The sequence below is a fragment of the Actinophytocola sp. genome, assembly GCF_035762905.1.
In the GTDB taxonomy this organism is placed as follows: domain Bacteria; phylum Actinomycetota; class Actinomycetes; order Mycobacteriales; family Pseudonocardiaceae; genus DASYTH01.
In genome coordinates this window covers 1-92,991 of sequence record NZ_DASUCC010000156.1, presented here as the reverse complement: position 1 = coordinate 92,991, position 92,991 = coordinate 1, and the positions used below count along the sequence as shown (strand labels likewise).

Genomic DNA, 92,991 nt, shown 5'->3' with positions numbered 1-92,991 from the left:
TCTGGCCGGCTACGAGGTGGCCGGCCAGACACCCCGGGTTCACGCGATGGTGTGATCGCATCTCGCCCCGGGAAACCCTCCCCACCTGCGATGATGCGGCGATCATGACCGTGCACGCCTTCGCCGACGAATCCCGCCGTGGCTCCACATACCTGATCGCCGTGGCCTTGACCGAACCGGGCGAGCTGCGGCAACTCCGCCGCAACCTGCGCAGCCTCCTGCTGTGCGGTCAGACCGAAGTGCACTTCCACAACGAGAAGGAGCCGCGCCGGCGCGCACTTGCCAACGCCATCGCCCGGCTTCCCGTAGCGGTGCGGATCTACACCCGATCATGCGGCCGGCAGGACGAACCGGCGCGCCAGGACTGCCTCGCGCAGGTGATCCGTGATTTGCTCGACCGGAGCGCACACCGGCTGGTCCTCGACAGCCGCTCACACCGGGACACCCACGACGAGGCCACAATCCGACGAGTCATCGCCCAACATCCGCACCCCGTGCCGCTGGTCTATGAACACGTCGGTTCGACAAGCGAAGCGATGCTCTGGATCCCAGACGCCGTGGCGTGGTGTTTCGCGCGTGGCGGCCAATGGCGCACCCGTATCGGGAACCTCATCGATGCCGTGAACGACCTCGACTACCCCTAGATAGCGCGGACCCGGCGGGTCGCCGTCCGGCGACGCACCGGGCCCACTTCTTCAGCTCTCTAAGCCTCCGCGATCGTCAGGATACACGAGACGCCGAGTTTGGGCTGGTCAGTAGCGGTAGTGGTCGGGCTTGAACGGGCCTTCGACGTCGACGTCGATGTATTCGGCTTGGTCCTTGGTGAGTTTGGTGAGTTCGCCGCCGAGGGCTTCGACGTGGATGCGGGCGACCTTTTCGTCGAGCTTCTTGGGCAGGCGGTAGACCTCGCGGTCGTACTCGTTGTGCTTGGTGTAGAGCTCGATCTGGGCGATGACCTGGTTGGAGAACGAGTTGGACATCACGAAGGACGGGTGGCCGGTGGCGTTGCCCAGGTTCAGCAGGCGGCCCTCGGACAGCACGATGATCGAGTGGCCGTCGGGGAAGACCCACTCGTCGACCTGAGGCTTGATGTTGATCCGGTGGACACCGGGGTAGCGGGCCAGGCCGGCCATGTCGATCTCGTTGTCGAAGTGACCGATGTTGCCGACGATGGCCTGGTGCTTCATCGCGGCCATGTGCTCGACCATCACCACGTCCTTGTTGCCGGTGGTGGTGATCACGATGTCGGCCTTGGGCAGCACGGTTTCCAGGCGCTGGACGTGGTAACCGTCCATTGCGGCCTGCAGCGCGCAGATCGGGTCGATCTCGGTGACCACCACGCGCGCACCCTGGCCGCGCAGCGACTCAGCGGCGCCCTTGCCGACGTCGCCGTACCCGCACACCACCGCGACCTTGCCGCCGATCAGCACATCGGTGCCGCGGTTGATGCCGTCGATCAGCGAGTGCCGGATGCCGTACCGGTTGTCGAACTTGGACTTGGTGACCGAGTCGTTGACGTTGATCGCCGGGAACAGCAGTTCGCCCGCGGCCGCGAGCTGGTAGAGCCGGAGCACGCCGGTGGTGGTCTCCTCGGTGACGCCGAGGATGGCCTCGCCGGTCTTGCTCCACTTGCCGTCGTCGGCCGACAGCGACCGGCGCAGCACGTCGAGGATGACCTTCCACTCGTCCGAGTCGTTGTCCTCGGGCTGCGGCACGACGCCGGCCTTCTCGTACTGGGTTCCCTTGTGCACCAGCAGGGTCGCGTCGCCGCCGTCGTCGAGCAGCATGTTCGGCGGAACCCCGTCCGGCCAGGTGAGCATCTTCTCGGTGCACCACCAGTACTCCTCGAGCGTCTCACCCTTCCACGCATACACCGGAACACCCTTCGGCTCCTCCGGCGTCCCATGTGGACCGACCACCACGGCGGCAGCGGCGTGGTCCTGCGTGGAGAAGATGTTGCACGACGCCCAGCGCACCTCGGCGCCGAGCGCGACCAGGGTCTCGATCAGCACCGCGGTCTGCACGGTCATGTGCAGCGACCCGGACACCCGCGCCCCACGCAGCGGGTAGACCTCCGCGTATTCCCGGCGCAGCGACATCAGGCCGGGCATCTCGTGCTCGGCGAGCCGGATCTCCTTGCGGCCGAATTCCGCAAGCGACAGGTCCGCCACAGCGAAGTCGACATCACCGATCGTCCGGGCGTACCGGGCTCCGGTTTCGTTCCGCGTTTCTGCTGCGGTCATCGAGCGCTTCCTCCAAGCTATTCGTGCCGGCCGGCACCGCGGGTAAGACCCCGTCGCGTTCAAACACTACCGTTGGCCACTCGATGTGAGGCCTGCCACTAGCGCGTAAACAGGGCCGCTCAAGTGCCATTCAAGAAGTCGCGAAGGAGGGCCGTGCTGCTACCGGGTCCGGACACACGGGTTGTCGAGCTGCGGGTTCACGGCATACTCGGCACCCGGCCCGAGGCCCTGGTCTCGGCCATCAGCGCGGTCGACGTGGCCGGCGACGGGATCGGCCGGGTGGTGCGTCCGGCCGACCGGCTGCTGCGCCCGGCGCCGGGTCCGGTGCTCACCGCGGGTGGCCGGCCCGTGCCGCGGATCGTCGAGGGCTACATCTGGAGCGGGATGACCTCGGGCGGCTGGGCGAAGGCGGCCTGGGCGCTGCTGTTCCCGTTCTCCCTTGCCAACATGGCGCACTGGATGCTGCCGCCGCTGCCCCGCGGCCACCGGCTGGCCGCCCGGCTCGGTCTGATCAGCCGGTCGCTGCTGCGCCTGGCCGCACTGCTGCTCACCATGCTGCTGGTCACCCAGGCCGCCGTGGTGAGCCTGGACCTGCTGGCCGCGCAGTGCCTGGCCCCGGGCAAGGCCTGCCTGCCGGCGGTGCCGGACTGGCTGCGCGAGACCCCGCTGGTGCGCCCGGCGATCGGCCTGCTGCCGGTGCTGGCGGCGATCCTGGTGCTGCACCGGATCTCCTGCGTGGCCTGGGAGGTCGACGACTCGCCCAACCCGCCGCCGTCCGCACCGAACGTCGCCGTGGACCTACCCGGCACCAACCTGGTCGCCGACCCGGACACCCCGATGCTGCGCGCCCTGCACCTGGTGGCAGCGCTGGCGACGGTGGCGCTGCTGCCGGTCGGCGGGCCGTTCCACCTCCCGGACCGGCCGGTCGATGCCGTGTTCTGGGCGATGGCGCTGGTGCTGCTGACCCTGGCCATCCTGGCCGTGCTGCTGCTCGACGACCCGACCGGCGCCGAGCCGCAGCGGATGGGCGCGTGGCTGCGCATCGGGCTGGGCCCGTGGACCCGGCGGATACTGCTCGGACTCGGCGTCGCGCTGGTGGTCGGGGTCGGTGCGGCACAGCATCCGATGCCCAGCTCGCTGACCGGTACCGACTCCACCGTCGAGGCACTGGCCGCGGCCCTGATCGGGCTGGTCGTGCTGCTCGGCCTGGTGCTGGTGCCGGCGGCGCTGATCGCCCGGCGGACCTGGCGCGGGCAGCCGGCCGAGCTGCGGCCGTGGGCCGGCGGCTGGATGACCGCGCCGGTGCTGGCCACCGCCGCGCTGCTCGGCGGCGGGTTGGGCGCCGGCCTGGCCATCGCGGTGCGCGGCCTGATCGGGGCCGGGGAGCTGCCGCTGCCGCCCGGCTACACCCCGGTGACCCTGCTGTGGGGCGCCAGCGCGGTACTGGCCGCGGCCGCGCTGGTGCCGGTGGTCGCGTTCGCGGCGGTGCACAACTGGCACCGGCTGCGCTCCCGGCGCCCGTTCGAGCAGGTCAACCTGCTGCACGCGACCCGGCCCGCGGACCTGCCGGCGGCGCTGCCGGCCTGGCGCCGGGCGCACTGGCAGCGCGCGCACCTGCACCACGCGGTGCTCGCGCTGACCGCGGTGCTGTGCGCCGGCACGGTGGTCGCGCTGTGGCGGCGGATCAACCGGATGGACCCGCCGAACTGGATGACCCCGTTGTCCGGGGTCGGGGTGCTGGTGCTCGGCGCGCTGGTGGCCGCGCTGCTGCGGGCGGTGTACAACGCGGCGCGGGCACCGGAAGCCGGCCGCACCCTCGGGGTGATCGCCGACCTGGCCTGCTTCTGGCCGCGCGAGGCGCACCCGATCGTGCCGCCGTGCTACGCGCTGAAGGTGATCCCGGAGCTGGCCGCGCGGACCGCCGAGCACCTGCGCGACCCGGGTACCCGGGTGGTGCTGGCCGGCAACAGCCAGGGCAGCGTGCTGGTCGCGGCGGCCGCGGCCCGGTTGCTCAACTCGCTCAACGAGCCGGAGCGCAGGCGGGTGGGTGTGGTCACGGTCGGCTCGCCGCTGCAGTGGGCCTACCCACGGGCCTTTCCTGGTGTGGTTTCGCACACGTCACTGGCCGCGCTGGCCGGGGAGCTGGGCACCCGGTGGCGGTCGCTGTGCCGGGGCACCGATCCGATCGGCGGCGCGGTGACCACCTGGCGGCGCCAGGTGGTGGACGGCCGGCTGCTCGGGGTCGGGTTCCGGCCGGACGGGACCATCGGGCCGCTGCCGGCCGCGATCCGGTCGCCGGGCGGCGCGCTGGTGCTCGGCCTTGACCACTGGCTGCCGGACCCGCCGCTTGGCCCGACCCCCGGCAGCCGCTGGACCCCCGGCGTGCAGGGGCACGGCGACTACACCGCCGATCCCGAGTGGGACCGGGTGATCGCGCTGGCCGCCGGCCTGGACCCGGCCGGCCCGGCGGCGGCCGGGCTACCCCCGATCCTGCCGGTGCCCCGCAACGGCCGCACCGAGTCGTAGCAGCAACCGGTCGGCGGCCCGCTGCTGCCCGGCTTCGGCCAGCAGCCCGGCCGGGGCCAGCACGTAGTCGCGATCCACGGTGAACCGGGCGGTCCGCAGCACCGGGCGCAGCGCCGGGTCGGTGCGCAGCGCGTGCTCGACGGCGGTCAGCCCGGCCGGCTCGGCGTGCCGGAACGCCCCGCCGGAGAGCACCAGCAGGCCGGCGCCGTGCGGTCCCAGCCGGCCGTCGATCATGCGTAGGTGCCGGCGGACGGCCAGCACCGCGGCCAGGCCGGCCAGCCGAATGTCCACTTCGGACGAGACCGTGCCGGGATCGGCGGCAAGGCCGGCGGCGATCCCGGTCAGCCCGGCCGATTCACTCTCGGACAGCAGGCGCTCGGCCACCGCGTCGGCCACCACGCCCGGCGCCGACCAGCGCAGGCCGATGTCGCCCTCGACGGTGCGCCGGTCGGCCGGCAGCCCGACCGCGTGCCGCTCGTCCTCCGGATCGTCCACTGTGGACACCGCGGAGTACACGTCGGTGGTGGCCCCGCCGACGTCGACCACCAGCACGGCACCCGGCGTGTCCCGGTGCGCGGCCAGCCGGGCGACGCCGGAGAGCACCGCGTCCGGGGTGACCGTGCGCACCAGCCGGCGAAACCGCGGCCCCCGGGACAGGCCCTTGCCGCCGATCACGTGCCGCAGGAACACCTCCCGGATCGCCGCCCGGGCCGGCCCGGGGGCCAGTTCACCCACGTCCGGCAGCACGTTGCCGGTCGGCACCACGGTGCGGCCGCGCTCCCGCAACAGCGCCACCGCCCGATCCCGGGCCGCCGCGTTGCCGGCCAGCACCACCGGCACGCCGATCCGGTTCGCCGCGAGCCGCTTCGCGTTGTGCAGCAACACATCCGCAGCACCGCCGTCGGTGCCGCCGACCAGCAGCAGCACGTCCGGCCGGGCGGACCGCAACGCACGCAGGCCGGCGCCGTCCAGCCGGCCGGCGGCCACGTGCACCACCTTGGCACCGGCCGACAGCGCGACCCGGTGTCCCGCCTCGACGCTGACCAGCCGCTCCTGGCCGACCACGGCCAGCCGCAGCCCGCCACCCGCCGACGAGCAGGCCAGCACCCGCGCGTCCGCCGCGTCCAGAGCCCGGGCCACCGCGCCGATCCCGGTCAGCACCTCGGGCGGGGTGGTGGCGTGCGCGGCGGTGCCGAGCAGCTCGCCGTCCGGCGAGACCAGCGCACCCTTGGTCCAGGTGGACCCGACATCGAGGCAGAGCAGGTTCACCGGCGGGATTCGGCCTCCTCGGCCATCCGCCGGCCGAGCACGGAACGCGAACGGCTGTAAAGGAAGTAGACGACCACGCCGACCAGCATCCAGGCCACGAACCGCAGCCAGGTCAGCACGGTGAGGTTCAGCATCAGCCACAGGCAGGCCAGGATGGCCAGGATCGGCAGCACCGGCACGCCCGGCGCCCGGAACCCGCGCGGCAGGTCCGGCCGGGTCCGGCGCAGCACGATCACCCCGGCAGAGACCAGGATGAACGCGAACAGCGTGCCGACGTTGACCATCTCCTCGAGCTTGTCCGCGGCGAAGAACGTTGCCGCGAACGCGATCAGCGCGCTGACCAGCACGGTGGCCCGGACCGGCGTGCCGTGCGTGCCGGTGCGGGACAGCGCCCGGGGCAGCAAGCCGTCCCTGGACATCGCGAACAGCACCCGGACCTGGCCGAGCATCAGCACCATCACCACGGTGGTCAGCCCGGCAAGGGCGCCGATCGAGATCAGGTTGGCCGCCCAGTCGACGCCGTTGGCGGAGAACGCGGTGGCCAGCGTCTTGCGCTCGGGCGCGCCGTCCGGACCCGTGGTGGTGGCCAGCTCACGGAAGTTGACCATGCCGGTGACCACCAGCGCGACCGCCACGTAGAGCACGGTGACGATGGCAAGCGAGCCGAGAATGCCGCGCGGCACCGCGCGCTGCGGGTTGCGGGTCTCCTCGGCGGTGGTGGCCACCACGTCGAACCCGATGAACGCGAAGAACACCAGCGACGCGGCGGCCAGCAGCCCGAACACCCCGAACGTGCTGCTGGTGCCGCCGGCCAGCAGGGAGAACAGCGACTGCTCGACGCCGGACGGTCCCGGCGTTCCCTCGTCGGCCGGCGGGATGAACGGGCTGTAGTTGGCGGACTTGATGTAGAACAACCCGAACAGGATCACGAACAGCACGATCGCGACCTTGATCGAGGTGATCACCAGGCTGACCCGGGAGGACAGCTTGGTTCCGATGATCAGCAGCAGCGCCAGCACGACGACGAGCAGCAGTGCGCCCCAGTCCACGGTCAGCCCGCCGAGCCGGAAGCTGGTCGCCACGCCGTCACCGAACAGATAGCCGAGCACGGTCTGCAGATAGACCGACCAGCCCTTGGCCACCGCGGCGGCGCCGACGGCGAACTCCAGGATCAGGTCCCAGCCGATGATCCAGGCCATGAACTCGCCGAAGGTGGCGTAGGAGAAGGTGTACGCGCTGCCGGCGACCGGCAGCGTCGAGGCGAACTCGGCGTAGCACAGCGCGGCCAGGCCGCAGGCGATCGCCGCCAGCACGAACGCCAGCGACACCGACGGGCCGGTCAGGTCACCCGCGGTGCGCGCGGTGAGCGTGAAGATGCCGGCGCCGATCACCACCGCGACGCCGAAAACGGTGAGGTCCCAGGCGGTCAGGTCCTTGCGGAGCCGGCTCCCCGGCTCATCCGTGTCCGCAATGGACTGTTCGACCGACTTGGTCCGCCAGATACCGGTCCGGGGCATGGCTCGACAGTAACGGCGCGGGCGCCGCGCCGCTTTACGTGCCGGCCGGGACGGATCGGTCCAGATCCGGCTCTAGGTAGATCAGCCGCGCGTTGGGAACCTTCTCCCGGATCCGAACCTCGGCCGCGTCGATGGCCCGGGCCACCTCCTCGATCTGGAGCCCCGGTTCGAGCGCGATCTTGGCGGCGACCAGCAGCTCCTCCGGACCTATGTACTGGGTGCGGATGTGGATCACCCGCTGCACCTGGCCGGACTCGCAGGCCGCGCAGATCGCGTCCAGCTCCTTCGGGGTGGCGCCCTCGCCGATCAGCAGGCTCTTCATCTCGATGATCAGGATGATCGCGATGATGCCGAGCAGCAGCCCGATCATGATCGTGCCGACCCCGTCCCATACCGCGTTCCCGGTCACCGCCGCCAGGCTCACGCCGAACAGCGCGAACACCAGACCGAGCAGCGCGCCCGCGTCCTCGAGCAGCACCACCGGCAACTCCGGGGTGCGGGACTGGCGGATGAAGCCCCACCAGGAGGCGTCGCCCTTGACCTTCCTGGACTCCCGGATCGCCGTGATGAAGCTGTAGGTCTCCAGGCCGATGGCCACCACCAGGATCACGATCGCCACCATCGGCGAGGTCAGGTCCTCCGGGTGCTGGATCTTGTGGATGCCCTCGTACAGCGCGAACACCGAGCCGAGCGAGAACAGCAGCAACGCCACGATGAACGAGTAGAAGTACCGGTCCCGGCCGAACCCGAACGGATGCTGCCGGGTGGCCTCGCGCCGCGAGGTCTTCTGGCCGAGCAGCAGCAGACCCTGGTTGGTCGTGTCGGCGACCGAGTGCACCGACTCGGCAAGCATCGACGACGATCCGGTGATCACGAACCCGATGAACTTCGCCGTGGCGATACCGGCGTTGGCTACGAGCGCGGCCAGAATCGCCTTGGTGCTGCCCTCGGTCGACAATGCCGCTCCTTAGCCTCGGATTCGTCCGGATTGCCGGAAGTCTAGGCCCCCACGGTCGCCAGGAACGCCCGCGACCCCGACTCGACCGCCGGTCGCAACACGATCTTCGGGTCGCTGGCCGGAATCCACAGCGACTGCCCGCGCTCGAGCATCAGCTCCGGCCCGTCGTCGGCGGCCACGTTCAGCGCACCGTCGGTGCACACCAGGATCTGCGGCAATCCGCCGGCCAGCGGCACCTCCTCGTCCTCGCCGGCCGGCCACTCGAGTCGGGACAGCTCGAACTCCGCCGCCGGGGTCGGGTACACCCACCGCCGGCCGGCCGGTTCGCCGCGCAGCACCGGCATGTTGCCGCAGCGGAAGTCCAGTACCCGCAACAACTCCGGGACGTCGACGTGCTTGGGGGTGAGCCCGCCACGCAGGGTGTTGTCCGAGTTGGCCAGAATCTCCACCCCGGCGCCGTGCAGGTAGGCGTGCAGGTTGCCGGCCGGCAGGTAGATCGCCTCGCCCGGCTCCAGCACGATTCGGTTGAGCAGCAACGCGGCCAGCACGCCCGCGTCCCCCGGATAGCTCTCGCCGAGCTGCAGGATCGTGCGGCATTCGCGCTCGAACTCGCCGTGCGCGCGGACGTGCGCCACGCACGCGTCCAGCAGCTCCGGCGTGAGCCGGTCCAGCGCCGGCTGTGGCAGCGTGATCCAGGTGGTGAACAGCGCCCGCAGCCCCTCGCTGTCCGGCTGTCCGGCGAGCAGTTCGACGTACGGGGTGAGCCCCGGCGTCTGCACCGCGCGCAGCAGCCGCACGGTCCGCGCCGGGTCGCGGAACCCGGCCAGGGCGTGGAACCGGGTCAGGGCACAGATCAGCTCGGGCTTGGCGGTCGGGTCCGGATAGTTGCGGGTGGCCGCGTCCCTGGGCAGCCCGGCCGCCTCCTCCCGGGCGAACCCGGCCGCGGCCTGCTCGGCCGACGGGTGCGCCTGCAGGCTCAGCGGCTCCTCGGCGGCGAGGATCTTGAGCAGGAACGGCAGCCGCGGTCCCCACCGCCGGGCCGTCTCGGCGCCCAGCTGGCCGGCCGGGTCGCCGGCGATCACGTCGATCAGCGACCGCGGTTCGCCGTCCGGACCGGGGATCGCCGACGAGTCGCCCGGATGCGCGCCCATCCACAGCTCGGCCTCGGGGTGCGGTGCCGGCACATCCCGGCCGAGCAGTCCGGCGATCGTGGTGCGAGATCCCCAGGCATAGGGACGGACGGCATTGCTGAGTAAGTCCACCGGATACCTCTTAGAATCGCGCCGACGCGTACCGGCCGGATCCGCCGGTCGTGCCGGCGGCCAGCCCCAGGTACAGGGCGGCGAGCTCGAACCGCAGCGCCAGCACCGCGGCGCAGGCCGGGGCGTCGGCGCTGATCTCTTCGTTCGGGGCCAACACGTCCGCGCCGGGCAGCGTGTCGGCGGCGAGCCGGCGTACCTGGTCACCCGGCGTGGATCGCACGGCGACCAGGAACACCCGCAGCGGGGAGGTCTCCCCCGGGTGCAGCTCCTCCGGGTCGGCGAAGATGTCCTGCCCGGACGAGGCGTGCACCGCGGCCCGGTGTAGGGCGGTGCCGCTCATCGCCTGCGGGTACCCGGCCACGTCGCAGACCCGGTCGGTGTGCGTGGCCAGCACCTGCGCCGCGTGCCCGGCCACCGCCGTGGCCACCTCGTCCAGGCCCCACAGCAGCGGGCTGCGGTCGGCGAGCCGCAACGCCAGCGACTTGGCCGGGTTGACGAACGACTCGTGCTGCAGGTGATCGCGCTCGGCCTCCCGGTCCAGCTCGTCGGCCAGCGCGTTGATGTCGGTGTCCAGCAGGTCGAGCGTGCGCAGCGTGAGCAGGCCGGCGGACAGCACCCGGGCGAAGGCGAACCCCGGCGGGACCGCGACCCGCGGCGGCAGCAGCACCGCCTTGCCGGCGGCCGCGGCGGCCACCGGGCCGTCCTCCGGCGCGGTGAGCACCACGCCGGCGCCGAACCGGGCCGCCCGGTCCACCGACTCGGCCAGCACGATGTCGCCGGGGTCGTCGGTGTGCCCGATCACCACGTCCAGCGGTCCGATCCAGCCGGGCAGCGCATCGGTGAGCACCACCGGCACCGGGCAGGCCGGCTGCAGCAGCGCGGCGAGCACCCGGGCGGCGGCCGGGCCGAGCCCGGGCCGGGTGATCAGCACCAGCGCCCGCGGCCGGGAGCCGGACAGCCGGGCCAGGTCGGACTCCGCCGCGGCCGCCACGGTGGCCCGCACCTGCGCGCCGGCCTGCGCGGCCGCGCGGAGCAGGCCGTCCGAGTCCACCTCGGCGAGCCGGGCGGGGTCGTCCAGCAGGCTGTCGTCGGTCGGCGAGTTCACTGGTCCACGGGTGTGTCGCCCGGGTCCGGCACGGTGGCCTCGTCCAGCAGCAACACGGGTATGCCGTCGGTCACCGGGAACTGCCGGCCGCACGAGGTGCAGGTCAGCGCGTCGGCGTCGGGGTCGTCCGGGGTGCCGGGACGCAGCGGGGCGTGGTCGTCCGACGGGCACGCCAAGATCTCCAGCAACTGCGGGTCAAGTGCGACGGCCATAGGTCTCCTCCTCGCCTCCAGTGTGCCCGGTCAGGCTCGCACGATGGCCAGCACGCGGTCGCGCAGGGCGGCGACCGCGGCGGCGTCGGCCGCCTCCACGTTGAGCCGCAGCAGCGGTTCGGTGTTGGACGGGCGCAGGTTGAACCAGCTGCCGTCGGCCAGGTGCACGGACAGCCCGTCGATCTCGTCGACCTCCACCCCGGCCTCGCCCGCGTACGCCGCCTTGACCGCGGCCATCCGCTCGGCCTGGTCGCCGACCGTGGAGTTGATCTCGCCGGAGGCCGCGTACCGGCTGTACTCGGCGGTCAGCTCGGACAGCGGCCGGTCCTGCTCGCCGAGCGCGGCCAGCACGTGCAGCGCGGCCAGCATTCCGGTGTCGGCGCGCCAGAAGTCCCGGAAGTAGTAGTGCGCGGAGTGCTCGCCGCCGAAGATCGCGCCGGTGCGCGCCATCTCGTCCTTGATGAACGAGTGGCCGACCCGGGTGCGCACCGGCTTGCCACCGCGCTCGGCGATGATCTCCGGCACGGCCTTCGAGGTGATCAGGTTGTGGATCACGATCGCGCCCGGCTCCTTGGCCAGCTCGCGCGCGGCGACCAGCGCGGTGACCGCGCTCGGCGACACCGGCTCGCCGCGCTCGTCGACCACGAAGCAGCGGTCGGCGTCGCCGTCGAAGGCCAGGCCGGCGTCCGCCCCGACCTCGCGCACCTTGGCCTGCAGGTCGACCAGGTTCTTCGGGTCCAGCGGGTTGGCCTCGTGGTTGGGGAACGTGCCGTCCAGCTCGAAGTACATCGGCACGATCTCGATCGGCAGCCCGGCGAACACCGACGGCACCGTGAAGCCGCCCATACCGTTGCCGGCGTCCACCGCGACCTTGAGCGGGCGGCTGCCGGACAGGTCGACCAGCCCGCGCAGGTAGGCGGCGTAGTCGGCGAGCAGGTCGTGGGTCCGCACCGTGCCGGGCGGACCGGCGTGCCGGATCGGCTGCTCCGCCTCGACCTCCCGGCGGATGTCGGCGAGGCCGGTGTCCTGGCCGACCGGCGCGGCACCGGCCCGGCACAGCTTGATCCCGTTGTAGGCGGCCGGGTTGTGGCTGGCGGTGAACATGGCCCCGGGCAGGTTCAGGCTGCCGGAGGCGAAGTAGAGCATGTCGGTGCTGGCCAGCCCGAGCATGATCACGTCGAGGCCCTCCTGGACGGCGCCATCGGCGAACGCGCTCGCCAGCTCCGGCGAGGAGGCCCGCATGTCGTGCCCGATCACGATCGCCGCACCACCGACCAGCCGGGCGAAGGCGGCCCCGATGTCGCGCACCACGTCGGTGTCGAGTTGTGCACCGACGATGCCGCGGATGTCGTAGGCCTTGACCACGCCCGACAGATCGCGCACCGAAGCTCCCATGAACGGCCCGAATTCAGCATTGCCAGCGAAAAGCCTACCGGCGGTGCTCGGCCGGCCGGTCAGTCCCCGACCGGATCGGGCAGCACCCGCAGGTGGCCGCGCCGGCCGCCCAACGGGTCGGCCGGGTCGGGCTGCTCGACCGGGCGGTCCACCCGGCCGGCCTCGCGCACCGCCTCGGCCAGCGCGGTCAGGTCGTCCACGGACGGTTCGGGGGCGGCGAACTCGCCGTCGTAGCGCACCACGTCCCAGCCGCGCGGCGCGGTCAGCCGCAGCGCGTGCTCCTCGCAGAGGTCGTAGCTGTGCGGCTCGGAGTAGGAGGCGAGTGGTCCGACCACCGCGGTGGAGTCGGCGTAGGCGTAGGTGAGTGTGGCGACCGCCGGGTTGGCACAACCAGCCCGGGAACACCGTCGCACGCTCCGCACGATCGGTGACGATAGCGCTTCGCCATGACCCGGCTGCGCCGCCACACCGCAGCGCCGGCCGCGTAGTCTGCTGACGTGGTGAGTGGCCGCGGTTACCAGGAGCTGGGCCGACGCAGCCGGCGGACCCGCGACCGGCACGGCCGTAGTCTGCGCGGCTCGCTGTTCCCCTCGTCACTGCCCGCCGCCAGCACCCGCGCGCAGCGCTTCGACGCCCTCGTGCTGGAGGCGCTCGAGCCGATCGAGGCCCGCTGGCGCACCGAGCTGACCAAGCTCGACGTGGCCGTGGACGACGTGCCGGAGGTCGACGGCGTCGAGCGCAGCCAGACCCCGCCCGAGGGTGTGCTCGCCGACTCCGGCGTGCCGCTGGCCCGGCTGGTCCCGGCCGGGGTGGACCGGCGCGGCATGCCGACCAGGGCGCGGATCGTCCTGTACCGCCGCCCGTTGGAGGCGCGCGCCAAGGACGCCGCCGACCTTGCCGACCTGGTGCACGAGGTGCTGGTGGAGCAGGTGGCGAGCTACCTCGGGCTGGACCCCGGCGCGATCGAGGGCGAGACCTGACCGCGCCTTCTGGTTCCGCGCGCCGTCACCGTGCGCGGGCTGCCGCCGCGGTCCGGCGCGGGCGCCCGGGGATGGCGGTGAGCAGGGTGAACAGCACGGCCGCGGCCTGGACCACGAGCAGGACGGCGCGCAGGGTGCCGGGTTGTTCCACGTGAACCTCGGCCGACCTGGTCGGCATCTGCACCGCGACCAGGTGTCCCCAGGCCCGCCCCACCGGGACCGGCCGGCCGTCCACGGTCGCCTGCCAGCCCGGCTCCTCCTCGGCGGCGACCACGAGCAGCCGGCCGTCGGGACCGTCCGAGACCCGCACCGCGACCTCCGGCGGCGCGGCGTCGACCGGGACCAGGCCGCCCACTCCGAGCGTGGTCGGCGGGGTCGCGCCGATGGTGGCCTGCCGGGCCAGCTCCGGGGAGAGCAGCACCACCTCGCCGGCGGCCAGCTGGATCCGCAGCACCGGCCGGCCGTCCGAAGTGGGCGGTGCGGCGCTGACCAGGTCGCCTGCGGCGGCCCGGACCCGGTCGCCGGTGCCGGAGTCCGGCAGCACGACGAAGACCACCCCGGCGGCGGCCGCCGCGGCGATCGCGGCCCGCACCCGCTCCGGTGCCGCCGAGCGCAGGTCGTCGGCCTGCGCGGACAGCCGGGTGGTCGCGCCGGACACCGGCGCCAGGTCGTCGTCGGCGAACCGCGGCTGCCGGCCGGCGACCTGCCGCACCGGACCGCCATCGCCGGGCACCACCAGCACCGCCCGGCCGGTGCGGATCAGCTCGTTGGCCAACGTGTCGGCCAGCCGCGGGCCGCCCCCGGAGCGCAGCGGGCCGTCCGGTCCGGCGAGCAGCACGCCCGCGGTCAGGCCCACCAGCCCGAGCACGGCCCCGGCGGCGGCGCCCCGGAGCAGTGCCGCCGGGCGCTGCGCGCCGGGTCGGCACGCGGCGAGCACCGCGAGCAGCATCCCCCAGCCGGCCATCAGCAGCCCGGCGCCGGTCCAGCCGTGCTCGGCCGGGCCGCCGGTCAACGGCACCGCCGGGAACGCCCGCAGCACCACGACGGCGAGCACCCCGAGCAGCACCAGGATCAGCGGCGGCAGCATGGCCCGGTGCGGCCGCAGCACCAGCGCGGCCAGCAGCGCGGCCAGCACGGCCAGCCCGACCAGCGGACCGGCGCCCGGCCCGCCCGGGTCGAGGGCGATCAGCTCGACCGGGGACACCGGCTGCTCGGCCACCCAGCCGCCGACCCCGTGCGCCACCACGCCCGGATGCAGGATCACCACCGCCGGCCAGGGCAGCAGCAGCACCAACGGCATCAGCACCAGCATGAACAGCGCCACCACCCGGCGTCCGCCCTGCCCGCGGCGGCCCGGCACGAGCACGAACCCGCCGAGCGCGTAGAGCATCAGCATCAGGTGCACCAGCGGTGCGAACGCGCCGATCGCGGCCAGCCCGAGCGCGGTGCCGGCCGCGGTGGACAGCCAGTTCGTGCCGCCCGCGGCGGTGCGGAACCGGACGAACAGGCTGGTGATCCCGGCCACGACGGCGGGCAGCAGGACGTGCACCACGACCACGTCCAGCCGGCCCTGGGCCACCGCCGCGGTGGCCGGCGGGAGCAGCGCGTAGCCGGCGGCGACCAGCGCCCGCACCCAGCGCCGGACCGGGAGCCGCCGGGTCGCGACGTACCCGGACAGCCCGGCGAGCGGCAGGTCGACGAGCAGCAGCAGGGCGACCGCGGCCGGCGCGCCACCGGCGAAGGCGAGCACCGTGCCAAGGCCGCCGAGCAGGGCAAGCGCGGCCGGGGCCGGGGCCGCGGTGCCGCCGGTCACCGGATGCCAGGTGGCCACGTACTCCGACCAGACCTCGGGCAGCCCGGGCACCGGGAGCAGCCGCCCGCCGGCCAGGTCCAGCCCGAGCCGGCCGGCGTTGACCAGCAGCCCGATCCCGGCCAGGCCGAGCAGAAGCAGCAGCGGCGGGGCCAGCAACACCTCGCGGACCAGCCGGCCCCGGCTGACCTGGACCAGCAGCAGGTCGGGTTGCGGCGGGCCGGAGCCGTCCCGGCGGAACGGGGACGGGCGCGGCCGGTCCGGTGCCGGCAGCGCGACCGCCACCGCGGTGGCCGGCCGGCGCAGGCCGGCCGGGCGGCGGGGGCGGCCGGTGACCCCGGCCGGCAGCGCCTGCGGCCCGACCGGACGGCGCGGCGGCTCCTGGCCCTCCGGCGCCAGCCACACCGCGTCCGGGTCCGGCTCGCCGAGTGCCGCGTCCTGCTCGACCCGGCGGCGCACGAGTTGGGCCAGCCCGGCCCGCACCCCGTTGCGCAGCCGGGTGAACCGGCTGGTGAACAGGCCGCGCACGGACCCGGACTGACCGGCCGCGCGGCGGGCGGCCCGGGCCTCCCGCAGCCCCGCGTGCCCGCCGAGCAGGTAGCCCAGCGCGCGCAGCTCCGCCCGGGCATCGCCAAGCCGGCGCAGCACGGCGAACCCGAGCGCGCGCAGCAGGCACAGCACGGTCAGCCGGGGCAGCCCGAGCAGGAACGCCGGTGTCGGACAGTTCACCAGGAACGTGCGCAACCCGTAGGCCCGGTCGAGGACCCGCGGCGCCGAGCCGAGCCCGGCCGGACCGACGTCCAGGCCACGCTCCCCGGCGGTGACCGCGCACGCGTGCCGCAGCCGGGCCGCCGGCACGCACAGCACCAGCTCGCCGGCCCGGTTGGCCCGCCAGCCGAAGTCGACGTCCTCGCGCATCGCCGGGATGGCCCGGTCGAACCCGTCGAGCCGCTGCCACAGCTCGCGGCGCACCAGCAGCCCGGCCGAGGACATCGCCAGCACCTCGGTGCTCTGCTCGAAGTGCCGGGCCAGCTCCGCCTGGCCCAGCCCGGTCTGCCGGTGACCGGCGGCATCGGTGGACAGGCCGGCCTCCAGCACCACCCGGGGATCGGTCCAGTCCAGCGCGATCGGCCCGAGCACACCCACCGACGGCGCCAGGTCGGCGGCGATCAGCAGGTTGGCCAGGCAGTCCCGGTCCGGCGCGCAGTCGTCGTGCAGCACCCAGATCCAGCCGCCCGGGTCACCCCAGCGGTCCAGCGCGGCCGCCACGGCCGCGTGCACGGCGGCGGCGAAACCGGTGTCCCGCGGCAGCGTGAGCACCCCGTCGAGCACCCGGTCGTCGCCCTCGGCGGCGTCGGCCAGCAGCCGTGGGGTCCCGTCGGTGGAACCGGTGTCGACCGCGAGCAGGTGCCGGGGGCGCGGCGCCGACCGGCGCAGCGCGGAAAGCGCCTCGGGTAACCACCGCTCCCCGTCGTGACAGACCAGTACCGCGAGCACGGGCGCCGTGCGCAGCGCCGGCATCGGGGCACGTAAACGGGGCACCCGCGCAAGACTGCCATGCGGGCAGCGAACCCGCCGGTAGCTACCCGGCGCGCTTCTTCAGCCGCCGCCGTTCCCGCTCGGACAGGCCGCCCCAGATGCCGAACCGCTCGTCATGGGCCAGGGCGTACTCCAGGCACTCCGCGCGCACCTCGCAGCCCTGGCAGATCCGCTTGGCCTCGCGGGTGGACCCGCCCTTCTCCGGGAAGAACGCCTCGGGGTCGGTCTGCGCGCACAGGGCGCGCTCCTGCCACTCCTGCTCCTCCGTCTCATCGAAGAGCTCGGCGAACACCCCCAGCTCCTCCAGAGGGTGTTCCCCCCACTCCACGACGCGACTCCCGTCGGTGGTCATACCGATGATTCCGAACACCTAGGTCCGCCTCCTCGCCTTTCGCACTCCCCGGCCGGCGGACACCACCCGCGCGCCTTCGGCGGCGAATGACATCGGTGTGATTACACTCGTGTGATCTCGGCGAGTCAAGCCCGGCACCTATGTGGGTGATGGGGTATAGCGATCATGACACCTTCGGCCGGCCCGCCGAGGTGCCGAAATGCCCGATCGGGCAACTGACAGACTGGTCTCGTGCAGCGATCTCTGGTGCGCCCGTCTCCCGTCTTCCTCGGCCTCCTCGCCATCACGATCGTCGGCGGCGTGCTGGTCGCCGTCGGCGAGGACCTGACCGGCGTCACGGTCACCGCCGGAACCGTGCTCCTCGTGCTCGGCGGCTGGTGCGTCTCCCTGTGCCTGCACGAGTTCGGGCACGCGTTCGTGGCGTTCCGCGGCGGCGACCGCGAGGTGCTGTTCAAGGGCTACCTGACCCTGGATCCGCGCAAGTACACCGATCCCGTGCTGAGCCTGGTGATCCCGTTGGTGTTCCTCGCGATCGGCGGCATCCCGCTGCCCGGCGGCGCGGTGTGGATCAACCACTACGCCTTGCGCTCCAAGGCGGTCGAGACGATGGTCTCCCTCGCCGGGCCGCTGGCCAACCTCGCCCTCGGCGGACTGCTGATCTTCTCGATCGAGGCGTTCGATCCGAGCACCGGCCTCACCTACGCGCTGTCGTTCCTGGCTTCGTTGCAGGTTCTCGCGTTCGTGCTGAACATCCTGCCGATCCCCGGCCTGGACGGCTGGGGCGCGATCGAGCCGTACCTTTCCCCGGCGGCCCAGCGGTTCGGCGCCAAGGCCCGACCGTGGGCGCCGCTGGTCCTGTTCGCCGTCCTGATCGGCATCCCGGACGTCGGCCGGGCCTTCTTCGCGGTGGCCGACCTCGTGTTCGAGGCCATCGGCGGCGACGTCGGCTGGGCCGAGAACGGGAGCGCGATCTTCTTCTTCTGGCTGCGCTAGTAGGCGGTTCGGCACCGCGTGGCAGGATCGCCGCCATGAGGGTGGTCGTCATCGTCGGCGGGGTCGGTGGGGCCCGGTTTCTGCTCGGGGTGAAGGCGGCGCTCGGGCTGCCGGCGACCGGCGCGGCGGACCACGAGATCACCGCGATCGTCAACACCGGCGACGACATCTGGCTGCACGGCCTGCGCGTCTGCCCCGACCTGGACACCTGCATGTACACCCTGGGCGGCGGCATCGACCAGGAGCGCGGCTGGGGGCGCACCGGGGAGAGCTGGGTGGTCAAGGACGAGCTGGCCGCCTACGGGGCCGACCCGGACTGGTTCGGGTTGGGCGACAAGGACCTCGCCACGCACCTGATCCGGTCCCGGATGCTGCGCGCCGGCTACCCGCTCTCCGCGGTCACCGAGGCGCTGTGCGACCGCTGGCGGCCCGGCGTGCGGCTGCTGCCGATGTCCGACGACCGGGTCGAGACGCACGTGGTGGTGGACGACCCGGACACCGGCGAGCGCACCGCCGTGCACTTCCAGGAGTGGTGGGTGCGGCACAAGGCCGCGCTGCCGGCGCACTCGATCGTGCCGGTCGGCGCGGACGAGGCGAACCCGGCGCCCGGCGTGGTCGAGGCGATCACCGCGGCGGACGTGGTGCTGCTCGCGCCGTCCAACCCGGTGGTCAGCATCGGCACCGTGCTCGCCGTCCCGGGGCTGCGCACCGCGCTGGCCAAGACCGAGGCCCCGGTGGTCGGCGTGTCGCCGATCGTGCAGGACCGCCCGGTGCGCGGCATGGCCGACGCCTGCCTGGCCGCGATCGGCGTCGAGACGACGGCGCAGGCGGTTGGCCGGCACTACGGTGCCCGGTCGGCTGCCGGGGTGCTGGACGGCTGGCTGGTGCACGCCACGGACACCGCGGACGTGCCCGGCGTCGCGGTGCGCTCGGTGCCGCTGCTGATGTCGTCGGTGGACGCCACCGCCGAGATGGTGCGGGCCGCGTTCGAGCTGGCCGGGATCACCCATGGCTGACCACGCCGCGCCGGGGAAGCTGGAGATCCTGCCGGTCGAGGGGCTGCCCGAGTTCCGGCCCGGCGACGATCTGACCGGCGCCATCGCCCGCGCCGCCCGCTGGCTGCGCTCCGGCGACATCGTGGTGGTGACCAGCAAGATCGTTTCCAAGATCGAGGGCCAGCTGATCGCCGTGCCGTCCGAGAAGGAGGCGCGCGACGACGCCCGGCGCAAGCTGGTGCTGGACGAGGCGGTGCGGGTGCTCGCCAGCCGGGGCCGGACCCTGATCACCGAGAACCGGCTCGGCATCGTGCAGGCCGCGTCCGGGGTCGACGCGTCCAATGTGGCCGGTGACGAGCTGGCGCTGTTGCCGGCCGATCCGGACGCCTCGGCGCTGGCGCTGCGCAACGGGTTGCGCGAGCGGCTCGGCGTCGAGGTGGCCGTGGTGATCACCGACACGATGGGCCGGGCCTGGCGGATCGGGCAGACCGACGTGGCGATCGGCGTCTCCGGGCTCGAGGTGCTGCACCGCTACGCCGGCCAGATCGACCCGCAGGGCAACGAGCTGGAGGTCACCGAGGTGGCCGTGGCCGACGAGGTGGCGGCCGCCGCCGACCTGGTGAAGGGCAAGCTCGGCGGCGTTCCGGTGGCCGTCGTGCGCGGCCTGCGGATCGGGGCGAACCCCGGCGTGGCAAGGGATCTGGTCCGGCCGGTGGCCGACGACCTGTTCCGGCTCGGCGCCGACGCGGCGATCGCGCAGGGCCGGCGGGAGGCCGTGCTGCTGCGCCGGTCGATCCGCGAGTTCGACGACACTCCGGTGGACGAGGGGGCGCTGCGCCGGGCCGTCGCGGCCGCGCTGTCCGCACCGGCCCCGCACCACACCCGGCCGGTCCGGTTCGTGCACCTGGCCGACCGGGCCCGGCGGGCCCGGCTGCTGGACGCCATGCGCGAGGCGTGGCGGGCCGACCTGCGCGCCGACGGGATGCCGGCCGAGGGGGTCGAGCACCGGGTGCGGCGCGGCGATCTGCTCTACGGCGCGCCGGAGATCGTGCTGCCGTTCCTGGTCATGGCCGGGGCGCACGACTATCCGGACGCCCGGCGGGCCGGAGCCGAACGGATCATGTTCACCGTGGCCGGCGGCGCCGCGGTGCAGGGTCTGCTGGTGGCGCTGGCCGCCGAGGGCCTCGGGTCGTGCTGGGTCTCCTCGACGATCTTCTGCGCGCCCGTGGTGCGCGAGGTGCTCGAGCTGCCGGCCGACTGGGAACCGCTCGGCGCGGTGGCGATCGGCCATCCCGCCGCCGGACCACTCGCGCCCCGGGTGCCGGCCGACCCGGCCGACCGGCTGGTGATCCGGTGACGCTGCACGCCGACGCGGTGGCGAAGCTGACCCGCTGGCGTCCGGCCGCACCCGACCAGGAGTCGCTGCGCCAGGCGTTTCTGGGTTTCCTGGCCGCCCGGCCGGATGCCTGCCAGCGGTCCTGCGCGCCCGGGCACATCACCGCCTCCGCCGTGGTGCTCTCCGCGACCGGCGAGCAGGTGCTGCTCACCCTGCACCCCCGGGTGGGTGCCTGGCTGCAGCTCGGCGGGCACTGCGAACCGGACGACCGGACGCTGGCCGGCGCCGCGCTGCGCGAGGCCGTCGAGGAGTCCGGCATTCCCGGCCTGCGGGTGGAGTCCGGCCCGGTGCACGTCGACGTGCACCCGATCACCTGCTCGCTCGGCGTGCCCACCCGGCACTTCGACGTCCGGTTCCGGCTGCGCGCCCCGGCCGGCGCCGAACCGGTGCGCAGCGCGGAGTCGCTGGACCTGCAGTGGTGGCCGGTGCACGCGCTGCCGCCGGACCCCACCGGAAGCTCCGGCCTGCCGGCGATGCTCGCCGCGGCGTCCTACATCGACCGGTAGTCCCGGCCCGCGTACCGGGGGCCGAACCGGGGTTTGCGGAAGCCGCTCGCCTCGATGTAGCGGACCGCCCGGTGCCGGTGCGGGGCGTACGGGGCGAGCACCTCGAGCATGCCGTCGTCGTCGAGCTTGTGGCCCACAAGGGCGTAGCCGACGATCGACGGGATGTGGAAGTCGCCGACGCTGACCGCGTCGGCGTCCCCCCAGGCGCGCTGGGCGATCTCGGCGGCGGTCCACACCCCGATTCCGGGGACCTTGCGCAGCAGCGCCCGGCCCGGCTCGCCGCGCAGCGCGACCGCGCCCTCCAGCCGGTGGGCCACCTGCGCGGCCGCGATCAGCGTGCGCCTGCGGGCCCCGTCAAGGCCGGCCCGGTGCCACTCCCAGTCGGCGATGCCGAGCACCGCGCGCGGCGTCGGCGGCGCGGCCATCCCGGCCGGCGCCGGGCCGGGAGCCGGCGTGCCGAACCGGCGGCACAGCTCCCGCCACGACCGTCTGGCCTCGTAGCCGGTCACCTTCTGCTCCAGCACGGCGGCGAACAGCACGTCCCACACCCGCCCGACCGACCCCAGCCGCAGCCCCGGAAGTCGTCTCCTCGTCTCGGCCACCAGTGGATGGTGGGCCTGGAAGTCGCTGTCGTCGTCGCCGTCGCCGAGCAGCGCCGGCAGCCCGCCGAGCAACTCGTCCGCGCCCGGCCCCCACGCGCTGGCCAGCACCGCGCCACCGGCCCGGCGCACCGCCAGCGTGCCAACGCCGGCCGTGGTGTTGCTCACCAGCCAGACGATCCCGGTGCCGTCCCGGCGAAACGCCGGATCGCCGCCACCGCGGCGCAGCGGGGCCAGCAGGGCGGGCAGATCGAGGACGAACCCGGGGGTCCAGCTGCGCTCCGCCACGGCGCAGAACGCTACCCGCAGGTTGGCTACAGTGACCCGGGTGACCTCGACGGAACTGCACGTTGTCGTACCGGCCGGCGGCAGCGGCACCCGGCTGTGGCCGGTGTCCCGCGCCGCCAACCCCAAGTTCCTGCACCCGCTCACCGGCACCGAGCGCTCGCTGCTCCAGGCCACGTTCGACCGCCTGGCCCCGCTGTGCACCGCCGAGCGGATGCTGGTGGTCACCGGGACCGCGCACGCCGCCGCGGTCGCCCGCCAGCTACCCGACCTGCCCGACCGCAACATCCTGGTCGAGCCGCTGGCCCGGGACTCGTGCGCCGCGATCGCCCTGGCCGCCGCCGTGATCGACAAGCGCAGCCCGGGCGCGGTGATGGCCTCGTTCGCCGCCGACCACCTGATCGCCGACCCGGCCGCGTTCGGCGAGGTGGTCGCGCACGCGGTCGCCGGCGCCAGGGACGGCGCGCTGATGACCATCGGGATCACCCCGACCCGGCCGGAAACCGGCTACGGCTACCTGCGCTGCACCGAGCCGCCGCGCCCGTCGGCGATCCAGAAGGTGTTGGAGTTCAAGGAGAAGCCCAGCGCCGACGTGGCCGCCGAGTACCTCAAGTCCGGCCGGTACCTGTGGAACGCCAGCATGTTCCTGTGGCGTACCGAGGTGTTCCTCGCCGAACTGGCCACCCGGCGCCCGGACGTCTACGAGCCGATCCGGCTGATCGCGCAGGCCTGGGACACCGACCGGCAGCACGACGTGCTCGCCGAGCTGTGGCCGGACGTGCCGAAGGTGGCCGTGGAGTACGCGGTGATGGAGCCGGCCGCCGGGGAGGGCCGGGTCGGCACCGTGCCCGGCGACTTCGGCTGGAGCGACATCGGCGACTTCGAGACCCTCGGTGAGCTGCTCGGCCGCGACCAGGACGGCGCACGGGTGGTGTCCCTGCCGGGTCGCGGCGGTCCGGTGCTGGCCGTGGACAGCGAGGGCGTGATCGTGGTGCCGGCCGACCGGCTGGTCGCCACCCTCGGCGTCACCGACCTGATCGTGGTCGACACGGCCGACGCGGTGCTGGTGTGCCGGCGCGACCGGGCACAGGACATCAAGCGGCTGACCGAACTGCTGCGGAAACGGGGCCACCAAGGGCTTGTGTGATCACCCGGTTTCGCGACTTGACTGACGCGCAACACCGGGAAGACTTACGCTGGCGGCGCAAGCCGGTCACGCAAGGCAGGTGAGATCGACGCATGGATCCCCGTGAGCGGGCGGATGCCGCTCTGGCGCGGGCCCGCGCGCGCGGCTCGTTCGTGGTGACGCCGGAGAGCGCGATCTCCCCGATGGACGCCGCGAGCACACTGCAGATCCCCCGGAACCTGGTGTCCGCCATCGACCGGCGGGACGACGACCCCGAGGCCACCATGTCCCTCCCGGCCGTCGAACCCGAGGACACCCGCCCGGCCATCGCGCAGGAAGCCGCCACCCAGAGCCTGGCCAGCCCCGCGCCTCCCGCGCGCCGCGCCCCCGAGCGCGCCCCCCGCGAGCCGGTGGCGATGAGCTGGGCGCCACCCGAGCCCGACCCCGAACCCCAACCCGAACACGTCGAGGGCCTCGTCCCCACGGTCAAACAACCCCCCGCCACCCGCTCCAGCCTCTCCCAACGCCTGGACGGCTGATCAACGGCGGTCTCTAACGCTGGCCGCGAGTTGAGATGCGGGGTGTTGCGTTCCCGCCGTGCGCGAGCATGCGGGGTGCCCGGCTCGGCCGGCTCGGCCGGGCGCCTGCGGCGCCCGGCGCCGCAGGCGCCGGGCGCTTTCCTCAGTGCTGGCCGCGGATTTCGAGGCGGAGCCGGACAGTGAGCCCGACGCGGAGCCCGGCCCAGCGCGGCCTACCCACCACCCGCGAGCAAGGCGGTACCCGGCTCCGCCGGGCGCGCGCTTTACTCAGCGCTGGCCGCGGGTTTCGAGGCGGAGGCGGAGGGAGAGGCCGGCGCGGAGGGCGGCGCGGACCGGGGCCCAGCGCCAGCCGGGGTGGCGGTCGGCGAGGTAGCGGTAGGCGCTGTCGTGGTGGGCGGTGAGCATGGCCGGGGCGGCCTTGGCGGTGGAGTGGCCCTGGATGTGGAGAACCTCGGCGGTGGGGACGTAGACGTTGCGGTGGCCGGCGCGGGCCAGGCGGTCGCCGAGGTCGACGTCTTCGAAGTACATGAAGTAGCGGGGATCGAAGCCGTCGATCTCGTCGAAGGCGGCGCGGCGGAGCAGCAGGCAGGAGCCGGACAGCCAACCGGCGGGGCGCTCGGTGACCTCGGTTTCCGACTGCTTGTACGCGGTGGTCCACGGGTTGCGGGGCCAGACCCGGCCGAGGATGGCGTGGCCGATTCCCTTGCCCAGGGAGGGAAGCAGCCGCGCGGACGGGTAGGTCGAGCCGTCCGGGTTGCGGATCAGCGGGCCGAACGCGGCGCCGGTCGGCCACCGCTGCGCCGCCTCGAGCAGGGTGTCGAGGGCACCGGGGGCCCATTCGACGTCGGGGTTGGCGACGACGACCCACCCGTAGGCCGGGGGCAGCTCCGCGACGCCGCGGTTGGCGGCGGCGCCGTAGCCGAGGTTTCCGCCGGTGCGGACCAGGGTCACGTTGTCCCGCTCGGCGGCGCGTTCCGGCGCCCCGTCGACGGATCCGTTGTCCGCGAGGATCACCCGGACCGCGCGCCCGGTGGCCTTGTCCAGGGTGTCCAGGAATCGGTCCAGCGTCTCGCCGGGCGAGTAGGTGACGGTGACCACCGCCAGCTCATCGCCGTACTGCCTGGGCTCGGTCACGGGTGAGCATTCTCCCTACCGGCCACGGCGGTGCAGCACGTGGGCCCGGGCGTAGGCGGCCCGGTGCGCCTCGGCGCTGGCCGCCCAGGAGAAGTCCTTGGCCCGGCGCTGCGCGGCGGCGGCCAGCGCCGCCCGCCGGGCCGAGTCGTCGAGCAGTTCGGTCAGCCCGGCGGCGATGTCTCCGGCGCCCACTCCGCAGTAGGCCACCGCGTCGCCGCCGATCTCCGGCAGCGCGAGCTGCCGGGTGGTCAGCACGCAGGCGCCGCAGGCCATCGCCTCGAGCACCGGGAAACCGAAGCCCTCGCCCAGACTCGGGTAGGCGACCAGCTCGGCGCCGCCGAGAAAGCCGGACAGACCGTCGAACGGCAGGTAACCGCACCTGATCACGCGGATCCGGTGCGGCACGTCGTCCAGCGCCTGCTCCACCTGGTGGTCCCAGCCGGGCTGCCCGGCGAGCACCAGCGCGACCGGCTCGGTGCGGTTGCGGCTGGCCGTGGCGAACCCCCGGATCAGCGCCGGCACGTTCTTGCGCGGCTCGAGGGCGCCGAGGAAGGCGATGTACGGCACATCGTCCAGCCCGACCAGCGCCCGCAGCTTGCGGACCTCGTCCGGTGACGGCGGGTGGAACTGCTCGTTGTCCACCCCGTGCAGGATGACCTCGAGACCCCGGGGATCGGCCCGGGCGACCCGGGTCAGCTCGGCCGCGGTCGCCTCGCTGGGCACCACGCATAACGAGGCTCTGGCCAGCGCCGTCCTGGTCCAGATCCGGAAGAACCGGGCCTTGATCGAATGGTGCAGCATCGGGTCGGTGAAGAACGTGGCGTCGTGCAGGGTCACCACCGAGGCGACCGGGTTGGCCAGCGCCGTGGTGTAGTGCGGGGAGTGCAGCACGTCCACGCCGAGCCGGCGGACCAGCCGCGGCAGCGTGGTCTGCTCCCAGGTCAGCCGGGCCGTCCTGGTCGCGATCGACTCGACCGTGGGCACCACCCGGGACCGGGGCGCGAGCCGGCCGTACAGCTCGGCGTCGCGCGGCTGGCAGACCACGGAGATCGGGGCGCCGTCCGCGTCGAGCGCGGCCACCAGGGCGTCGACGTACCGGCCGACCCCGCCGCGCTCCGCGGGCACGGCCGTCGCGTCGATCAGCACGTGGGGTTCGGCGGTCACACAGAGAGACTACGGCCTCGCTGGGTCACTCTATTGTCGTGATAGGGAAATTGCTCACCGGTACAACCCGGCGTGCACTTCCCACACCTCACGTGCGGCCTTTTCCCAGGTGAAATCCGCTGCTCGGCGACGTGCGCGGTGCACGAGGGCCGCGGATCGCCCGTTGACGGTGTCGCGCAGCGCGGTGGCCAGGGCTTCCGGATCACCCCGTGGTGTGACCACGGTCGCGTCACCCCCGACCTCGACCAGGGCCGGTGCGTCGGAGTGCACCACCGGCACCCCGACCGCCATCGCCTCCAGCACCGGCAGGCCGAACCCCTCGGCCAGGCTGGGCACGGCCAGCACGCTGGCCCGGCGCAGCACGACGGCCAGATCCGCGTCGGTGACCCGGCCGAGCACCCGCAGCCGCCCGGCCGACAGGCCCCGGTCCACCGCAAGCCGGGCCGGATCCACCCCGCCCCAGCCGGCCGGCCCGGCCAGCACCAGCGGCAGGTCCGGCCCGCCCGGCCGGGCCAGCGCGTCGATCAGCACGGCCAGGCCCTTGCGCGGCTCGACCGTGCCGACGGCGAGCACGTAGCCGGCCGGCAGCCCGAGCCGCCGGGCCACCGCGTCGGCCGCGGCCGGGTCGGGCTCGCGCAGCAGCGCCGCCGGCACGCCGTGCCCGACCACGTGCACCGGGGCCGGGCCGGGGGCGAACCGGCGCAGGTCCGCGGCGACCGCGGCGGTGGGCACCACGACCGCGTCGGCGTGCCGGGTGGCCCGGGCGATCGCCGCCCGGTGCCAGGCCGCGCCGCGCGGGGTGAGCGTCTCGGGATGGGTGAACGGCACGGTGTCGTGCACGGTGACCACCAGCCGGCGGCCCCGGCGCGGGCGCGGCGGAGCCAGCGGCGTCGGCGCGTGCACGCTGTCGCCGCCCGGCCAGAGCGGCACCCCGCGCTCCCAGACCGCGGTGAGACCCCGGCGGGGCAACGGAAGCCGGCGCACCGCCGGCAGCCCGGCGCTCGGACCCCGGCCGGCGTGCCAGGCCGTGACGGCGCGCACGGTCCAGCCGGGCGCCGGATCGGCGGTGAGGGCGGCCAGCAACTCGGCGGTGTAGCGCCCGGTCCCGCCCGGAACCGGCGCGTAGAGCTGCTCGGCGAGCACGACAAGCTCCGGCACCGGCCCAGGGTACGGTCGGTCCCCATGACCGCAGCGGCCCCCCGGACCACGATCGTCGTGGTGACCTGGCGCGGCCGCGCGCACATCACCCGCTGCCTGGACGCGCTCGCCGGCCAGGATCGTCCACATCGGACAGTCATTGTGGACAACGCATCCGACGACGGCACCGCCGCACTGATCGCCGCCCACCCCAGCCGGCCGGAGGTGCTCCGGCTGCCGGCCAACCGCGGCTACGCCGGCGGGCTGGCCGCCGCGCTGCCGGGGGTGCGCACCGAGCTGGTCGCCTGGCTCAACGACGACGCCGCGCCCGAGCCGGGCTGGCTCGCCGCGCTTGAGGACGCGTTGGACGCCGACCCCGGCGCCGGTGCGGCCGGCTCCGCACTGACCGCCCCGGACGGCGGACCGGCCTCGGTCGGTGTGCGGCTCACGCCACTCGGCTACGGCGCGGACACCGCCGAACCGGCCGAGGTGTTCGGCTTCTGCGGCGGTGCCGTACTGCTGCGCCGGGCCGCCCTGGCCGCTGCCGGCGGCGTTCCGGCCGGGTTCTTCTGCTACTACGAGGACACCGACACGTCCTGGCGGCTGCGACTGGCCGGCTGGACCGTGCGGCCGGTGCCCGCCGCGCGCGCCGACCACCTGCTCGGGGCGAGCACCCGGCCGGGCTCGGCCCGGTTCCACCTGTGGAACGAGCGCAACCGGCTGCTGATGCTGCTGCGGTGCGCCCCGGCCCGGGTGGCCGCCCGCGAGTTGGCCCGGTTCGCCGCGCTCACCGCGGTGCTGCCGGTGCGCCGCCTGGTGGGTCGTCCGGTGCCGGCGGCGGCGAACTTCCGGCTCGGGCTACGGCTCCGGGTGCTCGGCGCGTTGGCCGTCCGGCTGCCGGCGGCGATCCGGGATCGCGGCCGGATCGGCCGCCGTTCGGTGGCCGCCCGGAACGAGATCTGGCGCACCTTCGCCCGCTGAACGACCGGTTGCGCGCACGGGTCCGGTAGGCATGAGGCAGGCTATGTACAACCGAGAGGAAAAGGAGTGCGCGTGGCCGAGCCGGCGCTGCTGCCGACCGTCTCGGTGATCGTGGTCAACTACCGCGGCGCCGAGGACACCGCGACCTGCCTGCGCGCGCTGCGCGACGAGCTCGACTACCCGGCCGAGGCACTGCAGATCATCTGTGTCGACAACGCCTCCGGGGACGGCGGCGCCGAGCGGCTGCGGGTCATCGACGGGGTCGAGCTGATCGAGGCACCGCGCAACCTCGGCTTCGCCGGCGGCTGCAACCTGGGTGCCAGGCACGCCACCGGCAGCGTGCTCGCCTTCCTCAACAACGACGCCCGGCCGCACCCGGACTGGGTGCGCGCGGCGGTGGCGGTGCTGCGCGACGAGCCGACCGTGGCCGCGGTGGCCAGCAAGGTGCTGGACTGGTCCGGCGACACGATCGACTTCGTGGACGGCGGGTTGACCTGGTTCGGCATGGGCTACAAGCGGCACGCCGGACAACCGGCCGACACCGCCCAGGACGAGCCGCGCGACGTGCTGTTCGCCACCGGGTCGGCGATGCTGGTCCGGGCCGGGGTGTTCGCCGAGCTCGGCGGCTTCGACGAGCGGTTCTTCATGTTCTACGAGGACGTCGACCTCGGCTGGCGGCTCAACCTGCGCGGCTGGCGGGTGCGCTACGAGCCGCGCTCGCTGGCCTACCACCGGCACCACGCCTCGATGTCCACAGTGGACTCAGCGGATCAGGCGCGGGAGCTGTACCTGCTCGAGCGCAACGCGTTGGCCGCGCTGTACAAGAACTTCTCCGACCAGACGCTGGCCGCGGTGCTGCCGGCGGCGCTTGCGCTGACCGTGCGCCGGGCCACCGCGCGCGGCGGGCTGGACCCGACCCAGCTGGAGATCGTCAACCGGCCGACGCACGGCGCGGCCGAGCCGGCCACCGTCCCGGTCCCGCGCACCACGCTGGCCGGCGTGCTCGCCATCGACCAGTTCGTCGAGCTGTTGCCCGCGCTTGCCGCGGCCAGGGCGACCGAGCAGGCGGCCCGGGTCCGCTCCGACGCCGACCTGATCCCGTTGATGCGCAAGGCGATGGAGCCAGCCTACCCGCTGCCGCGCTACCTGGCCGCGCACGACGTGCTGGTCGAGGTGTTCGGCATCGACGAGGTGTTCGGCGCCCGGCGGCGGATCCTGGTGGTCACCGGCGACGCCATCGGTGAGCGGATGGCCGGCCCGGCGATCCGGGCCTGGAACATGGCCGACGTGCTCAGCGCCGAGCACGAGGTCCGGCTGGTCACGGTGAATCCGACCTGCACGCCGCCGGACTCGCCGTTCACCGTGCTCCAGGCCCGGCGCACCGACCTCGGCCGGCACGCCGACTGGGCCGAGATCGTGATCCTGCAGGGCCACGTGCTGGAGTTGTTGCCCGGCTTGAAGAAACCCGGTTCGGCCAAGATCGTGGTCTGCGACATGTACGACCCGATGCACCTGGAACTGTTGGAGCAGGGCCGTGATCTGGCCCAGAGCGCCACCGACGAGCAGCGCGAGCTGGACCTGCGCGGCGTGACCAAGGTGCTCAACGCCCAACTGCTGCGCGGCGATTTCTTCCTGTGCGCCTCCGAGCGGCAGCGGCACTTCTGGCTCGGCCACCTGGCCGCGCTCGGCCGGCTCACGCCGCAGGTGTACGACGCCGACCCGACCGTGCGCTCGCTGCTCACCGTGGCGCCGTTCGGGTTGCCCGGCAAGCCCCCGCACCGCACCACCTCGCCGATCCGCGGCGGGATCGACGGCATCGGGACCGCGGACAAGGTCGTGCTGTGGGCCGGCGGGGTGTACAGCTGGTTCGACCCGCTCACCCTGCTGCACGCCATCGACCTGCTGGCCCAGCGGCACGGCGACGTCCGGCTGATGTTCCTCGGCATGCGGCACCCCAACCCCGAGGTGCCGGACATGGACATCGGCGAGCAGACCCGGTTGCTGGCCGGGCGGCTCGGGCTGACCGGCCGGCACGTGTTCTTCAACGAGACCTGGGTGCCTTACGCGGACCGGCAGAACTGGCTGCTCGACGCGGACTGCGGGGTGACCACGCACTACGAGCACGTGGAGACCACGTTCGCGTTCCGCACCCGGGTGCTCGACTACCTGTGGACCGGGTTGCCGATCGTCACCACCGACGGCGACTCGTTCGCCGAGCTGGTCCGGGCCGAACGGCTTGGCGTCGTCGTTCCGGCGGAGGACCCGCAGGCCCTGGCCGCCGCGCTGGAAACGGTGCTCTACGACGAGGAGTTCGCCCGCGCGGCCCGGGACCGGATCGCCGTGGTGCGCGAGCGGTTCACCTGGGAGACCGTGCTCGCCCCGCTGACCGCGTTCTGTCGCAACCCCAAGCCGGCCGCGGACCGGCTGCCGGGCGCGGAGCCGCTGGTCCGCAACCGAGCGCTGCGCCCGAACGAGGTGCTGCGCCGGGATGCCGCGCTGGTCAAGGAGTATCTGGAGTCCGGCGGTCCGGCCGAGTTGGCCAAGCGCACGGTCGGGCGGATCCGCCGGATGGCCCGCGAGCGGTTGGGGCGGAGCGAACCGGATGAGTAGACCCGGCCGGTCCCACCGCCGCCCCGCACTGCGCGTGCTGCTCGACGGCACGCCACTGCTCGGCGCGCGTACCGGAGTCGGCCGGTACACCGCGGCGCTCACCGAGGAGCTGGCCTCACTGTCCGATGTGGACATGCGGGCGGTGGCGTTCACGCTGCGCGGCTGGCGCCGGCTGCGCACCGTGCTGCCGCACGGCTCGCAGGCGCGTGGCATGCCGGTGCCGGCCAGGTTGCTGCGCGCCTGCTGGCTGCGCGGCCCGTTCCCGCCGGTCGAGTTGTTCGCCGGGTTCACCGATGTGGTGCACGGCACCAACTTCGTGTTGCCCGCGGCGGCCAGGGCGGCCGGCGTGGTCACCATCCACGACCTCGCCTTCCTCGACGCGCCGGACGATCTGCCGCCGAGCGACGCGCGGCTGCCCGAACTGGTCCGGCTCTCGGTGCGTCGGGCGGCGGTGGTGTGCACTCCGACCCGGGCCGTGGCCGACACGGTGGCGGAGCGGCTGGACGTGCCGGCCGACAAGATCGTGGTGACCCCGCTCGGGGTGGACCCGGCCTGGTTCACCGCCCGGCCGCCGAGCGAGGCGCTGGCCAAACGGGTCGGACTGCCCGCGGAGTATCTGCTGTTCGTCGGCGCCGCCGGGCCGCGTAAGGCGTTGGACTGGTTGCTCAAGGCGCACGAGGCACGCCCCGACCTGCCGCCGCTGGTGCTGGTCGGCCCCGGGCACGCCGGCGGTACCCGGGACCGGGTCCGGGCCGTCGGCTATCTGTCCGATGTGGACCTGCGCAGCGTCGTGGCCGGCGCGTCCGCGCTGGTGCTGCCGTCCCGGGACGAGGGCTTCGGCCTGCCCGTGCTGGAGGCGCTGGCCTCGGACGTGCCGGTGGTGTGCACCGACCTGCCGGCGCTGCGCGAGGTGGCCGGCGGGCACGCCAGCCTGGTTCCGTTCGGCGACAGCGAGGCCATGGGCGCGGCGATCACGGCGGCGCTGGAGCAGCCGCTGACCCTGTCCGCCCTCGCCACCCGACGGGCGCATGCCGGCGGGTTCACCTGGCACCGGTGCGCGGAGCTCACCGTCGCCGCGTATCGCCGGGCGATCGACGCATCGTCCAGACGGGGTAGGACCGACAGCGGGAGGTAACTGTGGTTGCTGCGGCGGTGGTTTCCGGCGCTGACGCGGAGATCGAGATCAGGGACCTGAGCCTGCCCGGGCCGGGCGCCGGCCAGGTCCGGGTCCGGGTGGCCGCCGCCGGCATCTGCCACTCCGACCTGTCCATGGTCAACGGCACGCTGCGGCCGTCCTTCCCGCTGGTGCTCGGGCACGAGGCGTCCGGCGTGGTGGCCGAGGTGGGCCCGGACGTCACCCGGGTCGCTCCCGGCGACCGGGTCGTGATCAACTGGGCGCCGCCGTGCCGGCGCTGCTGGTTCTGCCTGGCCGGCCAGCCCTACCTGTGCAAGGCGGTCGAGGGCATCGCCAGCCTGCCCGGCGGCACCCTGTCGGACGGCACCGGCACCCACCTCGCGCTCGGCGTCGGTGCCTTCGCCGAGGAGGTCGTGCTGTCCGAGGCGGCCATGGTCCCGCTTGCCGACGGCGTTCCGCTGGACCTGGCCGCGCTGCTGGGTTGTGCGGTGCTCACCGGCGTCGGCGCGGTGCGCAACACCGCCCGGGTGCGGCCCGGCGAGTCGGTCGTCGTGATCGGCCTCGGCGGCGTCGGCCTGTCCGCGATCGCCGGCGCCCGGCTCACCGGCGCCGGACCGATCATCGCCGTCGATGTCTCGCCGGAGAAGGAGAAGATCGCGATCGCCGCAGGCGCCACGCACTTCGTGCCGGCTTCGGACACCCAGCACAAGGCGATCCGGGCACTGACCGGCGGCCGCGGCGCCGACCACGCCTTCGAGTGCGTCGGCCGCGCGGTCACGATCCGCGCCGCCTGGTCGGCGGTGCGCCGCGGCGGCAACGTCACCGTGGTCGGCGTCGGCCGCATCGACGACGCGGTCAGCATCAGCGCGCTGGAGCTGTACCACTTCGCCCGCACGATCTCGGTGTCGGTGTACGGCTCGGGGGACGCCGACCGGGACGTTCCGTGGCTGGCCGAGCAGATCGGCCTCGGCCACCTGGACCTGGAACCCCTGGTGTCACACCGAATCGGGCTGTCCGAGGTGGGCGCGGCGTTCCGCCGGATGGAGTCAGGAGTGGGTGCCCGCTCGCTGCTGGTGTTCGACTGACGGAAACGCCTCGGTCAGCGCCGACCGCCAGTCCCGCAACGGGCTCAGCCCGGCCTCGGTCCAGGAGTCGTTGGCCAGCACGGAATACGCCGGCCGCCGAGCGGGGCGCGGTGCGTCCCCGGTCTTGCACGGCCGTACCCGGTCCGGGTCGGTGCCCAACTCCTCCAACACCGCCCGGGCGAAGCCGTACCAGGTGGTCTCGCCAGCGTTCGTGCAGTGCAGCAACCGCGCCCCGGGCGCCTGCCCGGAGGTGATCCGGGCGGCCAGCTCGAACAGACCGTCGGCCAGGTCACCGGTCCAGGTCGGCGATCCGCGCTGATCGTCCACAACGGACAGTGCGTCCCGTTCGTCGGCCAGCCGGATGATGGTCCGGACGAAGTTGGGGCCGTACGCGCCGTAGAGCCAGGAGGTCCGGACCACCCAGCCGCTGGCACCGGAGCCGAGCACCGCGTCCTCGCCGGCCAACTTGGTCAGGCCGTAGATCGAGCGCGGCTCGACCGGATCGGTGACCCGGTACGGCCGGTCGGCCTCGCCCGCGAAGACGTAGTCGGTCGATAAGTGCAGCAGCGGCACCCGGTGCGAGGAGCAGGCCGCGGCGAGCACCCGGGGACCGTCGGCGTTGAGCGCGAACGCCCGGGCCTGGTCGGTCTCGGCGGCGTCCACGGCGGTGTAGGCGGCGGCGTTGATCACGATGGGGGCCAGGCCGTCCGCACCGGCCTGCTCGGCGAGCGCGGTGACCGCCTCGATCACGGCGCCGGCCTGGGTCAGGTCCAGCTCGGCGCGGCCAGGGGCGTGCATCCGGACGCCCGCAGGGGCCCGCGCGACCAACTCCCGGCCGAGCTGCCCGGTTCCGCCCGGTACCAGGACGGCGATGCCTCCGGTCGTCATGTCAGCCCTCCGGAACGGCCGCGGACTCCTTCAGCGGCTCCCACCAGTGCCGGTTGTCCTGGTACCACCGCACGGTGCCGGCCAGTCCCTCCTCGAACGACACCAGCGGCCGGTAACCTAGCTCGTCGCTGATCTTGGTGATGTCCAGCGAGTACCGCCGGTCGTGCGCCTTGCGGTCGATCACCGGCTGGATCATCGACTCGTCGGCGTCCAGCGCGGCCAACAGCCGGTCGGTCAGCTCCCGGTTGGTCAGCTCGACGCCACCGCCGATGTTGTAGATCTGCCCCGGCCGGCCCTTCTCGGCGACCAGCGCGATGCCCTGGCAGTGGTCGTCCACGTGCAGCCAGTCCCGCACGTTGAGCCCGTCGCCGTAGAGCGGGATCTTCTTGCCGTCCATGAGGTTGGTCACGAACAGCGGGATCACCTTCTCCGGGAACTGGTACGGCCCATAGTTGTTCGAGCACCGGGTGATGCACACCGGCAGCTCGTGCGTGCGGTGGAACGAGCGGGCCAACAGGTCCGAGGCCGCCTTCGACGCCGAGTACGGGGAGTTCGGCTCCAGCACGTGATCCTCCGACCACGAGCCGTGCTCGATCGAGCCGTAGACCTCATCGGTGGACACGTGCACGAACTTGCCCACCCCGGCGTCCAGCGCGGCCTGCAGCAGCGTCTGGGTGCCGACCACGTTGGTCAGCACGAAGTCCGCCGCGCCCTGGATCGACCGGTCCACATGCGATTCGGCGGCGAAGTGCACCACCAGGTCGGTTCCGCGCATCAGGTCGGCCACCAGGGTGGCGTCGCACACGTCGCCGCGGACGAACCGCAGCCGCGGGCTGTCCGCGACCGGTGCCAGATTCGCCAGGTTCCCGGCGTAGGTGAGCTTGTCCAGCACGACCAGCTCGGCATCGGCCAGCGCGGGGTAAGCCCCGGTCAGGGCCTGCCGCACGTAGTTCGATCCGATGAACCCGGCACCGCCGGTGACCAACACTCGCATGGCCGTGAGTGTTTCACGCCCGGCACCAAACCCGGACGGGCGCGGCTGCGTAGAAACGAATAGCAGCGCCTTAACACGGCGGTCAGTAGGCTGGCAACCGGGTGGACCGGGGATGGGGAGAGCGCGTGGACGAGCGTTCGGACGACACGGACGGGTCTGGCGAAACGCCGCCCGCCGAGCCCGAGGTCACGCCCGATCCGGAGCCCCCGTTAGCGTCGCCGCCGCCCCGCGGCAACCTGCTGCGTTCCGTCGGCCTCGGCACCGGCCGGGCGATGTCCGCCGTGGTGTCGGCCGCCGTGCTCGCCACGACCGGTTACGCCTGGTGGACGGTCGGTGACCTCTCGGGGACGACCGTCACCACCGACGTGATCGACCACGAGGTGGCCGACACCCGAATCCCGCTCGACGGGGCCGTCGACATGCTGCTGGTCGGCATGGACAGCCGCACCGACGCCAACGGCAACCCGTTGCCCCGCGAAGTGATGGACATGCTGCACGCCGGTGTGAACGAGGGCGAGCGCAACACCGACACGATGATCCTGGTGCACATCCCGGTGGACGGGACCCGGGCGGTGGCCATCTCGTTCCCGCGCGACTCGTGGGTCCAGCTGGCCGGCGGGTTCGGCAGGCACAAGCTGAACTCGGCGTTCGCCTACGCCTACAACGACGCCCGGCGCGACCTGGCCAGGACCATCTCGGACCGCAAAGCGCTCGAGACGCAGGCGGCCACGGTCGGCCGGCGCAACCTGATCGAGACGATCGAGACGCTGATCGGCAAGGCGGTCACCATCGACCGGTACGCCGAGGTCAACCTGGCCAGCTTCTACGAGATCACCAAGGCCATCGGCGGCGTCGAGGTGTGCCTGAACGAGGCGGTGGACGAGCGGCGGTCCGGGGCGAACTTCCCGGCCGGGCGGCAGACCGTGGAGGGGGCGGCCGCGCTCGCGTTCGTGCGCCAGCGGTACGAGCTGCCCAACGGCGACCTGGACCGGATCGTGCGCCAGCAGGTGTTCCTCGGCGCGCTGGCCGACAAGGTGCTCTCCGCCGACATGCTGACCAGCCCGGCCAAGATCCGCGAGCTGGTCGGCGCCGTGCAGCGGTCGGTGGTGCTCAGCAACGGCTGGGAGCTGTTCACCTTCGCCGCCCAGATGCAGGGTTTGACCAGCGGCAACATCGACTTCTACACGATCCCCACCCAGGGCGCCGCCAAGATCGGCGGCGCGGACGTGATCCGGGTCGATCCGGCCGAGGTGCACCAGTTCGTGGCCGGGCTGGTCGGGGCGGCCGGGGCGGGGGCCGAGCCGTCGGCGAGGCCGGACTTCACCCCACCGTCCGGATCCACCACCACCACGACGCGCCCGTCCCGCACCACCCCCACCCAGGTGCCGCCCCGGGCCGGCCCCTCCGAGTTCGACCCGCCGCCGCTCCAACAGCCGTCGTCGATCACCGTCGACGTGCGCAACGGCTCCGGGACCGCCGGCCTGGCCGCCACCGTTGCGGACCGGCTGGTGGGTCAGGGCTTCCGGCGCGGCGAGATCGCCGAGTCGCCGGCGCAGGCGGTCACCGTGATCAGGTACGCGTCCGGCGAGCAGTACAGCGCGCAGCTGGTGGCCAGTGCGCTCGGCCGGCAGTTCGGGCTGGAGATGGACCTGAGCCTGCCGGCCGGCCGGGTCCGGGTGCTGCTCGGCAGCGACTACCCGTCCGGCTCGGCCCAGGGCAAGGTGCTGCGCCAGCCGACCACACCGAGTACACCTACCACTACCGAGCCCGTCCTACCGTCCCCGATCGTGGCAGGCAGTCTCACCTGCGTGAACTAACGTCCACCCCGGCTAACCTGATGGAGGGAGCGGAGGTGGGCAAATGAGTGAGGACGGGCCGACGGACATCGTCTCGGTCGCCGGCTCGTTCGACCCCGACGAGCTGCCCCCGCCCCCGCCCCCGCCCCGGCGCCGGCGCGGCCCACGGGTGCTGCTGATCTCCGTTCGGGTACTGATCGGGTTGTTCTCCGCAGCGGTGCTCGCCGCCACCGCGCTGGTGGACGTGAAGGTCGACCAGCTGCAGGACAGCGTCAACACCACCGACGCGCTGGCCGAGGCGCAGGAGCAGGCCGATGCGCCGGCCGTGGACGACGGGGCCAACGACATCCTGATCGTCGGCAGCGACACCCGGACCGATCTGCAGGGCAACCCGCTGCCGCTGAAGCTGCTCAAGGAGCTGCGCACCGAGGCCACCGAGACGCTCAACACCGACACGCTGATCCTGGTGCGGTTCCCGCGCAACGGCGCCAAGGGGTATGCCGTCTCGATCCCGCGGGACACCTACGTGCCGGTACCGAACTGGCGCGAGGAGAAGATCAACGGCGCGTTCGGCGTGACCAAGGCCAGGGCGGCCGAGGACATGGTGCGGGCCGGCGAGAAGGACCGCAAGAAGATCGAGCGGGACTCCGACAGCGCCGGGCGCAGCGCGCTGATCGGGGCGGTGCAGGGCCTGACCGGGGTGCGCATCGACCACTACGCCGAGATCACGCTGTACGGGTTCTACCTGCTCACCAAGGCCATCGACGGCGTGGAGGTGTGCCTCAAGCAGGCCACGAGCGACACCGACTCGGGCGCCAACTTCCGCCGCGGAACGCAGACCGTGCGCGGCGCCGACGCGGTGTCGTTCGTCCGGCAGCGCAACAACCTGCCGCGCGGCGACCTGGACCGGATCGTGCGCCAGCAGGTGTTCCTGTCCTCGGCGATCAACAAGGTGCTCTCCGGCGGGATGCTCACCGACACCGGCAAGCTCAACGAACTGTCCGACGCGGTGTCCAAGACCGTGGTGATGGACCCGGGCCTGCACTTCCTGGACCTGGTCAACCAGGCCCAGGCGCTGGCATCCGGCGCGGTCGAGTTCGTCACCATCCCGGTCACCGGCGTCGGCGCCCGCAACGACCGCGGCCAGAGCATCATCACCGTGGACATTCCGGCCGTGCACAGCTACATCGCCCAACTCATCTCCGGGGCCCGGCCACCCATGCCCAGCCCGGTCGTACCCCCCACCGGTCCACCCGGTCTGCGCGGCCCGCAGCCGTTGGCGTTGAATGGCTCCGCCGTCGCGCGCGCCGCAGCGGTGCCCTGCATCGACTGAGACTCTGTGTACCGGGAGCGTCGTTGAGCATCACCGAGGCCCTGCTCCGCCCGCTGCTGAACACCGCGCCGGCCCGCCCCCTGATCACCCACTACGACGACGCCGCCGGCACCCGCGTCGAGCTTTCCGTTGCCACACTGGGAAACTGGGCGGCCAAGACGGCCAACTGGCTGGCCGACGAACACGATGTCGGGCCGGGGACCGACATCGCCGTCCTGCTCCCCGCCCACTGGCAGACCGCCGGCATCCTCCTTGGCGCCTGGTGGTGCGGCGCCAACATCACCACCGGCCCCGCCCGCCTCACCTTCCTTCCCCCTGGTGCACCGATCCCGCCCACCGAGGTCGCCGTCATCGCCTCCCTCGACCCCATGGGCCGCGACCTCGGCACCCCACCCGACGGCACCCTCGACTACATCGCCGAATGCCGCATCCACGCCGACGATTTCCTCCCCGTCGTCCCGGTCCCGGACTCGACTCCCGCCCTCGCCGGCACCCCCGTCTCCGAAACTCTGTCGCAGGCCCGATCCCGCGCCACCGCCCTCGCCCTCACCCGCGCCTCCCGGATCCTGTCCACCCGCGACTGGACCATCCCCACCGGCCTCCTGGAAGCGTTCCTGACCCCCCTCGCCGCAGGCGCCTCCCTCGTCCACATCACCAACCCGGACCCCGCCACCCTCCCCTCCCACCGCACCACCGAACGCACCACGGTCGACCTCCCCACCTGACCCCAGCGCAGCCCCGCGGGACAAACCGGGACTAAATGACGCCGTAGTGCGTCGCAAGGACGGCGAACAGCAACCCACGCCGCCTGGTCGCGCGGTCGGCAAGAATCCGCATCGTCCCCGCACCAAGAGGTTGGTACCGCACCCATTCCGGAGCTATCGCCCGCGCTTCCGCCAGGTAGGCGGGCGCTCGTCGGTCAGCACGCAAGTCAGCCGATGCGGCCGCGAGCATGAGCCGGTGGCCGGCTTCCCAGAACGCCGGCACCTCGCCCCGTGTCGTCGGAGTGCGCTCCGCGAGACGCAGTGCGGCCTCGGAGTCGCCGAGCCGCACGGCCTGCTCAACTGCCTGGAACGCGGCAACCCTCGGCCCGAAGATCGCTGCCTCTGAACTGTGGTCCCGCCCGAACCGCACCGCCGCGGACTGGGCAACGGCGAGCAGGTCCCCGGCCCGCCCGCCATTGCCGGACCGGATCGCGGCGGCCGCCGCATTGAACATCAGGTTGCCGAACACACCGACTCGATGCTGTTCGGGATCCAGCAGGCCGGGCTCGACCCGCTCCGCCGCCTTCACCGCAACCTGCTCGGCCTCCTCGGCACGGCCCTGCCGAACGAGGGTCCACACGAGATACCGCACCGAGATCGCGGTCTGGAGATCGGGTGCGTCGGAGCTACCAGCGGCCTGCACGGCACGCTCGGCGGCGGTCCACGCTAGGTCGTCGAGATCGAACCGTCCGGCGACGCCGGCGGCCAAGCGGTATGCGGCGGACTGCACCCGGTGCGCGGCGGCCCGATCGTCACCCTGATGCGAATGGGCGAACCGGAGGATGTCGATGAGCAGAGGCGGCAGCACGCACAACAGCTCGGCATGGCGGCCATCCACGTAGGCCTGCCAGGCGCGACGCGCCATGTCGGTGAGCACCTCGACGGGAATGACCTCGGCGCGCTCGGTGAACTCGACGAGGCCGGCAATGTGCTCGGTCGCGGTGACGGCTCTGCGAAGGTCGCCGACATCGACCCTGACCGTCCCGACCGGCTGCTGGATGCCGAGCAGCACGCTCGGCGTGACTCCCAGAGCTCCGGCCAACTTGTGCACAGTGGACGGCCGGGTGGTCCGCCGCTCGGCGCGCTCGATCCGGGCCACCGTGTCGACCGCGACGCCGGCCGCCGCGGCGAGCTGCTCCTGAGACAGGTCACGCGCTTTGCGGATCCGTGCGAGGTTCTCGGACAGCGACCAGGGATCGGACATCAACTGATGATCCTTCCCTGCTGGCACATCGTGGTCTCGCCATTCTCAACCGCTGTGACCGCCGCCGTGATCCGGGCGGCCAAAACCGGCTTGACCTTGTTCCGCATATCCATTGCGGTGTGGAGCGAAACGGAGACGATCTCGGCACCGAGCCGCATTCCGGCGAGATCCCGCTCTTCGACCGGGCCGCCGTCGAATACGAACGCGATGCGCTCGGGCAGGCCGTCATTCTCGGCCGGCACGTGGTCGACGACCAGCAAGCGACCGAGCGAACGCTCCAGTCCGGTCTCCTCGTACAACTCGCGCTGAGCGGTCTCCCACGGGCCTTCGCCGGGTTCGACCACGCCGCCGGGAATGTCACAGTAGGGCTTGTAAGAAGGTTCGACAAGCAGAACGCGACCCTGCTCGTCTCGGAGCAGCACACCCGCCGAGAGAACCTTTCTGGGCAGCCCGGCGACGTATTCGTCGAACGGCAACAGCTCAAGCTCGGCCAACGTTCCGCTCCCGTCCCCGGATATCGACTCGCGAGGCTACTCCGTCATGGCCACGACCGTTTCCCTGCTCGACAGGCAGGATTGGCCAGCCGCTGCCCCGCGAGCTGTGCTTCCACGGCGGTGTTCTTGCGGCCCACGAGGACCGATATTGCCTCCGTACGAGAGGTGACAGGGATGAATCGACCGCGTCATGCCGGACTTCGGCAAGCCTGGCTGAACAGCGAACCCGCTCCCGGCCCGGCGACGCTGCCATGGCTGAGCCCGTCTGGCTCACCTCCCCGTGGGATCACCTCAGCCACGCCTTCCACCCCGACATGATCGGCGAGCTGACCGCACGGGCGATGTGCGACCACAGTGCCCTGGCCGCCCGGCTGGCCGAACCCCACCCGGACGACCGGCGGTGCCTGGCGTGCCTGCTGCTGATGCGCTGACCGTCAGTTCTCCCAGGCTTCGCCGTCGGGGCTGGCGATGACGACGGTGTAGCCGTCGGGGTCCTTGATCCAGAGTTCGCGGTGGGCCGGGCCGTTGCCCTGGCCTTCGGGTGGGTTGCGGTGTGGGGCGCGCAGGATGGCGGCGTCGAGTTCCTTGGCGCGGGTGACGGCGCCGTCGAAGTCGGTGACCTCGCCGAACCACAGCAGGGCGCCGTTGCCGATCTCGCGGTCCGGGTCGGCGACCGGGCCGTGGTGGTGCTCGACGCCGAGATGGTGCAGTTGCAGCACCAGGGTTCCGTCGGCGAGCAGGCGTTCGTACGCCGGGCCGCCGTGATCACTTTGCAGGCCAAGGAGTTGCTGGTACCAGCGACTCGACGCTTCGACGTCGCGCACCGCGATCATGGTCTGCGGCGCAGCGGTGCGGACCGGCGCGACCAGCCCGATCCGGTTGCCGGCCGGGTCGTCGATCTCGGCGAGCCAGCGTTCACCGCCGTCCAGCCTCGGCCGGTCCCGCACCGCGCCGCCGGCCGCGATCGCCCGCCGCAGCGCCGGATACAGGTCGTCGACACAGATCCAGAGCACCGGTCCACCGGCGCCGGCCGGCCCCAGCTCGGTGGTCAGCTGGCCGATCATCCCGGGGGCCTCGAAACCGCCAAGGGTGTGATCGGCCACCCAACCGAACACCGACTCGTAGAACGCCGCCGAGCGCGCGATGTCCGTGGCGGGCAGTTGCAGGTAGCCGATCTGGCCGTGCGACGGGTGTTTCATGGCGTTCGCCTCCCGGGTTGGGTGTCGATCAACAGCCGGCCGACCGAGCCGGCGAACCAGCGTTGGTACCGCGGGACGGTCCATCCGCGCCGGCGGGTGAGCCGGTCGAACACCGCGGGGTCCATCAGAATCCACACGGTGTCGACGGCCTCCTCCGCGGTGCCGTCCGCGCGCAGGGATGCCTTGCGGGACAACTGGTCGACGATCCAGGCGGCGGTGGTGCCGCGTTGCGCGGCCAGTTCCGCGGCCAGCTCGGCAAGTTCGGAGTCGGCGCCCGCGGCCTCGAACGCGGCCAGCACCAGGCCGGCCGACCGCTGCTGGGCCGCGCCGACCACGTCCGCGACGACCGCAAGGAATCCGTCCGGACCTTCCGCCCGCACCGCCGCCTCGGCCCAGCTCCGGTCGAGCACCGGCACCGGCTCGTGGTCACCGGCGATGGCGACGTCGATCGCCGCCTTGAGCAATCGTCCTTTGGTGCCGAACAGCAGCTCCACGGTCGGCACCGACACCCCGGCCCGCGCGGCGATCGCCCGCATCGTCGCGCGGGCGAACCCGCGCTCGAGAAACTCCGCCGAGGCCGCCTCGAGCACCCGTCGCCGGGTCAGCCGGGCCTGTTCCTCCCGCCGGCTCGACCGGTAGCCACGCCGCTCCACATCGCCCAGAATTGACTATGGTGAGACCATAGTCAATGGGCGACCGGCGTCTTCTGCTCGGCCTCGCGGTACACCGGCGGGCGGGCGGAGCCGAGCAGGATCCGGGTCAGCCAGTCCGGCATGCGCGGCTCGATCCAGCGGACGACCGCGTACACCGCGCCGAGGGCCGCCAGCTCGGTGACCTTCTCGGCGACCGGGGTGCTGGCCAGCCAGTCCGACACCGGCTGCGGAAGGCCGAGTTTGGCCAGCCACAGCACGACCACGGCCCAGACGCCGGGGACCACGGTCCGAACGATCGAACGGGTGTAGTCGGACATCAGGGGACGCTGCCTTCCCGCTCGGGCTGTTGCGCGGCAATGCCGAACTGGCCGAGCACCCCGCTCAGCGCGTCAGCGACCTGGTCCGGGGTGATGCCCAACGCGCCGGCCGCGATGAGCCGCTCGGCGAGCGGGCCGGCCAGCACCGCGGCGAACTCGGCCGGGTCCGGCCCGGCGAGCCCGGCGAGGATGCCGCGCAGGGCGTTCGCGGCGCCGGCCCCCATCCCCGGCACCTCGCTGTGCGCGTCGATCAGCAGGTTGTGCACGGCGCGGTAGACCACGTCTTCGAGCTGCTTCTCGCTGTAGGGCATGTCGTCCTCCTCATCGCTCCCCGGCCCCGAGGTTTGCCCGTAGTCGGCTTTGAGCACGTCGTTGACGTCGCACCGGATGCCGCCACAGCTGATCTGACCGAGCCGCTGGAACAGGTGCGCGCGGCCCTCGCGCCGCCCGGCCGACCACGCCACGGTCTGCCAGCCCCAGCGGATCAGCCCAAGATCGAACAGGTGGCCCACCACCCGGAATCCGCCGTACCCGCCGACCCGGCCCACGCCCAGAACGTCGCAGGCTCCCCGGAAGTACTCGACCACCGTGCCCGGGCCGGCGTCATAGTCCACCGCGAAGTAGATGGCTCTCGGCTCGATCCCCACCGCCCGCGCCTGGCTCAACGCCCAGTTCGCGTCATGCCGTCCCGCCGCCCGGCCCTGGCTCACCCGGCTGGTCGACACGTGCTGGTACACCAGCGCGATCCCCAATCCACGGGCGCGCATGTCGGCCACCTCAGCCGCGGTCAGCGGCCGCACCCGGGACGACCCCTCCTTGCGCAGATACCGGATCACCCCGGCAAAACCCATCCGCCGCACGTTCTCCGCACCCGGATAACCCGCGGAATAGTCCAGAATCTGAGCCATTCGATCAGCCCCCCAGCCCGCCGCCCCCCGACGCCGAAGCCGTCACCCCAGTCACGGCTGGACGCAAATTCTAATACCCCGATCCGCCCGCCGGCACCGGCTTTTCGGGCAGATTTCAAGGATCCGGGACCCGACCAAGGTGCGGGATTGCTCAGCTGACGGCGGCGCCGAACCACGTGGGCAGTCGGTCGAACAGATCCTGCTGGTCGTCACCGACCCAGGCCACGTGGCCGTCGGGCCGCAGCAGTACGGCGGGCACCTGCAGCTCCTCGCTGACGTCGACGACGTGATCGACCCGATCCGCCCATCCCCCAACGGAAAGCCGGCCGGTCTGGTCGAGCAACAGGCCACGGCCGCCGTGCATCAGCTCGTAGAGGCGCCCCCGCTTCAATCCCACGTCCCGCATCCGCCGGCCGAGCAGCTCATGCCCCTCGCCGAAGTCGTAGCGAACCGCGATCGCGGTGATCTTCTCGGTCAGGTAACGGTTCACCTCCTCGAAAACCATCAGCTCGGACACCAGCCGGCGCACCGCCCGCGGGCCCGGCTCGGGTGAGATCAGCACCATCTGCGCGCGGGTGTTGTTCAGCACCTCGGCGGCCACCGGGTGCCGTTCGGTGTGGTAGCTGTCCAGCAGCCCGGCCGGCGCCCAGCCGTTGATCTCGGCGGCCAGCTTCCAGCCGAGGTTGAACGCGTCCTGGATGCCGAGGTTGAGCCCTTGCCCACCGACCGGCGGGTGGATGTGGGCCGCGTCCCCGGCCAGCAGCACCCGCCCGACCCGGTAGCGCTCAGCCAGCCGGGTGGCGTCGCCGAACCGGGACAACCAGCGCGGCGAATGCACGCCGAAGTCGGTGCCGGCGAACACCCGCAACTGCCGCTTGACCTCCGCGAGCGTGGGCGCGACCGCGCGATCCTCGGTCACCCCCTCGGCCGGCACGACGACGCGATACACCCCGTCCCCGAGCGGCCCGAGGCCGAACCGCAGCTGCGTCTTGCGGACCTCGGCCACCACCGCCGCCACCTCCTCCGGCGGCACGCCCACCTCCATCTCGCCGAGCAACGTCTCGACCCTCGAGGGCTCACCAGGAAAGCCCACGCCCAGCAACTTGCGCACCGTGCTCCGCCCCCCGTCGCAGCCGACCAGGTATCGCGCCCGCAACCGCGCGCCATCAGCCAACTCGACGCTCACCCCCTGATCGTCCTGACTCAGCCCCACCAGCTCGCACCCACGCCGGATCTCGGCCCCCACCTCGATCGCATACTCCTCCAACAGGCGATCGGTGGTGGTCTGCGGAATCCCGAGCACGTAGCCGTGCGCGGTGTCCAACCGCTCCGGCGACGACTTCGGGATGGCCGCGAAGAAACCGCCGACCGGATACTTCTGCCCGTGCGCCAGGAACCGCTCCAGCAGGCCGCGCTGATCCATCACCTCGATACTGCGCACGTGCAGCCCCAACGCGCGGACATACCTGGTCGGCTCCGCCTCCCTCTCCACCACCAGCACCCGCACCCCGTGCAACCGCAATTCCCCGGCCAGCATCAACCCGGTCGGTCCGCCCCCGGCAACGATCACGTCAAACATGAGCCCCCGATTCACCTCAGTTCGCATTCTCCGGCCAGCAACTCCACCCGATCCGGCGCCGTACCCGCCCGATTTCCGCAGCTCCTGACCCCGGCCGGCCATTCTGCGCCACCCCCCGGGCCTTGCCGCAAGCCCCCCGGTGCGCTATATGTTGAAAGTGGCAGGGAGTAGAGATTTCCCCTGCCTTTTTGTGTCCCGCGTGGACGATCAAGCTCAGCTGCCCCGACGTGACCCGCCAGGTCGGCTAGCGGCTGGCCTCGTCCATCTCACTACGCTCCGCGAGCAGCACGCTCAACTGGTTCACAGCCGCGGCATGTCCGGTGCCAGCAGCGCGGCGATACCAGGCCTCCGCCTCCTCCTTGTCGCCCCGCCGGGCCAGCAGCACGCCCAGGTTGTACATGGCGGCGGCATGACCGGCATCAGCGGCGCGGCGATACCAGGTTTTCGCGTCCTCGTCGTCGCCCCGCCGAGCCAACAGCACGCCCAGGTTGTACATGGCATCCGCATCACCCGCATCGGCCGCCCGGCGATACCAGGACTCCGCCTCCACGTCATCACCGCGCCGAGCCAACAGCACACCCAAATTGCTCATGGCGTCCGCATCACCCGCATCAGCAGCGCGGCGCCACAGCGACTCCGCCTCCACGGCGTCACCCCGCCGAGCCAACAGCACGCCCAGGTTGTACATGGCGTCCGCATCGCCAGCATCAGCCGCGCGGCGATACCAGGACTCCGCCTCCACGTCATCACCGCGCCGCGCCAACAGCACACCCAAATTGCTCATGGCGCCGGCATTGCCGATCTCGGCGGCTCGCCGCCAGGACCGCTCGGCCACCTGATGGAGACGGTAGGTGACTTCCGCCTGATAACCGACGGCGTTCAACTCGTCCGCCGTTGCGTGATCAATAACGAGTTCCCAGGTATCGAGCGGGACGGTCGGGTCGGAAACCATGAGTTGATCGAGGGCGTAGTCGTAGACGGAGTAGTTGTCGCTCTCGTCGAGTTCGAGCAGTGCGACCGTCGGGTTGATCTCGCGAGTCGCCCACCGCAGCGCATCCGCGTAGTTGTCACTGTTGCCAAGGTCGGCGCGCTGCCGCGCGGTCAGGCGCGCTCCAGCCAATGCCGGCAACAGTTCGGCCGGCACACCCCGAATGATCCCGGCTCGCCTCCAGTCGACGGCACCCAGGAGCAGCGCGTACCCCAACGGGTTGTAATGAGCACCGAGGGTTATTTGATCGGCGACATGCTGCGTGGCACCTACGTACTCACCGATCCCGATGTTGATGATGCGCTCACGAACCTGCGGATCAGGAATGGCCCGCAAGATGTCGTCGTCCGCCGGCCGGTCCCGATCTCGATCGAGAGTGACCTTGCAGAACGCGATCAGCAGATCCCATTCCGGAGGGCGAAGTTGGTCGGTAGGCCGAAACCGATCCCACTCGCGAGCGCGGATGGTGGCCACGATGCAGTTCTGTGCGGCCAGACGGGTAATCAGGCCCGGAGTCAGCGCGTTGCCGGCCAGGAAACGGTCCAGATCGTCAAGCCAGATCACGTGATCCCGGAGCACCATGTCAGCCTTGTCCAGCTCAGCAAGACTTGTCGGCGAATCGGGAATCAGGACCGGCCGCTCCGGAAACAGGTCCTTGACCACCTCGACGGCCAACCTGGTCTTACCGACCATGGAAGATCCGACAATCAGTACCGGCCGTTGCGCCCGCAGATGGTCGGCGACCTCACGTTCCTTGGATCGCCGTGGAATGTAGGGCACATCGACCACCGCGGCATGCACCCGCAACGCCTGGAGGTCGATATCGGCGACTACCGGAAGCTTGTCCCCTATACGCGCATCGGTTCCAAGAAAACTACGCCGGATGGTGCTCTTGGCGTCCAGCCGCTGATCTTGCCAGCGTATCCAGATTGATCCCGCCCCAGCGGCAAGGGCGGTGAGCGCGGTCGCGGTCGCGAGCGCCCATTCTCCCGCGTTGGGCCACTTGAGCGCGGCCGCGACGCCCACCGCGGGGATCAGCAGTACCAGGAGACCAAGCGTCGTGACCCGTTGGCCGCGAGGTCGAAGCCTCGTCTTCTTCGTCATGGCTCCCTCGCACCCGGACTGCCGCCACGGACGTACATCGTCACAGACGAGTGCGCCACAAACAACGGTCAGTATCGCCCTGCCTTCGAAAGATCACACGGACCGGACGGGGCCCGCCTAATTGGCGACCCGCCAAGGCAACGACGCACAACCATCACTTTGCCGCCATTCGCGGCGATCGGGCACACGCGGATTGGGACAGATCCTTGACACGACACACCAATTGATCACGTTCATGTGCCACGAGCCGCAGCGTTGCCCGCGTGAACATGGCGCAGATCATTGCAACCGATCAGACCCCTGCGCCGGCCAATTTGGAACGCTATCCGAAGACCATCGCTTCCCGTGCCCTAGCCCTTGAGTAGGTACCGAGCCATTACCAGCCGCTGGATCTGGTTGGTTCCCTCGTAAATTTGGGTGATCTCTCGTCGAGGTCAGCCCCACTCCAGGCCAACCCGCCGTGCGTGCCATCTGACCAGCCCGAACAGCTCTCGCCAGTTCTCCCGGATTCTCCCCACTACCCGACCTGCGACGGCCTGGAGGCGGCCTGATCTTGGTCGGGTGATCACCACATACCGCACCCTGACGCGCGGCGCCGTCCGAACGAGAACGATCGGCACGAACAACCCGGTCAGCTGGTAGCGCGGCCAGAGAGCGAGCTGGTTGGGGCTGACGGCGCGGCGCATGCTGGGCTCCCTTTAGGTCGGGTCCTGCTCGGGTGCGTCCCTTCGCACTGGCCGGCAGTTAGCGCCGGGTCGTCGGTGTCAAGGGTGGCGCAGCCATCGGCGAAGCCGACGCGACGTAGGAGCGCCCTTGATGCCGGCGGCCTGGCGTTAAACGATCAGTGCCTGCGAGGGGCCGCCCATAGATGAGGCGCGCGGACTGCTCGTTGATCCTGCCGGTCGCGCTCCTGATCCAGGTGGCCGCCGATGACGGTTCGCGGACGTGCCCTGCCGCGCTGAGCTGCGCCGCGCGGCCCGGCCGGCGTGAGCGAAGCGGCAGCCGGCCGTGTGCCGCGACGGATGCCGGCGCAGCGACCAGCGCAACGGGCACACCCGAGCGGGCCGCCACCGGCGGCCCGCCTTGATCCCATAGAGGCAAATTCAGCAGGAACCACGAGGAACCACGCGAGGAACCACAAGGAAACAAAAATGCGCCACCGACCTGCGTTACTAGCGGGGCAGCGACTTACCCGGCAAGACCTGTATTACCTACCGTAACGGCACTGACACTGAATGCGCTTGAAACGGGTGGCCACTCGCCTGCGACATGAACGTCATGACACTCCTAGACGAGATCATCGAGAGTGCTAGTGGAGACGACGTCCCGGTATCTAGCCTTCTGAGGAAGGTCAAGGTCCTGGCGTCGCGAATCGGCACAGGAGACCTCGCGAAGTGGGTAGAGCACGAACTTGTTGGTTACTCTAATTCTGACGAGCTTCCATCCTACAGGGGGCCGTTCGAAGCTGAAGTGCTTGGCCATTTTTCTGGGCCAATGGGAAGCGGGCTTAATAACGCTCCGATTCCGCCTAGTGCGTTTCCGGAAAATCTACGTGAAGGCTACCTATTCAAGGTTGCGTTTCCGCAGCCGATCGCCGAACTCCAGGAGCTAGGAAAAGCAAAGAGTGCGGACAACCTTGGTTCACCCTGGCCCGCCGATGCCATAAGTATGACCAACTACATGTTGCAACAAGGCAGAATAAAACTGTACCCATACATGGGCCTTATGCAAGCAACCCGTCGCGTTAGCCCTCAGCAGCTCAGTGCCATCATTGATACAGTGCGCTCGCGCGTACTCGACCTGGCGCTAACGTTAGAGGGGGTTTCTCCTGGCGTAGGAGAGCGTGGTACATCCAAAATCGATACGGCAACTGCTCAAACAATCATCAATAACATATACGGCGGATCAAACAATGTCGCGATCCAGAGCTCGGACTTTCACCAGGAGATCGCAGCTCCTCCTCGCGGGGACGAGGCGGCGCTAATCTCTTCACTAGCCTCGATCGGAATTAGCGAATCACAAATAGGCGAGCTACGCGATGCGCTACGTGCGGATCGCGAAGAAGCCGGCGGGCAGGCCCCCGATACGCCCGGGCCGCGAGTGAATGCCTGGTTGGGCAAGCTAACTTTAGGGGCGGCCAATGCAAGCGGAAAGATAGCCACATCGGCAATTGGCGGCGTGGTCGGCGGACTCATTAAGAGCTATTTCGGTATCGCATAGGACGATCTCGCCGCTCCTGATTCACGAAACATTCTTGCGCACGCAGGATCTCAGGTTTGGCTCTAGGCTAGGCCCACGCCGTCGTGAGCACGCGTTCGGACATCGTCGGCAAAAGCATCAAGAACCCTGACGGCATAGGCTGCGTCCATTGCTTCCTCTACCTCTGCACGGCTCATCCATCGAACCTCGGCTGATTCGCTCGTGATTACCGCATTTAGATGATCGGCACTACAACGGAAGACAAGCGCGACGATTCCGCGGTTCATGTTCTTGTAGACGCCGGTGAGGCGATCGACTGTGACGGTAACGCCGGTTTCTTCAAGGACTTCGCGACGGACACCTTCGTCGAAGGTTTCGTTGAGTTCGAGGACTCCGCCGGGTGGTTCCCATTTGTTGTTGTCGCGGCGGCGGATGACGAGCACGCGGTCTTGGGCGTCGATGATGATTCCGGCGACGCTGACTGAGTGTTTCGGGGTGTCGGTCATGCCGAACTTTCCTTATCCGACCGGGCGTGCCATACTGTCACTTGTCTAGTCGTCTACAGGAGTCCGTCATGGTTGACCTCGGTGTCATCGATAGGACTGACGACCGCCCACCCTACCGGCAGATCGCTACGCAGCTGCGTCGGCTGATCTCGACGGGCAAGCTCACGCCGGGTGCGAAGCTGCCGTCGGAGAGCGAGCTGATCGAGCACTATGGCGTGGCTCGGATGACCGTGCGGCAGGCGTTGCAGGAGTTACGTGGTGAGGGCCTGGTGGTCGCCGAGCACGGCAAGGGTGTGTTCGTGCGATCGGCTCCCCCGGTGCGGCGGTTGGCGTCCAACCGGTTCGCGCGAGCGCATCGCAAGGAGGGCAAGGCGGCGTTCCTAGTAGAGGCTGAGGCCACCGGCCGCAAGGCGACCGTGGATCAGATCTCGGTGACTACGGAGCCGGCCCCGGCCGATATCGCCGACCGGCTGCACCTGGCGGAAGGCGCGCGGGTGGTCATGCGGTCGCGGCGGTACCTGGCCGATGGGGTGCCGGTGGAGATCGCCACGTCCTACGTCCCGGAGTCGATCGCGGCGGGGACGGCGATCACCAGCACCGACACCGGGCCAGGCGGTATCTATGCGCGGATCGAGGAGCAGGGGCACGAGCTGGGGCGCTTCACCGAGGAGGTCACGGCGCGGATGCCGACTCCGGAGGAGCGCAAGGTGCTCCAGATCGGGGCGGGAGTGCCGGTGATGACCCTGGTCCGGACTGCGTTCGACGTGGATGACCTGCCGGTTGAGGTGTGCGACACAGTCAAGGTCTCACACGCTTACGTGCTGGAGTACGACGTCCCGGCTCGCTGAGCGTTCCCGAAAGCGAAGGATCATGTTTCCCGATTGAACTCCTCTAGACGACTATGTACCTTGGAACTTGTCTAGAGGACCGACCGAGGTCGGTGGCTGAGAGAGGACACAGCAGATGGCTATCCCAGGTGGTTACCGGTTCAAGATCCCGTTCGATGACGTGTTCCCGCAGGGGTGCTACGTGATGAGTGTCGAGCGGGCCAAGGACTACAACAACGGCAAGCCGAAGGACGCGGTGGATGCGGTCTCGGGGTTGCCGGTGTGGGCGGTGCAGGTGACTGATCCGTCGGCGAAGGGGAAGAACACCGGTCAGGTGGTCAAGATCGCGGCGACGTACCAGCCGGAGCCGTTGCCGGCGATTCCGGGGACGCCGTTTCGGCCGGCGGCCTTCGAGGACATGAGTGCGGTGCCGTATGTGCGGGACGGGTGGGTGTCCTACACGTTGTGGGCCAAGGCGATGCGCTCGGCGCTGCCGGTTGAGCAGGGTAAGCCGGCGGCGAAGTCGGCTGCGGCCTGAGCGGGGTGGGGTCGTGAGGTTGCGGGACTCGGGCGTGGGTCGTGGGCTGATCGACCCCACTCCGCGCCGTGGTGGTGAGCGGCGATGACCGGTAAGCAGCACCAGCCGTTGATGCCAGCGGCCTGGCAGCAGGCCAACACCAGCCGCACGTTGATCGAGGCTCATGACGCGCTGGTGCGGCTGCGGCCGGCGAGCAACGCCGAACAGTCGGTGTGCTGGCCTACTACCAGCGCAGCGCTGCGGTGTACGACCGGATCGCCGAGGTGGACCGGGGTCACCACCATGAGGCGCTCTATTGGGCCGGGCGGGAGCGCCGTAAAGCCAACGCGATCCGCAACGGGAGCCCCGATAACGTCGGGAGCGAGACCGTCTAGTCCGCATCGGACAGTCACACCAAAGTCCAGAGGAGACAGACCACGGGCTGCTTGGTCACGTGGTGAGAACACCTGTGCCTATTGGCAGGTAAGGAAAGCAAAGGCGCAGAAGCGGGGTTGGTTGGCGCCGGTCCGCTTCTGCGCTGTCCGCCCAACGGAAGGCAGACAAGTGGAAAGGCTAGACCGTGCGGAGGGAGTCCCGCTAGCCGGGGTTGCCCGTCCGCGATGTGCGAAGTGTCGTCGGTTCGCCCGACTGCTGCCCGGCGAGACCGAGTGCGCCCGGTGCTCCGGGGCGTTGGCGCTGGAGTTCACGCCCGGCGGGGGTGAGCGGCGATGAGCGGGCGGGAGTCGCGCTGGGTGGATCCGGCGCCGTTGGAGGTGTCGCGGCCGCAGTTGCCGTGGTGGACGTTGCTGCCCTTCTGGGTCAAGGTGGTCCTGGCGCCGGTTGCGGCGGTGATCCTGTTGTCCTGGCTGGCGTATCAGGCCGGCCGGGTCGTCTACCGGTATCCGCTGACGATCGGCGTGATCGTGGCGGTCGGCTGGTTGTGGTCGCTGCTGGGTGAGTGGCCGTTGACCGTGCTCGGCGGTGTGCTGATCGTGGGCCTGGCGGTGTGGTGGTGGCGCTGGCGGGCCTCGTTCGCCCGGTTCGTGCTGCCGCGTCCGCGTACGGAGTTTCGCCGGTTCGTCATCTACGCGTGCCAGTGGCGCACGGTCATGCGGCTGTCGGAGCTGGCCAAGGACAAGCGGGGCCAGGAGCACCGGCCCAGGCTGCGGCGGGTGCGCGCCGAAGGCTGGCGCGACCTGGTCCGGGTGCGCATGATCAAAGGCCAAGCACCCGAACAGTGGGAGTTGCACGCCTCCGGCCTGGCGCACTCCTTCCACGCGAACTCCTGCCGGGTTCGCGTGGTCAAGCCGGGTGTCGTGGAGTTGGACTTCATCCACTCCGACCCGCTGGCCCGACCCATCCCGGTCCCGGCCTTGGGTGAGGATCCGGCCGGCGTGGATCTGCGACGGGTGGTGATCGGCCGCACCGAGACCGGCAAACCGCTACGGCTACGTCTGCTCGGCACGCATGTCCTGACCGTGGGCGTGTCCGGGGCGGGTAAGGGGTCGTTGCTGTGGGCGGTGGCCTGGGCGCTGGCCCCGGCGATCCGGGCCGGGCTGGTCAAGCTGATCGGGATCGACCCGAAGGGCGGCATGGAGCTGGGCGCGGCACCGGAGGTGTTCGACCGGGTCGTCTTTGACAACGGCGCCAAGGCCGTGTCTCAGCTGGAGTGGTTGGCCCAGGAAGTGAAACGGCGCGCGGAGTCCTACCGGGGCCGGCGCCGGGTCTGGACACCGGAGACCGGGGATCCGTTTCTCCTGTTGGTGATCGACGAGCTGGCCGACCTGATCGCCTACCAACCGGATAAGACCCTGCGCGAGCGGGCAACCCGGGCGATCCAGACGGTCACCTCGCAGGGCCGGGCGCCCGGGGTGTGCGTGCTGGGGCTGTTGCAGGACCCGCGCAAGGAGATCATCAGCTTCCGGCACCTGTTCTCCACCCGCGTCGCGATGCGCCTGGACGAGGCGGCGCAGGTGGACATGGTGCTCGGCGACGGCGTGCGCCAACGCGGCGCCAACGCGCACGAGATCAGCGAGAACACCCCGGGTGTCGCGTGGGTCAAGGAAGACGGCCGGCGCGAACCCGTGCGAGCCCGGGCGTTCCATGTCACCGATGACGACCTGGCCCAGCTCGGCGCCTACCTGATCGGGCGGGTGACCCTACCGGCCCGGGCGGCTGAGGTTGTGGCGTTCCCAGTGGCGGGTGGGGACTCGGACGGGGGTGCGGCGGCATGAGCCGGCAGGAGGCCTTCATGCGGTTGCTGGGTGCGATCCGGGATCACCTGGCCGTGGCCGAGCCAGGCGGGGAGATCTTCTCAGTCCAGGCGGCGATCAACAGTCTGGACGGTGAGGTGGTGACCGTGCAGCTGTGGAGCCAGGAGCTGCCGGCGCTGGCTGCGGCGTTGCTGGGCTGGGCCGACACCCTCACCGCAGTCAGCGTGATCCTCTGGCGGGTGCCCGACGGTTTGGCGGTGCACCTGGATGTGGTCGGGCGGATGGTCGACGAGGCGGTGCGGGTCTTCGGCGGGGTGCCCTATGAGGCCGAGGTGTTCGGCGCCGACCTGCACCCGGGACAGCGGCGCGAGATCCCGCTCGGGGTGCTGCGGGGGTGGGCGGAATGAGCGCCATTCCGACCCTGCCGGCCGATGTGGCCGGGCAGACCCGCGCGGAACGGATGCGTCAACCCCTCGCGTTGGACGTGATCACCGCAACCGCCGAACAACACGGCGTGTGCGTGCGGCCGTTCACCATGGAGGTCGCCGACCGCGACACCGGCGAACTGAACTACGTCGGCGTCCCGTGCGGCTCCACGGTGGAATCGCAGTGCGGGCCGTGTGCGCGCAAGGCCCGGGCGCTGCGGATGGCCTAGTGCCGGGAGGGCTGGCACCTGACCGCAGAGCCGGACTTCACCCCCGAACCACCCACCGGAGATCAGACGGCGCTGCTGGAGTTCCGGGCCGATCTCGTTGCGGCCTACCGACAGGCGGTCGACGAGGAACGGGCCGGGGACGCTGACGAGCTGCGCGAGGAGATCCACTCCGCTGATGAGGAACTACGCACGCTCGGCATGCGCGGCCGGCTACCCAACCCGGACGGGCCCGGTGAGCGGGTGCCGAACCGGTCGACCCGGCGGCGACAGGACGCACCCAACCTGCCCCGCCGCAAGGTCGAGAACCGCACCCTCGGACGGGAGTTCGCCGGGCGATTCCGCCCGTCCATGTTCATCACCCTGACCTGCGACAGCTACGGCCGCGTGCGCGATGACGGCACCCCGGTCGACCCGGCCAGCTATGACTACCGCCGGGCGGCCCGGAACGCGGTGCACTTCGCGAGCCTGGTGGATCGGTGGTGGCAGAACCTACGCCGCTGCGTGGGCTGGGACGTGCAGTACTTCGCCACCGTCGAGCCACAGAAGCGGGTGGCGCCGCACCTGCACGCCGCCCTGCGCGGGTCGATCCCGCACGAGATTCTGCGGCAGGTCACCGCGGCGATCTACCTGCAGGTGTGGTGGCCCAACCACGACGAACTGGTCTACGGCAACGGCCCGATGCCGGTGTGGGACGGCGAGCAGTTCCTCGACCCCGACACCCGAGCGCCGCTCACCCAGTGGGCCGACGCGGTCGACCACGTCGAGCAGCCGGCGCACCTGGCAACCTTCGGCGCTCAAGTGCACTCCAAAGGCATCCTCGGCGGCACCGAAGCGGCCGGCCGACACATCGGCTACCTGACCAAATACCTCACCAAGACCGTCGGCGAAGTCGTCGCGGCCGACACCGACCGGCAACGGGCCCACCACGACCGGCTCCACGAAGAGCTGTCCGTCACGCCGTGCTCGACGCGGTGCGCGATATGGCTGCTCTACGGGATCCAACCGGTCGGTGCCTCCCGCAAGACCACACCCGGGCACTGCAAAAGCCGCGCCCACCGGCGCACCACCCTCGGCCTACCCGGGCGGCGAGTGCTGGTCTCGCGCAAGTGGTCCGGCAAGACCCTGGCCGACCACCGGGCGGACCGGAAGGCCTTCGTGATGCAGGCGTTGGCGGCGTTGGGGATCCAGAAGCCCGAGCCGGATCGGGCCCGGCTGGCCTGGTTCAAGGTCGAACCGGGCGACCCGAACGTGCCACCCCGGGCCTACCTGCTCATGCACGCAATCGCCGAGCGAATCCGATGGCGCGCCGAATACAACGCGGCACTGCTGGCCGCGCAACCGCCCGATGTTTCAGCAACTCCACAACACGCGGCCTGACCTGGGGGACGACATGGAGACAAACAGCTCGATTGATCGCCTGTGGACTGTCGAAGACGTGTCTGCCTACCTCGGGGTGCCGGTCAAGACCCTCTACCAGTGGAAGTGGCGGGGTGAGGGGCCGCCGGTTCGGAAAATCGGCCGGCACCTGCGGTACGACCCGGCGACCGTGCGGGCCTGGGCCACCGAAGCGGCGTAGGGGGCGACCGATGGCGCATATCCAGGATCGCTGGTACCGGCCAAAACGGGACCCGGACACCGACAGACCGATGGTCAACGCGCGTGGCAAGCCGGTGTTGGAGCGGACCGAGCTGTACGGGACGGGGCACCGGTACAAGGTCCGCTACATCGACCCGGACGGACGGGAAAAGTCCAAGACCTTCCCGGACCGGCAGAAGAAGCAGGCCGAAGACTTCCTGATCAGTGTCGAGAACGACAAGCGCGAAGGGCGCTACATCGATCCGCGTGCCGCGCGAGTGAAGTTCCGGACCCAGGCGGACAACTGGATCAAGGGACAGTCCGACGATCCGGCTAGCCGGGAGGTGCTGCGTAGCCGGCTGCGGAGCAAGATCCTTCCGCACCTTGGGGATCTGCCGATCGGGAAGATCACTCCGAGCACGATCCGGGACTGGCTGGGGGAAATCGAGGACCAGGCCGACAACTACAAGGTGGTCTTGTTCAGCGTCGTGACCGGGGTCATGGACTCGGCGATCGACGACAAGCTGATCCGGGACAACCCGTGCAAGGCGAAGACCATCCGGCGACCGACCAGCCCGGCCGTGGAAGTCAAGGACATCTGGCCGGAAGCGCGGGTCAAGGCGATCCGCGACGGCATGGCTGAACGCTGGCGGATCGCGATTCCCATTGGTGCCGGGCTCGGGCTGCGGCAGGGGGAGATCTTCGGCCTGTCTCCGGAAGACATCGACGAGAGCGCGCTTCTCCTGCACGTGCGCCGGCAGCTGCGCACGGTGGAGCGGACGCTGGTGTTCGCGCTGCCCAAGGGAAACAAGACGCGGACGGTGCCGCTCTCCCCCGGCGTGCTCGCCGAGATCAAAGATCACCTGGAGGCCTACCCGCCGTGCTCGGTCACCCTGCCATGGCGGAAGCCGGCCGGGGATCCGGTCACCGTGCGACTCGTCGCGACTGGTGTGGACGGGCGGCTCTACTCCGGTGATCTGTTCACCAAGACGGTCTGGGAGCGTGCGTTCCGGACGGCCGGGATCGAGCGCACCAAGCAGATCGACGGGATGCACGCGCTGCGGCACTTCTACGCGTCGACGTTGCTCGCCCAGGGCGTGTCGATCAAGGAGCTGGCGACCTACCTCGGCCACTCGGACCCGGGGTTCACGTTGCGGGTCTACACGCACCTGGTCCCGTCGAGCCATCAGCGGGCCCGGGTGGCGGTTGACACGGTCTTCGGGCGGCCTGGCTCCGGTGACGGCCTGGAGACGGCCTGATCATGGAAATTGCCGTCGATCGGAGCCAGTCCAAGATCGTCGATCTAGCCCTTGAGCAGGTGCCGCGCCATCACCAGGCGCTGGATCTGGTTGGTGCCCTCGTAGATTTGGGTGATCTTGGCGTCGCGCATCATGCGTTCGACGGGGAAGTCGGTGGTGTAGCCGGCGCCGCCGAAGAGTTGGACGGCGTCGGTGGTGACGGACATGGCGGTGTCGGAGGCCATTGTTTTGGCTGCGCTGGACAGGAACGTGGCGTTGGGGGCGTGGCGTTCCACGGCGGAGGCGGCGGCGTAGACGAGGTGGCGGGAGGACTCGATGCGCATGGCCATGTCGGCGAGCATGAACTGGATGCCCTGGAAATCCGCGATGGGGCGGGCGAACTGGCGGCGTTCCTTCACGTAGGCGACCGCGGCGTCCAGGGCGCCTTGAGCGATGCCGAGGGCCTGGGCGCCGATGGTGTGGCGGGTGTGGTCGAGGGTGGTGAAGGCGAGACGCAGGCCGTGGCCGGGTTGGCCGATGATGCGGTCGGCCGGGATGGTGCAGTTCTCGAAGTAGATCTCCCGGGTGGGGGAGCCTTTGATGCCGAGTTTGCGTTCCTTGGGGCCGACCAAGAAACCCGGGTCGTCGGCGCGGACCATGAACGCGGAGATGCCGTCGGCGGGCTTGGCCGCGGTGAGGTCGCTGACGGCCATCACGGTGTACCAGGTGGACTCGCCGGCGTTGGTGATCCAGCACTTGGTGCCGTTGAGCACCCAGTGGTCCCCGTCGAGCACCGCCCGGGTGCGCATCGACGCCGGGTCCGAGCCGGCCTCCCGTTCGGACAGCGCGTAGGAGGCCAGCTCGCCGGTGGCGATGCCGGGCAGCACCTCCTTCTTGAGGGCTTCCGAACCGCCCAGGATCAGGTTCATGGTGCCGAGTTTGTTGGCCGCGGGGATCAGCGACGAGGACGCACAGACCCGGGCCACCTCCTCGACCACGATGTTGGCCGCGACCGCGTCGGCGCCCTGGCCGTCGTACTCCTCGGCGATGTGCGGGGCGTTGAACCCGGATCGAGACAGCGCCGCGTGCGCCTCGGCCGGCCACCGCGCCGCTTCGTCCACATCGGCCGCGTACGGCGCGATCTCCTTCTCCGCCAGGGCACGCACCGCCGCACGAAGCTCCTCGTGCTCCTCGCCGAGCTGGTACAACCCGTATCCCGCGTCCATGGCTCCATGTTAGGAGTCGTTCACTAGGGCGTCCCAGTGAGCTCCAGCACCTCACCCGTTCAGGCTCGAGCGCAACGCCGCGTCCTTGTCCAGCACGAGTTGCTCCAGGTTCGACTGGAACTCCGCCATCCGGACCCGCAGGGCCTCGGACGAGGCGGCCAGCACCCGCACGGCCAGCAGTCCGGCGTTGCGCGCGCCGCCCACCGAGACGGTGGCCACCGGGACCCCGGCCGGCATCTGCACGATCGACAACAGCGAGTCCAGACCGTCCAGATGCGCCAGCGGCACCGGGACCCCGATCACCGGCAGCACGGTCGCCGCCGCCACCATGCCGGGCAGGTGCGCGGCCCCGCCGGCCCCCGCGATGATCACCCGCAGGCCCCGGCCGGCCGCCGTCCTTGCATAGGACAGCATCCGCTCCGGGGTGCGGTGCGCGGACACCACGCTCACCTCGTACGGCACGCCGAACTCGGCCAGCGCCTCGGTCGCGGCGCGCATCACCGGCCAGTCCGAGTCGCTGCCCATGATCACGCCGACCTCAGTGGATGTCATAGCCGTCCAGCCATTCGCCGTGGGAGAGCCAGTGCGCGGCCAGCCGGGCGCGGTCGCGCAGACCGTCCGGCCGCTCGCCGAGCAGGGTCACGTGGCCGATCTTGCGCCCGGGCAGCTCGCGCTTGCCGTACAGGTGCACCCGCGCGTCCGGGAACCGGGCCAGCACGTGGTGCAGCCGCTCGTCGACGCTCCGCGCGGGCGCGGCCGGGGCACCGAGCACGTTGGCCATCACGACCGCGGGAGCCAGGACGTCGGTCGCCCCGAGCGGGTAGTCCAGCACCGCGCGCAAGTGCTGTTCGAACTGGGAAGTCCGGGCCCCCTCGATGGTCCAGTGCCCGGAGTTGTGCGGGCGCATGGCCAGCTCGTTGACCAGCAGGCCGGCCTCGGTGTCGAACAGCTCGACGGCGAGCACGCCGACCACGTCCAGCGCGGCGGCCACCCCGAGCGCCAGCTCCTGCGCCTGCGCCGCGACCTCGGCGGAAAGGCCGGGCGCCGGGGCCAGCACCTCGACGCAGATTCCGTCCGCCTGCACGGTCTGCACCGGCGGCCAGCACGCGCCCTGGCCGAACGGCGACCGGGCGACTAGTGCGGCCAGCTCACGGCGCATCGCCACCCGCCGCTCCACCAGCAGCGGCGTGCCGGCGTCGAGCAACCCGGCCACCCGTTCCGCGGCCTCCTCCGGGTCGGCAAGCAACCACACGCCCCGGCCGTCGTAGCCGCCGCGCGCGGCCTTGAGCACGCACGGCCAGCCGTGCTCGTCACCGAACTTCACCGCATCGGCCACGGCGGTCACCGCCGCGAACTCGGGCACCGGCACGCCCAACCCGGCCAGCCGGGTGCGCATCACCAGCTTGTCCTGGGCGTGCACCAGGGCGTCGGGGCCGGGGTGCACGGTCACGCCCTCGGCCACCAGGGCGCGCAGGTGCCCGGTCGGCACGTGCTCGTGGTCGAAGGTCAGCACGTCGCAGTGCGCGGCGAAGGCGCGCAGCGCGGCCAGGTCGGTGTGTGGGCCGATCCGTACGTCCGGGCTGACCAGCGCGGCCGGGTCGTCCGGCGCGGCGGCCAGCACGGCGAGCGACTGGCCGAGCGCGACAGCGGCCTGGTGGGTCATCCGGGCCAGCTGCCCGCCGCCGACCATGCCCACCACGGGGAAACCGGTCCGAGAGTCCACGATCAGCGCAGCCTAGCGAGCCGAACCAGGACGAACGCGGCCGCCGGCAGGACGCGAGGCTTGGTCACGCACACAGATAATCACGGGCCGAACTCCACCCGTTGTAGTGGCCTTGTTCACGAGATCGGCCGCCATGCGACGGACCGTGAGCGGGCTCAGTAGACTATGGTTCTATGGCCTTGATCGAGACCGCCTTGACCCGTGTGCCGGAGCCGCTGCGCTCGGTGCTGATCAAGCATCGGGAAATGCTGAAGTTCCTGGTGGTCGGCGGTTTCTGCTTCCTGGTCACGCTGCTGGTCAACTACGCGCTGAAGTTCACGATCCTGACCGAGAAGCCGGTGACCGCACTGGCCGTCGCGGTCCTGGTCGCGACGATCGTGTCCTACATCCTCAACCGGGAGTGGTCGTTCCGGACCAGGGGCGGCCGCGAGCGACACCACGAGGCCGCCCTGTTCTTCCTGATCAGCGGCATCGGGCTGGGCCTGAACTCGCTGCCGTTGTGGGTGTCCCGGTACGTGCTGCACCTGCAGCAGCCCAACGTGAGCCTGCTGGTGCAGGAGATCGCCGACTTCGCCTCCGGCATCATCCTTGGCACGCTGCTGGCCATGGCGTTCCGGCTGTGGGCGTTCAAGAAGTGGGTGTTCCCGCAGGCCAACGCCCGGCAGCGGGTGGTGCGCGAGATCCGCTGGCCGCGCCGCACCGACCGCGCCGCCTGACCTTTCCGCCTCTCCGGAATTTAACTGCTGTTGGTGCGTTCCAGCCGGTGGTGCGGTTGGCGGGTTGATTGTGGCTGGGTTGCGTCACGGTGCCCCTGAGGTTGCGTTGGTTGGCGGAACTTGTCCCGATGATCCACTGTGGTGGCTACCGGGGGCCGCGCTCGGCGGGCCAGCGGACACCGCGGACGTCGGCGACCCGGGGCACCGGCAGGAACAGGGTGAACGTCGGCGGCCGGGCCGTGGACAGCTCCAGCCGGCCGCCGTCGGAGTCGATCAGGGCACGGGCCAGGGCGAGGCCGAGACCGGTCGAACCGCTGCCGGACACGCCGCGCTCGAAGATGTGCGCGGCCAGCTCGTCCGGAACTCCGGTGCCGGCGTCGGCGACCTCGATCAGCACGGTCTCGCCGCCCGGCATCGACTCGCCGCCGCGGGCGGTCAGGTTGACCGTGCCGGCGCCGTGCCGAAGGGCGTTGTCCAGCAGCACGCCGACCACCTCGTGCAGCCGGGCCGGCGACACCTTGGCCAGCAGTCCGGCCGGTACGCGCAGCCGCAGCGAGCGCCCGGCGGCCCGCAGCGGCGGACGCCACTCCTCGGCGATCACCGCCAGCTCCCGGCTCAGGTCCACCGGCCCGGCTCCGGCCGCCCTGGCCTCCCGGGTGGCAGCCAGCATGTCGTCCAGCACGTCGGCCAGCCGCTCGGCCTGCTCGAGCGCCGCGCGCGCCTCGCCGACGGTCTCCCCGTCGCCCAACGAGACCAGGGCCTCCAGACGCAGTTGCAGCGCGGTCAGCCGGCTGCGCAGCTGGTGGGACACGTCGCCGACCAGCTCCCGCTCCCGCTGCACCAGCTGGGCCAACGCGAGCGCCGAGTTGTCCAGCGCCTCGGCGACCATGTCCAGCTCGCGCACGCCGTAGCGGCCGCGGTCCAGCCGGAAGTCGCCCGCGCCCAGCCGGGACGCCCGTTCTGCGACGTGGCGCAGCGGCCGGGCCAGCCGCCGTGCGGTGAGCACGGCGACCATCGCGCCGATTCCGACGGTGGCGATCACCACCAGCGACACCAGCGCGGTCACCTGGGCCTGCCGGGTGTGCATCGGCCCGGCGTCGACCGACAGCCGCACCCGCCCCTGCTGCACCATCGGCACCTCCTCACTGACCGTGGAGCCGGTCAGCTCGGGCCCGAGGGTGCGGTCCGGTGCGCCGGGCAGCTCGACGACCAGCCGACCGCCGGGCGGCACCGCCAGCTCCAGCCGGCGCAGGTCGATCTGGTGGCGGTTGGCGATCTCGTCGTCCAGGATGGCCGCGATCTGCTGCGCGCGCGTGGCGAGATCCTCCCTGGTCAGGCTCTCCACCACCTGCGATGCGGTGTAGCCGAGCGGGATGCCCAGCGCGCACGCGGTGATCGCGACGGCCAGCAGCATGGCCAGCAGGATTCGGCGGCGCACGGCGTCAGTCGGCGTTGAACCGGAAGCCGACGCCCCGGACGGTGGCGATCCGCTGCTCGCTGGAGCGGGCACCGTCCTCGCCGAGCTTGCGGCGCAGCCAGGACATGTGCATGTCGAGTGTCTTGCTGGTCTTCAGTTCCGGCCCGTTCCACACCTCGGTGAGGATCTCGTCCCGGGTGACCACCTGACCCGCCCGCTGGATGAGCACGCGCAGCAGCTCGAACTCCTTGTTGGCCAGGGTCACCTCCTGGCCGTCCACGGTGACCATCCGGGCGGCCAGGTCCATCCGCACGCCGTTCACCTCGACGGTGCCCGGGGCCCGCCGGCGCAGCAGCGCCCGGATCCGGGCCAGCAGCTCGGCCAGCCGGAACGGCTTGGCCACGTAGTCGTCCGCGCCCGCGTCCAGCCCGACCACGAAGTCCACCTCGTCGGCGCGGGCGGTGAGCATGAGCACCGGGATGTTGCTGCCGGTCGCCCGCAGCCGCCGGCACACATCCAGTCCGTCGATCCCGGGCAACCCCAGATCCAGCACCAGCACGTCCACCGTGCCCGAGCCGGCCGCGATCAGCGCGCTCTGCCCGTCACCGACGACCCGAACGTCGTAGCCCTCGCGGTGCAGGGCGCGGGACAACGGATCGGCGATCGCCACGTCGTCCTCGGCCAGCAGCACCACGCTCACGTCGACAAGCGTAGGCGTGCGAGCATCCTCCGCGTGCCGTCCCGTGCAGACGACCTGACCTTCGCGCTCGAACTGGCCGACGCCGCCGACGCGATCACCCGGTCCCGGTTCCTGGCCCGCGATCTCGTCGTGGAGCGCAAACCCGACCGCAGCCCGGTCACCGACGCCGACACCGCGGTCGAGGACGCGGTGCGGGCACTGCTGGCGCAGCGCCGCCCGGGCGACGCGGTGCTCGGCGAGGAGCGCGGTGGGGCGGTGGCCGCGGCCGGCCGGGCCTGGGTGCTGGACCCGATCGACGGCACCAAGAACTTCCTCCGCGGGGTGCCGGCCTGGGCCACGCTGATCGCCCTGGTCATCGACGGCCACCCCGAGGTGGGTGTGGTCAGTGCCCCGGCGCTTGGCCGGCGCTGGTGGGCGGCGACCGGCCAGGGCGCGTGGACCGCGGACCGGGACCACCCGCGGCGCCGGATCACGGTGTCCCGCATTGGTGACCTGGCCGACGCCTACCTGTCCACCACCGACCTCGGCTCCTGGGTCCGGTACCACTCCCGGGAGTCCTACCTGCGGCTGGCCGACGCGTGCTGGGAGACCCGCGCGTTCGGTGACTTCTGGCAGCACTGCCTGGTGGCCGAGGGCGCGCTGGACCTGGCGGCGGAGTCGGTGGTGAACGCGTGGGACGTGGCCGCCGTCCAGGTCCTGGTGGAGCAGGCCGGCGGCACGTTCACCGACCTGACCGGGGCGGCCCGGTTCGACGGCGGCTCGGCCTTGTCCTCCAACGGCGCGCTGCACGCCGCCGCGCTGGAGCTGCTCAGGCGCTGACCGGCAGCACCCCGACCGCGCCGCGCACCACCTGGGCCCAGGTGAGCCGGCCGAACAGGTAGTGACAGGCGACCTGCTCGTTGGAGAACCGGGCCCAGTCGTACCGGTTGCCCTGCTCGCGCCAGTACACCTCCCAGCCGACCGTGCCGTCCTCGGCCGGCAGCTCGTCGCGCACCAGGCACCAGGCGTTGTCCGCCTCGGCGCCGATCGAGACGACCTCGGCCGGCACCCCGACCGCCGCGAGCCACTCGACGATCGACTCGGTATTCACTCCGCACCTCCGGTGATGTCGGCCAGGTAGCCGAGGGCGACCAGCTCCAGCGCCGAGTACGTGGTCCGGTACCGCTCGCCGCCGCCGGACTGGCCGAACCACGGCGCGGACACGGTGCGCCAGGCCGGCAGCGCCCGGGTCACCCGGTACCGGCGGTAGCCGGCCTCGAGCAGGTCGGGGGGCAGCGACCGGCGGGCGAACGGCGTCTCGGCGGCCGAGAACACCCGGCCGGCCGGGGTGCCGAACCGGTCGATCACGGTGCCCTCGGCGAGCGTCTCCGGATCGCCGGGCGCCGTTCCGCCCTCGGGGTAACGCTCGCCGGGCGGCCAGGCGAACTCCTTGCCCTCGCTGCTGATCCCCTGCGCGGTGACGCTGCCCAGCCGGACCAGGTAGCGCCGGTCCCACTCGCGTTCGTGCTGCCCGCCGAGCGGGTCGTAGCCGCCGGCCATGGCCTGGACCGTCGGGTGTGCGGCGGGCAGCCCGTCGGCCGGGTGCAGCGGCGGTACCCCGGCGCGCAGCTCCTCGAGCCGCTGCGTGCCGGCCACGGCGTGGTGCTCGGGATGGTCGCCCGGGGGGAACCGCAGGCCGGGCGCGTAGTCCAGCTCGGGGGCCGGCGGCGCGAGCTGGCGCTCCGGCTCGTCGGAGACCACCGGAATGTGGCCGATCGGGAACATGTGCACCCAGAACAGGGCGGCCGGTGTCTCGCGGCGCTCCTTGACCGGGGCGGTCGGCTGGGTGGGCGCGGCCGGTTGGGCGGCCGCCGGCGGGCCGGGCGGAACGGCGGCGGTGAACGCGCCACGGCCCCGGTCGGGCGGTGCCGGCGCGGTGCCGCCCGCGGGTGCCTGGCGATCCGGACCCTGGACCGGACCGCCGGCAACGGGCGGGCCGGCGCCGGGACCGGCCACCGGCCCGGGAGCCGCGGGCGCGGCCGGAATGCCGCCCGGCGCGCCGCCGCCCACCGGAGCGCCGGGAACCGGGCCGGCGGGTGGCGCCCCGGTTGGCACCGGGCCACCGGCTGCCGGCGCGGCCGGGGTCTGGGCCGGGGCGATGGCGGCCTCGGCCGGCGCTCCGGCGAGCCCGGCCTGCACGGTCTGCCCGGGGCCGAGCGGGATCCCGGCCGGTGGCGTGGGCGCGTCCGGCAGCACGAGGTCGGGCTGGATCCGCACCGGTCCGGTGAGCTCCGGGTTGCCGGGCCCGGTGACGTCGGAAGGCAGGCCCCGGTCCAGCACACCCGCCCCGGGCACCGGATCCGGACCGGCGTGGCCCACCCCGGGGACGACCTCCGCCACCCCCCGACCCGGCGGCACCACACCGGAAGCCACATCCTGCACCGGCGACGCCACACCCGAAACCACATCCTGCACCGGCGCCACCACACCCGAAACCACGTCGCGCACTGGGTGCGCGAGGCCCGGTGCCACGGTGTCCACCACGGCGGGCACGGCGCCGTCCACCCCGCCGTGCCCCGGGTGCGCCACCACCGTCGAAACCGGTTCCACCACGGCCCGGACCGGCTCGGCAACCACGGTCGCCACCGGATCCACCACCGCCGCAATCGGGTTCGCGCCGTGTCCCCGGTCCGGCCCTGGCCCGCCCGGGTTGGCGTCCACCAGGTCGCGCACGCCGGACATGTCCACCCCGCTGGCCGGCTGGACCGCGGTGACCAGGTTGTTGGTGATGTTGGCGACGTTCGCCGCCGTGCCGCGCACGCTGGTGTCCAGGCCGAGCAGCGCGGTCGGGTGGCCGGCGCCGGCCGCCTGCTGCGCCGCGTCGGTGTTCCGGGCCAGGTCGACCAGGTTGCGCACGATCTCCACCTTGGCCGCGCCCACCTGGTCGGCCGCGTGCTCCAGCCGGTCGGCCGCGGCGTTGCAGCCCCGGGCGGCGCCGGTCAGATGCCCGTTGTCCGGGTGCACGAACGTCGACCAGTGCGTCCGCGCGGCGTCCGCGGCCGGTCCCTGCACCGTGCCGAGCGCGGAGCGGGCCGCGTGGTCGGCGTCCCGGGACAGGTTGGTCAGCTTGCCGCCGGCGTCCCGCCAGGCCGCCGCGGACGCGCGCATCCGGTCCTCGTCCGCCTCCGGCCACTCCACCCCGGCCCGCGCGGCGACGTCGGCGAGCTCCGGCGGCAGCTGGATTCCCATGCCTACCCCCTACCCGTCCGCGGCCTCGATCTGGACCGCACCGGCGGCGTCCTGCCGCTGGTAGGCGGCCGCGCTGTCGGCGAATCGCGTGCCCACCGAGCCGAGTCGGTCCGGCAGCGCGCCCAGCCCGCCGAGCGTGGCGTCCGCCGGTCCGGTGTGCGTGGCGGCGAAGCTCTGCCCGACCCGGTCGGCGCCCCAGCACGCGCCGAGCCCGGCCAGCGTCTCGGTCAGCTCCCGGTGCACGGTCCCGGCCCGGGCGGCCAGGTCGGGGAACTCGGTGGCCTGGCGGGCCAGCGTGCCCGCATCGGCGGTGAAGCCGTCGCTCATCCCGGCATCCCTCCGCGCTGCATCCAGGTCCGGTCTTCGAAGCTCTCGTCCGGGGCCGGCGGCGGCGCCAGCTCGGCCGGGGTGAGGTCGGCGGTGCCGCGCAGCAGGGCGGCCGGGTCGGCGCCGGCCGGCAGCAGCGGTGCGACCAGATCGGCGCTGGACCGGTGGACCAGTTCGGCGGCGGCCGCGGCGGTGCGCACGATCAGCTCGGCCAGCTGGTGCGGCTGGTACCGGCGGTAGGCGGACTCGTCGATGGTGAGCCCGGCAAGTGTGCCGCCCGGCCCGGCGGTCGCGGTCACCAGACCGTCCGCGCTGGTCGCCGAGCCGCTGACCGCGGCAAGCGCGCGGTGCACACCGGCAAGCTGCTCACGACTTCGCCGGTAGCCGGCGATCAGCTCATCGACCTGGGCTTGGTGGTCAACGGTCACGGCCACCTCCGCGTGCTCACAAGCGCCGGCAGCGGTTGGACGGCCGGTTCCGGCCCCCGGTTCCCACCCGCTCGGGTGATGTTAGGCGGACGCCCGCAGCCCCGCACGAATCGCCGCGTGCACCGCCCTGGCCAGTGCCGCGCCGACCGGGGAGCGCGGGCCGCCGAACGGCTCGGCCGGCCCGGCCGGCGGGCACAGCAGCACGGTCGCGTCGGTGGCCGTGCCCGTTCCCGCGATGCCGGCCTCGACCAGCGCCTGGGCCTTGGCCTCGGCCACCGTGGCGACCGCGTTCACCAGCGCCGCCTCGGCCAGCCGCACCGGCAGCCAGCACACCGCGTTGATCGTGCCAACCCGGCTCGGACATTCGACCGGGTCGCCGGCGGCGGCCCAGGTCGGGTGCCCGCCGATGCCCGTGGTCACCCAGGCCTGCACGCCGGAGTCGGTCTCGTGCACCACGTCCCGCACGTCCACCGCGGTCAGCAGGCCCACCCCGGCACCGGTCAGCCCGGCCGCTCCGGCCAGGCCGGCCAGGTGCACGTCGGGATCGAGCCGCCGGTAGCCGGCCGGCACGGTCGCGTTGACCACCCAGCTCCGCTCGCCAAGACCGCCGCCGAGCGGAGCCGACGAGATCGCCAGCCACGGCCGGGCACAGCGCCACACCAGCATCGGGCCGGGCGCAAGCTCCGCGGCCGGCGGCCTCACCGGATCTCCCGGCGGACCAGGGCCCGCCGGGTCCCGCGCCGCTGCACCATCCGGAACCCGGCGGCCAGGAACAGCGACAGCGTGCCGTGATACAGGTCGGCGGACGGCCGGCGCTCGCCCGCGGTGTCCACCGGATATCCCTCGACGAGCCGGGCGCCGCGAGCCGCCGCGAAGGCCACCGCCTCGTCCAGCAACAGCGCGGCGGTGCCGGACCGGCGCGCGGTGCGATGCACGAAGAAGCAGGTCACCGACCACACCCCGGTCAGGTCCTCGGCCGGGTCCACCGGTTTCGCCACCGGCGACCGGGCGAGTCTGCGGTAGACCGCGCGTGGCGCGACGGCCACCCAGCCGACCGCGGCGTCGCCGTCCATCGCCAGCAGTCCGACCGGCTCGTCCGCACCGGCCAGCGCGTGCAGCGCGGCCCGGTTCGGCTCGTGCAGCCCGGCCCGGAACTGCGGACCGGGCAACCGGAAGAACATGCACCAGCAGCCGCCGTCGGCGCCGTTGCGCCCGAACAGCGACTCCAGCGCCGGCCAGGTGCGCTCGGACAGCTCCACCACCCGCATCGGCTCAGCCCCGCAGCGCCCGGACCACGCGGGACGGGCTCGGCCGGCCGAGCCGCTGCGCCATCCACGCGCTGGTGTCGGCCAGCCGGTCCAGGTCGACGCCGGTGTGCACGCCGAGACCGTCCAGCAGCCACACCAGGTCCTCGGTGGCCAGGTTGCCGGTGGCCGACTCGGCGTACGGGCAGCCGCCGAGGCCGCCGGCCGAGGAGTCCACGGTGGTCACTCCCTGCCGCAGCGCCGCCAGCGTGTTGGCCAGCGCCTGGCCGTAGGTGTCGTGGAAGTGCACGGCCAGTGCGTCGATGTCGGTGCCGGCGGACCGGAACGCGCCGAGCAGCGCCTCGACCTGGCCGGCGGTGGCCACCCCGATGGTGTCGCCGAGGGAGAGCTGCGCGCAGCCCATGCCGAGCAGCCTGGTGCCGACCGCGACCACCTGCGCCGGGTCGACCGGGCCCTCCCACGGGTCGCCGAAGCACATCGACACGTAACCGCGCACGTCAAGGCCCTCGGCCCGGGCCCGGCTCACCACCGGGTCGAACATCGCGAACTGCTCGTCGAGCGTGCGGTTGAGGTTGCGGCCGGCGAACGTCTCGGTGGCGCTTGCGAAGATCGCGATGTGCCGCACCCCGGCGGCCAGCGCCCGGTCCAGCCCGCGCTCGTTGGGTACCAGGACCGGATAGCGCACGCCGGGCCGGCGGTCCAGCCCGGCGAGCAACTGCTCGGCGTCGGCGAGTTGCGGCACCCATTTCGGGTGCACGAAGCTGGTCGCCTCCAGCACGGTCAGACCACTGCCGGCCAGCCGGTCGAGGAACTCCAGCTTCACCTCGACCGGAACCGTGTTCGGCTCGTTCTGCAGGCCGTCGCGCGGCCCGACCTCCCAGATCGTGACCCGCTCAGGCAGGTTCGGCGCCGGGCTGCGCACCGGCAGGCCGAGCGCCCTGGCCGGCACCTACCGGCCGCGCGGGTCCGGCGGCGGGCCCTGCTGGGTGTAGGGCGCCGTCGCGCCGGACGCGCGGTAGTCGTCCAGCGGGTTGTCGTTGACCTCGCGGTAGATGTGCGAGTGCACCTTCTCCACGTTCGGGATGTCGTCGAACTCCAGCGGTTCCTGGGACGACGACTCGACGATCAGCGTGCCGCAGCCGACGATCCGGTCGATCAGGCCGTGCTCGAACCGCACGCTGCTGATCCGGGACATGGGGATGTCGATGCCGGTCCGCTTGATCACGCCCTCCCGGGCCATCACCCGGTCGGTGGTCACGATGAAGTGGGTGGTGCGCCAGCGCAGGAGCGGCGCCAGGAACAGCCAGGCGATCAGCGCAAGGCCGATGACCCCGATGGCGATCGACGAGACCGTGTTCCACGGACCGGAGGCGTCCTGGGCGAGGATGTAGAGCCAGATGCCCACACCCAGGATGACGATCAGGGCGAGGTACGGCAGCAGCAGCATCTTCCAGTGCGGATGCTTGTGGATGACGACCTGTTCGCCTTGGCTGAGCAGGTCCTCGGGGTAGGCCACGGTGTTCCTCCCGAACGTCACGACACCGTTCGTTGTCGCGGTAACCGTACCTGTCCGGGCGGGCCCGGGTGGGGTAACGGTCAGGGGGTTGCCCGGAGGTGCACCACATCGCCCGCGGACAGCGTCCGCCGGGTCCCGCCGTCGGTGTCGACCACCAGCTCACCACCGGCGTCGACGCCGGTCGCGGTGCCGGTCAGCTCCCCGTCCGGCAGCTCGACCCGCACCCGCCGGCCCAGCGTCCGGCAGGCCCGCCGGTACTCGTCGAGCAGTCCGGCGGCGGCCAGGTCGCCGTCCGCCGCCCGCCAGCGGGTCTCGTACTCCGCGAACGCTGCCAGCAGCGCGCCGGCCACCGCGGTGCGGTCCAGCCGGCCGGCTCCGGACTGTTCGAGCGAGGTCGCCGGGAGCCCGCCCGGACCGGGCGGAACCTCGGCCGGCAGCGCGGCCACGTTCAGGCCGATGCCGACCACCACGCCGCCGGGCACCGCCTCGGACAGCACGCCGGCGCACTTGCCGGCGCCGGCCAGCAGGTCGTTGGGCCACTTCAGCTCCGCGGCCACCCCGGCACCGGCGGCCGTGCGGACCAGCGCCAGCCCGGCGACCACGGCAAGGCCGCCCAGCCGCGCGGCCGGCACCGGGTCCGGACGCAGCAGCACCGACAGGTAGACGCCGGCCGGCGGGGACACCCACTCCCGGCCCCGGCGGCCGCGCCCCGCGGTCTGCCGTTCGGCGATCAGCACGGTCCGGTCCGCGGCGCCCGCCACCGCCGCCGCGGCCAGGTCGGCGTTGGTCGAACCGGTGCTCGGCACCACGTCCAGGGCGGCGTACGGCCCGGACGGCGCCACCAGCGATGCGCGCAGCGCGGTCGCGTCCACAACGGACACCGTATCGGGACCCCAGAGAGACGGTGAACACTCCTCCAGCGGCGCTGCGGCCACCCGCGATTAGGCTCCCCTTCCATGAGTAGTGCGACCCAGCCGGTGGGCCAGGTTCCCGATGCGGTCCCGGACATCCACACCACGGCCGGCAAGCTGGCCGACCTCTACCTGCGCAACGACGAGGCGGTGCACGCCGGGTCGGCGCGGGCGGTGGAGCGGCAGCACGCCAGGGGGAAGAAGACCGCTCGGGAGCGGATCGACATGCTGCTCGATCCCGGCTCGTTCGTCGAGCTCGACGAGCTGGCCCGGCACCGCTCGACGAACTTCGGCCAGGAGCAGAACCGCCCCTACGGCGACGGCGTGGTGACCGGCTACGGCACCATCGACGGCCGGCCGGTGTGCGTGTTCAGCCAGGACGTGACGGTCTTCGGCGGCAGCCTCGGTGAGGTGTACGGCGAGAAGATCGTCAAGGTGATGGACCTGGCGATCAAGACCGGCCGCCCGATCGTCGGGATCAACGAGGGCGGCGGCGCGCGGATCCAGGAGGGGGTGGTCTCGCTCGGCCTCTACGGGGAGATCTTCTTCCGTAACACCAGGGCCTCCGGGGTGATCCCGCAGATCTCGCTGATCATGGGGGCGAACGCGGGCGGGCACGTGTACTCGCCGGCGATCACCGACTTCGTGGTGATGGTCGACCAGACCTCGCACATGTTCATCACCGGCCCGGACGTGATCAAGACGGTGACCGGCGAGGACGTCGGGTTCGAGGAGCTGGGCGGGGCCCGCACGCACAACACCAAGTCCGGCAACGCGCACTACCTGGCCGCCGACGAGGAGGACGCGATCTCCTATGTCAAGGAGCTGCTGTCCTTCCTGCCGTCCAACAACATGTCCGACCCGCCGGTGTTCGAGGGGTTCACCGACAACGGCTCGGTCGCCGACTCGATCATCGACACCGACCGGGAGCTGGACACGCTGATCCCCGACTCGCCGAACCAGCCGTACGACATGCACGAGGTGATCACCCGGGTGATCGACGACGGCGAGTTCCTCGAGGTGCACCCGCTGTTCGCGCCGAACATCCTGGTCGGGTTCGGCCGGGTGGAGGGCCACAGCGTCGGGATCGTGGCCAACCAGCCAACCCAGTTCGCCGGCTGCCTGGACATCAACGCCGCCGAGAAGGCCGCCCGGTTCGTGCGCACCTGCGACGCGTTCAACGTCCCGGTGCTGACCTTCGTGGACGTGCCGGGCTTCCTGCCGGGCACCGACCAGGAGTGGAACGGCATCATCCGGCGCGGCGCCAAGCTGATCTACGCCTACGCCGAGGCCACCGTCCCCAAGGTCACCGTGATCACCCGCAAGGCCTACGGCGGCGCCTACGACGTGATGGGCTCCAAGCACCTCGGCGCGGACATGAACGTGGCGTGGCCGACCGCGCAGATCGCCGTGATGGGTGCGCAGGGCGCGGCCAACATCGTGCACCGCAAGCGGCTGGCCAAGGCGGCGGAGAACGGCGAGGACGTCGACGCGCTGCGGGCGCAGCTGCAGATGGAGTACGAGGACACGCTGTGCAACCCGTACATGGCGGCCGAGCGCGGCTACGTCGACTCGGTGATCCCGCCCTCCTACACCCGCGCCTACGTGGCCCGCGCACTGCGGCTGCTGCGGGACAAGCGGGAGACGCTGCCGCCGAAGAAGCACGGGAACATCCCGCTATGACCGTGAGCGCAGGCTCGGCCGCGGTGTCGGCTGGACCGAGGAGCAGCACAGCCGCGAGGAACGAGCGGCGAGCAGCGCACGAAGGAAGCCGACACCAGCAGCGGCCGACCCGGAGCGAACCATGAGCACAGATAAGCCGTACCTGCGGGTGGTGCGGGGTATGCCGGCCGACGACGAGTTGGCCGCGGTCGTCGCCGTGGTCGGTGCGCTGTCCTCGGCGGCACGCTCGGCCGAATCGTCGGCCGGCCGGCCGGTGTGGTCGGATCCGCGGACCATGGTTCGCCGTCCCATCGCACATGGGCCGGGAGCGTGGCGCGCGTCCGGTCTGCTGCCCTGACCGACCGCAAGGAGCATCCGTGAACCGCGGCGAGCGCAACCCGTGGCTGGCGTTCGCCGCGCTGTGCGTGTGCTTCTTCATGCTGATGCTCGACTCGACGATCGTGACGGTCGCGATCCCGTCGATGCTCACCGGGCTGTCCGCCAACCTCAACCAGATCATCTGGGTGAACAGCGTCTACCTGCTGGCCAACACGGTGCCGCTGCTGCTCACCGGCCGGCTCGGGGACCGGTTCGGCCCCAAGCGGGTGCTGCTGGCCGGGCTGGTGCTGTTCACCGCGGCCTCGCTGTGGTGCGGCCTGGCCCGCTCCCCCGGCGAGCTGATCGCGGCCCGGGCCGTGCAGGGGCTGGGTGCCGCTGCCATGGCGCCGCAGACCTTGGCGTTCATCAGCCGGCTGTTCCCGCCGGACCGGCGCCGGGCGCCGATCGCGGTCTGGGGCGCGGCGGCCGGCATCGCGATCATCACCGGGCCGGTGCTCGGCGGGTTACTGGTGCAGCACCTGGACTGGCGGTGGATCTTCCTGCTGAACGTGCCGGTCGGCCTGGTCAGCCTGGCGGTCGCCGTGGTGTTCCTGCCGGACTGGCTGCCGGGGTTGCGCAGCCGGTTCGACGTGCCGGGCGCGGTGCTCGGCTCGGCCGGGCTGTTCGCGGTGGTGTTCGGCGTGCAGAACGGCCAGCACTACCACTGGGGCCGGGTGGCCGGACCGGTCACCGTGCCGATGGTGATCGCGGTCGGCGTGGCGCTGCTGGTGGCGTTCGTGGTGTGGCAGCGCCGCACACCCGGCGAGCCGCTGCTGCCGCTGCGCATGTTCGCCGGACCGATCGGCAACGTGTTCGCCAACGCCAACCTGACCCACGCGGCGCTGGGCTTCGCCACCACCGGCATGTTCCTGCCGCTGGTGATCTACCTGCAGACCGTGCTCGGGCTGACCGCGCTGGAGTGCAGCCTGCTCACCCTGCCGATGGCGGTGGCCGCGGGGTTGGCCGCGGTGGCGGCCGGCCGGACCTGGACCCGGGTGCAGGCCCGGCACTTCGTGATGTTCGGCCTCGGCACGCTGGCCGCCGGCACGATCGGGCTGGCCTGGCAGGCGCAACCGGACACCGTGCCCGCGCTGCTTGTACCCGGTCTGGTGGTCGCCGGGCTGGGCATCGGCCTGGTGTACTCGCCGCTGACCAGCGCGGCCATGGCCTGGGTTCCAGGTGAGCTGGTCGGGGCGGCGTCCGGGGTGTTCAACACCGCCCGCCAGGTCGGCGGGGTGCTCGGCAGCGCGGCCAGTGGGGTGCTGCTGCAGGTGGGCATCGCGGTCGCGGTGCCGGACGCCGCGCGCGAGCACGCCGAGCGGCTGCCGTTCCAGTACCGCGACGAGTTCGTCGACGGGATCACCCGGGCGGCGAACACCGCCAGCCAGTTCTCCGGCACCGGCCCGCGGCTGCCGTCCGAACTGCCGCCTGCCGTGGTCGAACACGTCCGCACGGTCGCCACCGACGCCTTCCACCTCGGTTTCACCAACGCCGCCAAGGCGACCCTGGTGCTGCCGGTGGTGGTGCTGATCCTGGGCATGATCAGCGCCGCCGGGCTGCGCGAGCCCGCCCGGACCGGGACGCTGACCGCGCCCCGTTAGGCTCGCTCACCGTGCGTCTGGTGCTCGCCTCCGCCTCGCCCGCCCGGCTTTCCGTGCTCCGCGCGGCCGGGGTGGAGCCGGTCGTGCTGGTGTCCGGAGTGGACGAGGACGCGGTGGCCGCCGCGCTGACCGACCCCGGGCCGGAGGAGTTGGTGGCGGCGCTGGCGGAGGCCAAGGCGCGCGCCGTGCTGTCCCGGGTCGACCTGCCGGACGCGGTGGTGGTCGGCTGCGACTCGATGCTGCTGTTCGACGGCGCCGTGGTCGGCAAGCCGGGCACGGCCGAGGTCGCGCGCAAACGCTGGGCGGCGATGGCGGGCGGCACCGGGGTGCTGCTCACCGGGCACGCCGTACTGCGCCCGGACGGTTCCGCGGTGCGCGGGGCGAGCGGAACCGAACGCACCACCGTCCGGTTCGGACAGCCGACCGAGGCGGAGCTGGAGGCGTACCTGGCCAGTGGCGAGCCGCTGGCGGTGGCCGGCGGGTTCACCCTGGACCTGCTTGGCGGCTGGTTCGTCGACGGCGTGGACGGGGTCCCGTCCAGCGTGATCGGCATCAGCCTGCCGCTCACCCGGCGCCTGCTGGCCGAGGTCGGTGTGTCCGTGGTGGACCTGTGGGGACCGGCTACGGGCACTTCCCCAGCGCCGGCTGGTTGAGCTGCACGGCCGGATACCCCGGCAGCTTGTCCAGGCTCGGGTAGTTCCGCGTGGTGCACAGGGTGGCGTTGCCCTGCAGGTCGAACACCCGCACCCGGACCGGCTTGTCGGTGCACGGCTCGTCACCGCACACGTACTGGGCGGCCAGCACCTCCGGCGAGGAGTTGCCCGCCACTTCGGCCAGGGCCAGATACCCGGCGTCGGACACGAACAGCTGCCGGGACGCCCAGTTGCCGGACCGGCCGACGATCAGCTGGCCGAACACCCGGTCGTCCTTGTCCCGACCCCTGATCAGGCAGGCCGACCAGCCGCCGGACACGCACTGCAGTGAGTCCTGGGTCAGCAGCACGTCGTGGTCGGTGACCGTGGCCGGGATCACCTGGCCGTTCACCCCGCCGACGCGCAGCCGGCCGGACCGCGCGCCGTTGTCGGCCACCAGCTCGACGCTGGTGCCGCCGACCGTGGTGAAGGCCAGCACCTGGCACGGCTCGGCAAGGCAACCCCGCGCGTCGATCTCGTTGGGTGCGGCCTTTTCGCTGGTCGCGGCCCTGGCCGCGGCCTCGGCGGCCCGGTACCGGAGAACCCCCGCGGCGGCCACGGCACCGGCCGCGACCAGCATCGCCAACAGCACGGCCGCGATCAACGACCGCGGTACCCGACCGGCCATGTCACCGCCCTCCAGCGCGCGTGAGTTTGCTCTCGATACCGCTGCGGTCCCAGTCCGTAAACTCCCTCGGAGCGTGCCCGAGTCGGGAGCAAGGAGGAAGGCGTGCGCAAGGTACTCGTGGCGAACCGTGGGGAGATCGCCGTCCGGGTGATCCGCGCCTGCCGGGACGCCGGACTGGGCAGTGTAGTCGGGTACGCGGACCCGGACCGGGACGCGGTGTTCGCCCGGCTCGCCGACGAGGCGTTCGCGTTGGGCGGTGCGACCGCGGCCGAGACCTACCTGGCGATCGACAAGCTGATCGAGGTGGCGCGCCGGGCCGGGGCGGATGCGGTGCACCCGGGTTACGGGTTCCTGGCCGAGAACGCCGACTTCGCACAGGCCGTGATCGATGCCGGGTTGACCTGGATCGGACCGGATCCGCAGGCGATTCGGGACCTGGGCGACAAGGTGACCGCGCGGCACATCGCGACGCGGGCGGGGGCGCCGCTGGTGCCGGGCACGAAGGAGCCGGTGGCCGGCCCGGACGAGGTGGTGGCCTTCGCGTCCGAGCACGGTCTACCGGTGGCGATCAAGGCGGCGTTCGGTGGCGGTGGGCGCGGGTTGAAGGTGGCCCGCACGCTGGAGGAGATCCCGGAGCTGTTCGATTCGGCGGTGCGCGAGGCGGTGGCCGCGTTCGGCCGGGGCGAGTGCTTCGTGGAGCGGTATCTGGACAAGCCGCGGCATGTCGAGGCGCAGGTGCTTGCGGACAAGCACGGCAACGTGGTCGTGGTGGGCACCCGGGACTGCTCGCTGCAGCGCCGGCACCAGAAGCTGGTCGAGGAGGCGCCGGCGCCGTTCCTGACCTCGGAGCAGCGGGCGGCGATCCACTCGTCGGCCAAGGCGATCTGCCGGGAGGCCGGCTACTCCGGGGCCGGCACGGTGGAGTACCTGGTCGGCCAGGACGGCACGATCTCATTCCTTGAGGTCAACACCCGGCTGCAGGTCGAGCACCCGGTCTCCGAGGAGACCACCGGCGTCGATCTGGTGCGCGAGCAGTTCCGCATCGCCGCCGGCGAGAAGCTGCGCCTGGCCGAGGACCCCACCCCGCGCGGGCACTCGATCGAGTTCCGGATCAACGGTGAGGACGCCGGCCGCAACTTCCTGCCCGCGCCCGGCACCGTCACCCGGTTCGTCGCCCCGTCCGGCCCGGGCGTGCGGGTGGACGCCGGAGTCGAGTCCGGAGATGTGATCGGCGGGCAGTTCGACTCGCTGCTGGCCAAGGTGATCGTCACCGGCGAGACCCGCACCGAGGCGTTGGAGCGGTCCCGGCGGGCGCTGGACGAGATGATCGTCGAGGGCATGGCCACCGTGCTGCCGTTCCACCGCGCCATCGTTCGTGATCCCGCCTTCGTCGGCGACGAGCAGGGTTTCACGGTGCACACCCGATGGATCGAGACCGAGTTCGACAACACCATCGCGCCGTTCACCGACGCCGCCGAAGCTCCGGAGGCCGACCAGCGGCAGAGCATCGTCGTCGAGGTCGGCGGCCGGCGGCTGGAGGTGTCGCTGCCGGCCAACCTGGCCGCGGCCGGCGGTGCCGGCGGCGGTGAGCAGGCCGTGGCCAAGGCCGCGCCGCGCAAGCGCAGCGGCGGCAAGACCGCCGCGGCCTCCGGCGACGCGGTCACCGCGCCGATGCAGGGCACCATCGTCAAGATCGCCGTCGAGGACGGCCAGCAGGTCCAGGCCGGCGAACTGGTCGTGGTCCTCGAGGCCATGAAGATGGAGAACCCGGTCACCGCGCACAAGGCCGGCACCGTCACCGGCCTGGCGGTCGGTACCGGTGAGACGGTCACCCAGGGCAGCGTGCTCTGCGAGCTCAAGGACTGACCGAGTTGACCGGCTGAGACGCTTCTCAGATGGGACCTGCGACCCGTGCGGCGCACGTAGGATTCGACTGTGGAGAGCGACCCGTCGAACATCCGCATCGGCGACATCGAGCGCGAGGACGCCATTCGCAAGCTCGGTGAGCACATGAGCGATGGCCGGCTGGGCGTGGACGAGTACGGCGACCGCACGGCTCGGGTGGCGACCGCGAAGACCCGGGGTGAGCTGCTCGAACTGTTCGACGACCTGCCGGACCCGCGGCCGCACTTCGCCGCGGCGGTGGCGCCCCGGCGCGCTCCGGCGCCCGCCGGCCGGCCGGACAGCCGGGCGGTGGGCCAGCGGATCTGGGCCGCGATGGTGCCCCTGTCCGGGATCATCGCGCTGGTTCTGTTCCTGACCGTGTTCCGGTACTGGTACGTGTTCCTGATTCCGGCGGTGTTCGCGATCCTCGGCGGGGCCATCTTCGGCGAGGACTGGGCGCCCGACCGGCGCCGCCGGGGCCACGGCCGGCGCCGGCCGTGGGACTGACCGGCACGCCGAAAACTGTCGGTGCCCAGGGCTAACGTTGTTCCGTGGAACCGGTTGAGATCAATCTGGGGCTCTACTATCTGCGCGCGCTGCGGGCCGATGATCGCGTCGACGACCGTGCGGCGGTGGTGGAGGGCTTCGCCGATCCGGAGACCCGGCGGTGGGTGCCCGGCATCCAGATCGACGATCTTGCCGGCGCGGGTGTCTACATCGCGCGCCGGGCCAAGGAGTGGACGGCCGGCGAGCGGTGCTCGTGGGCGGTGGCCGATCCGACCACCGGCGAGTTGCTCGGTGAGGTCGGCCTGAAGGATCTCGACCTCGCCGCCGGCACGGCCGAGGCGTCCTGCTGGACCCATCCGGCCGGGCGGGGGCGCGGCACGGCGTCCCACGCACTGGGCGCCGCGTTGCGGTTCGGTTTCGGTGCACTCGGGCTGGAGCGCGTGCTGTACCGGCACTTCGAGTCCAACCTGGCCTCGGCGCGAGTGGCCGAGAAGTGCGGTTTTGAACGAACCGAGCAGGTCGAGCAAGCCGTCCGCGGGGACGGCGCCGAAGAGCGGATGGTGGTCCTGGTGGCCACCCGGTGTTGACCTACGGCTGACCGGAACCTGGACCGGAAACCGCACGTCCAGGAAATGTGGCCGAACGGTCGAATCCGAGCATCACAGACCGATACAGTGGACACACCACAGGTATCCACGAAACCGGATCGGAGGCCGGCGTGGTAGCAGACGGTAGCACCGGCAACCAGTTAGTGGTCGATCGCGCGGCCGTGCCCGCACTACGGGACGCCTTTGCCGATGCGCTCGCAAAGGTGAGCCGGCAGGTCGAACTGGCCAACGCCGACCTGCGTATCACACCGTGGGCCAATGATCCGGTCAGCGCCGATGCGACCGAGGCCTTCAACGCCCGTTCGGTGGGCTCCGGCGAGTCTGCGCTGCGCCAACTGGAGGCCTACCGGGGCCAGTTGGACAACGCCGTGGACGCGCTGGACCGCACCGCGGCCCAGTACCAACTGTCCGATGAGGACAGCAGCGTGACCGTGGGTAAGCAGGAGGAGGGGACGGGCGACTGATGGCCGAGCAGACCGCCGACGCCACCCGGTGGCAGGGCTTCACCCACCAGGAGCTGTACAAGCTGTTACACGAGGGCGCGGGTCCGGGCGCCTCGGCCGACGCCTCGCGCCGCTGGTCGGAGATCGCCGCCACGCTCACCGAGGTCGGCGAGGACCTGCAGTCCGCGATCGACCGGACCGGGGCCGGCTGGAACGGCCGGGCCGCCGGACAGGCCTATGACGCGCTCGCCGTGCTGGTCGACTGGGCACACCGCACCGCGGGCCAGGCCGGCGAGATGCGCGAGCTGGTCGATGTGCAGGCCGATGCGCTGGCCCGGGCCCGGGCCGACATGCCGGTGCCCGAGGACGTGCCGCCGACCGCGCCGGATCCGGCCACCGCGCCGGCCGTGCAGGTGATCGCCACGCAGACCGACCAGGAGCCGGTGGAGACCGCGGCGACGGCCGGGCAGCAGAAGGCGTTCGAGGTGATGACCAACTACCAGCGCAGCAGCCAGATCAACACGGACACGATGGCCGCGTTCAGCCCGCCGGCCGCGGTCGTGGTCGACACCGGCGAGCTGAACCGGCACCGCGGGTCGGGCGTCGTGCTCACCACCCCGGCCGCCGCGATCACCACCGGCCTCGCGCCCGGCGCGGGCGTCGGCCCGGCCGTGGTTCCGGCCGGCGCGGGCGGAAACCCGCACCGCGAGCCGCACTTCAACTGGGGCACGTCCGGCGCCGCCGCCGAAGCCACCCCGATGCGTCCCGGCCCGGGCACCTACACCGGCGCCGCCGGCCCCAACGCGCCGATGTTCGGACCCACCTTCGTCGGTGGTGGTGGCGGCCGGTTCAGCTCCGGCAGCGGCCGCACCGGTACCGGCACCAGCTACGGCACCGGCACCACCTACGGCACCGGCTCCGGCCACACGAACAGCTACGGCTCCGGCACCGGCTACGGTCCCGGCCCCGGCGGCGCCCACGGCCCGGGCTCCGGCCCCGGCGCCGTCCCCCCCGGCTCAGGCGCCGGCTCCGGCTCAGGCTCCGGCTCAGGCGCCCCCACCGGCCCACGCGCCGGCGCCCCCGTCCCCACCGCCGGCTCGAGCATCGGTGCCGGCTTCACCGGCCTGGGCGGCGGCATCACCGGGCCCGACATGCAGTCCGCCGCAGCAGGCCAAATGGCCGCGGCGGCTGGGACGCCGGCGGCGGCAACGCCAGGTGCCGCCGCCGGCCCCGGCCACCCCCAGGACAAGCCCATGCTCCGCCGCTTCGGCTCCGAGGTGATCGGCTCCGCCCCCTGGTTCGACGACACCCCCGACAACGAAGTCCGGGGCGCCACCCCCGGCCGCCGACACCGCACCACCGACGAGCGCGTCACCGAATCCGTCTCCATCGACGGCGAAGAACACAACCTCCCCCCCACCGTCATCGGCGACACCCCCCACTAACTCCCCCTTCCCCCGCCACACCTCACCCCCAGCCCCATCCCATAGCAAGCCGGCCACCCCACACCCGGACCGGCAACCCCACACGCAACCACCAACCCAACAACCGAACCACCGTCTCCAGCCACCGAGTTCCCAGTTTCGGGCACCCGAGAGGCCAGCCAAACTCGCACGCGAACCGCCGACCCCAGCACCCGAGTCGCCGACCCCAGCGCCCGAGCCACCAGCCGCAGCGCCCGAGTCACCGGCCGCAGCAGCCGAGCCCCGGCCGCACCAGCCGAACTCCCGACCAGAGAACCCGAGTCACCGGCCGCAGCAGCCGAGTCTCCGGCCGCAGCACCCGAACTCCCGACCAGAGAACCCGAGTCACCGACCCCAGTAGCCAGAGTTCTCGACTCCGGCATCCAAGTCACCGGCTCCAACACCCGACTCACAGCCAGCACCCGAACCGCCAACCCCAACACGCGAGCCGCCGGCCCAGCCGTGCGAGTCGCCGGTCAGGACACCCAAAACCACCAGCCCCCGCACCCGCGTTTCCGACTCCAGCGCCCCAACCACCGGCTCCAACACCCGAGCCGCCAACCCCAGTACGCGAGCCGCCGGCCCAACCGTGTCAGTCGCCGGCCAGAACACCCGAGCCGCCGGCCGCACCACGCGCGTTCTCGACTCCAGCAACCGAACCACCGGCTCCAACACCGAGTCACCGGCACGCAGATCCCGACTACCGTCCAGGGCGCCCAAACCGCCGGCTCCAGCACGCGAGTCACCGGCTCCAACACCCGAGCCGCCAACCCCAACACGCGAGCCGCCGGCCCAACCGTGCGAGTCGCCGGCCAGAACACCCGAACCACCAGCCCCCGCACCCGCGTTCCCGACCCCAACACCCGAACCACCGGCCCCAAGCACCCGTCCGGGACACCCGAATCGCCGGCTCCTGCATTCGAGTTGCCGGCTCGACCCAATCGAGATGCCGGGTCCCGACCGCGAACGGCCGGAATTCAGTCAGGAAACGGGTTCGAGGATGTTGGGGCGGGCCTCCGGGGCGGCGGATCGCCGGGCGTCGGCGGCCTGATCGTCGGGCTGGTTCTGGGAGTCCCGTTCCGCCTCGACCCGGGCCTGGTAGATCTTGAGTTCCCGTTCCCGGGTGGCCGAGTCCCAGCCGAGCACGTCACCCATCAACTCGGCCACCTCCTCGGCGGTTCCCACCCCGCGGTGCGGATACTCGATCGAGATCCGGGTCCGTCGCGCCAGCACGTCCTCCAGGTGCAGCGCGCCCTCGTGGCTGGCCGCGTACACCGCCTCGACCCGCAGGTAGTCCGGCGCACCACCGAGCGGGCGCAGCAGGTCCGGCTGGCCGGCGGCCGCCCCGAGCACCTCGTGCACCATCGACCCGTACCGGTTGAGCAGATGCCGGATCCGGTGCGGGTGCAGCCCGTACCGCGAGCCCAGCTGATCCGCCTGGTTCACCAGCGCGTGGTAGCCGTCCGCGCCGAGCAGCGGCACCTTGTCGGTGATCGACGGCTGCAGCCGTCCCGGCAGATCCACCGACGCCGCGTCGACCGCGTCCGCGGCCATCACCCGGTACGTCGTGTACTTCCCGCCGGCGATCGCCACCATGCCCGGCGCCACCCGGGCCACCGCGTGCTCGCGGGTCAGCTTGGACGTCTCCTCGCTCTCGCCGGCCAGCAGCGGCCGCAGCCCGGCGTACACACCCTCGATGTCCTCATGCGTCAGCGGCGAGGCAAGCACGGCGTTCACATGATCAAGGATGTAGTCGATGTCCTGCTTGGTGGCCGCGGGGTGGGCCAGATCGAGATTCCAGTCGGTGTCGGTCGTTCCGACGATCCAGTGGTTACCCCACGGGATGACGAACAGCACCGACTTCTCGGTACGCAGGATGATCCCGGTCTCCGATCCGGGTTCCGACACGATGCGGTTCCGCGGCACCACGATGTGCACGCCCTTGCTGGCCCGCACCCTGAACCGGCCGCGGCTACCGGCCAGCCGCTGCAGCTCGTCGGTCCACACCCCGGTCGCGTTGATCACGGCGTTCGCCCGGACCTCGGTCTCCCGGCCGTCCTCCACGTCCCGCACCCGGACCCCGGCCACCCGGTCGGCCTCCCGCACCATCCCGACCACCTGGGTCGATGTGCGCACCACAGCGCCGTAGTGGGCCGCACTGCGCGCGACGGTCATCGTGTGCCGGGCGTCGTCGGCCTGCGCGTCGTAGTACCGGATTCCGCCCACCAGCGAGTCGCGCCGCAGCGCCGGCACCATCCGCAGCGCACCCGCCTTGCTGAGGTGCTTCTGCCCGGGCACCGACCGCGCGCCGCCCATCCGGTCGTACAGAAACAGCCCGGCCGCGGTGTACGGGCGCTCCCACACCCGATGGCGCAGCGGGTACAGGAAGCTCACCGGCTTCACCAGGTGCGGCGCGATCCTGGTGAGCATCAGCTCCCGCTCCCGCAGCGCCTCCCGCACCAAGCCGAACTCGAGCTGCTCCAGATAACGCAGCCCGCCATGGAACAGCTTGCTGGACCGGCTGGACGTGCCCGACGCTAGATCGCGGGCCTCGACCAGCGCGACCCGCAGTCCTCTGGTCGCCGCGTCCAGTGCGGTGCCCGCGCCGACGACCCCACCGCCGATCACGACGATGTCGAACGCCTCCGTACCGAGGCGCTGCCACGCGTCTTCCCGTTCCGCCGGGCCCAGCCGGCCACCGCTAACGTCCACAGTGGCGCCGGCAGGCGGATCAGCCTTGCTGTTGACCACGATCGCCTCCCGTGTCCAGGCAACCCACGGTACCGCTTACCCAGGTGGAAAGGCGTCTCAACCATAGACAGGTTGACCATGGTCACGTAGCGTCCGAGATCGCTCAGGGTAGGCAAGGACGCCGGCCCAACAACCAAAGGCCGTCTCTGCCTGCCCGCCAACTAGCCGCGGGAGGCAGACCATGGATTTGAGCTTTGGCGAGATCTTCCTCTGGGAACTGTTGGGGACCGCTGCCCTGACACTGATGGGTTGCGGCGTCGTGGCGAATGTCGTGCTGAAAAAGACATTGGGCAGCGGCGGGGGCTGGCTGCTGATCAACTTCGGCTGGGGTTTCGCGGTCTTCATCGGAGCGAGCATCGCCGCCCCGAGCGGTGCCCACCTCAACCCGGCGGTGACGCTCGGTTTGGCGTCGGCGGACAAGCTCGAATGGGGTGACGTTCCGGCGTACCTGATCGGCCAGATGATCGGTGCCATTCTGGGCGCGGTGCTGTGCTGGGCGGCGTACAAGCTGCAGTTCGACACGCACGACGAGCCGGCGAACACCCGGGGGATCTTCGCCACCGGTCCGACCGTGCCGAACTACGCCTGGAACACGGTCACAGAGGTCATCGGCACGTTCGTCCTGGTGTTCTGGATCCTCCTCAGCCCGGGCGTGGCGCAGGGTACGGACGGCGGGCTGCCGCAGTTCGGCAATGCGGCACTGGGCTACGCGGCGGTAGCGTTCGTCGTGATCGGTATCGGCAACTCGCTCGGTGGGCCGACCGGTTACGCCATCAACCCGGCTCGTGACCTGGGTCCGCGGATCGCGTACGCCATCCTGCCGATCAGGAACAAGGGCGCCGCCGACTGGAACTACTCCTGGGTCCCGGTGGTCGGCCCGATCATCGGTGGCGTGCTCGCCGGACTGCTGTCCCAGATCCTTCCGTCCTGACCGAACCGGTAACAGAGAGGCACCTGCCAGATGACCAGCTATGTGGCAGCGATCGACCAGGGCACGACCTCGACCCGATGCATGATCTTCAGTCATGCCGGTGAAGTGGTCTCGATCGACCAGAAGGAGCACGAGCAGATCTTCCCCAAGGCGGGCTGGGTCGAGCACGATCCGGAGGAGGTGTGGGCCAACACCCGCGAGGTGACGGCCGCCGCACTGGCCAAGGCCGACCTGCACGTGGGGGACATCGCCGCGGTGGGCATCACCAACCAGCGCGAGACCGCCGTGGTGTGGGACAAGAACACCGGAAAGCCCGTCTACAACGCGGTCGTGTGGCAAGACACCAGAACCGACCGGATCTGCAACGAGCTCGGCGCGCTCGGCGGTGGCCAGGAGCGCTACCGGCCCAAGACCGGGTTGCCGATCGCGACGTACTTCTCCGGTCCCAAGATTCGTTGGATCCTGGACAACGTCGACGGCGCGCGGCAGCGGGCCGAGGCCGGCGACCTGCTGTTCGGCAACATGGACACCTGGGTGCTGTGGAACATGACCGGCGGGCCGGACGGTGGCGTGCACGTCACCGACCCGACCAACGCCTCCCGCACGCTGCTCATGGACCTGCACTCGCTGTCCTGGGACTCGGACATCGCCGACGAGGTCGGTGTCCCGCTGTCGATGCTGCCGGAGATCCGTTCCTCGTCGGAGGAGTACGGGCGGGTCCGGGAGCGCGGTGTGCTGAGCGGGGTGCCGGTCTCGGGCATCCTCGGTGACCAGCAGGCGGCCACGTTCGGCCAGGCGTGCCTGTCCCCCGGCGAGGCCAAGAACACCTATGGCACGGGCAACTTCGTGCTGCTCAACACCGGCACCGAGCAGGTGCTGAGCAAGAACGGGCTGCTCACCACGGTGTGCTACAAGCTCGGGCAGCAGGACACGGTGTATGCGCTGGAGGGCGCAATCGCCGTCACCGGCTCGCTGGTGCAGTGGATCCGGGACAACCTGAGCATGATCAGCTCCGCGCCGGAGATCGAGGAGCTGGCTCGGACCGTCGAGGACAACGGCGGGTGCTATGTGGTGCCGGCGTTCTCCGGCCTGTTCGCTCCGTACTGGCGATCCGATGCCCGCGGAGCGGTCGTCGGTCTGACCCGGTACGTCAACCGGGGCCACCTCGCCCGCGCGGTCCTGGAGGCCACTGCCTTCCAGACCCGCGAGGTGATCGATGCCATGAACGCGGACTCGGGTGTCGCGCTCACCTCCCTCAAGGTCGATGGCGGCATGGTCGGCAATGAGCTGCTCATGCAGTTCCAGGCGGACATCCTCAACGTTCCGGTGATCCGCCCGATGGTCGCCGAGACCACCGCTCTTGGTGCCGCCTACGCGGCCGGGCTCGCGGTCGGCTTCTGGGCCGGCGAGGACGACGTCCGGAACAACTGGGCCAAGGACAAGGAGTGGACGCCGCAGATGGCCGAGGCCGACCGGGAGAAGACCTTCCGGCTGTGGAAGAAAGCGGTTACCCGCACCTTCGACTGGGTCGAGCACGACGACTGACCCAACCGGTCGCCGAGATCGCGTGCCGGTGCCGCGGCGCCGGTACGCACTCGGCGGTCAGTCCAGGTCGTCGTGGCGCATGAGCTGACGACCTGCCTCGGTGATCGACCCGGACAGGGACGGATACACCGAGAACGTCAGCGCCAGGTCCTCCACGGTGAGCTGGTTCTGCACGGCCAGCGCGATCGGCAGGATCAGCTCGCTCGCCCGCGGTGCCACCACCACGCCGCCGATCACCACACCGGTCGCCGGGCGGCAGAACAGCTTCACGAAGCCGCGCCGCAGACCTTCCATCTTTGCCCGCGCGTTGGTGGCGAGCGGCAACATGATCGTCCTGGCCGGCACCTCACCGGAGTCGATGGCCAGTTGGCTGATCCCGACCGTGGCGATCTCGGGATGGGTGAACACGTTGGCCGCCACGGTCTTCAGCTTGATCGGCGCCACTCCCTCGCCGAGCGCGTGCCACATCGCTATCCGGCCCTGCATCGCGGCGACACTGGCGAGCATCAGCACACCGGTGCAGTCCCCGGCGGCATACACCCCCGGAGTGCTGGTCCGTGACACCCGGTCGACCGAGACGAACCCGCCCGGACCGGGCTCGACGCCGATCTTCTCCAAGCCGATGTCGACCGTGTTGGGTACCGAGCCGACGGTCATCAGCGCGTGGCTGGCCCGGACCTTCTCACCTCCCTTCAGCTCCACGATCACCTCGTCGCCGACGCGCTGCACGCGTTCGGCCCTGCTGTGCTTGAGCACGGTCGTCCCGCGCTCGGCGAACACGTCCTCGAGCACCGCCGCCGCGTCGGCGTCCTCGTGCGGCAGCACCCGGTCCCGGCTCGAGATCAGGGTGACCTTCACCCCCATCTCGGTGTACGCCGAGGCGAACTCCGCACCGGTGACGCCGGAGCCGACCACCACCAGGTGTTCGGGCAGCTCGGGCAGCTCGTAGATCTGGCGCCAGTCCAGGACCCGCTCGCCGTCCGGCTCGGCTCCGGGCAGCACCCGCGGCGTGGCACCGGTCGCGATCAGCACCACATCGGCGGGCAGCACCTCGGTCTCACCGTTCAGGCCGGTGGCCTGGACCCGGTGCGCGGCGAGCCCCGGATGCTCGTCGTGGAACCGGGCCGTGCCGTTGATCACCCGTACGCCCTCGCGCAGCACCCGGTTGCGCACGTCCGCGGACTGAGCCAGGGCAAGGCCCTTAACTCGACCGTGTACAACCGGCAGCTCGACGTCGATCGGCAGATCACGAGTGCGAATGCCCAGCTCGTCCGCGCGGTGCAGGGTCGACCGGGCATCCGCCGAGGCGATGAACGTCTTGGACGGCACGCAGTCGTACAGCACGCACGCCCCGCCGAGGCCGTCCCGCTCGACGATGGTGACGTCGGCTCCGTGCTGAGCGGCAACCAGCGCGGCTTCGTAGCCCGCCGGACCCCCGCCCATGATCACGATCCGGGTCACAGGTCCTCCTCACGCGTGTCACGGTCCGCTCGTCGTCACGGTACGCGTGACACGGTGTTGGCTGCCTGCTTCATCCCCTCACGTGATCGTGTGTATCGCTACGCTGTCCGACGTGCCGCTCTACGCCGCGTATGGGTCCAACATGGATCCCGCTCAGATGATGGAGCGAGCTCCGCACTCGCCGATGGCGGGCACCGGCTGGCTCGTTGGTTGGCGCCTCACCTTCGGCGGGGAGGACCTCGGCTGGGAGGGTGCGCTCGCCACTCTCGTCGAGGATCCGGACGCCCAGGTTTTCGTGGTGCTCTACGACGTCACCCGGGAGGATGAGGCTCGCCTGGACCGGTGGGAGGGCAGTGAACTCGGCCTACACACCAAGATCCGTCTCCGGGTGCAGACCTTGGAGGGCTCCGTTCTTGCCTGGCTGTATGTCTTGGATGCCTACGAGGGTGGTCTCCCTTCTGCTCGTTATCTGGGGGTCATGGCCGACGCTGCCGAGGCCGCCGGCGCACCAGCAGACTACGTCTCCGCGCTCCGAACTCGCCCCTGTCACGGCATCGGCCCATGAAAATCCGCGAGTCCCCGTTTCCGGCAGCTGAGTTGCCGATTCGGGACGATTTCGCCTCCTAGGAAGCCCCGGTTATCCACAGCCGATTCGGTTGTCCACAGATCGCGCCTTACTGGTTGCGACCCTCTGTAGACGCGGCAGTGTTTGACATATGACGACCGAACTTCTGCACGGTCTGCACGGCGCCTACCGCCGTTCCGACCTCATTGACCAGGTGGGCCTTCCGCACGTGCGCACGCTGTTGCGCGACGGCCTGCTCGTGCGCTATTCACGAAATGTTCTTGTCGACCGGCGCCGCATGTTGGAGCTGCCGACGCGGTCCGCGGCGGCGCTGCTGTTCGTCGGTCGCCAGGCGGCGCTCACCAGTCATACGGCCGCGCTGATGTATGGCTGTAGTGCGGCCGAGGACGGCCCGGTGCACGTGCTGTCCGGCTACGACCGCAAGGTGGGGCCGCGGCCGGGGCTCGCCCTGCACCAGGGCGAGTTCGACGAGGCCGAGGTGCTCGAGCTGGACGGGCTACGGGTGCTGGCGTTCGAGATCGTGCTCGCCGAGCTGCTGTGCCGGACGCACCGGCCGGTGGCGCTGGCCTGCGCTGATCAGGCCATCGCCGGCCTCGACCCGCCGCACCGGGACAGGTTTCGGGCCGAGGTCTTCCGCCGCATCCGCGCCCGCGCCGACCCGCGTGGCCGGCGGCGCGGCGCGGTGCTCCTCGGCCTGGCCACCGGGCTGCCGGAGTCGCCCGCCGAGAGCGCCGTGCTGCTGAAGCTGTACGACGCCGGTCTGCCGCTGCCCACACCGCAGTACCGCATCCTGGACATCGATGGGCGGGAGCGGTATCGCATCGACTTCGCCTGGGAGGAGCCCCGGGTGGCGCTCGAGTACGACGGCCGCGACGCCCACGAGGACCGCGCGGAACGCGACGCGGAGCGGGAGGCCGACCTCCGGCGCCGAGGCTGGCGGGTCATCCGCGCCACCGCTCCCGATCTTCGCGATCCCACGCGCCTGATCACGGCGATCCGCGCCGCCATCAACCGCCGCCGCCACGTCGCCTGACCGGTTCCGGGATCTGCGCGGGATCGAACCGGCATCTCGGGTGCCGGGACCGGCAACTCGCCAAATTCCCACTGTGCCCGCGGCGAGTTGCCAACTCGAGACCACGACTACCCGGTTCCGGCCGACGACCTGCCGATTCGGCAACCCGATTCGGGTCGGCCACGCCGTGCGCTGCCCCATCCCGATCGGCGAACCAACCCGACTCGGGTGCCTGAAACGGGAACTCGGCGGCCGGAACCGCCGACCCGGCGCGTACCCGAAACGACAGCTCGGCACTGGAGACCGGGACTTGAGCGTCCGAGACGGCAACTCAGCGACCAGAGCCGAGAAGTCGGGGGCCGATACGGCAACTCGACCACCGGAACCAGCGACTCGGATCCCCGACCCGGAACTCAACGACCGGAACCCGGATTTCGGTTGCCCGAAACGGCAACTCGACCACCGGAACCCGGATTTCGGTTGCCCGAACGGCAACTCGACCGCCGAAACCAGCGACTCGGTTGCCCGAAACGGCAACTCGACCACCGGAACCAGCGACTCGGATGTCCGAGGCGGGAACTCGGCGACCGGAGCTGGCGAGTCAGGTGCCCGAAGCGGGAATCAGTGACTGGCGCCAGTGCCGCGTGGGGCCGGGGTGGTTAGGCGAGGGCGGCTAGGGCGGTGTGGGTGAGGACCCGGGTGCCGACGAGGAGGGCGCGTTCGTCGAGGCGGAAGGTGGGTTGGTGGAGGTCGGGGGGTTGACCCTCGCCGGACCAGACGCCGAGGCGGCCGAAGGAGCCGGGAAGCTGTTCGAGGTACCAGCCGAAGTCCTCGCCGCCGGAGGACTGCTTGGTGCCGGCCAATGCATCCTCGCCGAGGGCGGCTTCGACGCCGGCGCGCAGGACCTGGGTGCACTCGGGTTCGTTCATCACCGGGGGAACGCCGCGCTGGTGGTGCAGCTTGAAGCCGACGCCGGTGGGCGCGAGCAGGGACTGGACCAGGCCGGACACCAGGGGCTCCAGGTCGGCCCAGACCTCGTGGTCGCCGGTGCGCAGGGTGCCGCGTAGCACCCCGTCCTGGGGGACGGCGTTGGCGGCCTCGCCGGCGTGCACGGACCCCCACACCAGCACCGTTCCGGAGCGCGGGTCGACCCGGCGGGACAGCAGGGCGGGAAGGCCGGTGATCACGTGACCGAGGGCGTGCACCAGGTCGGCGGTCAGGTGCGGGCGGGAGGTGTGCCCGCCCGGCGAGGTGAGCTGCAGCTCGAGCAGGTCGGTGGCCGACGTGATGGCGCCGATCCGGGTGCCCACCCGGCCCACCTCGAGCCGGGGGTCGCAGTGCAGGCCGAAGATCGAGTCCACGCCGTCCACCCCGCCGGCGGCGATGACGTCCAGCGCCCCGCCCGGCATGACCTCCTCGGCCGGTTGGAAGACCAGGCGCACCCGGCCGGGCAGCTCGGGGGCCGACGCCAGGGCGAGCCCGGCGGCGACAAGCATGGCGGTGTGCGCGTCGTGCCCGCAGGCGTGGCAGGCGCCGACCACGGTCGAGGAGTAGGGCAGCCCGGTCAGCTCGGTGAGCGGCAACGCGTCCATGTCCGCGCGCAGGGCCACACAGCGCCCGCCGGAGCCGATCTCGCACACCAGGCCGGTGCCTGAGGGCAGCAGCCGGGGCCGCAGGCCAGCCGAGGAGAGCAGCCCGGCGACCAGCTCCGTGGTGTTGAACTCATGCCGGGACAGCTCGGGGTAGGCATGAATGTGGCGATACCAAGCGATCACGTCGGCGCCGTTGCGCGCCAACCAGTCGTCCAGCCAGGACGGCCCCCGTCCAACGCCGATGTCCTCCACAGGAGGCATCCTGACGCCGTCACTGGTCAGCAGCACACCCGGGTCGGCCGGCCGGCGGCGATCCTGCGGTCTATCGGACCGCGAGTCGAGCACCGTCAACGCGATCCCTCCTCCGCAAGTTCGGTCGGTTCCGAAACGTTCCAACAAATCGTGCACCATCGGCGCTGGAGCTTTGCACAAGGATCCTTAGGGTGGGCTCGCCGGTACTAGCAATGCGCCGAGCGGCCCGAAGAAATTCGGCCTGGCTAGTCGATCACAATCGATAACTGATCATGACGAGACCGCGCCCTGCTTCTTCCTTCTGATCCTGCGCCGGGTACTCCGGCCAACGATGACGATTGCCAGCAGCATCGCCGCCATGATTCCGATGAACAGCTTCTGTTTTGCCTTGTCGGACTGCTGTTCCGGGGTGAGGTTCGGACCAGTCGGGGCGGTCGGATTGGGCGTCGGGGTTGGCTGTTGAACCGCCACGACGCTTGCTGGCGCGGCCGACGCACTCACCGAGATGCCGGTAGGCGCCGCTACAAGGAGCATGAAAGCCGCCACGAGGAGTAACCGGGCGACCACACGCTTCATGAGATCACATTACTTGTCCACCCGATCGAGCGCGAGTGATAAGACGATTACATCTCGCGATATGGGAACGGCCTGATGGCGGAACTACCAGGCAGCCGGGCGGGATTGAGCCACCAATCCCGCGACGTGGGAGGGAATGGCTGCGCCGCCGGAGTCGACAGACGATCACGGCCTGGGAACGATCGGACCGGTGGGTGGTGGCGTCGAGGACGAAGGGTAGCGGGCTCGGAGAGCGGGGCCCATGAAGGCCCAGCGCGGATTTGGCATGACGCGCGAGAACCCCAGCCAGGTGGCGGTGGGGAAGAACGGATCGGGTACGGCGCAGGGAGAGGTGGATGAGGAAGGTTCATGGGGCTGGAAGGAAGAGGTGGTAGGGGATGGGATGGGGCGGGGGCTGGCGGGGTCCGGGACGAGCGCGGACCACCAAAGGGGGGCTGGAGGGGCTGGTCACCGGAACCAAAGCCGACCAGAGCGCGGGTGAGTTCAGAGGGCGGGCTGGCGGGGTCTGGGGCGAAGTGTGGAACTCCGAAAGGGGATCGGAGGGAGCCGGGTCGGCGAAATGCCGGTCACCGGAGCGGCAGTCGATGGGGGTGCGGGTGGGGTAGGGGGGTGGGGGGTGGTGGGTGAAGGCTTGGAGGATTTGGTCGGCGGCGAGGGTGGGGGTGAGGTGGCCGTCGCGGACTTGGTGTTCGAGGTGGGGGGTGATGCGGCGGACTTCGGGGTGGTCGTGGAGGCGGTGGAGGAGGGTGTCGCGGACCATGGTCCAGGTCCAGTCGACCTGTTGACGGCGGCGTTTTTCGGCCAGAGCGCCGGAGCTGGTGAGGGTGTCGTGGTGGCGTTCGATCGTGGCCCACAGTTCGTCTAGGCCGGTGCCGTTTAGTGCGCTGCAGGTGAGGACGGGGGTGGTCCAGTTCGGGTCGGGGGAACGGAGGAGCCGGAGGGCACCGGAGAGGTCGCGGGCGGCTTTCTGGGCTTCGCGGGTGTGCGGGGGATCGGCCTTGTTGACGGCGATGACGTCGGCCAGCTCCAGCACGCCTTTCTTGATGCCCTGGAGTTGGTCGCCGGTGCGGGCGAGGGTGAGCAGCAGGAAGCAGTCGACCATGTTGGCGACGGCGACCTCGGACTGGCCGACGCCGACGGTTTCGATCAGGACGATGTCGTAGCCGGCGGCCTCCATCAGCACGATGGTCTCGCGGGTGGCCTTGGCGACGCCGCCAAGCGTTCCCGAGGTCGGTGACGGGCGGATGAAGGCCGCCGGATCCACGGACAGGCGCGCCATGCGGGTCTTGTCGCCCAGGATCGAGCCGCCGGTCCGGGTCGACGACGGGTCGACGGCGAGGACGGCGACCCGGTGCCCGGCAGCCGTGAGCATGCTGCCGAGGGCGTCGACGAAGGTGGACTTGCCGACGCCGGGAACGCCGGTGATACCGACCCGATGGGCGCCGCCGGCGTGCGGGAGCAGCTCGACCAGCAACGACTGGGCCAGCTCACGGTGATCCGGACGGCGGGACTCCACCAGGGTGATCGCCTTGGACAGCACCCCGCGGTCCGCGGCCAGCACACCCTCCACGTACGCGGCGAGATCGAGCGGACGGCTCATCGACTACAGCGGGTGCCCGTGCGCCGACGCCAGCCCGCGCACCAGATCGCCGGCCGCGTCCGCAATCACCGTGCCCGGACCGAAGATCGCCGACGCACCGTGCGAACGCAGCTCGTCGTGGTCACCGGGCGGGATGACACCACCCACCACGATCATGATGTCGTCCCGGCCGAGCGCGGCAAGCTCGTCGCGCAGCGCCGGCACCAGCGTGAGATGCCCGGCGGCCAGCGAGTTGACCCCGACGATGTGCACGTCGGCCTCCACCGCCTGGCGCGCGACCTCGCCCGGGGTCTGGAACAGCGGCCCGACGTCCACGTCGAAACCGAGGTCGGCGAACGCCGTGGCGATCACCTTCTGGCCGCGGTCGTGCCCGTCCTGGCCGACCTTGGCCACCAGGATGCGCGGCCGGCGGCCCTCGGCGTCGGCGAACGCGTCGGTGGCGGCGCGCACGTTCTCAATGTTCGTCGCCGGGCCGGCCTCGTCGCGGTACACGCCCGTGATGGTACGGATCTGCGCGGCGTGCCGGCCGTACACCTTTTCCAGCGCGTCGGAGATCTC

Annotated in this window: 86 protein-coding genes and 2 pseudogenes; 41 read left to right on the top strand and 47 right to left on the bottom strand. The window is 71.6% G+C overall.

Going from position 1 to position 92,991, the window contains the following annotated elements; genetic code table 11:
• The first annotated feature begins 104 nt into the window (after positions 1–104).
• Complete coding sequence (locus VFV67_RS34975; RefSeq protein WP_326475012.1) at positions 105–644, top strand: hypothetical protein; 540 nt, start codon at positions 105–107, stop codon at positions 642–644.
• 108 nt (positions 645–752) lie between these two features.
• On the opposite strand, the gene ahcY is transcribed toward VFV67_RS34975, so the two are convergent.
• Positions 753–2,243 (bottom strand): adenosylhomocysteinase, encoded by a 1,491-nt coding sequence (gene ahcY / locus VFV67_RS34970; RefSeq protein ID WP_326475011.1) that lies wholly within the window; start codon positions 2,241–2,243, stop codon positions 753–755.
• 153 nt (positions 2,244–2,396) lie between these two features.
• On the opposite strand from ahcY, the gene VFV67_RS34965 reads away from it, so the two are divergent.
• Entirely contained in the window at positions 2,397–4,769 is a 2,373-nt protein-coding gene (locus tag VFV67_RS34965; RefSeq protein ID WP_326475010.1) for a hypothetical protein, read from the top strand.
• Here the strand turns inward: VFV67_RS34965 and VFV67_RS34960 are convergent.
• The 8 genes from VFV67_RS34960 to VFV67_RS34925 form a co-directional block, all read right to left on the bottom strand.
• On the bottom strand, positions 4,722–6,038 hold the full coding sequence (locus VFV67_RS34960; protein WP_326475009.1) for a glutamate mutase L: 1,317 nt from the start codon (positions 6,036–6,038) through the stop codon (positions 4,722–4,724). The genes VFV67_RS34965 and VFV67_RS34960 overlap by 48 nt on opposite strands.
• Positions 6,035–7,555 carry an amino acid permease gene (locus VFV67_RS34955; protein ID WP_326475008.1) on the bottom strand — a complete coding sequence of 507 codons (1,521 nt, stop codon included), beginning with the start codon at positions 7,553–7,555 and terminating at the stop codon, positions 6,035–6,037. The genes VFV67_RS34960 and VFV67_RS34955 overlap by 4 nt, the downstream gene beginning before the upstream one ends.
• 34 nt (positions 7,556–7,589) lie before the next feature.
• Complete coding sequence (locus tag VFV67_RS34950) at positions 7,590–8,513, bottom strand: cation diffusion facilitator family transporter (protein WP_326475007.1); 924 nt, start codon at positions 8,511–8,513, stop codon at positions 7,590–7,592.
• 41 nt (positions 8,514–8,554) lie between these two features.
• On the bottom strand, positions 8,555–9,775 hold the full coding sequence (manA, locus tag VFV67_RS34945) for a mannose-6-phosphate isomerase, class I (RefSeq protein ID WP_326475006.1): 1,221 nt from the start codon (positions 9,773–9,775) through the stop codon (positions 8,555–8,557).
• Positions 9,776–9,785: 10 nt separating this feature from the next.
• Complete coding sequence (locus VFV67_RS34940; RefSeq protein ID WP_326475005.1) at positions 9,786–10,880, bottom strand: hypothetical protein; 1,095 nt, start codon at positions 10,878–10,880, stop codon at positions 9,786–9,788.
• Positions 10,877–11,092 (bottom strand): Trm112 family protein, encoded by a 216-nt coding sequence (locus VFV67_RS34935; protein ID WP_326475004.1) that lies wholly within the window; start codon positions 11,090–11,092, stop codon positions 10,877–10,879. Before VFV67_RS34935 ends, VFV67_RS34940 begins: the two co-directional genes overlap by 4 nt.
• 30 nt (positions 11,093–11,122) lie before the next feature.
• On the bottom strand, positions 11,123–12,475 hold the full coding sequence (locus VFV67_RS34930; RefSeq protein ID WP_326475003.1) for a phosphomannomutase/phosphoglucomutase: 1,353 nt from the start codon (positions 12,473–12,475) through the stop codon (positions 11,123–11,125).
• Between the two features lie 71 nt (positions 12,476–12,546).
• On the bottom strand, positions 12,547–12,909 hold the full coding sequence (locus VFV67_RS34925) for a DUF3499 domain-containing protein (RefSeq protein WP_326475002.1): 363 nt from the start codon (positions 12,907–12,909) through the stop codon (positions 12,547–12,549).
• 75 nt (positions 12,910–12,984) lie between these two features.
• Between VFV67_RS34925 and VFV67_RS34920 the strand changes: the two genes are divergently transcribed.
• Positions 12,985–13,467: a metallopeptidase family protein gene (locus VFV67_RS34920; protein WP_326475001.1), complete on the top strand. Its 483-nt coding sequence runs from the start codon at positions 12,985–12,987 to the stop codon at positions 13,465–13,467.
• 25 nt (positions 13,468–13,492) lie between these two features.
• Here VFV67_RS34920 and VFV67_RS34915 read toward each other — a convergent pair whose 3' ends face one another.
• Both VFV67_RS34915 and VFV67_RS34910 read right to left on the bottom strand, forming a co-directional pair.
• Complete coding sequence (locus VFV67_RS34915) at positions 13,493–16,819, bottom strand: glycosyltransferase family 2 protein (protein ID WP_326475000.1); 3,327 nt, start codon at positions 16,817–16,819, stop codon at positions 13,493–13,495.
• A gap of 40 nt (positions 16,820–16,859) precedes the next feature.
• Positions 16,860–17,168 (bottom strand): WhiB family transcriptional regulator, encoded by a 309-nt coding sequence (locus VFV67_RS34910; protein WP_326474999.1) that lies wholly within the window; start codon positions 17,166–17,168, stop codon positions 16,860–16,862.
• A 231-nt stretch (positions 17,169–17,399) separates the two neighbouring features.
• Here VFV67_RS34910 and VFV67_RS34905 point away from each other — a divergent pair, with 231 nt between their 5' ends.
• The 4 genes from VFV67_RS34905 to VFV67_RS34890 are packed head-to-tail and all read left to right on the top strand — an operon-like array spanning position 17,400 to position 21,058.
• A complete protein-coding gene (locus VFV67_RS34905; RefSeq protein ID WP_326474998.1) occupies positions 17,400–18,161 on the top strand; it encodes a site-2 protease family protein in 762 nt (253 codons plus the stop codon).
• A gap of 35 nt (positions 18,162–18,196) precedes the next feature.
• A complete protein-coding gene (cofD, locus tag VFV67_RS34900) occupies positions 18,197–19,177 on the top strand; it encodes a 2-phospho-L-lactate transferase (protein ID WP_326474997.1) in 981 nt (326 codons plus the stop codon).
• Entirely contained in the window at positions 19,170–20,513 is a 1,344-nt protein-coding gene (locus VFV67_RS34895; RefSeq protein WP_326474996.1) for a coenzyme F420-0:L-glutamate ligase, read from the top strand. The genes cofD and VFV67_RS34895 overlap by 8 nt, the downstream gene beginning before the upstream one ends.
• Positions 20,510–21,058 carry an NUDIX hydrolase gene (locus VFV67_RS34890; protein ID WP_326474995.1) on the top strand — a complete coding sequence of 183 codons (549 nt, stop codon included), beginning with the start codon at positions 20,510–20,512 and terminating at the stop codon, positions 21,056–21,058. The genes VFV67_RS34895 and VFV67_RS34890 overlap by 4 nt, the downstream gene beginning before the upstream one ends.
• On the opposite strand, the gene VFV67_RS34885 is transcribed toward VFV67_RS34890, so the two are convergent.
• A complete protein-coding gene (locus tag VFV67_RS34885) occupies positions 21,043–21,945 on the bottom strand; it encodes a DNA-3-methyladenine glycosylase 2 family protein (protein WP_326474994.1) in 903 nt (300 codons plus the stop codon). The genes VFV67_RS34890 and VFV67_RS34885 overlap by 16 nt on opposite strands.
• A gap of 40 nt (positions 21,946–21,985) precedes the next feature.
• Between VFV67_RS34885 and VFV67_RS34880 the strand changes: the two genes are divergently transcribed.
• Together VFV67_RS34880 and VFV67_RS34875 are read left to right on the top strand one after the other, a co-directional pair.
• A complete protein-coding gene (locus VFV67_RS34880) occupies positions 21,986–23,089 on the top strand; it encodes a mannose-1-phosphate guanylyltransferase (RefSeq protein WP_326474993.1) in 1,104 nt (367 codons plus the stop codon).
• Positions 23,090–23,181: 92 nt separating this feature from the next.
• Positions 23,182–23,607, top strand: coding sequence for a hypothetical protein (locus VFV67_RS34875; protein ID WP_326474992.1), 426 nt, complete (start codon positions 23,182–23,184; stop codon positions 23,605–23,607).
• Positions 23,608–23,874: 267 nt separating this feature from the next.
• On the opposite strand, the gene VFV67_RS34870 is transcribed toward VFV67_RS34875, so the two are convergent.
• From VFV67_RS34870 to VFV67_RS34860, 3 genes are read right to left on the bottom strand one after another with little or no spacing between them, the layout of a single operon-like run.
• A complete protein-coding gene (locus tag VFV67_RS34870) occupies positions 23,875–24,741 on the bottom strand; it encodes a glycosyltransferase family 2 protein (protein WP_326474991.1) in 867 nt (288 codons plus the stop codon).
• 15 nt (positions 24,742–24,756) lie between these two features.
• Positions 24,757–25,905 carry a glycosyltransferase family 1 protein gene (locus VFV67_RS34865; RefSeq protein WP_326474990.1) on the bottom strand — a complete coding sequence of 383 codons (1,149 nt, stop codon included), beginning with the start codon at positions 25,903–25,905 and terminating at the stop codon, positions 24,757–24,759.
• Positions 25,906–25,959: 54 nt separating this feature from the next.
• The gene (locus VFV67_RS34860; RefSeq protein WP_326474989.1) at positions 25,960–27,063 is read right to left on the bottom strand and encodes a glycosyltransferase family 1 protein; all 1,104 of its coding nucleotides are present in this window, start codon (positions 27,061–27,063) and stop codon (positions 25,960–25,962) included.
• A gap of 24 nt (positions 27,064–27,087) precedes the next feature.
• On the opposite strand from VFV67_RS34860, the gene VFV67_RS34855 reads away from it, so the two are divergent.
• The 4 genes from VFV67_RS34855 to VFV67_RS34840 all read left to right on the top strand — a co-directional run bounded on the left by VFV67_RS34855 (position 27,088) and on the right by VFV67_RS34840 (position 32,853).
• Positions 27,088–28,023, top strand: a complete 936-nt coding sequence (locus VFV67_RS34855; RefSeq protein WP_326474988.1) for a glycosyltransferase family 2 protein — start codon at positions 27,088–27,090, stop codon at positions 28,021–28,023.
• A 72-nt stretch (positions 28,024–28,095) separates the two neighbouring features.
• Positions 28,096–30,633 (top strand): glycosyltransferase, encoded by a 2,538-nt coding sequence (locus VFV67_RS34850; RefSeq protein ID WP_326474987.1) that lies wholly within the window; start codon positions 28,096–28,098, stop codon positions 30,631–30,633.
• Positions 30,626–31,768 carry a glycosyltransferase family 1 protein gene (locus VFV67_RS34845; protein WP_326474986.1) on the top strand — a complete coding sequence of 381 codons (1,143 nt, stop codon included), beginning with the start codon at positions 30,626–30,628 and terminating at the stop codon, positions 31,766–31,768. Before VFV67_RS34850 ends, VFV67_RS34845 begins: the two co-directional genes overlap by 8 nt.
• Positions 31,769–31,770: 2 nt before the next feature.
• Positions 31,771–32,853, top strand: coding sequence for an alcohol dehydrogenase catalytic domain-containing protein (locus VFV67_RS34840; protein WP_326474985.1), 1,083 nt, complete (start codon positions 31,771–31,773; stop codon positions 32,851–32,853).
• On the opposite strand, the gene rfbD is transcribed toward VFV67_RS34840, so the two are convergent.
• Together rfbD and rfbB are read right to left on the bottom strand one after the other, a co-directional pair.
• Positions 32,815–33,741 (bottom strand): dTDP-4-dehydrorhamnose reductase, encoded by a 927-nt coding sequence (rfbD, locus tag VFV67_RS34835; RefSeq protein WP_326474984.1) that lies wholly within the window; start codon positions 33,739–33,741, stop codon positions 32,815–32,817. The genes VFV67_RS34840 and rfbD overlap by 39 nt on opposite strands.
• A 1-nt stretch (position 33,742) precedes the next feature.
• A complete protein-coding gene (gene rfbB / locus VFV67_RS34830) occupies positions 33,743–34,735 on the bottom strand; it encodes a dTDP-glucose 4,6-dehydratase (protein WP_326474983.1) in 993 nt (330 codons plus the stop codon).
• A gap of 125 nt (positions 34,736–34,860) precedes the next feature.
• Here rfbB and VFV67_RS34825 point away from each other — a divergent pair, with 125 nt between their 5' ends.
• From VFV67_RS34825 to VFV67_RS34815, 3 genes are read left to right on the top strand one after another with little or no spacing between them, the layout of a single operon-like run.
• On the top strand, positions 34,861–36,552 hold the full coding sequence (locus VFV67_RS34825; protein WP_326474982.1) for an LCP family protein: 1,692 nt from the start codon (positions 34,861–34,863) through the stop codon (positions 36,550–36,552).
• Between the two features lie 43 nt (positions 36,553–36,595).
• Positions 36,596–37,864, top strand: coding sequence for an LCP family protein (locus tag VFV67_RS34820; protein ID WP_326474981.1), 1,269 nt, complete (start codon positions 36,596–36,598; stop codon positions 37,862–37,864).
• Positions 37,865–37,887: 23 nt separating this feature from the next.
• Positions 37,888–38,589, top strand: coding sequence for a TIGR03089 family protein (locus VFV67_RS34815; protein ID WP_326474980.1), 702 nt, complete (start codon positions 37,888–37,890; stop codon positions 38,587–38,589).
• Positions 38,590–38,620: 31 nt separating this feature from the next.
• Here the strand turns inward: VFV67_RS34815 and VFV67_RS34810 are convergent, their stop codons facing one another.
• Complete coding sequence (locus VFV67_RS34810; protein ID WP_326474979.1) at positions 38,621–39,832, bottom strand: helix-turn-helix transcriptional regulator; 1,212 nt, start codon at positions 39,830–39,832, stop codon at positions 38,621–38,623.
• The gene (locus VFV67_RS34805; RefSeq protein WP_326474978.1) at positions 39,832–40,326 is read right to left on the bottom strand and encodes an NUDIX hydrolase; all 495 of its coding nucleotides are present in this window, start codon (positions 40,324–40,326) and stop codon (positions 39,832–39,834) included. Before VFV67_RS34805 ends, VFV67_RS34810 begins: the two co-directional genes overlap by 1 nt.
• Before the next feature lie 251 nt (positions 40,327–40,577).
• On the opposite strand from VFV67_RS34805, the gene VFV67_RS34800 reads away from it, so the two are divergent.
• Complete coding sequence (locus VFV67_RS34800; protein ID WP_326474977.1) at positions 40,578–40,757, top strand: hypothetical protein; 180 nt, start codon at positions 40,578–40,580, stop codon at positions 40,755–40,757.
• Between the two features lie 3 nt (positions 40,758–40,760).
• Here VFV67_RS34800 and VFV67_RS34795 read toward each other — a convergent pair whose 3' ends face one another.
• The 6 genes from VFV67_RS34795 to VFV67_RS34770 form a co-directional block, all read right to left on the bottom strand.
• A complete protein-coding gene (locus VFV67_RS34795; protein ID WP_326474976.1) occupies positions 40,761–41,525 on the bottom strand; it encodes a VOC family protein in 765 nt (254 codons plus the stop codon).
• Positions 41,522–42,178 carry a helix-turn-helix domain-containing protein gene (locus VFV67_RS34790; RefSeq protein ID WP_326474975.1) on the bottom strand — a complete coding sequence of 219 codons (657 nt, stop codon included), beginning with the start codon at positions 42,176–42,178 and terminating at the stop codon, positions 41,522–41,524. The genes VFV67_RS34795 and VFV67_RS34790 overlap by 4 nt, the downstream gene beginning before the upstream one ends.
• A gap of 32 nt (positions 42,179–42,210) precedes the next feature.
• Complete coding sequence (locus tag VFV67_RS34785) at positions 42,211–42,495, bottom strand: hypothetical protein (protein WP_326474974.1); 285 nt, start codon at positions 42,493–42,495, stop codon at positions 42,211–42,213.
• Positions 42,495–43,403, bottom strand: coding sequence for a glycoside hydrolase domain-containing protein (locus tag VFV67_RS34780; RefSeq protein ID WP_326474973.1), 909 nt, complete (start codon positions 43,401–43,403; stop codon positions 42,495–42,497). Before VFV67_RS34780 ends, VFV67_RS34785 begins: the two co-directional genes overlap by 1 nt.
• 151 nt (positions 43,404–43,554) lie before the next feature.
• Positions 43,555–44,982 carry a rifampin monooxygenase gene (gene rox / locus VFV67_RS34775; RefSeq protein ID WP_326474972.1) on the bottom strand — a complete coding sequence of 476 codons (1,428 nt, stop codon included), beginning with the start codon at positions 44,980–44,982 and terminating at the stop codon, positions 43,555–43,557.
• 244 nt (positions 44,983–45,226) lie between these two features.
• A complete protein-coding gene (locus VFV67_RS34770; protein WP_326474971.1) occupies positions 45,227–47,074 on the bottom strand; it encodes a tetratricopeptide repeat protein in 1,848 nt (615 codons plus the stop codon).
• Positions 47,075–48,343: 1,269 nt separating this feature from the next.
• Here VFV67_RS34770 and VFV67_RS34765 point away from each other — a divergent pair.
• Positions 48,344–49,294 (top strand): hypothetical protein, encoded by a 951-nt coding sequence (locus VFV67_RS34765; RefSeq protein ID WP_326474970.1) that lies wholly within the window; start codon positions 48,344–48,346, stop codon positions 49,292–49,294.
• 62 nt (positions 49,295–49,356) lie between these two features.
• Here VFV67_RS34765 and VFV67_RS34760 read toward each other — a convergent pair whose 3' ends face one another.
• Entirely contained in the window at positions 49,357–49,779 is a 423-nt protein-coding gene (locus VFV67_RS34760) for an NUDIX hydrolase (RefSeq protein ID WP_326474969.1), read from the bottom strand.
• A gap of 68 nt (positions 49,780–49,847) precedes the next feature.
• Here VFV67_RS34760 and VFV67_RS34755 point away from each other — a divergent pair, with 68 nt between their 5' ends.
• From VFV67_RS34755 to VFV67_RS34720, 8 genes and pseudogenes are all read left to right on the top strand, one after another.
• A complete protein-coding gene (locus VFV67_RS34755) occupies positions 49,848–50,627 on the top strand; it encodes a GntR family transcriptional regulator (protein WP_326474968.1) in 780 nt (259 codons plus the stop codon).
• A gap of 115 nt (positions 50,628–50,742) precedes the next feature.
• Positions 50,743–51,144 carry a hypothetical protein gene (locus VFV67_RS34750; RefSeq protein ID WP_326474967.1) on the top strand — a complete coding sequence of 134 codons (402 nt, stop codon included), beginning with the start codon at positions 50,743–50,745 and terminating at the stop codon, positions 51,142–51,144.
• A gap of 212 nt (positions 51,145–51,356) precedes the next feature.
• Complete coding sequence (locus tag VFV67_RS34745; protein ID WP_326474966.1) at positions 51,357–51,518, top strand: AMED_5909 family protein; 162 nt, start codon at positions 51,357–51,359, stop codon at positions 51,516–51,518.
• Between the two features lie 333 nt (positions 51,519–51,851).
• Positions 51,852–53,357: an FtsK/SpoIIIE domain-containing protein gene (locus VFV67_RS34740; protein ID WP_326474965.1), complete on the top strand. Its 1,506-nt coding sequence runs from the start codon at positions 51,852–51,854 to the stop codon at positions 53,355–53,357.
• The gene (locus VFV67_RS34735) at positions 53,354–53,743 is read left to right on the top strand and encodes a hypothetical protein (protein WP_326474964.1); all 390 of its coding nucleotides are present in this window, start codon (positions 53,354–53,356) and stop codon (positions 53,741–53,743) included. The genes VFV67_RS34740 and VFV67_RS34735 overlap by 4 nt, the downstream gene beginning before the upstream one ends.
• A pseudogene (locus VFV67_RS34730) lies at positions 53,740–55,368 on the top strand (replication initiator). The gene VFV67_RS34735 and the pseudogene VFV67_RS34730 overlap by 4 nt, the downstream one beginning before the upstream one ends.
• 13 nt (positions 55,369–55,381) lie before the next feature.
• Complete coding sequence (locus tag VFV67_RS34725; RefSeq protein ID WP_326474963.1) at positions 55,382–55,567, top strand: helix-turn-helix domain-containing protein; 186 nt, start codon at positions 55,382–55,384, stop codon at positions 55,565–55,567.
• Between the two features lie 70 nt (positions 55,568–55,637).
• The gene (locus tag VFV67_RS34720) at positions 55,638–56,825 is read left to right on the top strand and encodes a site-specific integrase (RefSeq protein ID WP_326474962.1); all 1,188 of its coding nucleotides are present in this window, start codon (positions 55,638–55,640) and stop codon (positions 56,823–56,825) included.
• A gap of 44 nt (positions 56,826–56,869) precedes the next feature.
• Here VFV67_RS34720 and VFV67_RS34715 read toward each other — a convergent pair whose 3' ends face one another.
• From VFV67_RS34715 to VFV67_RS34705, 3 genes are read right to left on the bottom strand one after another with little or no spacing between them, the layout of a single operon-like run.
• On the bottom strand, positions 56,870–58,030 hold the full coding sequence (locus VFV67_RS34715) for an acyl-CoA dehydrogenase family protein (protein WP_326474961.1): 1,161 nt from the start codon (positions 58,028–58,030) through the stop codon (positions 56,870–56,872).
• Between the two features lie 51 nt (positions 58,031–58,081).
• Positions 58,082–58,582: a 5-(carboxyamino)imidazole ribonucleotide mutase gene (purE, locus tag VFV67_RS34710; RefSeq protein WP_326474960.1), complete on the bottom strand. Its 501-nt coding sequence runs from the start codon at positions 58,580–58,582 to the stop codon at positions 58,082–58,084.
• A complete protein-coding gene (locus tag VFV67_RS34705) occupies positions 58,569–59,753 on the bottom strand; it encodes a 5-(carboxyamino)imidazole ribonucleotide synthase (protein WP_326474959.1) in 1,185 nt (394 codons plus the stop codon). The genes purE and VFV67_RS34705 overlap by 14 nt, the downstream gene beginning before the upstream one ends.
• 173 nt (positions 59,754–59,926) lie before the next feature.
• Here VFV67_RS34705 and VFV67_RS34700 point away from each other — a divergent pair, with 173 nt between their 5' ends.
• Complete coding sequence (locus tag VFV67_RS34700) at positions 59,927–60,469, top strand: GtrA family protein (RefSeq protein ID WP_326474958.1); 543 nt, start codon at positions 59,927–59,929, stop codon at positions 60,467–60,469.
• Between the two features lie 145 nt (positions 60,470–60,614).
• Here VFV67_RS34700 and VFV67_RS34695 read toward each other — a convergent pair whose 3' ends face one another.
• A complete protein-coding gene (locus VFV67_RS34695) occupies positions 60,615–61,907 on the bottom strand; it encodes an ATP-binding protein (protein ID WP_326474957.1) in 1,293 nt (430 codons plus the stop codon).
• Between the two features lie 4 nt (positions 61,908–61,911).
• On the bottom strand, positions 61,912–62,586 hold the full coding sequence (locus VFV67_RS34690; protein ID WP_326474956.1) for a response regulator transcription factor: 675 nt from the start codon (positions 62,584–62,586) through the stop codon (positions 61,912–61,914).
• 33 nt (positions 62,587–62,619) lie between these two features.
• Between VFV67_RS34690 and hisN the strand changes: the two genes are divergently transcribed.
• Positions 62,620–63,405 (top strand): histidinol-phosphatase, encoded by a 786-nt coding sequence (hisN, locus tag VFV67_RS34685; protein ID WP_326474955.1) that lies wholly within the window; start codon positions 62,620–62,622, stop codon positions 63,403–63,405.
• Here hisN and VFV67_RS34680 read toward each other — a convergent pair.
• The 9 genes from VFV67_RS34680 to VFV67_RS34640 form a co-directional block, all read right to left on the bottom strand.
• Positions 63,395–63,676, bottom strand: a complete 282-nt coding sequence (locus VFV67_RS34680; RefSeq protein ID WP_326474954.1) for a hypothetical protein — start codon at positions 63,674–63,676, stop codon at positions 63,395–63,397. The genes hisN and VFV67_RS34680 overlap by 11 nt on opposite strands.
• The gene (locus VFV67_RS34675) at positions 63,673–65,814 is read right to left on the bottom strand and encodes a TNT domain-containing protein (RefSeq protein ID WP_326474953.1); all 2,142 of its coding nucleotides are present in this window, start codon (positions 65,812–65,814) and stop codon (positions 63,673–63,675) included. The genes VFV67_RS34680 and VFV67_RS34675 overlap by 4 nt, the downstream gene beginning before the upstream one ends.
• 9 nt (positions 65,815–65,823) lie before the next feature.
• Positions 65,824–66,141, bottom strand: coding sequence for a hypothetical protein (locus VFV67_RS34670; RefSeq protein WP_326474952.1), 318 nt, complete (start codon positions 66,139–66,141; stop codon positions 65,824–65,826).
• A complete protein-coding gene (locus VFV67_RS34665; protein WP_326474951.1) occupies positions 66,138–66,569 on the bottom strand; it encodes a YbaB/EbfC family nucleoid-associated protein in 432 nt (143 codons plus the stop codon). Before VFV67_RS34665 ends, VFV67_RS34670 begins: the two co-directional genes overlap by 4 nt.
• An 81-nt stretch (positions 66,570–66,650) precedes the next feature.
• Entirely contained in the window at positions 66,651–67,271 is a 621-nt protein-coding gene (locus VFV67_RS34660) for an adenosylcobinamide amidohydrolase (protein ID WP_326474950.1), read from the bottom strand.
• Entirely contained in the window at positions 67,268–67,837 is a 570-nt protein-coding gene (locus VFV67_RS34655; RefSeq protein WP_326474949.1) for a GNAT family N-acetyltransferase, read from the bottom strand. The genes VFV67_RS34660 and VFV67_RS34655 overlap by 4 nt, the downstream gene beginning before the upstream one ends.
• 4 nt (positions 67,838–67,841) lie before the next feature.
• A complete protein-coding gene (locus tag VFV67_RS34650; RefSeq protein ID WP_326474948.1) occupies positions 67,842–68,783 on the bottom strand; it encodes a hydroxymethylglutaryl-CoA lyase in 942 nt (313 codons plus the stop codon).
• Positions 68,784–69,350: a PH domain-containing protein gene (locus VFV67_RS34645; RefSeq protein ID WP_326475014.1), complete on the bottom strand. Its 567-nt coding sequence runs from the start codon at positions 69,348–69,350 to the stop codon at positions 68,784–68,786.
• A gap of 80 nt (positions 69,351–69,430) precedes the next feature.
• Positions 69,431–70,231, bottom strand: a complete 801-nt coding sequence (locus VFV67_RS34640) for a biotin--[acetyl-CoA-carboxylase] ligase (RefSeq protein WP_326474947.1) — start codon at positions 70,229–70,231, stop codon at positions 69,431–69,433.
• A gap of 75 nt (positions 70,232–70,306) precedes the next feature.
• On the opposite strand from VFV67_RS34640, the gene VFV67_RS34635 reads away from it, so the two are divergent.
• The 4 genes from VFV67_RS34635 to VFV67_RS34620 all read left to right on the top strand — a co-directional run bounded on the left by VFV67_RS34635 (position 70,307) and on the right by VFV67_RS34620 (position 74,555).
• Positions 70,307–71,944, top strand: coding sequence for an acyl-CoA carboxylase subunit beta (locus tag VFV67_RS34635; protein WP_326474946.1), 1,638 nt, complete (start codon positions 70,307–70,309; stop codon positions 71,942–71,944).
• 121 nt (positions 71,945–72,065) lie between these two features.
• A complete protein-coding gene (locus VFV67_RS34630; protein WP_326474945.1) occupies positions 72,066–72,281 on the top strand; it encodes an acyl-CoA carboxylase epsilon subunit in 216 nt (71 codons plus the stop codon).
• 19 nt (positions 72,282–72,300) lie between these two features.
• Positions 72,301–73,902, top strand: a complete 1,602-nt coding sequence (locus VFV67_RS34625; protein ID WP_326474944.1) for a DHA2 family efflux MFS transporter permease subunit — start codon at positions 72,301–72,303, stop codon at positions 73,900–73,902.
• Between the two features lie 11 nt (positions 73,903–73,913).
• On the top strand, positions 73,914–74,555 hold the full coding sequence (locus VFV67_RS34620; RefSeq protein ID WP_326474943.1) for a Maf family protein: 642 nt from the start codon (positions 73,914–73,916) through the stop codon (positions 74,553–74,555).
• Here the strand turns inward: VFV67_RS34620 and VFV67_RS34615 are convergent.
• Entirely contained in the window at positions 74,524–75,222 is a 699-nt protein-coding gene (locus tag VFV67_RS34615) for a hypothetical protein (protein ID WP_326474942.1), read from the bottom strand. The genes VFV67_RS34620 and VFV67_RS34615 overlap by 32 nt on opposite strands.
• Positions 75,223–75,324: 102 nt before the next feature.
• Here VFV67_RS34615 and VFV67_RS34610 point away from each other — a divergent pair, with 102 nt between their 5' ends.
• The 5 genes from VFV67_RS34610 to VFV67_RS34590 all read left to right on the top strand — a co-directional run bounded on the left by VFV67_RS34610 (position 75,325) and on the right by VFV67_RS34590 (position 80,109).
• On the top strand, positions 75,325–77,088 hold the full coding sequence (locus VFV67_RS34610; protein WP_326474941.1) for an acetyl/propionyl/methylcrotonyl-CoA carboxylase subunit alpha: 1,764 nt from the start codon (positions 75,325–75,327) through the stop codon (positions 77,086–77,088).
• 69 nt (positions 77,089–77,157) lie between these two features.
• Positions 77,158–77,613 (top strand): DUF1707 domain-containing protein, encoded by a 456-nt coding sequence (locus tag VFV67_RS34605; RefSeq protein ID WP_326474940.1) that lies wholly within the window; start codon positions 77,158–77,160, stop codon positions 77,611–77,613.
• A gap of 44 nt (positions 77,614–77,657) precedes the next feature.
• Positions 77,658–78,200 carry a GNAT family N-acetyltransferase gene (locus VFV67_RS34600; protein ID WP_326474939.1) on the top strand — a complete coding sequence of 181 codons (543 nt, stop codon included), beginning with the start codon at positions 77,658–77,660 and terminating at the stop codon, positions 78,198–78,200.
• 131 nt (positions 78,201–78,331) lie between these two features.
• A complete protein-coding gene (locus VFV67_RS34595) occupies positions 78,332–78,685 on the top strand; it encodes a transcriptional regulator (protein ID WP_326474938.1) in 354 nt (117 codons plus the stop codon).
• Positions 78,685–80,109, top strand: a complete 1,425-nt coding sequence (locus VFV67_RS34590; protein WP_326474937.1) for a PPE domain-containing protein — start codon at positions 78,685–78,687, stop codon at positions 80,107–80,109. The genes VFV67_RS34595 and VFV67_RS34590 overlap by 1 nt, the downstream gene beginning before the upstream one ends.
• A gap of 999 nt (positions 80,110–81,108) precedes the next feature.
• Here VFV67_RS34590 and glpD read toward each other — a convergent pair.
• Positions 81,109–82,878 carry a glycerol-3-phosphate dehydrogenase gene (gene glpD / locus VFV67_RS34585; RefSeq protein WP_326474936.1) on the bottom strand — a complete coding sequence of 590 codons (1,770 nt, stop codon included), beginning with the start codon at positions 82,876–82,878 and terminating at the stop codon, positions 81,109–81,111.
• A 187-nt stretch (positions 82,879–83,065) separates the two neighbouring features.
• Between glpD and VFV67_RS34580 the strand changes: the two genes are divergently transcribed.
• Positions 83,066–83,809, top strand: a complete 744-nt coding sequence (locus VFV67_RS34580) for an MIP/aquaporin family protein (RefSeq protein ID WP_326475013.1) — start codon at positions 83,066–83,068, stop codon at positions 83,807–83,809.
• Positions 83,810–83,839: 30 nt separating this feature from the next.
• Positions 83,840–85,354 (top strand): glycerol kinase GlpK, encoded by a 1,515-nt coding sequence (gene glpK, locus VFV67_RS34575; RefSeq protein WP_326474935.1) that lies wholly within the window; start codon positions 83,840–83,842, stop codon positions 85,352–85,354.
• Positions 85,355–85,411: 57 nt separating this feature from the next.
• Here the strand turns inward: glpK and VFV67_RS34570 are convergent, their stop codons facing one another.
• The gene (locus VFV67_RS34570; protein ID WP_326474934.1) at positions 85,412–86,815 is read right to left on the bottom strand and encodes an NAD(P)H-quinone dehydrogenase; all 1,404 of its coding nucleotides are present in this window, start codon (positions 86,813–86,815) and stop codon (positions 85,412–85,414) included.
• Positions 86,816–86,927: 112 nt separating this feature from the next.
• On the opposite strand from VFV67_RS34570, the gene VFV67_RS34565 reads away from it, so the two are divergent.
• Positions 86,928–87,380 (top strand): gamma-glutamylcyclotransferase family protein, encoded by a 453-nt coding sequence (locus VFV67_RS34565; protein WP_326474933.1) that lies wholly within the window; start codon positions 86,928–86,930, stop codon positions 87,378–87,380.
• Between the two features lie 151 nt (positions 87,381–87,531).
• The gene (locus tag VFV67_RS34560; protein WP_326474932.1) at positions 87,532–88,434 is read left to right on the top strand and encodes an endonuclease domain-containing protein; all 903 of its coding nucleotides are present in this window, start codon (positions 87,532–87,534) and stop codon (positions 88,432–88,434) included.
• A 638-nt stretch (positions 88,435–89,072) separates the two neighbouring features.
• Here VFV67_RS34560 and VFV67_RS34555 read toward each other — a convergent pair.
• The 4 genes and pseudogenes from VFV67_RS34555 to VFV67_RS34540 form a co-directional block, all read right to left on the bottom strand.
• Positions 89,073–90,356 carry an amidohydrolase gene (locus VFV67_RS34555; protein ID WP_326474931.1) on the bottom strand — a complete coding sequence of 428 codons (1,284 nt, stop codon included), beginning with the start codon at positions 90,354–90,356 and terminating at the stop codon, positions 89,073–89,075.
• A gap of 171 nt (positions 90,357–90,527) precedes the next feature.
• Positions 90,528–90,833 carry a hypothetical protein gene (locus VFV67_RS34550; RefSeq protein ID WP_326474930.1) on the bottom strand — a complete coding sequence of 102 codons (306 nt, stop codon included), beginning with the start codon at positions 90,831–90,833 and terminating at the stop codon, positions 90,528–90,530.
• Between the two features lie 622 nt (positions 90,834–91,455).
• Positions 91,456–92,433: pseudogene (gene meaB / locus VFV67_RS34545) on the bottom strand (methylmalonyl Co-A mutase-associated GTPase MeaB); the annotation flags it as partial.
• A 3-nt stretch (positions 92,434–92,436) separates the two neighbouring features.
• On the bottom strand, positions 92,437–92,991 hold a 555-nt coding region (locus tag VFV67_RS34540; protein WP_326474929.1), incomplete at its 5' end, for a cobalamin-dependent protein.

What these genes read in the sequence shown, in the direction of transcription:
- VFV67_RS34975 (WP_326475012.1), top strand. Translation starts at nt 105, where the DNA reads ATGACCGTGCACGCCTTCGCCGACGAATCCCGCCGTGGCTCCACATAC.
- ahcY (WP_326475011.1), bottom strand. Translation starts at nt 2,243, where the DNA reads ATGACCGCAGCAGAAACGCGGAACGAAACCGGAGCCCGGTACGCCCGG.
- VFV67_RS34955 (WP_326475008.1), bottom strand. Translation starts at nt 7,555, where the DNA reads ATGCCCCGGACCGGTATCTGGCGGACCAAGTCGGTCGAACAGTCCATT.
- VFV67_RS34935 (WP_326475004.1), bottom strand. Translation starts at nt 11,092, where the DNA reads ATGGCCGTCGCACTTGACCCGCAGTTGCTGGAGATCTTGGCGTGCCCG.
- VFV67_RS34910 (WP_326474999.1), bottom strand. Translation starts at nt 17,168, where the DNA reads ATGACCACCGACGGGAGTCGCGTCGTGGAGTGGGGGGAACACCCTCTG.
- cofD (WP_326474997.1), top strand. Translation starts at nt 18,197, where the DNA reads ATGAGGGTGGTCGTCATCGTCGGCGGGGTCGGTGGGGCCCGGTTTCTG.
- VFV67_RS34895 (WP_326474996.1), top strand. Translation starts at nt 19,170, where the DNA reads ATGGCTGACCACGCCGCGCCGGGGAAGCTGGAGATCCTGCCGGTCGAG.
- VFV67_RS34875 (WP_326474992.1), top strand. Translation starts at nt 23,182, where the DNA reads ATGGATCCCCGTGAGCGGGCGGATGCCGCTCTGGCGCGGGCCCGCGCG.
- VFV67_RS34855 (WP_326474988.1), top strand. Translation starts at nt 27,088, where the DNA reads ATGACCGCAGCGGCCCCCCGGACCACGATCGTCGTGGTGACCTGGCGC.
- VFV67_RS34845 (WP_326474986.1), top strand. Translation starts at nt 30,626, where the DNA reads ATGAGTAGACCCGGCCGGTCCCACCGCCGCCCCGCACTGCGCGTGCTG.
- rfbD (WP_326474984.1), bottom strand. Translation starts at nt 33,741, where the DNA reads ATGACGACCGGAGGCATCGCCGTCCTGGTACCGGGCGGAACCGGGCAG.
- rfbB (WP_326474983.1), bottom strand. Translation starts at nt 34,735, where the DNA reads ATGCGAGTGTTGGTCACCGGCGGTGCCGGGTTCATCGGATCGAACTAC.
- VFV67_RS34820 (WP_326474981.1), top strand. Translation starts at nt 36,596, where the DNA reads ATGAGTGAGGACGGGCCGACGGACATCGTCTCGGTCGCCGGCTCGTTC.
- VFV67_RS34810 (WP_326474979.1), bottom strand. Translation starts at nt 39,832, where the DNA reads ATGTCCGATCCCTGGTCGCTGTCCGAGAACCTCGCACGGATCCGCAAA.
- VFV67_RS34800 (WP_326474977.1), top strand. Translation starts at nt 40,578, where the DNA reads ATGGCTGAGCCCGTCTGGCTCACCTCCCCGTGGGATCACCTCAGCCAC.
- VFV67_RS34795 (WP_326474976.1), bottom strand. Translation starts at nt 41,525, where the DNA reads ATGAAACACCCGTCGCACGGCCAGATCGGCTACCTGCAACTGCCCGCC.
- VFV67_RS34785 (WP_326474974.1), bottom strand. Translation starts at nt 42,495, where the DNA reads ATGTCCGACTACACCCGTTCGATCGTTCGGACCGTGGTCCCCGGCGTC.
- VFV67_RS34780 (WP_326474973.1), bottom strand. Translation starts at nt 43,403, where the DNA reads ATGGCTCAGATTCTGGACTATTCCGCGGGTTATCCGGGTGCGGAGAAC.
- rox (WP_326474972.1), bottom strand. Translation starts at nt 44,982, where the DNA reads ATGTTTGACGTGATCGTTGCCGGGGGCGGACCGACCGGGTTGATGCTG.
- VFV67_RS34770 (WP_326474971.1), bottom strand. Translation starts at nt 47,074, where the DNA reads ATGACGAAGAAGACGAGGCTTCGACCTCGCGGCCAACGGGTCACGACG.
- VFV67_RS34765 (WP_326474970.1), top strand. Translation starts at nt 48,344, where the DNA reads ATGAACGTCATGACACTCCTAGACGAGATCATCGAGAGTGCTAGTGGA.
- VFV67_RS34760 (WP_326474969.1), bottom strand. Translation starts at nt 49,779, where the DNA reads ATGACCGACACCCCGAAACACTCAGTCAGCGTCGCCGGAATCATCATC.
- VFV67_RS34755 (WP_326474968.1), top strand. Translation starts at nt 49,848, where the DNA reads ATGGTTGACCTCGGTGTCATCGATAGGACTGACGACCGCCCACCCTAC.
- VFV67_RS34750 (WP_326474967.1), top strand. Translation starts at nt 50,743, where the DNA reads ATGGCTATCCCAGGTGGTTACCGGTTCAAGATCCCGTTCGATGACGTG.
- VFV67_RS34740 (WP_326474965.1), top strand. Translation starts at nt 51,852, where the DNA reads ATGAGCGGGCGGGAGTCGCGCTGGGTGGATCCGGCGCCGTTGGAGGTG.
- VFV67_RS34735 (WP_326474964.1), top strand. Translation starts at nt 53,354, where the DNA reads ATGAGCCGGCAGGAGGCCTTCATGCGGTTGCTGGGTGCGATCCGGGAT.
- VFV67_RS34725 (WP_326474963.1), top strand. Translation starts at nt 55,382, where the DNA reads ATGGAGACAAACAGCTCGATTGATCGCCTGTGGACTGTCGAAGACGTG.
- VFV67_RS34720 (WP_326474962.1), top strand. Translation starts at nt 55,638, where the DNA reads ATGGTCAACGCGCGTGGCAAGCCGGTGTTGGAGCGGACCGAGCTGTAC.
- VFV67_RS34715 (WP_326474961.1), bottom strand. Translation starts at nt 58,030, where the DNA reads ATGGACGCGGGATACGGGTTGTACCAGCTCGGCGAGGAGCACGAGGAG.
- purE (WP_326474960.1), bottom strand. Translation starts at nt 58,582, where the DNA reads ATGACATCCACTGAGGTCGGCGTGATCATGGGCAGCGACTCGGACTGG.
- VFV67_RS34700 (WP_326474958.1), top strand. Translation starts at nt 59,927, where the DNA reads ATGGCCTTGATCGAGACCGCCTTGACCCGTGTGCCGGAGCCGCTGCGC.
- VFV67_RS34675 (WP_326474953.1), bottom strand. Translation starts at nt 65,814, where the DNA reads ATGGGAATCCAGCTGCCGCCGGAGCTCGCCGACGTCGCCGCGCGGGCC.
- VFV67_RS34670 (WP_326474952.1), bottom strand. Translation starts at nt 66,141, where the DNA reads ATGAGCGACGGCTTCACCGCCGATGCGGGCACGCTGGCCCGCCAGGCC.
- VFV67_RS34655 (WP_326474949.1), bottom strand. Translation starts at nt 67,837, where the DNA reads ATGCGGGTGGTGGAGCTGTCCGAGCGCACCTGGCCGGCGCTGGAGTCG.
- VFV67_RS34635 (WP_326474946.1), top strand. Translation starts at nt 70,307, where the DNA reads ATGAGTAGTGCGACCCAGCCGGTGGGCCAGGTTCCCGATGCGGTCCCG.
- VFV67_RS34630 (WP_326474945.1), top strand. Translation starts at nt 72,066, where the DNA reads ATGAGCACAGATAAGCCGTACCTGCGGGTGGTGCGGGGTATGCCGGCC.
- VFV67_RS34615 (WP_326474942.1), bottom strand. Translation starts at nt 75,222, where the DNA reads ATGGCCGGTCGGGTACCGCGGTCGTTGATCGCGGCCGTGCTGTTGGCG.
- VFV67_RS34590 (WP_326474937.1), top strand. Translation starts at nt 78,685, where the DNA reads ATGGCCGAGCAGACCGCCGACGCCACCCGGTGGCAGGGCTTCACCCAC.
- glpK (WP_326474935.1), top strand. Translation starts at nt 83,840, where the DNA reads ATGACCAGCTATGTGGCAGCGATCGACCAGGGCACGACCTCGACCCGA.
- VFV67_RS34560 (WP_326474932.1), top strand. Translation starts at nt 87,532, where the DNA reads ATGACGACCGAACTTCTGCACGGTCTGCACGGCGCCTACCGCCGTTCC.
- VFV67_RS34550 (WP_326474930.1), bottom strand. Translation starts at nt 90,833, where the DNA reads ATGAAGCGTGTGGTCGCCCGGTTACTCCTCGTGGCGGCTTTCATGCTC.